The organism is Mycobacterium sp. NGS48, from assembly GCF_059812585.1.
Genome location: NZ_JCALCY010000005.1, coordinates 283500 through 398842, shown reverse-complemented (window position 1 = coordinate 398842; position 115343 = coordinate 283500). Strand labels below are relative to the sequence as shown.

At 65.9% G+C, this 115343-nt stretch carries 100 protein-coding genes and 2 pseudogenes (2 of these 102 cut by a window edge); 47 read left to right on the top strand and 55 right to left on the bottom strand.

Annotated features, from left to right (window positions below; all coding sequences use genetic code 11):
- Positions 1–577 carry the 5' portion of an aspartate-semialdehyde dehydrogenase gene (locus AC5Y42_RS13100; RefSeq protein ID WP_499898626.1) on the bottom strand. It extends 455 nt beyond the left edge of the window, so the window shows 577 of its 1032 coding nt (coding positions 1–577); the start codon lies at positions 575–577; its stop codon lies beyond the left edge, outside the window.
- Positions 578–1843 carry an aspartate kinase gene (locus AC5Y42_RS13095; RefSeq protein WP_499898624.1) on the bottom strand — a complete coding sequence of 422 codons (1266 nt, stop codon included), beginning with the start codon at positions 1841–1843 and terminating at the stop codon, positions 578–580.
- Positions 1844–2136: 293 nt separating this feature from the next.
- Between AC5Y42_RS13095 and leuA the strand changes: the two genes are divergently transcribed.
- Together leuA and AC5Y42_RS13085 are read left to right on the top strand one after the other, a co-directional pair.
- Positions 2137–4014 (top strand): 2-isopropylmalate synthase, encoded by a 1878-nt coding sequence (gene leuA, locus AC5Y42_RS13090; RefSeq protein ID WP_499898622.1) that lies wholly within the window; start codon positions 2137–2139, stop codon positions 4012–4014.
- Between the two features lie 146 nt (positions 4015–4160).
- Positions 4161–5645, top strand: a complete 1485-nt coding sequence (locus AC5Y42_RS13085) for a DUF4397 domain-containing protein (protein WP_499898620.1) — start codon at positions 4161–4163, stop codon at positions 5643–5645.
- A 9-nt stretch (positions 5646–5654) separates the two neighbouring features.
- Here AC5Y42_RS13085 and AC5Y42_RS13080 read toward each other — a convergent pair whose 3' ends face one another.
- A complete protein-coding gene (locus AC5Y42_RS13080; RefSeq protein WP_499898619.1) occupies positions 5655–6644 on the bottom strand; it encodes a DEDDh family exonuclease in 990 nt (329 codons plus the stop codon).
- A gap of 95 nt (positions 6645–6739) precedes the next feature.
- Here AC5Y42_RS13080 and AC5Y42_RS13075 point away from each other — a divergent pair, with 95 nt between their 5' ends.
- The 12 genes and pseudogenes from AC5Y42_RS13075 to eccA all read left to right on the top strand — a co-directional run bounded on the left by AC5Y42_RS13075 (position 6740) and on the right by eccA (position 19343).
- Complete coding sequence (locus tag AC5Y42_RS13075; RefSeq protein WP_499898617.1) at positions 6740–8020, top strand: Mur ligase family protein; 1281 nt, start codon at positions 6740–6742, stop codon at positions 8018–8020.
- 2 nt (positions 8021–8022) lie between these two features.
- Positions 8023–8712 carry a type 1 glutamine amidotransferase gene (locus tag AC5Y42_RS13070; RefSeq protein WP_499898676.1) on the top strand — a complete coding sequence of 230 codons (690 nt, stop codon included), beginning with the start codon at positions 8023–8025 and terminating at the stop codon, positions 8710–8712.
- A 134-nt stretch (positions 8713–8846) separates the two neighbouring features.
- Complete coding sequence (locus AC5Y42_RS13065; protein WP_499898616.1) at positions 8847–9146, top strand: PE domain-containing protein; 300 nt, start codon at positions 8847–8849, stop codon at positions 9144–9146.
- 11 nt (positions 9147–9157) lie between these two features.
- A complete protein-coding gene (locus AC5Y42_RS13060; protein WP_499898614.1) occupies positions 9158–10354 on the top strand; it encodes a PPE domain-containing protein in 1197 nt (398 codons plus the stop codon).
- Positions 10355–10528: 174 nt separating this feature from the next.
- Positions 10529–10846, top strand: a complete 318-nt coding sequence (locus AC5Y42_RS13055) for a WXG100 family type VII secretion target (protein ID WP_499898613.1) — start codon at positions 10529–10531, stop codon at positions 10844–10846.
- A 28-nt stretch (positions 10847–10874) separates the two neighbouring features.
- Positions 10875–11165 (top strand): WXG100 family type VII secretion target, encoded by a 291-nt coding sequence (locus AC5Y42_RS13050; RefSeq protein ID WP_499898611.1) that lies wholly within the window; start codon positions 10875–10877, stop codon positions 11163–11165.
- Positions 11166–11194: 29 nt separating this feature from the next.
- Complete coding sequence (locus tag AC5Y42_RS13045; protein WP_499898610.1) at positions 11195–12025, top strand: ESX secretion-associated protein EspG; 831 nt, start codon at positions 11195–11197, stop codon at positions 12023–12025.
- A gap of 25 nt (positions 12026–12050) precedes the next feature.
- Positions 12051–12986, top strand: a pseudogene (locus tag AC5Y42_RS13040) (MinD/ParA family ATP-binding protein); the annotation flags it as partial.
- On the top strand, positions 12986–14461 hold the full coding sequence (gene eccD / locus AC5Y42_RS13035) for a type VII secretion integral membrane protein EccD (protein WP_499898609.1): 1476 nt from the start codon (positions 12986–12988) through the stop codon (positions 14459–14461). The pseudogene AC5Y42_RS13040 and the gene eccD, both read left to right, overlap by 1 nt.
- On the top strand, positions 14443–15960 hold the full coding sequence (gene mycP, locus AC5Y42_RS13030) for a type VII secretion-associated serine protease mycosin (protein ID WP_499898675.1): 1518 nt from the start codon (positions 14443–14445) through the stop codon (positions 15958–15960). Before eccD ends, mycP begins: the two co-directional genes overlap by 19 nt.
- Positions 15957–17489, top strand: coding sequence for a type VII secretion protein EccE (eccE, locus tag AC5Y42_RS13025; protein WP_499898607.1), 1533 nt, complete (start codon positions 15957–15959; stop codon positions 17487–17489). Before mycP ends, eccE begins: the two co-directional genes overlap by 4 nt.
- Positions 17490–17492: 3 nt before the next feature.
- Positions 17493–19343: a type VII secretion AAA-ATPase EccA gene (eccA, locus tag AC5Y42_RS13020; protein WP_499898605.1), complete on the top strand. Its 1851-nt coding sequence runs from the start codon at positions 17493–17495 to the stop codon at positions 19341–19343.
- 29 nt (positions 19344–19372) lie between these two features.
- On the opposite strand, the gene AC5Y42_RS13015 is transcribed toward eccA, so the two are convergent.
- Both AC5Y42_RS13015 and AC5Y42_RS13010 read right to left on the bottom strand, forming a co-directional pair.
- Positions 19373–19807, bottom strand: a complete 435-nt coding sequence (locus tag AC5Y42_RS13015) for a nitroreductase family deazaflavin-dependent oxidoreductase (RefSeq protein WP_499898603.1) — start codon at positions 19805–19807, stop codon at positions 19373–19375.
- 15 nt (positions 19808–19822) lie between these two features.
- Positions 19823–20659 (bottom strand): NmrA family NAD(P)-binding protein, encoded by an 837-nt coding sequence (locus AC5Y42_RS13010; protein WP_499898602.1) that lies wholly within the window; start codon positions 20657–20659, stop codon positions 19823–19825.
- Between the two features lie 114 nt (positions 20660–20773).
- Between AC5Y42_RS13010 and sigI the strand changes: the two genes are divergently transcribed.
- The gene (sigI, locus tag AC5Y42_RS13005) at positions 20774–21646 is read left to right on the top strand and encodes an RNA polymerase sigma factor SigI (RefSeq protein WP_499898600.1); all 873 of its coding nucleotides are present in this window, start codon (positions 20774–20776) and stop codon (positions 21644–21646) included.
- On the opposite strand, the gene AC5Y42_RS13000 is transcribed toward sigI, so the two are convergent.
- Complete coding sequence (locus AC5Y42_RS13000; RefSeq protein ID WP_499898599.1) at positions 21643–22782, bottom strand: MinD/ParA family ATP-binding protein; 1140 nt, start codon at positions 22780–22782, stop codon at positions 21643–21645. The genes sigI and AC5Y42_RS13000 overlap by 4 nt on opposite strands.
- Positions 22783–23461: 679 nt before the next feature.
- Here AC5Y42_RS13000 and gltB point away from each other — a divergent pair.
- The 3 genes from gltB (at position 23462) to AC5Y42_RS12985 (ending at position 31378) form a co-directional block, all read left to right on the top strand.
- Positions 23462–28054, top strand: a complete 4593-nt coding sequence (gltB, locus tag AC5Y42_RS12995; RefSeq protein WP_499898598.1) for a glutamate synthase large subunit — start codon at positions 23462–23464, stop codon at positions 28052–28054.
- The gene (locus AC5Y42_RS12990; RefSeq protein WP_499898597.1) at positions 28047–29513 is read left to right on the top strand and encodes a glutamate synthase subunit beta; all 1467 of its coding nucleotides are present in this window, start codon (positions 28047–28049) and stop codon (positions 29511–29513) included. Before gltB ends, AC5Y42_RS12990 begins: the two co-directional genes overlap by 8 nt.
- A 428-nt stretch (positions 29514–29941) precedes the next feature.
- Positions 29942–31378, top strand: a complete 1437-nt coding sequence (locus tag AC5Y42_RS12985) for a WXG100 family type VII secretion target (RefSeq protein WP_499898596.1) — start codon at positions 29942–29944, stop codon at positions 31376–31378.
- A gap of 10 nt (positions 31379–31388) precedes the next feature.
- On the opposite strand, the gene AC5Y42_RS12980 is transcribed toward AC5Y42_RS12985, so the two are convergent.
- Positions 31389–32237 (bottom strand): LLM class F420-dependent oxidoreductase, encoded by an 849-nt coding sequence (locus AC5Y42_RS12980; protein WP_499898595.1) that lies wholly within the window; start codon positions 32235–32237, stop codon positions 31389–31391.
- 78 nt (positions 32238–32315) lie between these two features.
- On the bottom strand, positions 32316–33749 hold the full coding sequence (locus tag AC5Y42_RS12975) for an RNA-guided endonuclease InsQ/TnpB family protein (protein WP_499898593.1): 1434 nt from the start codon (positions 33747–33749) through the stop codon (positions 32316–32318).
- On the opposite strand from AC5Y42_RS12975, the gene AC5Y42_RS12970 reads away from it, so the two are divergent.
- Genes AC5Y42_RS12970 through AC5Y42_RS12960 form a run of 3 tightly spaced genes read left to right on the top strand, consistent with a single transcriptional unit; the run spans position 33736 to position 35425 of the window.
- The gene (locus AC5Y42_RS12970) at positions 33736–33930 is read left to right on the top strand and encodes a hypothetical protein (protein ID WP_499898592.1); all 195 of its coding nucleotides are present in this window, start codon (positions 33736–33738) and stop codon (positions 33928–33930) included. The genes AC5Y42_RS12975 and AC5Y42_RS12970 overlap by 14 nt on opposite strands.
- 33 nt (positions 33931–33963) lie before the next feature.
- On the top strand, positions 33964–34398 hold the full coding sequence (locus AC5Y42_RS12965; RefSeq protein WP_499898590.1) for a hypothetical protein: 435 nt from the start codon (positions 33964–33966) through the stop codon (positions 34396–34398).
- Between the two features lie 22 nt (positions 34399–34420).
- Positions 34421–35425 carry a PHP domain-containing protein gene (locus AC5Y42_RS12960; protein ID WP_499898589.1) on the top strand — a complete coding sequence of 335 codons (1005 nt, stop codon included), beginning with the start codon at positions 34421–34423 and terminating at the stop codon, positions 35423–35425.
- A gap of 6 nt (positions 35426–35431) precedes the next feature.
- Here AC5Y42_RS12960 and AC5Y42_RS12955 read toward each other — a convergent pair whose 3' ends face one another.
- Genes AC5Y42_RS12955 through AC5Y42_RS12940 form a run of 4 tightly spaced genes read right to left on the bottom strand, consistent with a single transcriptional unit; the run spans position 35432 to position 38720 of the window.
- Complete coding sequence (locus AC5Y42_RS12955) at positions 35432–36871, bottom strand: 9-bladed beta-propeller domain-containing protein (RefSeq protein ID WP_499898588.1); 1440 nt, start codon at positions 36869–36871, stop codon at positions 35432–35434.
- 17 nt (positions 36872–36888) lie between these two features.
- A complete protein-coding gene (locus tag AC5Y42_RS12950) occupies positions 36889–37410 on the bottom strand; it encodes a hypothetical protein (protein ID WP_499898587.1) in 522 nt (173 codons plus the stop codon).
- A 3-nt stretch (positions 37411–37413) separates the two neighbouring features.
- On the bottom strand, positions 37414–37734 hold the full coding sequence (locus AC5Y42_RS12945) for an ESX-1 secretion-associated protein (RefSeq protein WP_499898585.1): 321 nt from the start codon (positions 37732–37734) through the stop codon (positions 37414–37416).
- A 29-nt stretch (positions 37735–37763) separates the two neighbouring features.
- Positions 37764–38720 carry an EspA/EspE family type VII secretion system effector gene (locus tag AC5Y42_RS12940; RefSeq protein ID WP_499898584.1) on the bottom strand — a complete coding sequence of 319 codons (957 nt, stop codon included), beginning with the start codon at positions 38718–38720 and terminating at the stop codon, positions 37764–37766.
- 126 nt (positions 38721–38846) lie between these two features.
- On the opposite strand from AC5Y42_RS12940, the gene AC5Y42_RS12935 reads away from it, so the two are divergent.
- Positions 38847–39548, top strand: coding sequence for a hypothetical protein (locus AC5Y42_RS12935; RefSeq protein WP_499898583.1), 702 nt, complete (start codon positions 38847–38849; stop codon positions 39546–39548).
- A 110-nt stretch (positions 39549–39658) separates the two neighbouring features.
- Here the strand turns inward: AC5Y42_RS12935 and dinB are convergent, their stop codons facing one another.
- Positions 39659–40879 carry a DNA polymerase IV gene (dinB, locus tag AC5Y42_RS12930; RefSeq protein ID WP_499898581.1) on the bottom strand — a complete coding sequence of 407 codons (1221 nt, stop codon included), beginning with the start codon at positions 40877–40879 and terminating at the stop codon, positions 39659–39661.
- A 24-nt stretch (positions 40880–40903) separates the two neighbouring features.
- Positions 40904–41545 carry a TetR/AcrR family transcriptional regulator gene (locus AC5Y42_RS12925; protein WP_499898580.1) on the bottom strand — a complete coding sequence of 214 codons (642 nt, stop codon included), beginning with the start codon at positions 41543–41545 and terminating at the stop codon, positions 40904–40906.
- A 76-nt stretch (positions 41546–41621) separates the two neighbouring features.
- On the opposite strand from AC5Y42_RS12925, the gene AC5Y42_RS12920 reads away from it, so the two are divergent.
- Positions 41622–43097, top strand: coding sequence for a flavin-containing monooxygenase (locus AC5Y42_RS12920; protein ID WP_499898578.1), 1476 nt, complete (start codon positions 41622–41624; stop codon positions 43095–43097).
- 5 nt (positions 43098–43102) lie between these two features.
- Here the strand turns inward: AC5Y42_RS12920 and rraA are convergent, their stop codons facing one another.
- The 10 genes from rraA to AC5Y42_RS12870 form a co-directional block, all read right to left on the bottom strand.
- Entirely contained in the window at positions 43103–43597 is a 495-nt protein-coding gene (gene rraA / locus AC5Y42_RS12915) for a ribonuclease E activity regulator RraA (RefSeq protein ID WP_499898577.1), read from the bottom strand.
- A gap of 2 nt (positions 43598–43599) precedes the next feature.
- Positions 43600–44103 (bottom strand): hypothetical protein, encoded by a 504-nt coding sequence (locus AC5Y42_RS12910; RefSeq protein ID WP_499898576.1) that lies wholly within the window; start codon positions 44101–44103, stop codon positions 43600–43602.
- Positions 44104–44216: 113 nt separating this feature from the next.
- Complete coding sequence (locus AC5Y42_RS12905) at positions 44217–44732, bottom strand: copper resistance CopC family protein (protein WP_499898574.1); 516 nt, start codon at positions 44730–44732, stop codon at positions 44217–44219.
- Entirely contained in the window at positions 44729–45343 is a 615-nt protein-coding gene (locus AC5Y42_RS12900) for a YcnI family copper-binding membrane protein (RefSeq protein ID WP_499898573.1), read from the bottom strand. The genes AC5Y42_RS12905 and AC5Y42_RS12900 overlap by 4 nt, the downstream gene beginning before the upstream one ends.
- 1 nt (position 45344) lies before the next feature.
- Complete coding sequence (locus tag AC5Y42_RS12895) at positions 45345–46001, bottom strand: DUF6474 family protein (protein WP_499898572.1); 657 nt, start codon at positions 45999–46001, stop codon at positions 45345–45347.
- A 108-nt stretch (positions 46002–46109) separates the two neighbouring features.
- Positions 46110–46508 (bottom strand): transcriptional regulator, encoded by a 399-nt coding sequence (locus AC5Y42_RS12890; protein WP_499898571.1) that lies wholly within the window; start codon positions 46506–46508, stop codon positions 46110–46112.
- Between the two features lie 333 nt (positions 46509–46841).
- On the bottom strand, positions 46842–47537 hold the full coding sequence (locus tag AC5Y42_RS12885; RefSeq protein ID WP_499898569.1) for a TMEM165/GDT1 family protein: 696 nt from the start codon (positions 47535–47537) through the stop codon (positions 46842–46844).
- A 184-nt stretch (positions 47538–47721) separates the two neighbouring features.
- On the bottom strand, positions 47722–48255 hold the full coding sequence (locus AC5Y42_RS12880; RefSeq protein ID WP_499898568.1) for a peptidase: 534 nt from the start codon (positions 48253–48255) through the stop codon (positions 47722–47724).
- A 163-nt stretch (positions 48256–48418) separates the two neighbouring features.
- Positions 48419–49042 (bottom strand): superoxide dismutase, encoded by a 624-nt coding sequence (locus AC5Y42_RS12875; RefSeq protein WP_499898567.1) that lies wholly within the window; start codon positions 49040–49042, stop codon positions 48419–48421.
- A 176-nt stretch (positions 49043–49218) separates the two neighbouring features.
- On the bottom strand, positions 49219–49377 hold the full coding sequence (locus AC5Y42_RS12870) for a hypothetical protein (RefSeq protein WP_499898565.1): 159 nt from the start codon (positions 49375–49377) through the stop codon (positions 49219–49221).
- 478 nt (positions 49378–49855) lie between these two features.
- Here AC5Y42_RS12870 and AC5Y42_RS12865 point away from each other — a divergent pair, with 478 nt between their 5' ends.
- From AC5Y42_RS12865 to AC5Y42_RS12855, 3 genes are all read left to right on the top strand, one after another.
- Entirely contained in the window at positions 49856–50188 is a 333-nt protein-coding gene (locus AC5Y42_RS12865; RefSeq protein ID WP_499898673.1) for a rhodanese-like domain-containing protein, read from the top strand.
- A 63-nt stretch (positions 50189–50251) separates the two neighbouring features.
- The gene (locus AC5Y42_RS12860) at positions 50252–51280 is read left to right on the top strand and encodes a DUF4328 domain-containing protein (RefSeq protein ID WP_499898564.1); all 1029 of its coding nucleotides are present in this window, start codon (positions 50252–50254) and stop codon (positions 51278–51280) included.
- Positions 51281–51284: 4 nt separating this feature from the next.
- Positions 51285–52109 carry a glycerophosphodiester phosphodiesterase gene (locus AC5Y42_RS12855; protein ID WP_499898563.1) on the top strand — a complete coding sequence of 275 codons (825 nt, stop codon included), beginning with the start codon at positions 51285–51287 and terminating at the stop codon, positions 52107–52109.
- A gap of 9 nt (positions 52110–52118) precedes the next feature.
- On the opposite strand, the gene AC5Y42_RS12850 is transcribed toward AC5Y42_RS12855, so the two are convergent.
- From AC5Y42_RS12850 to AC5Y42_RS12835, 4 genes are all read right to left on the bottom strand, one after another.
- A complete protein-coding gene (locus AC5Y42_RS12850; RefSeq protein ID WP_499898561.1) occupies positions 52119–52664 on the bottom strand; it encodes a ferritin in 546 nt (181 codons plus the stop codon).
- Positions 52665–52830: 166 nt separating this feature from the next.
- Complete coding sequence (locus AC5Y42_RS12845; protein WP_499898560.1) at positions 52831–53949, bottom strand: LCP family protein; 1119 nt, start codon at positions 53947–53949, stop codon at positions 52831–52833.
- Positions 53949–54710 (bottom strand): CPBP family intramembrane glutamic endopeptidase, encoded by a 762-nt coding sequence (locus tag AC5Y42_RS12840; protein ID WP_499898559.1) that lies wholly within the window; start codon positions 54708–54710, stop codon positions 53949–53951. Before AC5Y42_RS12840 ends, AC5Y42_RS12845 begins: the two co-directional genes overlap by 1 nt.
- A gap of 65 nt (positions 54711–54775) precedes the next feature.
- Positions 54776–55579 (bottom strand): DUF2470 domain-containing protein, encoded by an 804-nt coding sequence (locus AC5Y42_RS12835; RefSeq protein WP_499898557.1) that lies wholly within the window; start codon positions 55577–55579, stop codon positions 54776–54778.
- An 86-nt stretch (positions 55580–55665) separates the two neighbouring features.
- Here AC5Y42_RS12835 and pheA point away from each other — a divergent pair, with 86 nt between their 5' ends.
- Together pheA and AC5Y42_RS12825 are read left to right on the top strand one after the other, a co-directional pair.
- Positions 55666–56589: a prephenate dehydratase gene (gene pheA / locus AC5Y42_RS12830; RefSeq protein ID WP_499898556.1), complete on the top strand. Its 924-nt coding sequence runs from the start codon at positions 55666–55668 to the stop codon at positions 56587–56589.
- A complete protein-coding gene (locus AC5Y42_RS12825) occupies positions 56586–57275 on the top strand; it encodes a histidine phosphatase family protein (RefSeq protein WP_499898555.1) in 690 nt (229 codons plus the stop codon). Before pheA ends, AC5Y42_RS12825 begins: the two co-directional genes overlap by 4 nt.
- A gap of 24 nt (positions 57276–57299) precedes the next feature.
- Here the strand turns inward: AC5Y42_RS12825 and AC5Y42_RS12820 are convergent, their stop codons facing one another.
- The 3 genes and pseudogenes from AC5Y42_RS12820 to AC5Y42_RS12810 all read right to left on the bottom strand — a co-directional run bounded on the left by AC5Y42_RS12820 (position 57300) and on the right by AC5Y42_RS12810 (position 59255).
- Positions 57300–57491 carry a hypothetical protein gene (locus tag AC5Y42_RS12820; protein ID WP_499898553.1) on the bottom strand — a complete coding sequence of 64 codons (192 nt, stop codon included), beginning with the start codon at positions 57489–57491 and terminating at the stop codon, positions 57300–57302.
- Positions 57488–57904 (bottom strand): annotated as a pseudogene (locus AC5Y42_RS12815) (metallopeptidase family protein). The gene AC5Y42_RS12820 and the pseudogene AC5Y42_RS12815 overlap by 4 nt, the downstream one beginning before the upstream one ends.
- Before the next feature lie 4 nt (positions 57905–57908).
- Complete coding sequence (locus AC5Y42_RS12810) at positions 57909–59255, bottom strand: septum formation family protein (protein WP_499898552.1); 1347 nt, start codon at positions 59253–59255, stop codon at positions 57909–57911.
- Positions 59256–59376: 121 nt separating this feature from the next.
- On the opposite strand from AC5Y42_RS12810, the gene serS reads away from it, so the two are divergent.
- On the top strand, positions 59377–60636 hold the full coding sequence (gene serS, locus AC5Y42_RS12805) for a serine--tRNA ligase (protein WP_499898551.1): 1260 nt from the start codon (positions 59377–59379) through the stop codon (positions 60634–60636).
- Here the strand turns inward: serS and AC5Y42_RS12800 are convergent.
- Entirely contained in the window at positions 60633–61124 is a 492-nt protein-coding gene (locus AC5Y42_RS12800) for a DUF2834 domain-containing protein (RefSeq protein ID WP_499898549.1), read from the bottom strand. The two genes, serS and AC5Y42_RS12800, sit on opposite strands and share 4 nt — an antisense overlap.
- Before the next feature lie 78 nt (positions 61125–61202).
- On the opposite strand from AC5Y42_RS12800, the gene AC5Y42_RS12795 reads away from it, so the two are divergent.
- Both AC5Y42_RS12795 and AC5Y42_RS12790 read left to right on the top strand, forming a co-directional pair.
- Positions 61203–61808 (top strand): TetR/AcrR family transcriptional regulator, encoded by a 606-nt coding sequence (locus AC5Y42_RS12795; protein WP_499898547.1) that lies wholly within the window; start codon positions 61203–61205, stop codon positions 61806–61808.
- Positions 61809–61866: 58 nt separating this feature from the next.
- Positions 61867–63429: a phytoene desaturase family protein gene (locus AC5Y42_RS12790; protein ID WP_499898545.1), complete on the top strand. Its 1563-nt coding sequence runs from the start codon at positions 61867–61869 to the stop codon at positions 63427–63429.
- On the opposite strand, the gene AC5Y42_RS12785 is transcribed toward AC5Y42_RS12790, so the two are convergent.
- Together AC5Y42_RS12785 and AC5Y42_RS12780 are read right to left on the bottom strand one after the other, a co-directional pair.
- A complete protein-coding gene (locus AC5Y42_RS12785) occupies positions 63426–63767 on the bottom strand; it encodes a hypothetical protein (protein WP_499898544.1) in 342 nt (113 codons plus the stop codon). The genes AC5Y42_RS12790 and AC5Y42_RS12785 overlap by 4 nt on opposite strands.
- Positions 63764–65314 (bottom strand): Rieske 2Fe-2S domain-containing protein, encoded by a 1551-nt coding sequence (locus AC5Y42_RS12780; RefSeq protein WP_499898542.1) that lies wholly within the window; start codon positions 65312–65314, stop codon positions 63764–63766. Before AC5Y42_RS12780 ends, AC5Y42_RS12785 begins: the two co-directional genes overlap by 4 nt.
- A 228-nt stretch (positions 65315–65542) precedes the next feature.
- On the opposite strand from AC5Y42_RS12780, the gene AC5Y42_RS12775 reads away from it, so the two are divergent.
- The 4 genes from AC5Y42_RS12775 (at position 65543) to AC5Y42_RS12760 (ending at position 68737) form a co-directional block, all read left to right on the top strand.
- Positions 65543–66325, top strand: a complete 783-nt coding sequence (locus tag AC5Y42_RS12775) for a lysophospholipid acyltransferase family protein (RefSeq protein ID WP_499898541.1) — start codon at positions 65543–65545, stop codon at positions 66323–66325.
- A 4-nt stretch (positions 66326–66329) separates the two neighbouring features.
- A complete protein-coding gene (locus AC5Y42_RS12770) occupies positions 66330–67079 on the top strand; it encodes a lysophospholipid acyltransferase family protein (RefSeq protein ID WP_499898540.1) in 750 nt (249 codons plus the stop codon).
- Between the two features lie 67 nt (positions 67080–67146).
- Complete coding sequence (locus AC5Y42_RS12765) at positions 67147–67896, top strand: lysophospholipid acyltransferase family protein (protein WP_499898538.1); 750 nt, start codon at positions 67147–67149, stop codon at positions 67894–67896.
- A gap of 25 nt (positions 67897–67921) precedes the next feature.
- Positions 67922–68737, top strand: coding sequence for an HAD family hydrolase (locus AC5Y42_RS12760; protein WP_499898537.1), 816 nt, complete (start codon positions 67922–67924; stop codon positions 68735–68737).
- Positions 68738–68742: 5 nt separating this feature from the next.
- Here the strand turns inward: AC5Y42_RS12760 and AC5Y42_RS12755 are convergent, their stop codons facing one another.
- Together AC5Y42_RS12755 and AC5Y42_RS12750 are read right to left on the bottom strand one after the other, a co-directional pair.
- Entirely contained in the window at positions 68743–70365 is a 1623-nt protein-coding gene (locus AC5Y42_RS12755) for an N-acetylmuramoyl-L-alanine amidase (RefSeq protein WP_499898535.1), read from the bottom strand.
- A 160-nt stretch (positions 70366–70525) separates the two neighbouring features.
- Positions 70526–71443 (bottom strand): hypothetical protein, encoded by a 918-nt coding sequence (locus AC5Y42_RS12750; protein WP_499898534.1) that lies wholly within the window; start codon positions 71441–71443, stop codon positions 70526–70528.
- Between the two features lie 287 nt (positions 71444–71730).
- Here AC5Y42_RS12750 and glf point away from each other — a divergent pair, with 287 nt between their 5' ends.
- From glf to AC5Y42_RS12695, 11 genes are all read left to right on the top strand, one after another.
- Positions 71731–72924, top strand: coding sequence for a UDP-galactopyranose mutase (gene glf / locus AC5Y42_RS12745; protein WP_499898533.1), 1194 nt, complete (start codon positions 71731–71733; stop codon positions 72922–72924).
- Entirely contained in the window at positions 72921–74858 is a 1938-nt protein-coding gene (locus AC5Y42_RS12740) for a glycosyltransferase (RefSeq protein ID WP_499898531.1), read from the top strand. Before glf ends, AC5Y42_RS12740 begins: the two co-directional genes overlap by 4 nt.
- A gap of 4 nt (positions 74859–74862) precedes the next feature.
- Positions 74863–75402: a phosphatase PAP2 family protein gene (locus AC5Y42_RS12735; protein ID WP_499898530.1), complete on the top strand. Its 540-nt coding sequence runs from the start codon at positions 74863–74865 to the stop codon at positions 75400–75402.
- Complete coding sequence (locus tag AC5Y42_RS12730) at positions 75395–76309, top strand: decaprenyl-phosphate phosphoribosyltransferase (RefSeq protein WP_499898528.1); 915 nt, start codon at positions 75395–75397, stop codon at positions 76307–76309. Before AC5Y42_RS12735 ends, AC5Y42_RS12730 begins: the two co-directional genes overlap by 8 nt.
- Positions 76293–78269: a terminal beta-(1->2)-arabinofuranosyltransferase gene (gene aftB / locus AC5Y42_RS12725; RefSeq protein WP_499898672.1), complete on the top strand. Its 1977-nt coding sequence runs from the start codon at positions 76293–76295 to the stop codon at positions 78267–78269. The genes AC5Y42_RS12730 and aftB overlap by 17 nt, the downstream gene beginning before the upstream one ends.
- A 330-nt stretch (positions 78270–78599) precedes the next feature.
- Complete coding sequence (gene ag85A / locus AC5Y42_RS12720; RefSeq protein WP_499898527.1) at positions 78600–79712, top strand: diacylglycerol acyltransferase/mycolyltransferase Ag85A; 1113 nt, start codon at positions 78600–78602, stop codon at positions 79710–79712.
- Positions 79713–79857: 145 nt separating this feature from the next.
- The gene (locus AC5Y42_RS12715) at positions 79858–80751 is read left to right on the top strand and encodes an esterase family protein (protein WP_499898525.1); all 894 of its coding nucleotides are present in this window, start codon (positions 79858–79860) and stop codon (positions 80749–80751) included.
- Positions 80752–80984: 233 nt separating this feature from the next.
- Positions 80985–82007, top strand: a complete 1023-nt coding sequence (culp6, locus tag AC5Y42_RS12710) for a carboxylesterase Culp6 (RefSeq protein ID WP_499898524.1) — start codon at positions 80985–80987, stop codon at positions 82005–82007.
- 272 nt (positions 82008–82279) lie between these two features.
- Positions 82280–84190, top strand: a complete 1911-nt coding sequence (gene fadD32, locus AC5Y42_RS12705; RefSeq protein WP_499898522.1) for a long-chain-fatty-acid--AMP ligase FadD32 — start codon at positions 82280–82282, stop codon at positions 84188–84190.
- A gap of 12 nt (positions 84191–84202) precedes the next feature.
- Positions 84203–89419 carry a polyketide synthase Pks13 gene (gene pks13, locus AC5Y42_RS12700; RefSeq protein WP_499898521.1) on the top strand — a complete coding sequence of 1739 codons (5217 nt, stop codon included), beginning with the start codon at positions 84203–84205 and terminating at the stop codon, positions 89417–89419.
- 18 nt (positions 89420–89437) lie between these two features.
- A complete protein-coding gene (locus AC5Y42_RS12695; RefSeq protein WP_499898519.1) occupies positions 89438–90991 on the top strand; it encodes an acyl-CoA carboxylase subunit beta in 1554 nt (517 codons plus the stop codon).
- Positions 90992–91089: 98 nt separating this feature from the next.
- Here AC5Y42_RS12695 and AC5Y42_RS12690 read toward each other — a convergent pair whose 3' ends face one another.
- The 13 genes from AC5Y42_RS12690 to AC5Y42_RS12630 all read right to left on the bottom strand — a co-directional run bounded on the left by AC5Y42_RS12690 (position 91090) and on the right by AC5Y42_RS12630 (position 109466).
- Positions 91090–91836: an SGNH/GDSL hydrolase family protein gene (locus AC5Y42_RS12690; RefSeq protein WP_499898518.1), complete on the bottom strand. Its 747-nt coding sequence runs from the start codon at positions 91834–91836 to the stop codon at positions 91090–91092.
- Between the two features lie 104 nt (positions 91837–91940).
- Positions 91941–92567 carry an HAD-IA family hydrolase gene (locus AC5Y42_RS12685; RefSeq protein WP_499898516.1) on the bottom strand — a complete coding sequence of 209 codons (627 nt, stop codon included), beginning with the start codon at positions 92565–92567 and terminating at the stop codon, positions 91941–91943.
- 15 nt (positions 92568–92582) lie between these two features.
- Positions 92583–92711 carry a hypothetical protein gene (locus AC5Y42_RS12680; RefSeq protein WP_499898515.1) on the bottom strand — a complete coding sequence of 43 codons (129 nt, stop codon included), beginning with the start codon at positions 92709–92711 and terminating at the stop codon, positions 92583–92585.
- A 132-nt stretch (positions 92712–92843) separates the two neighbouring features.
- Complete coding sequence (locus tag AC5Y42_RS12675) at positions 92844–93203, bottom strand: hypothetical protein (protein ID WP_499898514.1); 360 nt, start codon at positions 93201–93203, stop codon at positions 92844–92846.
- A 113-nt stretch (positions 93204–93316) separates the two neighbouring features.
- Positions 93317–94411, bottom strand: a complete 1095-nt coding sequence (locus AC5Y42_RS12670) for an EspA/EspE family type VII secretion system effector (protein WP_499898513.1) — start codon at positions 94409–94411, stop codon at positions 93317–93319.
- A gap of 141 nt (positions 94412–94552) precedes the next feature.
- Positions 94553–97750 carry an arabinosyltransferase domain-containing protein gene (locus AC5Y42_RS12665; RefSeq protein WP_499898670.1) on the bottom strand — a complete coding sequence of 1066 codons (3198 nt, stop codon included), beginning with the start codon at positions 97748–97750 and terminating at the stop codon, positions 94553–94555.
- 53 nt (positions 97751–97803) lie between these two features.
- Complete coding sequence (locus tag AC5Y42_RS12660) at positions 97804–101073, bottom strand: arabinosyltransferase domain-containing protein (protein WP_499898511.1); 3270 nt, start codon at positions 101071–101073, stop codon at positions 97804–97806.
- Positions 101074–101134: 61 nt separating this feature from the next.
- Positions 101135–104374, bottom strand: a complete 3240-nt coding sequence (locus AC5Y42_RS12655) for an arabinosyltransferase domain-containing protein (RefSeq protein WP_499898510.1) — start codon at positions 104372–104374, stop codon at positions 101135–101137.
- Between the two features lie 44 nt (positions 104375–104418).
- A complete protein-coding gene (locus AC5Y42_RS12650) occupies positions 104419–106356 on the bottom strand; it encodes a galactan 5-O-arabinofuranosyltransferase (protein ID WP_499898669.1) in 1938 nt (645 codons plus the stop codon).
- A 5-nt stretch (positions 106357–106361) separates the two neighbouring features.
- Positions 106362–107126, bottom strand: coding sequence for a decaprenylphospho-beta-D-erythro-pentofuranosid-2-ulose 2-reductase (dprE2, locus tag AC5Y42_RS12645; RefSeq protein WP_499898509.1), 765 nt, complete (start codon positions 107124–107126; stop codon positions 106362–106364).
- Entirely contained in the window at positions 107127–108506 is a 1380-nt protein-coding gene (dprE1, locus tag AC5Y42_RS12640) for a decaprenylphosphoryl-beta-D-ribose oxidase (RefSeq protein ID WP_499898507.1), read from the bottom strand.
- 32 nt (positions 108507–108538) lie between these two features.
- Positions 108539–108955: a GtrA family protein gene (locus AC5Y42_RS12635; RefSeq protein ID WP_499898506.1), complete on the bottom strand. Its 417-nt coding sequence runs from the start codon at positions 108953–108955 to the stop codon at positions 108539–108541.
- Between the two features lie 25 nt (positions 108956–108980).
- A complete protein-coding gene (locus AC5Y42_RS12630; protein ID WP_499898504.1) occupies positions 108981–109466 on the bottom strand; it encodes a GreA/GreB family elongation factor in 486 nt (161 codons plus the stop codon).
- A 161-nt stretch (positions 109467–109627) separates the two neighbouring features.
- Between AC5Y42_RS12630 and AC5Y42_RS12625 the strand changes: the two genes are divergently transcribed.
- A complete protein-coding gene (locus AC5Y42_RS12625) occupies positions 109628–110413 on the top strand; it encodes a type 1 glutamine amidotransferase domain-containing protein (protein WP_499898503.1) in 786 nt (261 codons plus the stop codon).
- Positions 110414–110422: 9 nt separating this feature from the next.
- On the opposite strand, the gene AC5Y42_RS12620 is transcribed toward AC5Y42_RS12625, so the two are convergent.
- The 6 genes in view from AC5Y42_RS12620 to AC5Y42_RS12595 are tightly spaced (at most 57 nt apart) and all read right to left on the bottom strand, a layout consistent with a single transcriptional unit that may run on beyond the window.
- Complete coding sequence (locus AC5Y42_RS12620) at positions 110423–110626, bottom strand: CsbD family protein (protein ID WP_499898501.1); 204 nt, start codon at positions 110624–110626, stop codon at positions 110423–110425.
- 57 nt (positions 110627–110683) lie between these two features.
- A complete protein-coding gene (wzm, locus tag AC5Y42_RS12615; protein WP_499898500.1) occupies positions 110684–111514 on the bottom strand; it encodes a galactan export ABC transporter permease subunit Wzm/RfbD in 831 nt (276 codons plus the stop codon).
- Positions 111501–112415, bottom strand: a complete 915-nt coding sequence (gene glfT1 / locus AC5Y42_RS12610) for a galactofuranosyltransferase GlfT1 (RefSeq protein ID WP_499898498.1) — start codon at positions 112413–112415, stop codon at positions 111501–111503. The genes wzm and glfT1 overlap by 14 nt, the downstream gene beginning before the upstream one ends.
- Complete coding sequence (gene wzt / locus AC5Y42_RS12605) at positions 112412–113218, bottom strand: galactan export ABC transporter ATP-binding subunit Wzt/RfbE (protein ID WP_499898497.1); 807 nt, start codon at positions 113216–113218, stop codon at positions 112412–112414. The genes glfT1 and wzt overlap by 4 nt, the downstream gene beginning before the upstream one ends.
- A gap of 10 nt (positions 113219–113228) precedes the next feature.
- Positions 113229–113750: a bacterial proteasome activator family protein gene (locus tag AC5Y42_RS12600; RefSeq protein ID WP_499898495.1), complete on the bottom strand. Its 522-nt coding sequence runs from the start codon at positions 113748–113750 to the stop codon at positions 113229–113231.
- Positions 113751–113752: 2 nt separating this feature from the next.
- Positions 113753–115343: the 3' portion of a DUF6541 family protein gene (locus AC5Y42_RS12595; protein WP_499898493.1), read on the bottom strand. Its footprint extends 374 nt past the window's final position; 1591 of the gene's 1965 nt are visible here — the last part of the coding sequence; its start codon lies off the right edge, out of view; its stop codon occupies positions 113753–113755.

The following is a 115343-nucleotide window of genomic DNA, read 5'->3' as shown; positions in this document are numbered from 1 at the left end:
GCGGGAATGCCAGCGCGCTGCCATCGTGTACCAGCAGTTCGGCGCCGTCGACCACCGCGCGAACCTGCCCGGCCAGCTCGGCCACCCCGGCGACCCCGCTGCCGGAGACGGCCTGATAGGTCGAGGCCACCAAGCGCACCAGCTGGGCCTCGTCGTGCAGTACCTTGAGCACCGGCATGGCGGCCATCGTCGTGCAATTCGGGTTGGCAACAATGCCTTTCGGCCGGTTGCGCGCGTCGGCGAAGTTCACCTCGGAGACCACCAGCGGCACGTCGGGATCCTTGCGCCATGCCGAGGAGTTGTCGATCACCGTCACCCCGGCGGCGGCGAAGCGTGGCGCTTGCACCCGGGACATCGTCGCGCCGGCGGAGAACAGCGCGATGTCCAGCCCGCCCGGGTCGGCGGTTTCGGCGTCCTCGACCTCGATCTCCTCGCCGCGGAACGACAGCTTGCGGCCCTGCGAACGCGCCGAGGCGAAGAACCGCACGCTGCTTGCCGGGAAGTCGCGCTCTTCGAGAAGGGTGCGCATCACCTGGCCCACTTGCCCGGTGGCACCCACTACGCCAATGGCAACCATCTAGCGCCCCGTCCCCGCGTAGACCGTCGCCTGTTCCTCGCCGCCGAGCTTGAACGCCTCGTGCAGCGCGAGGACCGCCTTGTCCAGTTCGGTGTCACGGCACAGCACTGAGATCCGGATCTCCGAGGTGGAGATCAGGTCGATGTTGACCCCGTTCTCGGCCAGCGTCTCGCAGAACGTGGCCGTGACACCCGGGTGGCTGCGCATGCCGGCGCCGATCAGCGACACCTTGCCGACGTGGTCGTCGTAGAGCACCTCGACGAAGCCGATCTCGGTCTTGAGCGACTCCAGTTTCTGCACCGCGGCCGGTCCGTTGTCGCGCGGGCAGGTGAAGGTGATGTCGGTCTTGCCGTCTTCGATCTTGGACACGTTCTGCAACACCATGTCGATGTTGATGTCGGCGTCGGCGACCGCGCGGAAGATCTTGGCGGCGTAGCCGGGCAGGTCGGGGATGCCGACAACGGTCACCTTGGCTTCGCTCGTGTCGTGGGCGACTCCGGTCAGGAGGGCGTCTTCCATGGGGATGTCCTTGATCGATCCGGAAACAATGGTGCCGGGCTTGTCCGTGTAGGACGACCGGACGTGAACAGGCAGGTGGTAACGGCGGGCGTACTCGACACAGCGCAGCATCAGCACCTTGGCGCCGCAGGCGGCCAGCTCGAGCATCTCCTCGAAGGTGACGGTCTTCAGGTGCTTGGCATTCGGCACGATGCGGGGGTCCGCGCTGAAGATGCCATCGACGTCGGTGTAGATCTCGCAGACATCGGCGCTCAGCGCCGCCGCCAGCGCCACCGCGGTGGTGTCCGAGCCGCCGCGCCCGAGCGTGGTGACGTCCTTGGTGTCCTGGCTCACACCTTGGAAGCCGGCGACCAGCACAACTTTGCCTTCGTCGAGGGCCGACTGTAGCCGGGCGGGCGTGACGTCGATGATCTTGGCTCTGCCATGCGCACCCGTTGTGATGACGCCCGCCTGTGAGCCGGTGAACGACCGGGCCTCGGATCCCAACGATTCGATCGCCATTGCCACCAGCGCGTTGGAGATGCGCTCACCGGCGGTCAGCAACATGTCCAGCTCCCGCGCTGGCGGCGCCGGACACACCTGCTGGGCCAGCTCGAGCAGATCATCGGTGGTGTCGCCCATCGCCGAGACCACCACGACCACATCGTTGCCCTGCTTTTTGGTTTCGACGATGCGCTCAGCAACCCGACGGATGCTGTCGGCGTCGGCCACCGACGATCCGCCGTACTTCTGGACGACGAGCGCCACTCTTGTCCTTTCAGGTTCACGGCTTTAGGTCGACAAACAGGATACGTGCCTCCCCGACGACGATGCGGGCCGTCCAACGGCCCGAGCTGGAGCACTCCGGCCAAGGCTGGCGCCGTCGGTGTTCAACGCCGTTTTGGCGACGGCCGCGGGCACGGTAAAGTACACAACGTGCAGCGGATGCTCCTTCTCGGACGCCGCGGCGGGGTCTGATCCAGACCGGCTTCCCGTCGCGGGTGTTCGCGATGCGCCGGTCGCAGCCATTCGGCTCCCTCCCATCCCCCGGAGCAATCATCGTGACAAGCTTTTCCTCCCCCGATCCGGCCGGTTCGGCCGATGCCTTCAGGTCCGGTCGAACCATCGCCAAACCCGCGGGTGCGCCCAACGCCGCGCAGCCCGTCTGGAACGCCCAGCGCGGCTCGGCAATGCCGATCGGCCGCTACCGCCCGTTCGCCGACGAAGTCGAACCCGTCGGCCTGGGCGACCGCACGTGGCCGGACCAGGTCATCCGTCGCGCCCCGATGTGGTGTGCGGTTGACCTGCGGGACGGCAATCAGGCCCTGATCGACCCGATGAGCCCAGCGCGCAAACGCCGCATGTTCGAGCTGCTGCTGCGCATGGGTTATAAGGAAATCGAAGTCGGATTCCCGTCGGCCAGCCAGACCGACTTCGATTTCGTCCGCGAGATCATCGAGCAGGGCATCATCCCCGACGATGTCACCATTCAGGTACTGACCCAATGTCGGCCCGAGCTGATCGAGCGCACCTTCCAGGCGTGCGAGGGTGCTTCCCGGGCGATCGTGCACTTCTATAACTCCACCTCGATCCTGCAGCGCCGGGTGGTGTTCCGCGCCGACCGCGCGGCGGTGCAGGAGATCGCGGTGGCCGGAGCCCGCAAATGCGTAGAAGAAGCCGCCAAATTTCCCGGTACGCAGTGGCGGTTCGAGTACTCGCCGGAGTCCTACACCGGTACCGAACTGGAGTACGCCAAGCAGGTGTGCGACACCGTCGGCGATGTCATCCAACCGACGCCGGACAACCCGGTCATCTTCAATCTGCCGGCCACCGTGGAGATGGCCACCCCCAACATCTACGCCGACTCGATCGAGTGGATGAGCCGGAACCTGAAGCGCCGCGATTCGGTGATCTTGAGCCTGCATCCGCACAATGACCGCGGAACCGCCGTCGCCGCAGCCGAATTGGGCTATCAGGCCGGCGCCGACCGGATCGAGGGCTGCCTGTTCGGCAATGGCGAGCGCACCGGCAACGTGTGTTTGGTGACCCTGGGTCTGAACCTGTTCAGCCGCGGGGTGGACCCGCAGATCGACTTCTCCGACATCGACGAGATCCGGCGCACCGTGGAGTACTGCAACCAGCTGCCGGTGCACGAACGGCACCCCTACGGCGGCGACTTGGTCTACACCGCGTTCTCCGGCAGCCACCAGGACGCCATCAACAAGGGTTTGGACGCCATGAAGATCGCGGCCGACGAGGCGGACTCCGATGTCGACGACATGCTCTGGCAGGTGCCGTATCTGCCGATCGACCCGCGCGATGTCGGCCGCACCTACGAGGCGGTGATCCGAGTCAACTCGCAGTCCGGTAAGGGCGGGGTGGCCTACATCATGAAGGCCGACCACGGTCTGGCGCTGCCACGCCGGCTGCAGATCGAGTTCAGCCAGGTGATCCAGCACATCACCGACGGCGAGGGCGGCGAAATCTCACCGAAAGAGATGTGGGACGCCTTCGCCGAGGAGTACCTCGCCCCGGTGCGACCGCTGGAGCCGATGAAGCACCGGGTCGACGCCGCCGACGAGGACAGCGGAATTACCAGCATCGTCGCGACCGTGAAAATCAACGGGACCGAGACCGAGATCAGCGGCACCGGCAACGGCCCGCTGGCTGCGTTCGTCGACGCATTAAGCCATGTCGGCTTCGACGTGGCGGTGCTCGACTATTCCGAGCACGCGATGAGCGCGGGCGAAGAGGCCCAGGCGGCCGCGTATGTGGAGGCATCGGTGGCCAGGACGATCGCGAGGGCGGCGCAGCCGGGCGAAGCGGGTCGTCCTGCAGATGGCGAGCGCCGCACCGTCTGGGGTGTCGGCATTGCGCCGTCGATCACCACCGCGTCGCTGCGGGCCGTCGTCTCTGCGGTCAACCGGGCAGCGCGTTAAGAGCCTATGGTCGCGGTCCAATCTGCGAGTCTGCGAAAGGGTTGTATACCAACCTAGGAGTATGTAATGTGCGCCACATGTGCACGGCTGGTTTACTGCCGATCGTTGTGTTATAGGGCGATTGACGCGGAATCAAGGAGCCCCGGATGCGCAGCCGTACCTTTTTCGCACTGCTGGGGTCCGCCGCGGCATTACTGTTCGGTGGCTCACCGGCCAACGCCGCTCCAGCCTCTGCCCAACCGAATCCATCGGCGTTGGTGCGGGGCGCATACCTCGCTGACACTTCGGCGGTAGACGTCTACCTGAGCGACGCCGCGGGCGGCACACCCACTCTGGCGTTGTCCCGGGTGCGTTATGGCGACGTCAGCGAATATCAGCGCATCAAGGCCGGTCGCTACACCGTCGGCTTGCGACCCGCCGGCGCCGACGTTGCCACCCGACCCACGCTCAGTTGGACTTTGGATGCCAAGCCAGGCTTGGCGTTTACGGTGCTGGCCATCGGCACGCAAAAAGCCCTGATGGCGCGGGTGTTGTCTGACGACCTGACCCCCCTGCCGGCCGGACGGGCGCGGGTGCGCGTCATCCAAGCCGCAAAGCGGGCGAAGACAGTTAACGTTGCCGCCGCCAACGGCCTTGTTTTGGCAGCCAAGTTGCCGTTCAGTGCCACCACCGAGTACACCACCGTGCCGGCCGGGTCGTGGCAGGTCACCACGCGTTCGGTCGACCAACGAGAGATCGCTACCACCAAGGGCCTCACGTTGCGGGCCGGCGCCACGGACACAGTTGTCGTGCTCGATGGAGCTCAGCAGAGCAGCATCTCAATGCGCGTCGTCGATGACTCGATCGGCGTCAACCTACCGCCTCTCGGACCGGCCGCGACTGGCGATAGCGCCTCTCACATGCCGGACATCAGAAGTAGCGAAGCACGGCAGGTCGCGATCTGGGGACTGGGCGTGGTCCTGACCTCGGCCGCCGCGGCGGTGGTGATCGGTTGTCGGCCGAGACCGCACCATCCGGTGTCGATTCGCCGCCACCACGGCAGCCGTTCACGGGCGCGCGCACTGCGGGTAACAGCGCTGGTCGCTGCCGGCGCGGTTTTGTCCGGCAGCGCACACATCGTGCCCGATCGGCCGGCGGCAACACCAAGCCCGATCGACCTGGCCGCCGCCATCGTCGGCCCGGTGCCGGTGCGCATTGCTATCCCGTCGATCGGGGTCGACACCGATCTTGAAGCACTGCATCGCGGTGTCGACGGCGCGTTGAAGTCGCCAGAAAAAGAGGACGCCGGCTGGTATGCCGACGGCGTGGTACCTGGTGAGCGCGGACCGGCCGTAATCCTCGGCCACGTCGATTCCGCTCGTGACGGGTCCGCCGTGTTCCGACAGCTGTCCCGCCTGCATTCCGGCGACATCGTCATGCTCGACACCAGCAACCACGACACGGAATACTTTGTGGTCGATACCGTAAGGCAATCCGCTGAAAGCAGTTTTCCGACCGGCCTCGTCTACGGTCCGACTGCAATGCCCGAGCTGCGCCTGATCACCTGCACCAGCTCCTTCGACACTTCCGAACACAGCGATTGCGACAACTTGATCGTCACCGCATTCTCCGTGTGGACACGTCAGTTGTGAGCCGGGCAATCAGAACAACGCGAACTGTTCGCCGGCGTCGGCCGGCTCGGTGAAGTCCTCGACGCCTGTGCCGCCGGCGACGGTGCCGACGGAATCCATGAACAGCGCGTCGGAAACCACTGGGACGCCCAGTTCGCGGGCCAGATAACCCTTGCCGTGCCCGGGCCGGGTTTCGTTGCAGACCACCAACGACGTGTCGTGGTCGACGGCGTCGCTATAGGCCAGCCCGGCATGCAGGATCCGCTCGACCAGTTCCTCGTGGGTGCGTCGGACCTCTGCCGCCAGGGCCACCCGCATGCCCTGCACCAGCGGACGGCCCCGCACATACGGGCCAGGGTTGAGATACGGGCACGGCATCCGAGACGCCAGCATCTTCAGCGGACGCAGCTCGTCGTGCGTAATCCGGCCGTTCGGCCACCGGCGACGAGTGACGGGGCGCACCGGTAGCCACACGTCGCGCTCACGCGCCCGCTGGAGGGCGGCGGCCAGCACACGAGTCAGCACCAGAGCATCGTCGAAGGCGTCGTGCGGGCGCTCTTGCGCCACTCCCCAGTGCGCGGCCAGCGTCTGCAACCGCAGATTGTCGGTCCCGAGCCCGAGCCGTCGCGCCAACTCGACCGTGCACATGACCGTGTCGACGGGCAGTTCGGCGTCGGCGATCTCGGCTTCCGCGGCCAGGAAGGCGTAGTCGAACGCGACATTGTGCGCGACCAGTGTGCGTCCGCGCAGCAGCTCGACGACATCGGCGGCGATATCGGTGAACTGCGGCTGATCTTCAAGCATCGCGACGGTCAGCCCGTGCACATGAGTGGGTCCGGGGTCGACTCCGGGGTTCAGCAGGCTGACGACAGATTCCTCGATTCGGCCATCTGCGTCCAGGGCCAGCGCCGCCAGGCTGATGATCCGGGCCTGACCTGGTCGAAAGCCCGAGGTCTCGACATCGATGACGGCCCAGCCCGCGCCGGGCTCACCGGCCGGTCGACCCCAAGCGATCCCCATAAGGGGAGAATGGCACGTCGGACCGACAACGCCGGTTCGCCGCGCGCCGTGTCGTGGATTTAACGCGCGCCGTGTCGTGAATCTAAACTGCGCGGGTGATTACCGCCCGGGGACGTGTGGCCCTCGCCGCCGGTGCCGGTGCGCGGTGGGCGTCGCGGGTGACCGGGCGCGGGGCGGGCGCGATGATCGGCGGCCTGGTGGCGATGACGCTCGACCGCTCGATACTGCGTCAGCTCGGGACGGGCCGGCGCACGGTCATCGTCACCGGGACCAACGGCAAGTCGACGACTACCCGGATGACCGCGGCCGCGCTGGGCAACCTCGGGGCGGTGGCGAGCAATGCCGAGGGCGCCAACATGGACGCCGGGCTGGTGGCTGCGCTGGCTGCCGGCCGTGACGCCGAGTTAGCCGCGTTGGAAGTCGACGAGATGCACGTCCCGCATGTCGCGGACGCGGTCGAACCCAGCGTCGTCGTGTTGCTCAACCTGTCCCGCGACCAACTGGACCGGGTCGGCGAAATCAACGTGATCGAACGCACGCTGCGGGCCGGGCTGGCCCGGCACCCCAAAACCGTGGTCGTCGCCAACTGCGACGACGTGCTGATGACGTCGGCCGCCTACGACAGCACCGATGTCGTCTGGGTGGCGGCAGGCGCCGGCTGGTCGGCCGACTCGGTGAGCTGCCCGCGCAGCGGCGAGGTGATCGTCCGCGACAACGGTCATTGGTATTCCACCGGTGCGGACTTCCGGCGGCCCAGCCCGCACTGGTGGTTCGACGACGAGCGGCTGTACGGGCCGAACGGACTGGCGCTGCCGATGCGGCTGGCGTTGCCGGGGTCGGTGAACCGCGGCAACGCGGCCCACGCGGTGGCAGCCGCCGTGGCAGTGGGCGTCGATCCGGCGGCGGCGGTGGCGGCGGTCGCCACGGTCGATGAGGTCGCCGGTCGGTATCGCACCGTCCGCGTGGGCGAACACGCGGTGCGGATCCTGCTGGCCAAGAACCCGGCCGGTTGGCAGGAGGCGCTGTCGATGGTGGACAAGCACGCCGCGGGGGTCGTCATCGCGGTCAACGGGCAGGTGCCCGACGGCGAGGACCTGTCGTGGCTGTGGGATGTGCGGTTCGAGCATTTCGTCGCTGAGCCTCGTGCGTCACGAGGCGAACGCGGCGAGGACCAGCAGCGCGAGGACACGACGGTGGTGGCCGCCGGTGAACGCGGCACCGACCTTGCCGTTCGGTTGGGATATGCGGGGGTGCAGCACACCCTGGTGCACGACACGCTGGCGGCCATCGCGTCGTGCCCGACCGGGCCGGTGGAGGTCGTCGCCAACTACACGGCTTTCCTGCAGTTGCACCGGGCGTTGGAGCGCTCACGGTGACGGTGCGGATCGGGCTGGTGCTGCCCGACGTGATGGGCACCTACGGCGACGGCGGCAACGCGGTGGTACTGCGGCAGCGGCTGCTTTTGCGGGGCATCGCGGCAGAGATCGTCAAGATCACGTTGGCCGACCCGGTGCCCGAGTCGCTGGATCTCTACACGTTGGGCGGGGCCGAGGACTACGCCCAGCGGCTGGCCACCCGCCATCTGGTCAAGCATCCGGGGTTGCAGCGCGCGGCGGCCCGGGGCGCGCCGGTGTTGGCGATCTGCGCCGCCGTCCAGGTGCTGGGTCGGTGGTATGAAACGTCGGCGGGCGAACGGGTCGACGGGGTGGGCCTGCTGGATGCGACCACATCGCCGCAGCGCGAGCGCACCATCGGCGAGGTGGTCAGCGCCCCGCTACTGAACGGATTGGCCGCGCCGTTGACCGGTTTCGAGAACCACCGCGGCGGAACAGTGCTCGGGTCGGCCGCGAAACCGTTGGGCGCCGTGAAGAAGGGTGCCGGCAACCGCGCCGGCGACGGGGTAGACGGCGCGGTGCAGGGCAGCGTGATCGCCACCTACATGCACGGTCCGTGTCTGGCCCGCAATCCTGAGCTGGCCGATTGGCTGTTGACGCGCGTGGTCGGTGAGCTCGCACCGCTGGAGCTGCCAGAGGTGGAGTTACTGCGCCGCGAGCGGCTGCGAGCCTAACCGGCGTACCCCACTGAATTGTGTGTTGGGCGCAACGGGAGCACTCTAGATTCGAGCCGAGTCCACATTTGCGTGGGTTGTGATCGAGGCACCGGGATTGTGCGGGACGGCGAGACAGAGTTGGAGGGGATACGATGTTGCCACTCAACGTAATTCCGGGTGCCATCGATGCGTCGGCAGCGGCCGAGGCATCGATCAGTGCGCAATCGGCCGCTGCCTCCGCGGCGGGCGCGGCCGCGCTCACCGGCGTGATGCCGATGGCCGCGGATGTGGATTCGGCCGAATTCGCCGCAACCTTGAACGCGACCGGCGCCGCTTACCTTGCGACCGCCGCCGAGCATGTCGGTCAGCGAGCGGCATTCGCAGGATCCCAGGCCCTCTCTTCGGGCACATACACCGCCACCGAAGCCGTCCGCGCGGCCAACTTGGCCTAGCCAAGGCACCCGTGCCCGACCCGAGGTGGTCTGGTCCACCAGAGGTGATCGCCGCTACCTTCGAGGCCGGCTCGCCGGCGCCGGTAATCACCAACAACGCGGCATGGACAGCCGAGACCGCCTGCCACGAAACGGCTATGGGCATTTCAGCGGCTAACACCACTGCGACTGCGGCATCCTGGCAAGGGATGGGCGGGGCTGCCTCGACAGCGGCGGCGACCGCACTCAACGCGGCGCTACAGACGCTGGCGGTATGGACCGCGGAAAAGATCGCGCTGACGCAAGCCGCCGTGGACGCATTCATCGTTGCCAGTTCGGCAGTCGTTCCATCGCAGGTATGTCAGCTGAATCGCGACGAGTGGGCGACCGCCAACGCCACCAACTTTTTCGGCATCCGCACAGCCGAAATCGCGGCCTTGGACACCGAATACTTCGGCGAACACTGGCCGCACAACTCAAGTGTGGGCTGGACGTATTCAGCTGCGCTGAGCACGCTTTGCGCCGCATTGGCACTGCCGCCGCCGTTTGCCCCCGCGGCGGCATCACCAGCCGGGCCGGCAGCGGCCGGCGAGGCCGTCGCGCAAGCGGCCGCGCAAACCGGTATCAATGACGCGCTGCAGCTTTCCAACCGGACCGCGCAGGCTGCGGGTCAGACAACATCGGTACCCGCTGCTTCGTCCAGCCCGCTCAGTGCGGTTATCGAACCGTTGCAGCAAGGGGTATCGAGCGTCATCCAGCCGTTGACGGGGTCAGCCCAGGCACCGATGCGAGAACTGCAGGGCTTGGCGGGCATGCCGCAAGCCTTCCTGCAGTCCGTCGGCGGCATGTTTCCGGCGGCCGGGATATCAGATGGGGCGACGACGTCCGGCGCAGAGCCGGCATTCCGCACCGGCGATAGTGCGGGCCGGCTCAATGGCGGAACCCCCAGTGGTACAGGCGGTCTGGGCGGATATCCGGGAGCCGGGCTCACCAGTTACACTCGCCCGCCCAGTAGCTTCGAGCCGCCAGCCGGCGGGCGGCCTATCGGTCTGCGAGGCGAGCTGTTGGGCGCTGCCGAACACCGCAGTCCGACGGCATCGCCGGCGGCTGGGGGCCCGATGCCGATGACACCGACCGGTTCGCGCGCGCGCGAAGGCGGCGATGGGGACAAACGAGTGGTGGGTCGCGCACGCGTCGCCGTCGACGACGACTCGGTGCACAACGGATAGCAAGCATCCAAAATGCTGGGGCGTCACGTGTTCGCTGAAATGCTCAATAGCCTCTGCAACACAGATGAAGCAACGCTCCAGGGCGTTTGCTGTCGGGTGAAGTGACAACCTGCGAACCGTGCCTACACTGCTAGCCAAGCCCTCCGCTCGGGGGAGAGAAATCAAGGAGCAGGCATGCCAAACGCGACCGTTGTCACACCGGAATTGCTGCGGACTACCCAGCAGGCCATCGAATCGGCCCTGCAGTACGCAACCGCCGTGGCCAACGACTACCTGAGCACCCACGAAAACGTGATCGGCGTGGCCACCTGGCACGGCCAGGCCGGTAGCACGTCACTGGTCACCGCCGGGCAAATCAATCACGATCTCCAGCAGACGGTAACCGGCGGACAACGGCTGGCTCATGGGCTCGGCCGGGCGGCGGCACTGATGGAAAACCACGAAGCCGATGCGTCCCATGGATTTACCGGCCTATTTTGTGCAGCGAGTTAGCAGAAGTCAAGCAGAAGGACTCACGGATATGTCAGATCAAATCACTTACAACTACGGGGCAGTCACCGGTTTTGCCTCCGACGTCGCCTCGCGGGCGGCCCAGCTGATGGAAATTCACGACGACGTTGCGCACCGCACTCAGGCGTTGGCCGACTTCTTCCAGGGCACCGGCGCCACTGCTTTCTTCGACGCCCAACAACAGATGCTGCATGGCCTGGAGGGACTGGTCCAAACCGTCAGCCAACACGGACACGTCGTCAACAACACGGCGGAAAGCGCCCAGGCGACCGATCAGGCCATCAGCCAGGCGTTCATCTAGCTTAGCCGCCCGATTGCGTTGGGGGACAGGTGTTAACCACCACGGTAGATGGCCTGTGGGTTCTCCAGGTGCTCACCGGCATCGAGGTCGTCGCACCTGAACTGGGACTTCGGCCGCACCTGCCGAGCGTCGAACCCAGGCAACTGGCACTGGCACATCCGATTGCCGGCGAACTGCGAACGCACGGCGTCATCGACGAGCCGGGTGTAGTTGACGACACGGTCGCGGAATGGTTGACCGTGCTATCGCGTCGCGACGAGGCGCTGCTCGTGCAACTCCGGCCACCGGCCAGCCTCGAGTCGGCGCGGATTCTGCTTGCCAGATACGCCCGGTGGTGGGTGGTCATGGAACGCTCGGCCAGCGGCATCCGAATTCACGGCGCTGGAACCGACAGCACCGCAGCCACGGCCGCGGCACTGATCAGTGCTCAAATCGAGCGAGTGTGCGGGTGCCAGCCGGCGGCGCCGCTGCGACCGGTCACCGTCGACGCCGCGGCCATGCGGGCCGAAGCGACCAATCCGACTACGCTGCGGCGGTTCTTGGCCGCACAACACCTCGATGCCGATCAGCAACGGCTGCTGAAGTGGGCCGGCGACTCGACGCGATCAGCCCAAGCTTCCATCGTCGCAATCCGGGCGACGGATACCGCCCAGCTCACCCGCGCGCACATCGACGAACGAGCCGTGACGATCATCGACACCCCGGAAGGCCGACTGCTGGCCGAGCATGTCGCCTGTGCCGGCAGGAGCTGGTTGGTCGTCGCGCCGGCGACGCCGCCCGCTATCGAATCAGCGGTCAAGGGCATGGTGCAACGTCTGCCCACGAGGGAAGGGTGGTATTCCCATCGAAGAGTTGTATGACGAAAGCTGTTGCACGGCCCAGGGTTCAGTATCGGACAGGCTGCGCATTTCCGACATGGTCGCACCGCGGAAAACTCCGCCCTCGACTGGATGGCGAAAGTTCGTCTACAGTACGTCGTTTCATGCTGTGAATCTGGGCGAATCTCCGGCCGAACGACATCATCGTGATTTGCAGGCACGCATCCGGCGCCACATCCGCAAGCAGTACGTGGTTGGCGTAATTTCGGGCAAAGGGGGCGTCGGCAAGACCACGATGACCGCCTGTATCGGCGCGGTGTTTCGCGAGTGCCGGCCCGAGAACGTGGTCGCTGTGGACGCCGCGCCCGGTTTCGGGACACTGGCCGGCCGAATCGACGAAGCGCCGCCCGGCGATTACGCCGATGTCCTGAACGACACGGATGTCCAGGGCTATGCCGACATTCGCGAGCACTTAGGGCAGAACAGCGTCGGATTGGACGTGCTGGCCGGAAACCGCGGATCCGGCCAGCCGCGGCCATTGGCCCCGTCGATGTTCACCGGGGTACTGTCCCGGCTGCGACGCACTCACAACGTCATCGTGATCGACACGTCGGACGATCTCGAACACCCGGTGATGAAGGCCGTCTTCGATGCCTGCGACACACTCACGTTCATATCCGGGCTGACGGCGGATACCTCGCTGCCGGTGACACGTTCGATTGACCTGTTGCGGTCGATGGGTTACCACGAGCTGGTGTCCCGCAGCGTGATTGTGCTCAACGACAGTCGCGACAAATACGACTCGCAGACCGAGCGCTACCTCACCGAGCGATTTGCTCAAACCGGCGCCAACGTTGAATTCATGCCATACGACCCGCATCTTGCGGAAGGCGGAATCATCGACACGCAACATGAGCTGAAAGAGAAGACACGACTGCGCCTCTACGAAATCGCGGCCGCCCTGGCAGATAGGTACATTCCAGAAGCGGACCGGACTCAGTGATGGCCAGTGCCTCGCTTCCGGCGCGCTGCGCCGTCGCAGTGGTGTGCGGCAAGCACCTGATCTCGCAGATATACCCGGCGTCGGTGCCTATCGAAGTCTTCATCGACGACATTGTCGAATTGCTCGACGACGAGCTCAAACGCCGTGGGTTGACCGGACTAACGGCCGGCGTCGGCTATGAACTGCACAAGGTCAACGGCGTGCGACTGGACATCAGCAAGACCCTCGATGAACTCGGCGTCGAGGACGGCGCCACCCTGGTGCTGGTCCCGATCACGAACGGCGATTCGTTTGAGCCCCAGTACGAGTCACTGTCGACCGGGTTGGCGCGGATCGGCAAGAAATTGTTCGAGCCCGTCACGGCCGACACCGCGGCGCACACTGCGCTGGCCATCTTGGCGATGATTGCCGCAACGGCGTTCGCGCTGGCGCTGCGGGTCCGCGCCCGCACCGACTCACTGGCACCCAGCATTGCCACCGGAGCATTCGGCGTGCTGGCCGCCGCCGGGCTGGCAGCGGTGTGGCTGCGGTGGCCACATCGCGGCGACCTGGCGGACGGATTCAGCTGGATCGCAGTACCGATGCTGGCCGGCGGCGCTGCCGGGGCCGCACCCGGACAGCTGGGATCCGCCCACGTATTCATGGCGGCGCTCGCTGTGGCCCTGCTGAGTTGGGCAGTGAGCGTGGCGACGCAACGTCGTATCGCCGCGGCGGCGGCCATTGTCACGTTGTGCGGTGTGGCCGGGGCTCTGGCCGCGGCCAGGATGTGGCGACCGGTTCCGGCGCAGTGGCTGGGCATGTGCACCCTGGTCGCATTGCTGGTGGTGTTGACAGCCGCCCCGACGATCGCCCTGTGGGCCGCGCGGATCCGGCCGCCACACTTCGGGTCGGTCACCGGCCGTGACCTGTTTCGTCGACGTGACGGACTGCCGGTGGACACCGTGTCGCCGGTGGATGCCGAGGATGACGCGAACCTGGATACCACGCCTCCCGGGAAGCAGTTCGCCGCGGCTGCGGTGCGCGCCAACGGTGTGCTCACCGGCATCTGCGTAGGCGCCGCGCTAACACTGCCCGCCGGCGTTTGGCTCACCCTGATGCCCGGACAGTCCCGTAGCCCGGCCGCAGCCACGTTGGCCGGGCTGCTCGTGCTGATTTTCATCAGCCGTGGAAGGGCATTCACCGATAAGCGGCAAGCCGTGGCGCTGGTGTGCGCGGCCGCCGTAGGGGCATGTGCCGGGGCCACGAAATTTGTCCTGCACGAGCCGGCCGCATCGGTCAACCCGCTGCTGTGGGCCGCCCTGGCTTTGACTGGGTTCGGTGGCGCCGGCCTGGCGGCCGCGCTGCTGGTCCCGATCACCAAGTTCACGCCGCTGGTGCGGATGCTCACCGAATGGCTCGAATTGGCGGCGATTGCCGCCGCCTTGCCGTTGGCCGCGTGGATCGGCGGCTTGTTCACCTGGGTACGCATGCGATGACACCGGGCAGCATCTCTAGGACCGCGATCGCACTTGTCGTAGTGCTATCGGCCAGCGTGCCGCTGGCCCACGCGATTCCGCTGCCGAGCGTCGACCCCGCCCGCGTCCCGGCAGATGGCAGGCCGGAGCCGGAACAGTCGATGCGGCAGAGCAATGTCTGCGCGCGGACGACAACAGTTGCCGACCCGAACGTGGCGGCCACCGCGCCCGGGTTCACCATGCTCAACGTCAGCACAGCTTGGCAGTACTCGACTGGCAACGGGGTACCGGTGGCGGTGATCGATACCGGGATCAATCCGACCGGCCGGTTGCCCGTCGTCGCCGGCGGTGACTACATCATGGCCGGCGACGGATTGACCGACTGCGACGCACACGGAACCATCGTCGCGTCAGTGATTGCTGCTGCACCCCAGGGGATTCCGATGCCCGCCCCGATGCCGGCCGCCCCGGCCTTTCCGGCGCCGGCAGGTTCGCCGCCCGTCAGCGCTGGGGCGCCGCCGACATCTGGTCAACCCGATGCCCCGGAGGCGCCCACGCCGCCGCCAGATGCAGCCGACGGAGTAGTCGGGGTTGCCCCGCACGCGGTAATCATCTCCATCCGCCAGTCATCGCGGGCCTATGAGCCGATCAACCCGCTACCGGGCGACGCCGAGGCGCAGAAGAAGGCCGGCACCGTCGCCACCCTGGCGAAGGCGATCGTCCACGCGGCCGACATGGGCGCCAAGGTGATCAACATCAGTGTGACATCGTGCGTGTCGGCGGCAGACCCGCTGGACCAGAGCGCCGTCGGCGCCGCGGTTTGGTATGCCGCCACGGTGAAAGACGCGGTCATCGTCGCCGCCGCGGGCAACGAGGGGGAGGATTCCTGCATCCAGAACCCGTTCTTTGATCCACTGGATCCGTCCGATCCGCGCGACTGGCATCAAGTCAAGACGGTGTCGTCGCCGTCCTGGTTCGCCGACTACGTCCTATCGGTGGGTGCAGTCGACAACACCGGTGTCCCGGTCAGCAAAAGCCTTGCCGGGCCGTGGGTGGGCGCGGCGGCACCGGGTGTGGGGGTCATGGGGCTCTCACCGCAAACCGGCACTGCGGTCAACGCTTATCCTGCGACCCGCCCGGGAGAGCAGACCATGCCATTCTGGGGAACGAGTTTCTCGGCCGCCTATGTCAGCGGCGTCGCCGCTCTGGTGCGGGCAAAGTATCCGGAACTCTCCGCCCACCAGGTCATCAACCGAATCCTGCAAACCGCACACAACCCGCCACGTGGGGTCGACAATCAGGTGGGTCACGGCGTGGTGGATCCCGTAGCAGCTCTGACCTTCGAGGTTCCTCCGGGAGAACGTGTTTCACCGGTTACGCAGAGCCGGGTGGTGATGCCGGCTGCACCGCCGGCGGCACCGGATTACCGGGCGCGCACGATGGCATTGGTTTTCGCCGGGATCGTCGTCGCTGCGGTAATGGTCGCATCGATCGTCGGGCGAGCCCGGCGGGCGCGATGAACGCGACTAGCAGGCAGGCAATCATCGCCGGCGTCCTGCTCACCGGCCTCCTTGGCTGGTCGTTCGACGGATACATCGGCGCCGCAGCAGGGTTGACGTTCGGAACTGTCGCGGCCGTGATCCCGTGGCGACGTCGGACGCTGTGGTCATGGCTGGCGTTATGGATGCGACGTGGCCGGCCCCTGGCCTGGAACGAGCCCGTGACGGTGGTCAACGACGGCGCCGGAGGCGGTGTTCGCTACCAGGGCGGCGTTGCGGTGGCCGCGCTACAACTGCTCGGCGCCGCGCACACGCCGACACTGTTCGCCGGTTCGACATCGACGTATACCGCGAACATGCTGGACGTCACGGCGCTGCACCCGTTGATGCGTCAAAGCCTGGGCCTGACAATCGATTCGTTGAGTGTGGTCAGTTCGGGTGCGAGACGGCGCAGCACCGGCGTCTACCCGCGGCTCTACGACACCCTGATTGGCGCCGTGCCCTATGCCGGACGGCGCGAAACCTGGGTCATCGTGCGGGTCGCGGGCCCGGATAACGCCCAGGGATTGCAATGTCGCGCCTCAATCGGCACCGCGACGCTGGCGACCGCGCAGCGGGTTGGTGGTGCCCTGCGCCAGCAGGGGATTCGCGCCAGGGTGGCGACGGCCACCGACATCCTCGAGCTGGAGCGACGGCTGGGCCGATCGGCGCTGGACGCTCATGAACAGCGCTGGAACTCGGTGCGCAGCGACATCGGTTCGCTGACGACCTACTGGTATCTCCCGCGCGACATCACTGCCGATAATTTGGCGCAAGGATGGGCGGTGCGCGCTGATGCAATCATTCAGAATGTCACGCTGTTCCACGACGGCACTGCCACTGCCACCATCACGATCTGCGATGCCCGGCCGCCGGCCGCCCCACCGAGCGTGCTGTTGCGGACGTTGCCGGGCGAACAGCTGCAAGCCCTCGCCGCGAATCTTTGCGGTCCGATGCCGCCGATCGGCGGTATGCGCCGGGGCGCACTGACCGGTCGGCTCGTTGTGCCGATCGGGCCGTCCGGTGTGCTCCTCGGCAAGGACGCGGCCGGCAACCGGTTCGCGCTGCCCCTCGGCGACCCCGGCGAATTCAGCCGCGTGCACATCGCCGCAGACGACGATGTGGCGAAACGGATTGTGGTTCGGATGGCCGGGGCCGGTGAACGCATTACGGTCCACACTCGGAACACGCAGCGCTGGGCCAGTGTTCGCATGTCCGACATTGCGGTGAGTGACCAGCCGAGACCCGCCGCCGGCACCACGGTCAGCGTCGTGGACGGCACCATTGCGCCGGCGCCCCGGCCGCACACACTGGTCTCCGTCGGCGAACCGGGTGAGCCTTACCGGGGATCCGTCGATGTGCTGATCATCCAGACCGGTCCGGCGACCGTGGAAGTACATGCCGCCGGGCGGGTCTACACCGTCGAGGTCGAGTTGTTTCGCGCGGAGAACCGCTATGCGGCTTCTTGTTCCGCCGGGCTGACCGCGGCCGGGCTCGCACCGGTGGACTAGCTGATGGCCGGCAGCACGTCGATCGTCGCCGCGCGTAAGCGGTTCGATCAGGCGATGGCGGTATTCGACTCCGACGTCGTCGTCGCGCAGGCGCGGTTCCGGGAGGCAACCGAGATCGATCCGTCGATGGCCGATGCCTGGCTGGGCCGAATCGCCACCGGCGACAAGGCGTCGTCGACGCTGCAGACGCTGTACGCCTGTGGCGCCCGACTGCACCGGGAAACCAACCGGCTCGGCGTGCAGTTGTCTGCGCCCATCAAAGCGGGGCCGTATCTATCCATCACGGTTACCGAGTCCTCGCATGCCGGTCTGGCATTGGCCAGCGCTTTCATCGACGATGGTGCATACCAGAAAGCCGCTGTGCTGCTGAATGATTCGACTCTGCTGGACACCTGGGAGAACCACCAATGGCAGCAGTACATCCGTGCCTACCTGATGTTCGCCACCGAGCGCTGGCCTGACGTGATCTCAGTTGCAGCCACTACCCTGCCGCCACAGGCCATCATCATGTCGGCGGTCAGCGCAGCGACCACGACGCTGGCCGCCTACGCGGCGGCCCACCTTGGGCAAGCGCTGGTTTCCCTGGACTGGACGGACCGAGTGGAGCTGGGGGCCGGGCCCGCCGAGCTGACCGAGCACCACCGCACCCAGCACGACAGCCCGGTCGCCGCGATCGACCCCGGCGAATTCCCGCTGATCGCAGCCGATCTGGCCTATGTACGCGGAATGGCGCACCGCTTGCTCGATGAGCAGGACAACGCACAGATCTGGTTGTCCAGGGCGACGATCAATGGTGCGCTGACCTCGGCTGCGAAACAGGCGTTGGCCGACCCGAATCTGCAGCTGGCGATCACCGACGAGCAGACCATCGATAGCCGCACCGACAAATGGGACGTCACCACTGAGCGGTCCGGCCAGCAGCGCCGGGAGGAAGAAAGCAACGAGCGGCGCCGGGAACTGCTGGCCGAAGGTCGTGCGCTGCTCAACAACCAGGTCGGTCTGGCCGAAGTGAAGCGTGTGGTGGCCGAGCTCGAGGACCAGATCGAGGTCCGCGCGTTGCGGCTGGCGGCCGGGCTGCCGGTGGCCAGCCAGACCAATCACGTCTTGCTAGTCGGCCCGCCCGGCACCGGGAAGACCACAACCGCAGCGGCGCTGGGAAAGATCTATGCAGGCCTGGGTATTGTGCGGCACCCCGAAATCGTCGAAGTCAAACGGGCGGACTTCTGCGGCGAATACATCGGAGCGTCAGGGCCTAAGACCAACGAGCTCATCAACCGCTCGCTGGGCCGCATCCTGTTCATGGACGAGTTCTATTCGCTGGTAGAACGCCACCACGACGGCCGACCGGACATGATCGGGATGGAAGCGGTCAATCAGTTGCTGGTTGCGCTGGAGGTGCACAGGTTCGACTTCTGCTTCATCGGAGCCGGTTACGAGAAAGAAGTCGACGAATTCCTCACCGTCAACCCGGGTTTAGCCGGTCGGTTCAATCGCAGGCTGCGCTTCGCGTCGTATACACCCGAAGAGCTGGTCGAGATCGCGGTGCGTTACGGGCAGCCGCGGGCCACCGTCCTGGATCCTGCCGCGCGCGAGGCACTGACTGGCGGGTGCACAACCCTGCGAGCCTATCGGGCGCCGGACGGCAACCACGGCATCGACGTCATGCAGAACGGGCGCTTTGCCCGCAACGTAATCGAACGCGCTGAGCGACTGCGAGATTCACGAGTGGCCGCCCAGCACCGTGCTGCCAACGGATCGGTGACGGTCGACGACCTCGAGACGTTACGTACCCCGGACGTGACCAGGGCGGTAATCGACGCGTGCGCCGAAAAGCACGTGCCCGTCGCGCTCTGAACATCCGCTGTGCAGCTGTGCTCAACGCATTAGATGAATCGAAACACCGCGATACGGCCGGCCAGGGCTTCGAATTCGTCAGGCGTGCCGTCTCGCACCATTCCGGAGCGCTTCGCAAATGCCACGCCGACGGGCACCTCGACTGGAAACGCCCGCAGCACCGGACGCGCCTGCTCGGCGGTCAATTCGACGATCCTGACCTCACGTGACGTGCGTCCGCGGTGCAGCGTGCCGGCGCCCGCCGCGCGGGCATTGGCGGCCCAATCCGCACCGGGATAGCCGGCTACGACGTAGAGACCACCATGGAATTCGAACGGTGTCATCGGCGTGCTGCGCGGTTGACCGGACTTGCGGCCCGGCACCGTCAAGACCATGGCCGGCCCGGTCGGTATACCGAGCTTCTGCACGGCCATCATTATCTTGTTCATCGACTTGAGGTAACGCGGCGGGCGTGGATCAGACATGCCTTGCCTCCTTGGTTAATTGGTGAACACATCGCGGTGTTGGGCGGCCCACTGGGCAAACGTGACGGCCGGGCGACCCACGATCTTCTCCACCTCATAAGTGACCAGCGCCGGCTTGTCCAGTGTCTCGGCGAGCATCGCCATATAGGCATCCGCGAATTGAGCGCCCAGGCCGATGGCGACGAAGTGCTGCCGCACTACCTCCGGCGGCACCTCCAGATACCTCAGCTCACGGCCCAACACCGCACCGATGGTGCGCACCAACTCAATATCGGTGAGTGCTTGCGGCCCGGTCAGTGCAACCTTGCGCCCGTCGAGTTCATCGCTGAGCAGCGCCCGTACTGCGACTGCGGCGATGTCGCTGTCGGCGATCGGCGCGGTCGACGCCGCCGCGCAAGGGCCGCCGACGACATCGCCGGCCCGGATCTGTGGCGCCCACATCCCGATGAAGTTCGAGGCGAACACCGATGGCCGTAAGCTCACCCAGTCCAAGCCGGATTCGACGGCGAACTGCTCGACTTCGGTGTTGCGGTCGCCGCGACAACGCGACGGTTGCCGCGAGAAGTCGTCATCGGCGTTGAGCGACGACAGCGCGACCAGTTTGGCAACCCCGCTGCGCGTGGCCAGTGCTGCCACTTCGGCAAGCTGATCACCCAACGCACGCGAGTTGAGGAACACCGCCGAGGCGCCGGCCAGCGCATCGATAGCCGAGCCGACCACCTCGACACCGGCGGGAAATCCTGCGGTGTCAGAAGAACGGGTGACCGCCCGAACCTGCGCGCCTGCGGCGACCAGTTCAGTAACCAGGGGACGGCCGACGTTACCGGTCGCTCCGGTGACCACGATCGTCATGATGGGCTCCTTCCTGACGGTTAAGACTGTGCTTTTCACCAAGGACGGCGCGCAGCATGGGAAAGTTACGGCCACAGCATGTAACTTTTTCCGGCAGTAGATCGTCGTCGACATATGACCGAACCGCAGTCTGAGCAGATCGCCGAGGCTTGGCGACGTCACCGGCCTTACCTGGTCAACCTCGCCTATCAGATGCTCGGGGATATCGGTGACGCCGAAGACGTTGCGCAAGAAGCATTTCTGCGGTTATCCCGAACTGACGTCAGCGAGCTCGACGACGTCCGAGGCTGGCTTACCGTGGTCGCCGGCCGGCTGTGCCTCGACCAGGTACGTTCGGCGCGGGCCCGCCGTGAACACCCGGAAGAGCTCGGTGCAGACGCGTTGGCGCTCAATCAATCCCGTCGGATTGATCCGGCGGACCGGGTCACCCTCGACGACGAGGTCCGTACCGCGCTGCTGGAAGTCCTACGCCGGCTGAGCCCCGGTGAGCGGGTGTCGTTTGTGCTGCACGACGTGTTCGGGCTTCCCTTCGACACCATCGCCGAGACGGTGGGTCGCCCGGTTGGCACCTGTCGCCAGCTGGCGCGGCGCGCGCGGACGAAGTTCACCGTCGGACGCCCCAAGCTCAGTGACATCTCCCCGGCCGAGCACCAACTGGTCACCGAGAAGTTCATCACGGCCTGCGCCAACGGCGACCTGCAGGCACTGGCGGCAGTACTGGATCCGACCGTGTGGGGGGTCGGCACGGTGCTCGTCGAGCATGCCTTGCCGCCGCAGGTCAACCATGGCCCGCGCGATGTTGCCACCAACCTGCTGCGCTACTTGGGCCCAGGCGTGACATTGGTCAGCGGGCCCGCCGGGCAGCCGGTGCTGCTGGCCTACGCACAGCGCCGGCTCTTCGCCGTCGTCGTGTTGACCATCGGTGGCCAACTCGTCACCAAGATCGAAGCGACCGCCGACCCGTCGGCGCGCGCAGAGAACCGCTAGCCGCGTTCCCGCGCGCCGGGCGGCTCAGACGCGAAGAACCGGGCGATCGTCGCGGCGATCTGCAAAAACCGCCGCCGCGCCGCCGGAGCCATCTCGCTGGTGACGTCGATGACGCCGCCGGGTCGCAGGTGGGGATCGAAGGGCACCTCGACCACCATCTGACCGCGGTCGAGGAATTGGCGCGCCAACACCGAACGTGTCCGTTTGTCGGCGTGCCCGTCGGAATCGTTGAGTACCACGATGCTTCGCCGCAGCAGATCGGTCCGGCCGTGCGCAGACAACCACTCCATGGTCTGCGCGGCAGCCGAGGCTCCGTCGGCCCAGGGCGAGGACACCACGATCAGAGCGTCCAGGTCGCTGAGGGCCTCTTGGGTCACAGGCGCGTCCATCGTCGACCCGCAGTCGATGATCGCGATCGTGAAATGACGGTCCAGCCGCAACGTGGCTTCCCGGTAGATCGCCGGATCGAGCACCCGCCGCGGCCCTGCCGGCGGTTCTCCGGCCAGCACGTAGAGACCGGCCGAGTTGCTGCCAACGCGAGAGCTGACATCGGCGAACGACTGCAGATTTTTGTCGGCCGTCAGTTCCCAATAGGAACCACTGGTCCGCGGATCGATCCGGCTGCCGAGGCGCCCGAAGGCGGTGTCGGCGTCGATTGCCACCACGCGGTCCTGGCGCCGCAACTCGGCAAAGATCGATCCGACGCTGGCCGCGACGGTGGTTTTTCCGACGCCGCCCTTGCCGAGCACGCCGACCTTGTAGTTACCGCGCAGGACCGATTTGATGACGTCCTCGAATTCCGCTTCCTGTCGTTCTGCCGCCGAAGGACCCAGATTGACCAGGCCGAATGTGGCTGTCCAGAGCATGCGCCGCCAACCACGGCCCGGCGCGGGGCGTCGCGGCGGCGCGATCGGCGCCGGCCCAAGCCTGAAGTCGGGCCAACGCTCAGTAGGGGGTACACCGGGGGACCGCGGCCGCCCCGGGGTCATTCTGGGGCGCGACGGCGTCGCCGGTGGGAACGGATGGGGCGGCATCGGCCCCGGACTCGCCGATTGCGGACGCGGCGGGGGCGGCGAGGGTGCGCCGGGCTGCGCAGGCCGAAATCGGTCCCGCAGGAAGTCGTCGCGCTCGTTCATAGGCTCCTCAGCTGGCATCGACCGTGGGTTTACAGGCTGCCGCCAGTCCAGTATCGGTTATCGGGGCGCCGGAGAAGCACGGTGGCGATCCGCAATCTCGTGCAAAGTTGTTGCGCAAACGTGGTCCGCAGCACGCCATCACCGCCGGTGATTCCACACCAGCGCCGGCGAATACCGCATCGATGCCCGCTGCCACGGCTTATGGTGAGTTCCATCACTGCATCATGGTTAGTTCAGGACCAATGAGGCGCTGCCGAAATGCCGCCAGGTGGTGATCACAGCAAATCAGCGAGCCTGGATTCGTCCTACCGCGATTCGCGGCTGCGAGTCGCTGAACGCAACGTCACAGCAGGCAAATACTCAGGCGCGCAACCGGAACCGGCAAATTCGCGTACTGTCTACCGTTTCGCCAGCTCGGCACCGCCAACCGACAGGTTACTATTGATCAAGTTGGCATGTCAGGCAGTTTTTGTCATATCGTTTTACGACTTGTCGAGAACTGGGTACAGGGCCACCGTTCAGCGCTGCACGGACGCATTCCCTTGCTCCGGGTCTTCGCCGTTTGGCGTACAGGATATCGACAAGGGCCGACGGGCTTAGCCGCTCTCCATAGGGGCGGCGCCGCCGGAGCTACTCATGAATGCCGCGCAGAAAGATCTTGGTGAAGGGTCAGGTAAGAATGGCGCCCAACCGCGTCGGGCTGTACAACCCCGCTTTCGAGCACGACTCGTGCGGGGTAGCGATGGTCGTCGACATGCACGGCCGCCGCAGCCGCGACATCGTGGAAAAGGCGATCACGGCGCTGCTCAACCTCGAGCACCGCGGCGCCGCCGGTGCCGAACCGCACAGCGGTGACGGAGCGGGCATCCTGATCCAGGTCCCCGACGACTTCTTGCGTGCGACCGTCGACTTCGAATTGCCGGCCCCGGGCAGCTACGCCACCGGTATCGCGTTCTTGCCGCAGTCGTCCAAGGACGCCGCGACCGCCTGCGCCGCGGTGGAGAAGATCGTGGCCTCCGAAGGATTAAAGGTGCTCGGCTGGCGCGACGTACCCACCGACGATTCCTCGCTGGGTGCACTGTCCCGTGACGCCATGCCCACCTTCCGGCAGTTGTTCGTCGCCGGAGCCTCGGGGATGGAGCTGGAGCGGCGCGCCTATGTGATCCGCAAGCGCGCCGAACACGAACTCGGCACCAAGGGCCCCGGGCAGGACGGTCCTGGACGCGAGACTGTTTATTTTGCAAGTCTTTCCGGTCAGACTTTTGTGTACAAGGGCATGTTGACCACGCCGCAACTCAAGGCGTTCTATCTCGACCTGCAAGACGATCGGCTGACCAGTGCGTTGGGCATCGTGCACTCGCGGTTCTCCACCAACACTTTCCCATCCTGGCCGTTGGCCCATCCGTTCCGGCGTATCGCCCATAACGGCGAGATCAACACCGTTACGGGCAACGAGAACTGGATGCGCGCCAGAGAGGCGCTGATCCGCACGGACGTCTTCGGGGAGCCCGGCGACCTGAATAGCGCCGACAAGCTGTTCCCGATTTGCACTCCCGGCGCCTCCGACACCGCCCGCTTCGACGAGGTGCTGGAATTGCTGCACTTGGGCGGTCGCAGCTTGGCGCACGCGGTGCTGATGATGATCCCCGAGGCGTGGGAGCGCCACGAGTCGATGGATCCGGCCCGCCGCGCGTTTTACGCCTACCACTCGTCACTGATGGAGCCGTGGGACGGCCCGGCGTCGATGACGTTCACCGACGGCACCATCATCGGCGCGGTGCTGGACCGCAACGGCCTACGGCCGTCCCGGATCTGGGTCACCGACGACGGTCTGGTCGTGATGGCCTCAGAGGCCGGTGTGCTGGATCTCGACCCGTCGACGGTGGTGCGCCGGATGCGGTTGCAGCCAGGCCGGATGTTCCTGGTCGACACCGCGCAGGGCCGCATCGTCGCCGACGAAGAGATCAAAGCGGAGCTGGCCGCCGAGCACCCTTATCAGGAGTGGCTCGACAAGGGACTGGTCCCGCTCGAGGAGTTGCCGCAAGGCAACTACGTGCAGATGCCGCACCACCGGGTGGTGTTGCGCCAGTTGGTTTTCGGTTACACCTACGAGGAGCTCAACCTGCTGGTGGCGCCGATGGTGCGCACCGGCGCCGAGCCGCTTGGGTCGATGGGCACCGACACCCCGGTCGCGGTGCTCTCGGAGCGGCCGCGGATGCTGTTCGACTACTTCCAGCAGCTGTTCGCCCAGGTGACCAACCCACCGCTGGACGCCATCCGCGAAGAGGTGGTGACCAGCCTGAACGGGGCCCTTGGACCAGAGGGCGACCTGCTCAACCCCAACGAGGACTCCTGCCGCCAGATCGTGTTGTCGCAGCCGATTCTGCGCAACCACGAGCTGGCCAAGCTGATCAACCTCGACCCCGACGCAGAGGTCAATGGACGGCGGCATGGCTTGCGGTCCAAAGTGATTCGCTGTCTATACCCGGTTAACGAGGGCGGTGCCGGTCTGAAGGCCGCGCTGGACGACGTACGTTCGCAGACCTCGGCAGCGATCGCCGACGGCGCGCGGATCATCATCTTGTCCGACCGCGAGTCCGACCAGGAGATGGCCCCGATCCCGTCGCTGCTGGCGGTCTCGGCGGTGCATCACCATCTGGTGCGCGAGCGGTCCCGCACCAAGGTCGGGCTGGTGGTGGAGTCCGGTGACGCCCGCGAGGTGCACCACATGGCCGCGCTGGTCGGATTCGGGGCCGCGGCGATCAACCCTTACATGGCTTTCGAGTCCATCGCGGACATGCTCGATCGCGGTGCCATCACCGGGATCGAGCTCGAGAAAGCGCTGCAGAACTACATCAAGGCCGCCGGCAAGGGTGTGCTGAAAGTGATGTCCAAAATGGGTATCTCAACGCTGGCGTCCTACACCGGCGCGCAACTGTTCCAGGCCGTCGGCGTTTCGGAGGATCTGCTCGACGAATACTTCACCGGACTGACCTGTCCCACAAGCGGTATCACCCTCGACGACATCGCCGCGGACGTCGCCACCCGCCACGCGCTGGCGTTCCTGGACCGCCCCGACGAACGAGCGCACCGTGAACTCGAGGTGGGCGGCGAATACCAGTGGCGCCGGGAAGGCGAGTACCACCTGTTCAACCCCGACACCGTTTTCAAGCTGCAGCACTCCACCCGCACCGGGCAGTACAAGATCTTCAAGGAATACACCCGTCTGGTTGACGACCAGAGTGAGCGGATGGCATCGCTGCGGGGGCTGCTGAAATTCCGCGATGGCCTCCGACCGCCGGTTCCGCTCGACGAGGTCGAACCGGCCACCGAGATCGTCAAGCGGTTCGCCACTGGCGCAATGAGCTACGGATCCATCTCCGCCGAAGCGCACGAGACACTGGCCATCGCCATGAACCGGCTGGGTGGCCGGTCGAACTGCGGCGAGGGTGGCGAGCACGTCAGCCGCTTCGAGCATGATCCCAACGGGGATTGGCGGCGCAGTGCGATCAAGCAGGTCGCCTCGGGCCGGTTCGGTGTCACCTCGCACTATCTGTCCAACTGCAGCGACATTCAGATCAAGATGGCCCAGGGCGCCAAGCCTGGTGAGGGCGGCCAGCTTCCGGGCGGCAAGGTGTACCCGTGGATTGCCGAGGTGCGGCACTCCACCCCGGGAGTCGGGTTGATCTCGCCGCCCCCGCACCACGACATCTACTCCATCGAGGACCTGGCGCAGCTGATCCACGACCTCAAGAACGCCAACCCGTCGGCGCGGATCCACGTCAAGCTGGTCGCGGAGAACGGTGTCGGCACGGTGGCCGCCGGTGTGTCGAAGGCGCACGCCGACGTGGTGCTGATCTCCGGTCACGACGGCGGTACCGGTGCCACTCCCCTGACGTCGATGAAGCACGCCGGCGCGCCGTGGGAGCTGGGGCTGGCCGAAACCCAGCAGACGTTGCTGCTCAACGGGTTACGCGACCGGATCGTCGTCCAGGTCGACGGTCAGCTCAAGACCGGGCGTGACGTGATGATCGCCGCGTTGCTTGGCGGCGAGGAGTTCGGTTTTGCCACCGCCCCACTCGTGGTGTCTGGCTGCATCATGATGCGGGTCTGTCACCTCGACACCTGTCCGGTCGGCGTGGCTACCCAGAATCCGGTACTGCGGCAACGGTTTACCGGCAAGCCCGAATTCGTCGAGAACTTCTTCCTGTTCATCGCCGAAGAAGTCCGCGAATACATGGCAGCGCTGGGCTTCCGCACGCTCACCGAGGCCGTCGGCCAAGTGGGAGCGTTGGACACCACGTTGGCACGCGCACACTGGAAGGCGCACAAGCTCGACCTGGCGCCGGTGCTGCACGAGCCGGAGTCGGCGTTCATGAACCAGGACCTGTACTGCAGTTCCAGCCAGGACCACGGCTTGGACAAGGCGCTGGACCAGCAGTTGATCGTGATGAGCCGCGAGGCACTGGATTCCGGTTCGCCCGTTCGTTTCTCTACGACAATCAGCAACGTCAACCGCACCGTGGGCACCATGCTCGGCCACGAAGTGACGAAAGCTTATGGCGGCCAGGGCTTGCCGGACGGCACCATCGACATCACGTTCGACGGCTCGGCCGGCAACAGCTTCGGTGCGTTTGTGCCCAAAGGCATCACGCTGCGGGTCTACGGCGACGCCAACGACTATGTCGGCAAGGGGTTGTCCGGGGGACGGATCGTGGTGCGGCCGTCGGATAGTTCGCCGGAAGGCTATGCGGCTGAAGACAACATCATCGGCGGCAACGTCATCCTGTTCGGCGCCTCCAGCGGCGAGGTGTTTCTGCGCGGCGTGGTCGGCGAACGATTCGCGGTGCGCAACTCCGGGGCCCACGCGGTGGTCGAGGGAGTCGGCGATCACGGCTGTGAGTACATGACCGGAGGCAAAGTGGTCATCCTGGGCCATACCGGCCGCAACTTCGCGGCCGGTATGTCTGGCGGCGTGGCCTACGTGTACGACCCCGAGGCCGTGTTCCCCTCCCACCTCAACACCGAGATGGTGGAGTTGGAGAGCCTCGACGACGACGACCTGGCCTGGCTGCACGGCATCATCCAGGCGCATGTCGATGCGACCGACTCCGCGGTCGGCCAGCGCATCCTGGCCGACTGGGCAGGCGAGCAGCGCCGCTTCTGCAAGGTGATGCCCCGCGACTACAAGCAGGTACTGCAGGCAATCGCCGAGGCCGAACGCAATGGCGCCGACGTCGACGTCGCAGTGATGGCGGCAGCGCATGGCTGATCCGAAGGGCTTTCTGAAGTACACCCACCGGGAGACCCCGAAACGCCGGCCGGTGGAACTGCGCCTGCGCGATTGGAAGGAAGTCTACGAAGACTTCCCGCACGAGACCCTGCAGGAGCAGGCGACGCGTTGTATGGACTGCGGGATCCCGTTCTGCCACAACGGCTGCCCGCTGGGCAACCTGATCCCGGAGTGGAACGACCTGGTCCGCACCGGCCGCTGGCGCGATGCAATCGAACGGCTGCATGCCACCAACAACTTCCCTGACTTCACCGGGCGCCTCTGCCCGGCGCCGTGTGAATCATCGTGCGTGCTGGGTATCAACCAGGATCCGGTGACCATCAAGCAGATCGAGCTGGACATCGTCGAGAACGCTTTCGACGAGGGCTGGGTGGTTCCGCTGCCCCCGGAGCAGCTGACCGGCAAGACGGTTGCGGTAGTGGGATCGGGTCCGGCCGGACTGGCCGCCGCTCAACAGTTGACCCGGGCGGGCCATAGCGTGACCGTCTTCGAGCGGGCTGACCGCATCGGGGGGCTGCTGCGTTATGGCATCCCAGAATTCAAGATGGAAAAGCGGTACCTGGATCGTCGGCTGGAACAGATGAGCGCCGAGGGCACCGAGTTCCGTGCGGGAGTCGAAGTCGGCGCCGACATCAGCGCCGAGCAGTTACGCGCCGATTTCGATGCGGTGGTGCTGGCCGGTGGCGCCACTGTCGCGCGCGATCTTCCCATCCCGGGCCGCGAGCTCGACGGCATTCATCAGGCAATGGAGTTTCTGCCCTGGTCCAACCGGGTTCAAGAGGGCGATGACGTGCTCGGGCCCGACGGCGAACCGCCGATCACCGCCAAGGGCAAGAAGGTCATCATCATCGGCGGTGGCGACACCGGAGCCGACTGCCTGGGCACCGTGCACCGCCAGGGAGCGGTGACTGTGCACCAGTTCGAGATCATGCCGCGCCCGCCGCAGGCCCGCGCCGAATCCACGCCGTGGCCGATGTACGAGCTGATGTTCCGGATCTCGTCGGCGCATGAGGAGGGCGGCGAGCGGATGTTCTCGGTCAACACTGAGGAGTTCGTCGGTCGAGACGGTCACGTCACCGCGCTGAAGGTGCACGAGGTGACCATGCAGGACGGCAAGTTCGCCAAAACGGCGGGCAGCGATTTTGAGATCGAGGCCGATCTGGTGTTGTTGGCGATGGGGTTCGTCGGCCCGGAGCAGCCCGGCCTGCTGACCGACCTGGGCGTGGAGCTGACCGACCGCGGTAACGTCGCGCGTGGCAAGGACTTCGAGACTTCGGTGCCCGGCGTCTACGTTGCCGGCGACATGGGGCGCGGCCAATCATTGATCGTCTGGGCGATCGCCGAGGGGCGCGCGGCGGCAGCAGCCGCAGATCGTTACTTGATGGGCCGAACTGCATTGCCTGCGCCCATCACACCCACGACAGCTCCGCAACGATAGTCACTCCAGACACATCTGCAACATTTGATAAATTGCTCGGCGCGTCTCGCGCTGTTTGCCAGATGTTAGGTGTCTAATAACCCGGTGTGGGCGCCACGTAACGTGGGCCACGGTCCAGTTGACCGACCGCAGGAGTGATCACTGTGTACATCAACCCACTACCCCGGTCACGGGTGGGGCGAATCGCCTGGTCATGGTTTCGGCATCCGGTTAAGAGCCGCGAATTCCCCGCTCGACATGAACGGCTGATCACACCTGAAGAGCTGCTGCGCTTCGGCGTGTAGGCCTTCGCGCCGACTGACTATTTCATCCACTTCCGTTTGCTCAAATTGATCGGTTTGTTATCTGGGCGTGCCGGTTCTAAATGTTGCGGATACTCGGCCTTTGTCGACAGCCTGGCATTGCTGCGCCGGTACGATGCCTGACGCATGGTCAACATTCGCGACGTTGAGGCATCTAACCCCGACCGAGTGACGCAGGCCGCCGGCCAGGTAGGCGCCTCGGCGGCTGCCGTCCGGGAGCAACTCAGCGCCGGGCGGCAAGCACTGATGCAGCTGCGCGACCGTTGGGAGGGGGCAGCCTCCGAGGCGGCCGCGACCCGTGTCGAGCGCACGCTGGCGCAGCAGCAACAACTGGCTGACACGCTGCAGCGATTCCGATCGGTACTGCAAAGTGGAGGCGACCAACTGGCCGTGACGCGCGCCAGCACCCTGCGGATCCTTGAGCAACTCCAGCAACAAGGCTGGCAGGTGGCACCGCACGGAACCGTCTCGGTCCGGCCCGACGGTCCACTACAGCGGTTGTTCCAATCGAGCCCGGTCAGTGCGATGCGCCTGCGCCAACTGGCGGCGACCAACTCGGTGGCGTTAGCCAAGTTGCTGGCCGAATACGACACTCAAGACCGCAGGCTCGCCCAGGACCTGCGGAATGCCATCAAAGGCCTGCCGGGCCATGTCACCGAAGCACCGGGCAACCTGGGCGGTGCAGGTCCTACGATCCACGGGCCGGCGACGGTGCACACACCCGCTGAACAAACTCACGATGACTTGGGCGCGACGATCCCGGGCACCGGTATCCGGCTCGGCGGGGATGGCGTCGCCGCCGATGGCAGATCAGGCTATCCGCAGATGCACATACCGCGGACATACGACGGAGACAACCCGTTGCCGGTTCGTCGGGATGCGAATGGAAAACCGTTAGAGCGGCCCATTCCGACCGGTACCGCGATTGGCCCGAACGGCGAGTACTACGCGTTCTTTGCCCTCGTGCCGTACGAGAACAGCAGCAGCACCGGAGATCTCGGCTATCGGGCGCCGGAGACGGTCGTGGTAGATCTCGCCGATTTCGAACAGCGTTTGTACGTCCTGGACGGCGTTTCGCGGGCCAGCGGTGTTTTTGACCCGCACAGCGGGCGCATGATCATCGTCGGAACTACCCCAGCGGGCAATCGCGCGATGTGGCGCTCTGAGCCCGTCGGGAAAAGCCACGACTGGGGTAACCTGCTGCCTCCGCAGCCGTACCAAACTTTCAGCGGCGCCATAAACGGTAACCGGGAAAGCCACATCGTGGCGCTTCCCAACGGCGGCGGATACCTGTTGGTGGGCGCCACCGAGGCCGGACCTGTCGAGGGCATAGCAGCACGCACTGCCGAGGCATTGTTCGACGCGGTGCCCGAGCAACTCGTGGGTCCAATCCAAGACAGCGCCAACAGATGGGGTTCACCGTATGGGCCCACCATCACCGAATTTGTGGACAACGAGCACGGACAATGGGTCGTGCACATGCGGGTGAGTATCTGCACGAACCCGAAAGGGATGCCGTACAACCCGGAAACCTACGACACCACATTCACCGTGACCCCGTGAGTTGGGCGTTCTAACCGCACAATCCTGACCCGCGGATCGCCTCGGCGAGCGACTCCAGCACCGCCGGGTCATGCGGCGGGACGATGTACACGATGCCCAGATCGAGACCTTCAGCGCTCAGCGCAGCCGCATTTTCGATGACCTGCCCGTAGTTGCGGTCGTCACCGAGGAACAAGTGCGCAGACAGCATGATCTCCTTGGGGTCACGGCCGATATCTGCGCAGTGGGCGGCCAGCACGTCGCGCTTGCGGGCGAACTCCTCCGGTGTGCCGCCGACGAAGTTCCAGTGCTGGGCGTATCGCGCAGTGATACGCAGTGTGCGCTTCTCCCCGCTGCCGCCGATGCAGATCGGCGGGTGCGGCCGCTGCGGCCCCTTGGGTTCGTTGCGAGCGTCTTTGAGCTGGTAGTAGCGGCCGTCGAAGTCGGTGGTCTCCCGGCTCAACAGGCTGGTCAGCACCTGGCATGCCTCCTCGAACCGGTCGAAGCGTTCTTTGATGCTGCCCAGCTCAATGCCGTAGGCGCCGGACTCCTCCTCATTCCACCCCGCGCCGATGCCCAACTCGAGCCGGCCGTCGGAAATGATGTCCAGCGCAGCCGCCATATTGGCCAGCACCGCCGGATGGCGGTAGTGGATGCCGGTGACCAAAGTGCCCAACCGAAGTCGCGTCGTGGCTTGAGCCAGCGCGGTCAACGTCGTCCAGCCCTCCAGACACGGGCCGGCGGAATCGGTGAAGATCGGATAGAAGTGGTCGAAGGTCCACCCAGACTCGAAGACGTCGATATCGTCGGCCGCCTTCCAAACGGCCAGCATCTGTGCCCAGGTGGTGTGCTGCGGTGAAGTTTTGAACGCGAATCGCATGAACCGACCGTAGTCCTCTAAAGCGTGGCGAATAACTCTGGTGAGTGTTCGGCACCGCCCTTCTCGGGCGTCGTCGGTTCAGGCCACTGGCGCGGTGCGAACGTCGGTTCCCGCGTCAACCAGGCTGGTTTCACCGGCACACGCAGGGTGCTGGTCAGAGCCGTCCTGTCGGCGGGCGTTGGTGGCCCGGCCTCCTGCTTGGGGGTCCGGGGATCGTGGATGGTCGTGATGGATTTGGCCCCATCGGGCCAGGTTCGTCGCCGCGTTGGTGTAACGATCCAGGCAATGGCTGTTGGCGCAGGTAAATACCCGATCGGCCAGGCTCAAGTCGGTGCGGCGATCACCGCAGATCGAACAGAGCTGGCTGGAGGGATACCACCGGTCGGCGACCGTGACTCGCCCGCCGCGCCACGTCTGCTTGTAGTGCAGTTGGCGGGCGAACTCCGCCCAGCCGGCATCCGAGATCGTCCGTGCCAGCCGGTGGTTGGCCAGCATCCCGGTCACGTGCAGGTCCTCGATGACGAGCCGGTCGTGAGTCTTGACCAGCTGATTGGAGACCTGATGGCAGAAATGCCGACGCACATCGGCGACGTGGTGGTGATGACGCCCCAGCTTGGCGGCGGCATCGCGGCGGTTGTGTGATCCTCTCTGTTTGCGGGACAACGATTTCGCCAGCCGGCGTTGTTTGGCCATGCCAGCGGCGAGCGCTTTCGGCGCGTCGGTGATCCGGGCAACCTCGACCCCGTCGCCGGTGGCGGCCACCACGAACGCCGACAGGCCCCGATCAACCCCCACCCAGCCGCCGCCACGGTCGGGATCGCGAGGCGGGTGCCCGGCGGCGGGGTGCAGATCAGCGGCCTCCACATTGAGCGCGACCCACCACCGTCCGGCGTGATGAGACACGGTGGCGAACAGGACCTTCGCCCTACCTTTGGCGAGCATGCGCCGCAGCCGGCGGGTGTCGTCGAACACCGCCACTTGCCCGATGCCGGGCAGCGTAACCGACCGCGGCCGGTCGTTATCGCCGACCCGGATTGCCGGCGGGCGACCCTTGGGGTGCTTGTTGCGCAAGCGAAACGACGGGATCGCGCTGGTCTTCTTCTTGAAGTGCGGGAACCCGACCCGTCTGCCTTTGCGTTTACCCGAGCGCGACTCCGACCAGGCGGTGAGTCCCTTTCCGCAGTCGACGGCGGCTTCCTCGAACACCTGCTGGCACACCTCGCTCCGCCACACCAGCCCCGTCACGCCCAGTTCGACTGTGCCGCCGGCATCGACGGTGAACACCCGCCCAGCATCCTCGGTTTTCTTCCACCCGTTAAAGACGTTGATCAGGTCGAACCCGGTCCACGGCACCTCAACGTCCGGGTCGGCCTTGCGGCAGGTGAGAGCGGTCTTGACGATCCGTAGGCACTGGTTGAATGCGAACCGGGCCGCCCCGGCATGCCGCGCCAGCACCTCGTACTGCTCGACGGTCGGGTCGAGACAGAACTTGAAGGAGGTGTGTCGGCTCATCACGGTAAGCATCCAACGAGCCACCGACAACACGTTGACATGCGACAACGTCAACCACTGCCGCCGCCTTGACCGCCACTACGAGATCACCCTCACCGCACACGAAGGATTCCTCTACCTCAGCCAAACCGCCCTGCTACTACGACGACTCGACCGCAGCGAGTTGTTCGACACGTTTTAGGGCCGGTGGCCGCGCGGCTAGACTCGCGAGACCATGTGCTGCGACCTCGGAATCGACACCAAACTCACCCTGCTGGCGGCCGGCCTGATCTTCCTGCTCGCGCTCGCTCTCGGCGTCTGGAAGTACCGGCAGATCGTCGTTGCCGATGATCACCGCGCACACCCCTACGTCGACATCGCGCATCGGGCCGCGCTGCTCTACTCGTTCGCCACGCTGCTCATCGCGGCTTTCGTCGAGCTGAGCGCCTGGCCAACCTGGGTGAACCTGACGGCAGCCATGGTGGTGGTGTTCTTCTTCGTCGGCGCGATTGTGAGCTACATCGTCCACGGCGCATTGCGTGACACCACCAACCAATTCGAGCACCCCACCCGCGGTACCGGGGTGTCGATGGCGTTGCTGATCGTCGGCGAGATGGGCGGCTTCGCGGTGATCTTGGCGGGGTTCATCGCGGCACAATTCGCGTCCTAGCCGCGCGGAGGACACTGGTGTTATGGATCCGGTAGCCGCGCTGCGTGAGATCGCCTATTACAAAGACCGGGCGCGCGAAGAGCCCCGCCGCGTCATGGCCTACCGCAACGCCGCCGACATTGTCGAAGCGCTCGATGATGCCGAGCGGGAACGGCATGGTCAGGCCAATAGCTGGCAGTCGCTGCCGGGGATCGGACCGAAGACGGCCAAGGTGATCGACCAGGCGTGGTCGGGACGCGAACCCGATTATCTGATCGAATTGCGTTCTGGCGCAAAAGACCTCGGCGGGGGCGACATCCGGGCCGCGTTGCGCGGTGATCTGCATCTGCATTCGAACTGGTCGGACGGCTCGGCGCCGATCGAGGAGATGATGGCCACCGCGGCGGCGTTGGGCCATGAATACTGTGCGCTGACCGACCATTCGCCGCGGCTGACCATCGCCAACGGATTGTCGCCGGATCGTCTGCGCCATCAGCTCGATGTCATCGACGGGCTGCGTGAGCAGTTCGCGCCGATGCGCATTCTGACCGGTATCGAGGTCGACATCCTCGACGACGGCAGCCTGGACCAGGAACCCGAACTGCTGCAACGCCTCGACGTCGTGGTGGCCAGTGTGCACTCCAAGCTGTCCATGGAGTCAGCGTCGATGACCCGTCGAATGCTGGCGGCGGTCGCCAACGAGCATGCCGACGTGCTCGGCCACTGCACCGGGCGGCTGGTCGCGGGCAATCGCGGTATTCGACCGGAGTCAAAGTTCGACGCCGAGGCGGTATTCGCCGCCTGTCGCGATCACGGCACCGCCGTGGAGATCAACTCCCGGCCGGAACGGCGTGATCCACCAACTCGGCTGCTGGCCCTCGCGCTGGAGATCGGTTGTAATTTCAGCATCGACACCGACGCGCACGCACCGGGCCAACTCGACTTCCTCGGCTACGGAGCACAACGGGCGCTGGAGGCCGGCGTTCCCGTCGACCGGATCGTCAACACCTGGCCCGTCGACAAGCTGTTGGCCTGGACGACGTCGTAGGGACGTTCAGCCCGGCGCGACCAGAGACACGAGTTCGGTTCCGTCGTCGGACAATTGGACCAACATGGTGTTGATCCGCCATACCTGACGAAATGATCCGATCGCGGATCTGACTGTCCACAAGGTGTCGCAGGTCGCCAAGTCATAAGCTTCGGTCAAGCGCCCCACGTTGGGATTACCCATTTCGACCACGGCCACCGAGCCGTCGGTGCCGATGTAGTAGCTCAAGTTGTAGGTGCAAGACTTGCCCTCTGCACCAGTTTGCAAATCGTATTGCCGCCAGTGTGAACCGGCAATGCCTTCGGACTCTGCAAAGAAGAACTCGGTTCCGATCAGGCGGGGCTCTCCCGGTCCGTCGCCGGAAAGTCTCAGCAGCCTGTCACCGTCGACGCTGTAGACCGCCCAGTCATTCATGAACGAAATGACCGGCAGGTCCGGCTGATCTACGAGATTGAGAAAACTGCCCTTTATACTCTTCCGGCTGGTCCGCGTGCCGGTGTCATCGAAGAACTCAACCCGCGAAAGCTCCTGGCCTACACGGATTTCCGCAGCGAATCCGCCCGGATAGAGGATGGTCGTTTGTTGCTCGGCATTATCGGCCAACTTTGGCTTGATGACGGTGCCATCTTTGAGTGAGAAAACCACCGTCCGATCAACTCCGCGACCGGCCGCGGCCTGCGTGGCGAGCGTCCGAGGTGCGGTGTCTCGTTGAGGCGGATACATCTGGTCGACGTGCCCGCTACCGGGCACGAACCAGGTGGTCTCGGCGTGTGACCCGATACCGTAAACGCCTTGATTCTCGGTCGTGGCGACGGCGTAAATGCCAATCTGATGGACTGTGAGTTTCGCGGGATAAGTGCGGAGTTCGGTCGGTCCGGCGTATGACACCCGACCGGTATGAGCGTCGACCACCCAGGCGGTGACCTCGTTGATCGTGTCTCGTAAGCACAACACCGCGTTCGGCCCATTGAGGAAACACTCGGGCTGTGGCATCTCAGAAGACAATCGCACCGGCGGGAACAAGCGGTGGCCATCTCGCACGTCGATACCGACCAGCCACCATTGCGGGTCTGGGGGACCCGGACTTTTGGTGATGAAATATGCATCGTCACCTAGATTTCCGATGAACGGACTCGAGTGAAACGGGTCTTCGTCGGTGGCAATCCTGCTCTGGCCAGGGACACCGGGCGTAGAGACGGGCAGGCCGAGATCGGTGACACTCGTTCGCCAGCCTGGGACGGGCTGCACGCGCATCGATGCCGCCAAAATCGTCTGCGCCGGCGGTCGCCAGGCACGGCGTGCTCTGGCGTCGTCATCGCGATTCCACCACACGATCACTAGCGCGGCCGCAATGACCACGACAGTGACGATGGCTACGGTAGCCAGCACGATCGGCCATCGCCGGCGCCGCTCCGAAGCAGGCGACACTGCGTTATTCCACGTCATAGTTGGGACTTTCGCACTCAGTTCGCTGAAGGGCCGGAGTCCTGGTCGTAGTGGGCGGCGAAAATCCTCGCCTGCTCTTGGTAGACGGTGTCCGGGGACGGCAGGTGCAGTTCGTGCTCGAGAAGGTTGCGCAGCGCGACTTCGTCGTGGCCCAGTCGGCGCCCAAAATGGGCGATTACCGCATACAGGCCGGCCTGAGCCTGTTGGCGGGCGAGTATCGAGGTGGTCGTGATCTCCTTGGCGAGTTCGGTTTCCGTCATTTTCGTCACCGAAGGTGCCAATTCGACTCGCACCACGCTGCCGTCCATCAGGGCCGTGGCGGACACCGTGCCGGCGGGATTGGTGGCGGTGAAGAGGAAGGCCAGATCTTGTTCGTCGCTTGGGTCAGGTTCGGATGTACCCCACGAATCATCGACGTCGTCGTCGGCTTGCCCGGGCGGAAGATACGCGTCGAAGGCGTCAACGACGGAATCTTCGCCAACGCCGCTCTCCTCGTCATCGTCCTCCCACGGCGCGTCGAACGGTCCATCGCCAGCCACGGGTTACATGTTTCGGTCGAGCAACTTGCCCGACATGTAATCGGTGCTGTTGTAGTTGCTCGCCGCCGTGGTCAGTTTCTCCGCCAACTCGGTCGACACTTTGTGTAATGCGGCGCCGGCAGCTTTGCGAGCCGTATCGACGCCCGAAAAGACCATGCTGGTAGGAGAACACACCGCGCCATGCGTGCTGAAGACCTGGTAGGCGATGTCTCCGCTGGTCATTCGATTCGCCCCGGTGAGCTTGTCTGCCGCGGTGTGTTGTTTCTCCGCAAGTTTGTCGATGTGCTCGGTGAGAACGTGAAGGTTCATCTGCTGTCCGGTCATCGATCCCGTCTCCTGGGTCAGTTCGTTCTCTATGGGTGCGGCGCAGGCGTGGCCGACGGTGCCGGCGGACCGTACGGAGTGGCGGGCGGATAGTTGCCGGGAGGTCCGTCGGGTGCTGGAACCGTGTACGGTTCCCTCGGATTGGCGCGGCTGGGTAGGCCCTCACCGATGTCGACTTCCTGCGGAACGAACGGGGCGCCAGGCCCAGCTTTAGGCCCCGGATTCCCTGAGGTGTCCCCGCTCGCCTTCTGGTATTGGTCAAGATGGGAGCGCATACGCAGTGCATTCTCGGCCACGTTCTTGACAAGCGTCATCATGGTGACGTTTGTCGTCGTCAATGCTGTGGCGGCAGCGGTCGAGTCCAGGCCGAACTTCACGAGCTTGAGTGGAGGAAATGCATTCATCCATGAGGTGGAGAGGCCGTAGTCGTAGAGGTACTGCGACGTGTCGTCCAGGGTCTTCCGGGTTCGGCTGACCTGACCGGCTTCGGTGCTGAGGATCGCGGCAACGTGTTGGTCTGCGACCTGGACATTCGAGGTAAGCCTCCGATGAGCGTCGTTGGTCTTTTGATAGGCCTCTGAAGCTTTCCCATTCCACCGGTCGGGGTGCGGTGATGCGTCGACCAGGGTTTCGACCGTTTCTTCCAATCGCTTGGCCGATTCGCGATAGCCATTGCCGTCTTCTGGTGCACCGGAGCCCGTCAGCGCTCTCTCGCCTTCAATCACGAGTTGTGCTGCAACCAGGACCTCCGAGTCCGACAGCTTGCCGAATGGGCTCTTCGCATACGCCGCCGGGACGGGACCCAAGCTCACCCCGAGGCCATCGAGACCCCCGAGGACATCGCCTACATCCCCAAATAGGCTGCGGGTGTTGGTGACGGCGCCATGGACGTTGCCGGTGACCACATCGTGAACCAAATGGCTAGCGTCCTTGATGCCGCTTCGCACGCCGTTGATGACCTTGAACGGGTCGGGAAAGAAATTCATGCCGCTCCTACCATCCAGCAAAGCGTATCAATGCCCGGTCGGCCGTCATGCAGCAAATTGGCCGGTGAACCAGCTTCCCGCACCGCACCGGCCGATGACCCCGGCAGACGGTTTACCCTCGCCGGTGTGACAGGACCTCAGCCGCCCTACTGGCGGCGTGGCGGCCGCGACGGCTATCCGTTCGGCGCCGATGTACTGGTGGTCAAGTCGATTCCGTCCCGGATGGACACCCGACTGGGCTGCACGATCCAACTCGGCGACGGCCGGCCGGTCGGGAACATTCGGCCGGTGAGAATCGGCGGCTGGCAGGAAGTGGCCCAATTTTTCGCAGCAGGGTTGGCAGCGTCATGGGAGTTCGAGATCCTCGATGCCGACGGATCGCGACTCCTTCACTTGCGCCGTCCTCGCGTGCGCGGTTGGCGTAGCTGGCAGGAGCGGATCGAGCTCTCCGGCCCCAGCGGGGACTACATCGGCCAGCTATTACAGAACAACAGCTACCTGGCCACTGCTCGAACATTCAATCTGGAGTGCGACCAGGCCGTGATCGGGCACACCACGTTCGACTACAAGCGGATCGGCAGCATTGTCGGACCGATGGGGGGATACACCGTGACGATTCGTGACGGCAGTGGCCGCGTCGTCGCCGGCATCACCCAAAGACAGACCACGACCTATGTCGTCGGAAATCATTTCTGCGACTACACATTGACGTTCGAGTACCCGCCCAACGAGCCGCTGGGGAGCCTGTGTCTCGCGGTGGTGTTCGCTGAGTATTTCTACCGGAGAATCGAACGTGGCGGCGCCCTGCGCGCGATCCCCGGGGTATAGGCCGCGGCGCGAAAGTGCGTTGTGCCAGCTGATTTGGGCTCGGCCACCCGAACGACGGCAACTCCGGTGATGAACCCGACGTGTCAACAGCCTTAAAGCCCTTGATCACCTCAGTCGGGCAGGTGGGGCATTTCCAGGCCAGGGTCGCGGCCGACCAAAACACCGCGGGTCAGCGCCGCCCCGCCGTAGCGGCTACGAACCCGGTCGACAGCTGTTTCGAGGGCCCCGGGTCCCGCCTCGCCCGCGGTGAACGGCAGCATCAATTGCTCGGCACCGCTGCGGTCGATCTCCGAGACCGCAAACCCGACCATCGTCAGCCCGCGCTCGGCGATCAGCGGTGCGGCCGAGGCGACCAGGCTGCGGGCGACCGCGAGGACGGGTGGCGTCGACGACGTCGCCCACGCCAAGGTGTGCGACCGAGTGGCCCGGCTGAAGTCATCGAATCGCAACCGCAACACGACAGTTCGTCCGGTGCGGCCGGCTGCCCGCATGCGGCCGGTGATCCGGTCGATCAGAGCGATCACAACCGCGTCGATCTCTCCCGACGACATCGAGTTGCCGGCGCGCCCAAGTGCGCGTTGGGCGCCCATCGACCGTCGGCGCACACCGGGAGCCACCCGACGACGGTCGATGTTGTGGGACAACGCATACAACTGCCGCCCCATCGCCTCGCCCACCAGTGATCCCAGCATGGAGCCGCTGAGTTCGGCGACATCGGCTACGGTTTCGATCCCGTGCGCGCGCAACTTCTCGGCGGTCTTGGCGCCCACCCCCCACAACCGGCGGATCGGCAGCGGATGCAGAAATGCCAGCTCCTGCTCGGGCGGCACCAGCAGCAACCCGTCGGGTTTGGCTTCCTGGCTGGCGACCTTTGCCAGGAACTTGGTCCGGGCGATGCCGACGGTGATCGGCAGCCCGACCCGATCACGCACATCGACGCGTAGTTGCGCCGCGATCTGCACCGGCGGGCCCGAAACCCGGCGCAGCCCGGAAACATCCAAGAACGCCTCGTCTACCGAGATCGGCTCTACGAGAGGCGTCGTGTCGCGGAACACCTCGAACACCGCGTCGCTGGCCCCCATGTACGCCCGCATCCGTGGTGGCACCACGACGGCGTGCGGACACATCCGTCGTGCCTGCGCGCCGCTCATCGCGGTGCGCACGCCGTAGGCCTTGGCTTCGTAGCTGGCAGCCAGCACCACGCCGCCGCCGACGATTACCGGGCGGCCGCGCAACGCCGGATCATCGCGCTGCTCGACGGATGCGTAGAACGAATCCAGGTCGGCGTGCAGGATCTCGGCTGTTTGACCGGACGAGGATCGCACGAACATATGTTCGCATCCGCCACCGACGGGTTAACTGGGTTCTCCGTAGATGCTGCTGACCCAAATGTGGGCAAGGGTGTCGACGAGGCATTCCTCGGGGACCGCCGGTTGCTCGGCGGACAATGCCGCCATCATCGTGCGTTCGTTCATCTGGTTCAGTGACGTCGCCAGATCGCTCGCGGAGATCGTCTCCGGCGCCGCGCCGCGTGCTCGCTCGGCTGTGATCATCGCCGCGGTCTGGTCGATCCACTTCTGCATGAAACCCGACCACACGCTGCGGATCTCAGAACTGGTGGCCAGCGCATCCGTCCCGGCCCGAGCTACCGCCGGATGTGAAGCGAATGCGGTGAAGAAGGCCTTGATGCCACTGCGCCAGACGCGGCGCGGATCGGCGGGTAGCCGCTGCACAGCGCCGTCAAACTCGGTGTCGGCCCGCGCGATCAGCGGCTCCAGCAGCGATACCAGCACTGCCTCTTTGGACCGGAAATAGAAGTAGAAGGTCGGCCGTGACAGCCCTGCACCCTTGGCCAGGTCATCGACGGAAATGTCGGCGAACGACCGCTCTTGGAGCAGCCGCACGGCAGTCGCCAGGATTGCCTGCTCCCGGTCGTCGCCCGACGGCCGCGTCGAGCGACGGCCCCGGACTGCGCGGGTAGTACCTGGGGTGGCCACGCTCGTTACTTTACATGGTGTTGAGAATTTCGACAGACTGTTGACTCACTCAACACGGTGTTGATACCGTGGCGCTATGACCGAACACCTCGACGTTCTCATCGTCGGAGCCGGCATTTCCGGCATTAGTGCGGCCTGGCACCTGCAGGAACGCTGCCCGTCGAAGAGTTATGCAGTCCTGGAACGCCGCGACACCCTCGGCGGCACCTGGGACCTTTTCAAGTACCCGGGCATCCGGTCCGACTCCGACATGTTCACCCTCGGTTTCCGGTTCAAACCGTGGCGGTCGGCCAAATCCATTGCCGATGGGGACTCGATCTGGAACTACATCAACGAGGCCGCCACCGAAAACGGCATCGACAAGCACATCCGATACCGTCACCGCGTCGTTGCCGCGGACTGGTCCGATGCCGACAACAAATGGACGGTGACCGTCGACCACGACGGTCAGCAAAAGCGCATCACCGCATCGTTCGTGTTCGCCTGCAGCGGCTACTACAACTACGACGAGGGCTACTCCCCGGCCTTCCCGGGCTCGGAGGACTACGCGGGGACCATCATCCATCCGCAGCACTGGCCCGAGGATCTGGACTACGCGGACAAGAAGATCGTCGTGATTGGCTCCGGCGCCACTGCGGTGACTCTCATTCCGGCCCTGGTGAATTCGGGTTCCGGACACGTGACGATGCTGCAGCGCTCGCCGACCTACATCGGGTCACTTCCCGGAGTCGACCCGGTCGCCGTGCGTGCCAACAAGTTCCTGCCCGCCAGGGCGGCGCACTTCGTGAACCGGTGGAAGGCGATCGGCTTCAGTACCGGCCAATACCAAATGTCACGGTGGTTCCCGAAATTCATGCGCAACTTGCTGATGACGATGGCGCAGCGCCGCTTGCCCGAAGGCTATGACGTTGAGAAGCACTTCGGCCCGCGGTACAAAGTCTGGGACGAGCGACTTTGCCTGGCGCCCGACGGCGACTTCTTCCGCGCCATCCGGCACGGCAAGGCCGACGTTGTCACCGACACCATCGACCGCTTTACCGAGACCGGTATCAAGCTCAGTTCCGGTGAGGAACTCAAGGCTGACATCATTGTCACCGCTACGGGTTTGAACATGCAGCTGCTGGGCGGAGTGCAGCCGTCCAGAAACGGTAAGCCCTTCGAGCTGACCTCGTTGATGACGTACAAAGGTCTGATGTTTTCCGGGATTCCGAATTTCGCCATCACATTCGGATACACCAACGCCTCATGGACACTCAAAGCGGACCTGGTTTCCGAGTTCGTCTGCCGGCTGCTGAACTATATGGACGCCAAGGGCTTTGACACCGTGGAGCCGCAGCATCCGGGTGCTGACATCGACGAGCTTCCGTTCATGGACTTCACTCCGGGCTACTTCCGGCGTTCGATGCACCTGTTGCCCAAGTCGGGTTCGGAGGCGCCCTGGCGGCTCAAGCAGAATTATCTGCTCGACATGCGCTTGATCCGGTACGGCAGGGTGGACGAGAAATCACTTCGGTTCACCAAACACTCTGCATCCGTGGCGGTCTCGGCCTAGCAGCGCTAAACGGTCTCCGACGCTGCAGCGACGACGACGATACCGTCGTCGTCGCTGTAGGCCATGTCACCCGGTACGAACCGCACCCCGCCGAACTCCACCGGGATGTCGCGCTCGCCGCTGCCTGTTTTGGTGCTCTTGCGGGGGTTGGTGCCCAGCGCTTTGACGCCGAGGTCAATGTCGCGCAGAGCTGACGCGTCCCGTACAGCGCCGTACACAACCAGCCCGCTCCAGCCGTTGGAGCGGGCCAACTCGGCGATGACGTCACCGACCAGCGCGCAGTGCAACGAGCCCGCGCCATCGATCACCAGCACCCCGCCCTCGCCCGGTTCGGAGAGCATCGACTTCAACCGCGCGTTGTCCTCGAAGCAACGTACGGTGCTGATCGGTCCGGCGAATTTCGTGCGGCCGCCGAACTGGCGGAACTGGGTATCACAGCTGCGGACACCAGGCCCGATGTCGTCGACCAGGTCGGCGGTAGGCCGAAATGTCACGGTCACCGTCAGTTGCCGCGCCGACGCAGCTGGCGAACCAGCAGCAGCGCCAGCAGGCTGACCGCAACAGCCACCGCCAGCGGAACGGCAGAACGGCCCGCCGCCGGTACCGCCGGCTGCCCGGACATCGGGTCCTTAGCGGCGGCTACAGTCGACTTCGCCTGTGCCGCAGCTTCTTTGGCGCCAGCGGCCAGCTGACCGTTGGTGTCGGCCCGCTTGGCGGCGCTCGGCTGAGCCTTTTTAGCGGGTACTTTTTTGGCCGGCGCTTTCTTAGCCGGTGCCTTCTTGGCGGCCTTCTTGGCCGGTGCTTGCTTTTTGGCGGCCTTGGCGGGCGCCTTCTTTGCAGCGGCCTTCTTTGCAGCTTTCTCCGGCGCCTTGTCGGCGGGCGGTGCGGGCGGCGGTGCCTCGTCGGCGGGCGGCGCAGGTGGCGCGGGGGGCGTCGGTCCGGCGCCGGGTGCGTCCTCGGGTGAAGCGTCGGGTGTGTTGTCCGGTCGATCCTGCGGGTCTGCCATGCGGCTGCTCCTTTGCAGTTCCTCGTCGCGTACACCAGTCGCGGGGCACCAGCGGTCGGGCTCCATCATGCCAGCCGGGGTTGTCTACCGCTGGCCGTGTCTGCTGGTCGCGGTCAGGGCCGGCGTCGCGTCGTCCAGAATGCGGCAGCGCCAACGGCCAGCACAGCTCCGGCTATGAACGGCCAGACGGGCGGGGCATCGCTCGAGGTGTCAGCCGGATATGGGGAGGGTCCCGGCTCGCCGGTGCCGGACACCGTCAGTCGGAACGTCCACGATCCCGACACCACATGCCCATCGGCTGAGGTCACTCGGTAATTCACCGTGTAGGTGCCGCTGGGACCCAGCGGACGCACGCCGATGCTGACCACCGCGCCCTGCACCAGCGGTTCGCCGGTTGACCACACGCGGCCGTCCGGCCCGAGGACATTCATCGCCGCGAAGGCAGGTTGCAACCGCTCGTTGAACGTGGCGCTGACCCGACTCGGGCCGGTGCTGAGGGCGGCATTCTCGGCTGGGTCGGCAGCTACCCGAACCGCGTGCGCAGAGGCGACGCCGGCGGTGCCGAGCGTGGTGCATGCGATCGCGACCAGCAGCAGCCCCGCAGCAGCCGAGCGTGCCAGCCGGGTCACGCCCGCCGCCGGACCAGCGCAACGGCAAGACCGACGGCGCCGACGAGCAGGGCGGCGCCAGCCAGCAGCCGGGCAGTATTGTCCGGCCGGCTTTGCAGGCCGGCGCCCGAAACGCTCGGTTCCGCCAGCGTCAGCATGGGTGCCGGATGTTCGGGCTCATCCCCGTCGGGCGTGGGGGGCTGGTCCCATGTGACCGCTAACCCGTCCGAATAGGTCTGGACGGCCGGGAAGCTGACAGTATTCGCGTCGGGCAGCGTCACCGATATCCGGAACAGTGCGAACTGATCCACCGGGATACCACCGTTGGGCGCGGCCGTCCAGGTAACCGACTTGACGGTGCCGGCCGTGACGTCACGGTCGAGCCGGGCCGTCCAACCGGGCACGGATTCGGTACTCGCCGAAGCCACGTCGGGGAGCGTGACGGTCAGTGCGGTGGTGAGGGCTCCCGTCGTGGACTCGTTGGGTACCGAAAAAGTGACGAGGGCATGGCCGCCGCGCACCGCATTGTCGGTGTCCGCCCGGACATGAGCCGACGCCGGCGCGATACCGATCGTCGGGCCGAGAAGCAGGGCGATAGCCGCCGCGGCCGTGATCAACGCCCGTGAGGCCACGTCAGGCCAACCCGAGTCGTGCCATCAAATCGGCATCGATCTCGTCGAGTTGCTTGGAGATTGCGGCGTGGGCGGCGCGCCGGCGCGGGGCGGGCATATTTTCGGCGGCAGTCACGGCTGCTGCCAAATCACGGAGCCGTTCGGAAATAGCCGCGACGAACTGCTTGGTCTCGGCGTCTTTGGGTCTATTTTCCTGCACGGTTCGCAGCGATTGCTCAGCGCCGGCGACACGGGCCGACAGTTGCGCGCCGTGCCCGGAGAACTGCCCGACTTGTGCCAGCGGAACACCCAGCTGATCGGCTCGGCGCTGGTCCAACAGTCCACGTACCGCCGTGGCACCCCGGTAAACCAGCGGTACAACGACCGGCGCTAACAGCCGTGAAACGGTCAGCACCCGACGAATCCGGCTGGGCGAGAACAATTTGCCCTCGCGCGCCGCCTTGAGCTGGGCCTCGGCGGCCTTCACCGTTGAGCGGTCGCTGTCCCGTTGAGCCTTCAACTGCGCTTTGAGCGCTTTGGTTTCGGCGCGTTGCGCGGACTTGAGACGACGGGCCTCGTTCTTTGCGGCCAGCTTGGCCTCGAGCTTGGCGCGCGCCTTGATCGCCCGGGCCTCGGCACGACGCAGTGCGCGGCTTTTTCGCTTGCGGAACAGGCCCATTCCCGGCCGCCTCCCCGGTATCTCGGTGCGTATCGCCCTACGTCTACGCGATCGATGGGCCCAACCCTAACGGACCGAACCGACGACAAGTCGTCAGGTCGCGGCGGCTCAGGCGTCCAGATGCTCCCTGCGCCGCAGCTCGTCAACCCGCTGCACGATGTCGTGCTGCGCTTCCGGCGACAAGCCACTGGCGCGCATCGCAATACGTCGGACACCGTCTTCACGCATCGTGGCCAGCCAGGACAACTCTTGGTCGAGCTTTTCGTAGTACTCGTCGTCGGTGAAGTAAGCCGGCTTGATACGGAAGAAGTTTGCCAGCGCGGCCATCGTCGTCGTGGAGGGGTTCGTACGGTTGCCTGAACGGAGCTGCGACAGGTAGGGAGCCGACATTGTGATGCCTTCCGACTTCAGCGCCGCGATCACCTCAGCAGATGTATGCGGCCCACGTCCGGGCGGATACACGGTGTCGAATAAGCGATTCAGCCGGGCAGCGAACGTCGTGCTCATCGATATGACCTCCACCAGGTTGGTAGCACGAATTGACTCAGACACGTATTTGCTGATCATCGTAGCGACACTTATCGCCACAACCAAGTGCAAACCCTTGAGGAATTGGCGAGGGCGGTCGGTACCGCCGTCGACAGCAGGCCGAAACGCGACGCTTGTCGCACACAGCGCATACACAAGATGCACCAAGCGAATTGTGCAGCAGTTTCGTCGTCGTCGTCGCGGGCACTGGCGCACGGTGCCTCGCTCGGGTGCGCGAAGCCCGCGCCGGGCAACCAGCGCACGGCGACGACGAGCCGAGAACTAACTTTGCTGTCGGGCCTGTAACGCGCCTCAACCCATGCCCCGCGACGCCTCTGGGATCAGGGCCGCGACAGGCGGCCGGCGGATGAACCGCACCGCCGCGAAGGTTCCCCCGATGAGGGCGGCCGACCCGGTCACGGCGACGGCGATCCAGCGCCAGCCCAGCGCCCCGTCGAACAGCATCCACAACCCGAACAACAGGAACAGCAGACTGGCCAACACGTGCAACAGCCCCTCCGGCAACCGCCGGTGCAGCAGGATGCCCGCTGCGATCGCCAGGCCGTCGGCGACGATCATGGCGACCGTCGTACCGATCCAAACGCCGGCCCAGTTCTTATCGCTCGCCAACGCGACGGTCGCCAGCGTGGTTTTATCTCCCAACTCGGCAAGCAGAAACGACGACACGACGGCGAGAAGCGCGAACCGGGGCTCACGGACGGGGCGGACGTCGTCGCCCGCATTGGTGCCCTCGCGCCACGTCCACACCGCGAACGCCAGGAACGCGATTGCGGCCGCGAACGCCATCGGCTTGGCGGGCAGCGTCAGACCCAGGAAATGGCCGATGGCCACCGAGACTCCATGCGCCACACAAGCGGCGATACCCACCCCGGTCAAAACCACCCACCAGCGGTAACGGAGCGCGTACGTCATGGTGATGAGCTGCGACCTGTCGCCGAGTTCGGCGAGGAAGACCACTCCGAAGCTCAGTAGCGCGGCTGCGAGCATGTTTGGCGACCTTTCAGCGCGTCGCTGACGATCGAGGTTTCCCTTCGCTCGTCCAACGCGCCCTCAGGCTAGCGGTCGTATCCGAAACGCACCAGCGGGCCGACGGAGTTCGGGTAGCCGTATTTCTCGATTCGACGTGGGGCTATTAATGATTCGCCCAATCGTCGGCGGTCGCCGGAATTCGTTATGCGGCAAGCAGCATCGCCAGAATCGCTGTATCGGGGTGGCTGATGGGATCGACACCGACGCGACTGACCATCGAAGTTATGGTGCCGTCGGCTTCTGCTTCTACCCATGCTGCGCGATGTTCCAGGCCCAGATACGGCAGCCCCGGTAACAGTACGCATCCCGAAGCTGCTCCGTTGCATTCAGGCAACGACGGTGTCGTCTCGGACGGCGGATGCAACATCAACAACGCGGGCGGCTGATGATCGGCGAAATAGCCTGGGGTAACCGCTGATTCGCCGACGACCGGCCCCTCCGCGAGCACCAGCCCGACCGTGCCGGGCTGAGGTGCATCCGGCAGCTCTTCACGCGCTCCGAATACCGTTGTCGTAGAGAGTAATCCAGGCAACGACGCCACTCTGACGGCCACCATCAGCAGCTGTGCCCACTCCTTGGTCGAATCAGGCCAACGGCCAGAGATCACGAACCCCTTCAGGACGCCATGGGAGTGGAATGGCGCGACTTCGACGGCCCGGCCTGACCCTGTTTCCATGTGGCCCTCCGCGATATGCAAGCGGGTCGATGTGCTCAGCATGCGTTAGCGCTGGAATACCCGCAAGCCGACACGGCCAATCAATCGCCGGTGTCGCAAAAGATCACGGCCAAAAAAATCGGGGCGTCGCGAAAATCGCGACGCCCCGAAAACTGCTCGAAAGTCAGCCGGAGATCAATCCCTTGGTCTTCGAGCTCGCAGCCGCGTAGCGCGACTGCACGTCGTCCCAATTGACGACATTCCAAAACGCCTTGGAGAAGTCGGCCTTGACGTTCTTGTACTGCAGATAGAACGCGTGCTCCCACATGTCAAGTAACAGCAGTGGCATGACGCCCAGCGGGAAGTTGGTCTGGTGGTCGTATACCTGGAATACGAGCAGCTTCTCGCCGAGGTTGTCCCACCCGAGTGCCGCCCAGCCTGATCCCTGCACGGTGTTGGCCGCCGCCGTGAATTGTGCGCGGAATTTGTCGAACGACCCAAACGCGTCGTCGATCGCGGCGGCGAGCTCACCGGTCGGTTTGTCACCGCCATTGGGGGACAGGTTTTTCCACCACATCGTGTGGTTGACGTGGCCGGCGAGGTTGAACGCCAGGTTCTTCTCGCTCAGCAGAATCGAGGAGTAGTCATCCTTGCTGCGCGCCTCGTCGAGTTTGGCCAGCGCATCGTTGGCACCCTTGACGTACGTCGCGTGGTGCTTGCTGTGGTGAAGCTCGTTGATTTGTCCCGAGATGTGCGGCTCGAGCGCTCCGTAGTCCCAGTCCAAATCTGGCAAGGTGTATTCAGCCACGGGGTTCCTTTCCTTCATCGTTGGTGAGCTGCGTCTGACGACCGATGGTGAGCTGCGTCCGACGCTGCACTCGCAGGGCGTTCACCCCGCGGGGGGCTAGCGTAATCAACCCTGCTCCATGACTACGCGCACCGCAACAACGAGTGCAACGAGTTGCATACCCGGCGGACGCGTCTTTAGACCAAAACGATGACCACGAGGACGGCCAGCAACACCAGGGCGATGAGGCCCGCGCGCACTCCCGCCACCAAGTAGGAGCGATTACACGCAGGCGAGCCGGCATACGAATGTGACGACGACGCCGCCGGCTGCGGCCCGATCGGTTGTGCCGTCATCGAATGACCCTGACCTGCACGTCCAACACGCCCCCAGTGAGATGAGTCACAAGCAACTTCAGTGGTCGCGATAATAACGCCTCATGAACCGCGGGGAAAATTGATCCGCCAAAAGGCGGTTGACCTGCGCCGCAGCGCGGCACGTTGAGTGCCGGTGTCGCCGCTGTCCGGCTTTTCGGACGGGCCGGCCGTCTAGTCGGACTCGCGGCCATCGGGCATCCGCCGGTGGGTGTTTAGCGTGGCGATACATTTCGCTCGACCGAGCGTTGGGCTGTCGACCGACGGCCCCCTTACACGGTCGTTATCCACAACCGCGGTTACAACAGGCCTGTTGGAACCGCCTCGACGGGTGCCGTGCGGCACCGCGCCCTGTGAATAAACCTGTGGAAACTGTGGATAGCTGCCGGTTGCTGGCGTTTGCGGCACGCTGCACAACTCGCGGGCGCGTGCCAAGATCGACCGCGTGGGTGGTGAACCGGTGGTCGCAGAAGTAGACGTCGCTGCCCTGCCCGCCGAATTCGAGGCCGCCGCGGCGGTGCTGTTGGATGTGCGCGAAGACGACGAGTGGCAGCGCGGCCACGCAACAGATGCTCAGCACATCCCGATGGCCGAGGTGCCGACGAGGCTCGCCGAGATCGATCCCGGCGCTGAGTTGTACGTCATCTGCCATGCCGGTGGCCGCTCCATGCGGGTGGCGCAGTACTTACAGCAAATCGGCTACCGCGCTGTCAATGTCGGCGGCGGGATGTTGGCCTGGGCGGGTGCCGGGCGGCCCGTGATCACCGACGACGGTAGACCCGGCACCGTCTGACCGCCTTGCCCGGTGGCGACCCGCTGCGCCGCCGGGGCTTGCCATCGTCACTAAGCTGGTCCGGTGATCCAAGTGTGCTCCCAGTGCGGCACACGCTGGAATGTGCGTGATCGCCAGCGGGTGTGGTGCCCCCGCTGCCGAGGGACACTGCTGGCGCCCTCGAGCGAGGCGCCGACCACCGATCCGCGCTGGGCGCCGCGCGGTGCCGGACAACCGGTCGCTGCGCAGCGGACGGCGTCGCGGCTGCCGTCCGGCTACCGGTGGATCGCGGTGCGTCCCGGCGCCCCACCGCCTGCGCGTCGGCGTCGGCTGCCGCTGGGGCCAACCCCGCGCTACACGGTCATACCCCGATGGGGATTGGCGGACCGGGCTGGCCCCGGCGGGCCGGCTCCGATGCCGAGCGCAGAGCGCGGGCCGACGGTGGCATGGGTGCGCAGCACGCTGTTCGCCGGCGTCGTGGTGCTGGGCATCGCCGCGCTGGTGCATTTCGTGCGCTACTTGCTGCTCGTCATCAACCGCAACACGCTGCTGAACCCGATCGTGGCAGGCGCCGCGTTCTGGCTGGGCGTGCTGGCAAGCATCGCCGCGATCGCGGTGGTAGTCACCTGTGTGATTGTGCTGACCCGATGGTTGATCGCGCGCCGGGCCGCCGCCTTCGCTCATTGCGGCAGACCAGAGCGCCGAGGGCCTCGAGCACTGTGGGCAGGCTGTCTGGTGCCGCTGCTGAACTTGGTGTGGGCCCCCGTCTATGTCATCGAATTAGCCGACACCGAGGGCATCTACGAACGGTTACATAAGCCGATCCTGCTGTGGTGGATCATGTGGTTCGGCAGCACCGCGGTGTCCCTGTTCGCCATCGCCACCAGCGGAGCTCAGGATGCTCAGGGTATTGCGAACAACACCGTGGCGATGATCTTTGCCTACCTCGTGGCGGCGGCCACGGTGGCCGCCGCTGGGCGGGTTTTCGAAGGATTCGAGCGCAAACCGGTCGAGCGGCCGGCCCGCCGGTGGGTGATGGTTCCCGACGATCGCGGCAGTGCGGCGGGATCCGCTCCGGCGGTTGAGTTGGAGGGTGCGGAACCGGCAGCATAGGAGTATGACGCCGGCCGACGAGGTGCTCGCCCGGCACCCGTTCGTGGTTGCCCATCGGGGCGCCTCAGCTGCTCGCCCGGAACATACGCTGGCCGCCTACGACCTCGCCCTCAAAGAGGGGGCCGATGGCGTGGAATGCGATGTCCGGCTTACTCGCGACGGCTATCTGGTCTGTGTGCATGACCGCCGGCTGGACCGGACGTCGACCGGCGCCGGCCTGGTCAGCACGATGACCCTCGCAGAACTGCGCGAGCTGGAATACGGGGCGTGGCACGGTAGCTGGCGTCCCGACGGTGGACACGGGGACAGCGGTCTGCTGACGCTCGACGCGTTGGTGGAGTTGGTGCTGGACTGGAACCGCCCTGTGAAGATCTTCATCGAGACCAAGCACCCGGTGCGGTACGGCGCGCTGGTGGAAAGCAAAGTGCTGGCGCTGTTGCAGCGCTTCGGCATCGCGACCCCCGCCTCCGCGGATCGGTCACGCGCAGTGGTGATGTCGTTTTCGGCTGCCGCGGTGTGGCGTGTCCGGCGCGCCGCGCCGTTGCTGCCCACGGTGCTGCTCGGGAAGGCTGCCCGTTACCTGGGCAGTAGCGCAGCGACGGCTGTTGGCGCTACCGCAGTAGGGCCGTCGATTGCCACGCTGCGTGAGCATCCCGAGCTCGTCGACCGCGCCGCGGCGCAGGGGCGGGCGTTGTACTGCTGGAACGTCGACCACTACGACGACGTCACTTTCTGCCGCGACGTGGGGGTGGCATGGCTGGCCACCCGCCACCCCGGCCGCGTCAAAGCTTGGCTGCAGGACGGGCTGACCGGCGCAGGGCTCGACTAAGCAGCGACTCTAGAGCCGTCCGCCGGCCGCGGCCGGTGCGTCGGATTGCCGAGGCGCCGAGCCGATTTCACGTGCGACGAAATTTTCCAGGTCGAACAGATTGGCTCCGGCGCGGTCGGCGACCCGCAACAGCGTCGTCATCAACGCCACCTCTTCAACCTGCTCCTTGAGGAACCATTGGATGAATTGCTCACCCAGATAGTCGGCTTCGTCGCGCGCGACGGCGGCCAGCCGGCTCACCTGGTCGGTGACGGACCGTTCCTGATCCAAGGCCAGCGCCAATGCGTCCCGTGGCGTGTCGAATTGGTTGCGTACCCGGTCCACGCCGGGGATCTCGACGCGGACCTCGCGGTCGAGCAGGTATTGCACCAGCATCATCGCGTGATTCCGTTCTTCCACAGCTTGACTGTAAAAGTGTTTCGCCAGCTGAGGCAGGTCGGAATCATCGAAATAGACAGCCATTGCAATATATTGCTGTGCGGTGGTGAATTCGTTGTAGATCTGCTCCTGCATTAATGCATGGAATTTTGTTCGGTGGGCATCGCGATCGGTCATGACTGCAACGCTACCCCTGGTCAGAGGCCATTGTCATCCAAGGTAATACTTACTCAGGCGAGCTTTGCCTAAGTTAAGCAAGGCTACGTTTAATGCTTTAATCGACCGTGTTCAGATATTGGTGGGTGAGCTAATCGCGGGTCGTCGCGAATTGCTCACCCGACCGTTAAGGCTGTCCCTCGACAACCGCCGCCGGCACCGGTGCGTCAGCGGCCAGCGCGTCGAATAATTGGGCGGCTTCATCGTGGTTCCACACCACGACGGAGCCCGAGTCGCTGCCGGTGAATTCGCCGATCGGCACCGTCACCGTGGTTGTCGCGCCGTGCAGCGACCAACCCAACCGGGCCAAGTCCCAGACATGGGCCCCCTGGTCGACGGTCAGCGCGTCCGCCGCCGCATGCGGCACCGAATACCAGCGCCAGGGGTTCAGCCACACTCCGGGGCTGGTAGCGCGGTGCAACAGTGCCGACATGAATTGCCGCTGGTTGGCCATGCGGTCGAGGTCGGCGCGCGGGGTGGCGCGACTGCGTACATAACCCAGGGCGGTGCGGCCGTCGAGCGTCTGGCAGCCGGCAGATAGGTCGATCCCGGCCAGCGGGTCTTCGATTGGCGCCGCCGGGCAGGCGGTGACCCCGCCAAGGGCATCGACGAGGACCGCGAACCCGCTGAAACCGACCTCGACGTAATGGTCTAGTCGCAGACCGGTGGCCTGCTCGACCGTCTGCGCCAGCAACGACGCGCCGCCCATCGCGAACGCCGCATTGATTTTGTCCCGCCCATAACCGGGGATCGGCACGTAGGAGTCGCGGGGAATGGACACCATCGTCGTCGGAAGCGTCGACCCGAACGTGGGGACGTGTACCACCAAAATCGTGTCGGTGCGGCCGTTGCCGATGTCGTCGCCGGTGGTCAGGTCCTGCTGCTGTTCGGCGGTGAGCCCTTCTCGGCTATCCGACCCGACCAGTAGCCAGGTGGTGCCGCGCCCGGAGGGTGGCCGACCGGGATAGTCGGCCAGCACCGGTTGCCGGTCCAGCGCGGTGTCCATCCACAGCGCACCGCCGAGGATTGCGGCGGTGGTCAACAGCACCGTGATCAGCGCGGTCAACGAAATCACCTGCCCCCACGCGTGTTTGCGACGCCGCCGAGGCCGACTGGGACGGGCGCGTTGCGGTTTGGTGCCCCGGTTTGGCGGCGGTGGGTCGGGATGGCGTGGTTGGGAGCCGATATCGCGCTGGATGATCGGCGACGGCTCTCGTCGCGGTCCGGTCGGCTGGTTGCGGTTCATCAGCGCAGCCATCCGAGATGGCCGGCCAGCAGCGCATAACCGACGAAGGCCACCGTGTCGATCAACCCATGGGCAATCACCAGCGGCCACAGTCGGCCGCTGCGTTGCCAGGCGTACCCGAACACCAGTCCCATGGCGATGTTGCCGAGGCCCGCGCCGAAGCCTTGGTAGAGGTGGTAGCCACCGCGCAGCAGGCTGGAGCATGCCAGCGCCACGCGCGGGTTGACGCCCAGCTGAGGCAGCCGGGTCAACAGATAACCGACGACGATGATCTCTTCTGCCCACCCGTTGGCGAACGCGGCCGCAACCAATACCGGCACCCGCCACCACGTGTCGCTCAGACTGGACGGGACGACCTCGGCGTTGAGCCCGATGGCCCGCGCGGCGAAGTAGAGGCCCAGCCCGGGTAATCCGATCAGCGCGGCCAGACCGGCACCGCCCCACAGGTCGGTACGCCAGTCAAAGCGGCCGAGGCCAATCCGGGCGGGAGTGAAGCCGCTGCGCCACAACAGGTACAAGCCCAGGCCGCCCCAGGCGATCAGTTGCCCGACGAAGGCCGCGTTCAGCCCCAGATCGATCAGGTCGAAGTAGGACCGCTTCGGGTTGAGTGGAATCCGCTGCGCGCTCAAATTCCGCAGTACTGCGTCGGTGAGTTGCAGAACCGCGGTGACGGCGGCCAAGCCGAAGGTGACGCCCAGTACTACGCCGACCTCGATCCACAGCGCGCGTGGCTGCACCAGCTGGCGATCGGGTGCGGTCACCTCGACACGGTAACCGGTCGAATTAGCTGACGGCCGTCACCGTGCTGGCGTCGTGACGAAACCGACTAGGAATAACCGCGGGCCCGCAGGCCGTTGACGAAGGGGCAGCCCAGCAGCACCCGGATGGCCTGGCTCAGGCCGACGACGTCGTCGACCGGTTTGCGAAATGGCAACCGGACGTCGCTGTCGCCGTCGGCGCCTTCGACGCGCAGCCGCACCCCGTACCGGTCGATACCTAGCGGTCGCACATCGCCGCGCCGTAGCCGCGCGGGCAGTCTGGCGGCCAGTCGCGCCACCACGTCGCGGTGAGCGGTGTCGAGGTGTCTAATCCAGCATGTCTCCAAGGCACAGAACGGGTCTGGGCGTGCGGCCAGCAGAGCGGCGACTCCCACGGATTCGGCCCCGGTGGTATCGGTCGCCACCACCGACTCGATCTCCAGCCGAAGCAGCGTGTAGCGGGTGTCGCCTTCGACCGCGGGCCGGGATGCCGCCGTCTCTACCTGCAGCAGCGCTGGATTCGGGTCCTCGGCGGCAATCAGGTCAAGCATTTCGCCGGCCATGGGCAGTGGCACCGGCCGCAACCGGCCGCGGATCCACACCAGCGAGCGCACCGGCTCACGCAGCGGCAACGGCGCGTAGTCGGCCAGCTCCAGCACAGCTTGCGCCCCTGCCGCAGCGCAGGCCAACTGCTCGGCCACCTCCCCGTCGGCGGCGGCCACGACCGCGAACGACCCGTCGGACAGCAGGTGGTGCAACGGCGTGGTGACCGGCTCCGCCCGGTCGACGGCCAGCAGCGCACCACCGGCCCGCAAGCAGGTGCTGCGGATCCGTTCAGCGGTCGTCGGCGTGGCGCAGTTGGCGAGAGTCATCGATCACCATCCTTGAAGTGAGGTAAGCCTAACTTAACTAGCTCGGCTGCAGCGGCGCAAGACTGCCGACCCGATAGGGTTTTGTCGTGGCTCGTATCGCGTATCTCGGACCGGAGGGGACCTTCACTGAAGCCGCGCTGCTGCAGATGCGGGATGCCGGCATGGTTCCCCAGCAGAGTCCCGACGCGGTGCAAGCGGTGCCGGTCGTGAGCACACCGGCTGCGCTGGACGCCGTCCGGAGTGGCGAGGCTGATTACGCCTGCGTGCCGATCGAGAACTCGATCGACGGGTCGGTGGTGCCGACGCTGGACAGTCTGGCCATCGGGTCGCCGCTGCAGATGTTCGCCGAAGTGACCCTGGACGTGGCGTTTTCCATCGCCGTCAAACCTGGTCGCGCCGAGACCGACGTGCGGACGCTGGCCGCCTTTCCGGTCGCGGCTGCACAGGTACGGCGCTGGCTCGCCGAGCACCTCCCCGCCGTCGAATTGCAGCCGGCCAACTCCAACGCCGAAGCCGCGCAGCAAGTCGCCGACGGGCTTGTGGACGCGGCAGTGAGCTCGCCGCTGGCCGCGGCCCACCGCGGGTTGGCCGCGCTGGCCGAGGGGGTCGTCGACGAGCCCAACGCGCGCACCCGGTTCGTGTTGGTCGGGCCGCCGGGTCCGCCACCGGCGCGCACCGGGGCCGACCGGACGTCGGTGGTGTTGCATATCGAGAATGCGCCAGGGGCCCTGGTAGCGGCGTTGATCGAGTTCGGCATCCGCGATATCGACCTCACTCGGATCGAATCCCGCCCGACCCGAAAAGAGTTGGGCACCTACGTGTTTTTTCTGGATTGCGTCGGGCACATCGACGACGACGCGGTCGGCGAGGCACTCAAAGCCCTTTACCGTCGTTGTACGGACGTGCGTTATCTGGGTTCCTGGCCTACCGGAGTGGCCGCCGGCGCCGCGCCACCGCAACTTGACGAGGCGTCGCGCTGGCTGACGCGGTTACGGGGTCGGCGGCAATGAGCGGCCGGTTGGTTTTGCTGCGGCACGGCCAGTCGTTCGGCAATGTCGACCGCCGGCTGGATACCCGCCCGCCGGGCAGCGAGCTGACGCCGTTGGGCCGCGATCAGGCGCGCGCGTTCGCGCACAACGGCTTGCGACCGCCGGGGCTGTTGGTGCACTCGATCGCTACCCGGGCGGCGCAGACCGCCGCGGAGATCGGCGCCGCCGTCGACGTGTCGGCCAGCGAAGTCACCGGCATCCACGAGGTGCAGGTCGGCGAGTTGGAAAACCGCAGCGATGACGACGCCGTCGCCGAGTTCAATGCCATCTACCAGCGCTGGCACGAGGGCAACTGGGATGTTGCGCTGCCGGGCGGCGAGACCGCCAACCAGGTGCTGGACCGTTACGTGCCGGTCTTGACCGAATTGCGGATGCGCTATCTCGACGACGACGAGTGGGACCGTGACATCGTCGTCGTCAGCCATGGGGCGGCGATTCGGCTGGCCGCGGCCGTATTGGCCGGAGTCGACGGCAGCTTCGTGCTGGACCACCACTTGGCCAATGCCGAGTCGGTGGTGTTGGCGCCCATCACTGACGGGCGCTGGAGTTGCGTGCAGTGGGGCGCACTGTCGCCACCTTTTTCTCCTGAGCCGCAGGCGACACCGGTGGCCGACGCCGTGGAATCGGGCACCGACCCGATGGGCTGACCGCCCGGGCCGGGCAGTCGACGATCAGATCGCCAGCGCGATGGATTCTGCGCACTCGCAGCCGACCGCGTCGCAGTCGACCACGAAGGCATGCGGAATCAGCTCCGGGCTGGTGCACTCGGGCTCGGTGCACTCCGACCGGCGCAGTGAATGTCGAATGATCGTGCCGTGGCAGTGATCCAAGCCGGCCCGGCAATCGCGGCAGCCTGTAGTCATGGCCCGTTCTTAGCACGCTGCGCCGACAAATCATTGGTGCCGCGCCCGACGGGCCGGGATCGTCAGGCCCAGCCCAAGTCGTGCAGGCGGTCGTCGTCGATGCCGAAATGGTGCGCGATCTCGTGAATCACCGTGATCTTCACCTCGTCGACAACCTCGTCGTCGGAGTCGCAGATGTCTAGCAGCGCGTCGCGGTAAATCGTGATCGCGTCGGGCAGCGACCCGGCGTAGTTGGAGTCGCGCTCGGTCAACGCCACTCCCTCATAGATGCCGAGCAGCTCGGCGTCGTCCGGATGCCGGTCGGCGACCAACACCACGACGTTGTCCATGACAGCGGCCAGCTCGGGCGGGATCAGGTCGAGCGCGTCGGACACCAGCTCCTCGAATCGCTGCGGGTCCATTCGCACCGCCACCCGGTTACCCCCCCGGCGCCGGTTCGGCGGGCGGCGGCGGTGCGGGTTCGGCGGGCGGGGGCGGCGGCACTTCCTGAGCCGGCGGCGGTGGTGCGGGTGCCGCCGGCGGCGGGGCCGGCGCTTGGGGCGCCGGCGGTGCGGGTGCCGCCGGCGGCGGCTGCACGGCAGGTGCGCCCGGCTGCTGCGGCAAATGCTGGTTGCCTTGCCGTTGCTGATCCGTCTGCCCGGCGGCCGATGACGAAGGGGCTCCCCCGGAATTGGCCGGCGGCATGGGGATGGGCGGCAGGTTGAGTCGCTCCTGCGGAATGTCCGGCGGCGGAATCGGCGGCTGGCCGTTGATCATCAGCGCGCCCTTGGCACTGTTCACCAGCGTCGCCCAGCCACCGTTACCCAGCGTCGCGCCGATGCTGCAGGCCACCTCGCGGCTGCCGGCAGACCAGCTCGGCAATGACAGCGTGCTGTAGGTCAGCGTCAACGTCGTGCTGCGCAACTGCACCGGGGCGAGGTAGCCGTCGGTGAGCCTGGTGCACGACTCCTTGACGAAGGCATCCTGTTCGGATTCGGGGGGCAGCGCGTCGGGGAACTTGGCGACCAGGTTGACGGTGCCGGTGACCTCCATCGCATGCGGGGCGGCGCAGTCGACCGGGACGTCGGTGGGCTGGTTGGTCGTGGGGTCGATACCCAGGCAGGTGCCGTCCGGCCACACCCGCGACTGGTCGAGATCGGCGACCTTGCCCTTGAAGACCTGTTGTTCGTTGCCGGCGCCGGGCAATTGCAGACCGCACAGCATGCGCCGCTCACCGGCTTGCCGCCACGCCCTGTCGCCCGACCACAGCATGCTGATGGTGAACTTGCTGTGCGGGTCAAAGCGGGCGCCGAGGTAGCGGTGCACCGCCGACTCGCACTGTTCCTGGCCGATCTGCTCGATGCGGGCCGCCGACGGCGGGGCGGCCTCCGGCCCGTATTCCGAACCAGGGAAAGTCCGCATGTCGACCGACTCGGCGACCTCGAACCGGTGCTCGTCCTTGCAGTCGACGATCGTCGCGGCATCGGGGGTCTGATTGGGCCACATCAGGCAGTCGCCGCCGGCAGCGCGGTTGAAAGCGGCGTTGCCCTTGGTGCCGGTGCTGGGCACCGGGTCGATGTAGCCGGCGAGTCGCCCGCCGTCGCCGTTGATCGGCAGTGCGGTCACCAGCCCGGCGATGAGCAGACCACCCAGCGCGGTCAGCAGCAGTGCCCGCCGGGTTGCCGAAGCGTGCAGGGTGCGCAGCCAGCCGAACCGAGCCGGCCGAGATTGCCGCTGGTCGGTGAGCGCATCGTCCTGTCCGAGTGCGTCCAACATCGGCTCCATTCTGACAGGCCCGATGCGGAGCGTGACAGTTGATGCAAAAGTTGCCTGCGAGGTCGGCCCCGGTCGTGCCGGAGTTGGCCGACGCTTGGTGCGGCACCGAAGAAAAGTAGTGTTCTAGGCCGTGATCGACCTGAAGCTGTTGCGCGAAGACCCCGACGCCGTCCGGCGCTCCCAGACCAGCCGCGGCGAGGACCCGGGCCTGGTCGACACGCTGCTGTCGGCCGATGCCGCCCGGCGCAGCGCGATCTCGGCCGCCGATTCGCTGCGGGCCGAGCAGAAGGCCGCCAGCAAGAAGGTCGGCGCCGCATCCGCCGACGACCGCCCCGCGCTGTTGCAGCAGGCCCGCGATCTGGCGGAGCGGGTCAAGGCCGCCGAGGCCGAGCAGGCCGAAGCCGAGGCGACATTCACCGCTGCCCACATGGCGATCTCTAACATCATCCTCGATCCGGTGCCCGCCGGCGGCGAGGACAACTACACGGTCCTCGATGTCGTCGGTGAGCCGACTGCTATCGAAAACCCGAGGGACCATTTGGAACTCGGCGAATCGCTGGGTCTCCTCGACATGGAGCGGGGCGCCAAGGTGTCCGGCTCGCGGTTCTATTTCCTGACCGGCCGGGGCGCGCTGCTGCAGCTGGGGCTGCTACAGCTGGCCATCCGGCTCGCGGCAGACAACGACTTCGTCCCGGTGATCCCGCCGGTGCTGGTGCGCCCGGACGTGATGTCGGGCACCGGCTTTCTGGGCGCGCACGCCGAGGAGGTGTATCACCTCGAAGCCGACGACCTCTATCTGGTCGGCACCTCCGAGGTGCCGCTGGCCGGCTACCACGCCGACGAGATCCTGGACCTCTCCAAAGGTCCGCTGCGGTATGCGGGCTGGTCGTCGTGCTTTCGACGGGAAGCCGGCAGCCACGGCAAGGACACCCGCGGCATCATCCGGGTGCACCAGTTCGACAAGGTCGAAGGGTTCGTCTACTGCACACCGGCCGACAGCGAGGCGGAGCACAGCCGGCTGCTCGGCTGGCAGCGCGAAATGCTGTCCCGCATCGAGGTGCCGTATCGCGTAATCGACGTCGCAGCCGGCGATCTCGGCTCTTCCGCGGCCCGCAAGTTCGACTGCGAAGCGTGGGTGCCCACCCAGGGCGCCTACCGCGAGCTGACCTCGACGTCGAACTGCACCACGTTCCAGGCCCGACGGCTGGCCACCCGGTACCGGGACGCCAACGGCAAGCCGCAGACCGCCGCAACACTCAACGGCACGCTGGCCACCACCCGTTGGCTGGTTGCCATATTGGAGAACCACCAGCGCCCCGACGGCAGCGTGCGAGTCCCCGAGGCACTGGTGCCGTTCGTGGGCACCGAACTGCTGGAGCCAGGCTCCTAGGCGTCCACCGCGGTCGGCGTCGCGTGCCGCTGCGCGTGCCGGTGCTGTCGCTCGATCGTGGCGAAGTAAAACGCGAACGCGAAGGCGCAGCTGGTGAACAGGCTGGACACGAAATACAGCCAAGGCCGCCGCAGGCCCCGCCGGTACCCGTCGATGATGGTGAACAGCGGCAGCAGAACGACATTGATGATGGTGTAGTCCTGGCTGGCCGAACTGGCCGCAGGATTGGTGAACATCAGCCGGATGTAATCCGACCAACTGCCAGGCCCCCAAAACGGATTGCCAGATCCCGTCGAGTACTCACGCACGAACCGAATATTGAAATACCAGCCCAACACGATCGACGCGATACCGATGACGTAGTACAGGCATTCCAGCGCCGAGAACCGGGAACCGCCGGACGGCCGGCTGAATACCGCGGGGTTCGAGGCAACGATCACGCCGATCACGGTCAGACCCAGTACTGCGTGTACGAGAAGCGACATCATGCGGGCAGTCTCGGCAACTCACGCAGTTTTGTCAATATTGACATTTCTGGCGGTCGAACGGCACGGTAGGTTACCGGCATGGCCCGACCGCCGCAGACGTCGCGCAGCGAACGCACTCGCGAAGCCTTGCGCCAGGCGGCCCTGGTGCGGTTCTTAGCCCAAGGCGTCGAAGACACCTCGGCTGAGCAGATCGCGGCCGATGCCGGAGTGTCGTTGCGCACCTTCTATCGGCATTTCACCTCCAAGCACGACCTGCTATTCGCCGACTACGACGCCGGCTTGCACTGGTTTCGCACCGCGCTGAACGCACGTCGGCCCGACGAGTCGATCATCGAGTCGGTGCAGGCAGCGATCTTCGCGTTTCCCTATGACGTTGAGGCGGTGACCCGAATTGCTGCGCTGCGGGCCCAAGAACTCGATCCCGGACGCATTGTGCGGCATATCCGCCAGGTGGAGGCCGACTTCTCCGACGCGATCGTCGAGCGGCTTGCGCCCGGCGGACCCCGTACGCCGGATGACCGGCTGCAGATCACGGTGGCCGCTCGCTGCATCGGCGCCGCGGTGTTCGGCGCGATGGAGGTTTGGATGCTCGGTGAGGACCGGTCGCTGGCCGAACTGGCCCGGCTATGCCGGACGGCGCTCGACTCGCTTCAGCTGGGCGTGCTGGGGCCAGTTTCGTCATAATTGACAAAACTAGGGATCCATGCCAGCCTGCGCTGCAGAGTCAGGGAGGGCAATGCGGATGGCCGATTACGACGCGATCGTCATTGGTGCCGGGCACAACGGTTTGGCCGCAGCGGTGCTGCTGCAACGCGCCGGACTGCGCACGTTGTGCCTGGAATCCAAGCTTTACGCCGGCGGGATGGCTTCCACGGTCGAGTTGTTCGACGGCTACCGATTCGAAATCGCCGGCTCAGTGCAGTTCCCGACCGCGTCCGTGGTTGTCGAAGCGCTGGGCCTGGAGACCTTGCCAACGATCGACCTGGACGTCATGTCAGTCGCGTTGCGCGGAATGGGTGACGACCCGCTGATCCAATACAGCGACCCGATCAAATTATTCGCCCACTTGAGCGATGTGCACGGCGCTGATGCCGTCAACGGCATGGCCGGGTTGATGGCCTGGAGCCAGGCGCCCACCCGCGCGCTGGGCCGGTTCGAGGCCGGGACACCGCCGAAGACGATCGATCAGATGTATGCCTGTGCCACCAACGAATTCGAACGTTCAGCCATCGACGACATGCTATTCGGCTCGGTCACCGACGTGTTGGACCGCTATCTCCCGGACCGCGAAAAGCACGGCGCGCTACGCGGATCGATGACCGTGTTGGCCGTCAACACGCTCTACCGCGGCCCGGCCACACCGGGTAGCGCGGCCGCGCTCGCCTTCGGACTGGGTGTTCCCGACGGCGACACCATGCAGATGAAGAAGCTGCGCGGTGGCATCGGCGCGCTCACCTCGCATCTGTGCCAACTGCTGGAAAGCCACGGCGGCGAAGTTCGACTCCGCACCAAGGTGACCGAGATCGTGCTCGCCGACGGCCGGGTCAGCGGGGTACGCACCGAGGCGGGCGACACCATCACCGCTCCCGTCGTCGTCTCGGGCATCGCGCCTGACCTCACGCTCAACGAGTTGATCGATCCGGCCGCGCTGTCCCCCGATATCCGGCAGCGCTACGCACGGATCGACCATCGCGGCAGCTACCTGCAGATGCACTTCGCGCTGGAGGAGCCCCCCAGATTCGCCGCGCCCTACGAGGCGCTCGACGACTCCGCCATGCAGGCGTCGATCGGTTTGTTCTGCACACCCGAAGAAGTCCAGCAGCAGTGGGAGGATTGCCGCCGCGGGACGGTTCCGGCCGACCCGACCGTGGTGTTGCAGATCCCGTCGCAGAACGATCCGGACCTTGCGCCCGAGGGTAAACACGCGGCCTCGGCATTCGCGTTGTGGTTCCCGATCGAAGGAGATGCCGACTACGGTCGGGCCAAAGCTGACATGGGTCAGCGCGTGATCGACAAGATCACCCGGCTGGCACCGAATTTCGAAGGCAGCATCATTCGGCACACCACCTTCACGCCCCGGCACATGGGTGTGATGTTCGGCGCCCCGGGCGGCGACTACTGCCACGGGCTGCTGAACGCGAATCAGATCGGTCCCAACCGGCCGGGTCCCAACGGCTTTGCCGGCCAGCCGATCCCGATCCAGGGACTGTACCTGGGCAGTGCGGGATGCCACGGCGGGCCCGGCATCACCTTTATTCCCGGTTACAACGCCGCGCACCAGGCGCTGGCTGACGCCGGCTGCTAACCCGACCGGTGCAGTAGCTGGTCCAGTAATGCGGTGAACTGCTCCGGATCCTCCGGCGTGAACGCGGGGCTCAGCTGGGCCCCCGGTACGTCCAGCGTGATCAAAGTCGACTTCAACGGCCGGCGAATGTCCAGCGGCAGCCACCGACGAAGATCTGAACTCCCCCAGATCCGGAATCGGTGCATGAACGTCCCGAGCGGCTCGGCCTGGTAGCCGCGAATCCTGTCCAGGGCAATGATCTTGGAGGTGCCTGAGGGAAAATGATAGCGCCGCAAGGTGATTGCGGTGCGGTCCAACTGTACCAGGCCGTCGTCGTAGTGCTGCGGGGAGGTGCTCACTGGCGCTCGCACCGAAGCTCGTGACCGCGCGCCGTGAGGCAGCGGCCGTTTTCCAGATTCCACTGCCAGCCGTGCAGGTTACAGGTCAGGGTATTGCCTTCCACCACGCCGAATTTAGACAAGTCGGCCTTCAGATGCGGACAGCGTCGTTGCATCTGCCAGCCATCCAGGGTGATCGTCGCGGTGTCGTCGTGGGTCTCGGCGAACCAGCCGTCGGCGTAGGCGATCCGCTCATCGGTCAGACATTTGAAGAATGTGTACAGGTACTCGTTGTAGCCGCCGACCCGCCAGGCCCGAAACCGGGTGGACAAGAAGACGGTGTTGACCCAGTCGGGCTCGTCGTCGCGCAGCACGGTGCGGACCAACTCCGGCGGGATTGCAAACCCGTAGCGAAACTTCTCCTCGGGAATGGGTTCGCGCACAGTACGTTTCGGGAAGTCGACTACCACGGTTTCCGAGCCGAGTATCAGCTCGACCGGATAGCCGATACCGTCGCAGATTTCGTCACTGGCCAGCATGATCGGTTCGAACGCCGCGCGCAACGGCTCCAGCAACGACTCGCCGGCAGCCGGTGCCCAACCGGCCTTCTCGGCAGCCAGCACCGGCGCCATCCGTTCGGCGTAGTCGGCGATATACGCGGCTTTGCCGGTGGTGAAGATCGCCTCGACCTGCTCTTCAGGAACCGGGTGACTCAATGAGAGCAGTTGCGCGCCAGAAAAATCCGCGGTGGAGCCAGGCATCATCAGCAGACCCCTGTCATGACCATGCGCCTGCATCTGGTCGAGGAACACCATCTGGTCGGGAAAGATATTGGCCGGGTCGCCACGGTCGTCGTTGAGGTCTCGCAATTCGGGATCCAGGAAGCATGGCGGGCCCGCCGACGGGATCACCCAGGTGGCGTCGACCTGTGCGATGTAAGCGCGGGCGCGGTCCATTTGGCGTTGCCGCTTCTGGGTGCCGAACGCCTCTTTGGCGCGGGTGGGCATCTCGTAGACCATCGGATACCAGATCGCGCCGGAGTACTGCAGCATGTGCACGTCGATATGGCCGAACTCCGAATGCAGGGCGTCGAGATCCACCGGCCGGGCGTCGTTCATATTGAAAACGGTCGTGAGGCCATCCGAAAGCACCAGCGCGGAATCCCCGATCGGCCCGTCGGCGGGAGCGCGCAGGGCGATGACCATGATCTCCAGCTCGCCCTTTGGCCCGCCGACTCGATGCTTGACCGAGTCGGTGGTTTCGAAGAACCGATGAAATCCGAGCTTGGCCAGCTCATCACGCAGGTCGGCCACCGGATAGTCCGGCAACAAGACCACAGCGTCTTTGTTGACATGCCGACTGAGCAGCCTGGCGTCGAAGTGGTCTTTGTGCAGGTGCGAGACGTAGAGGTAGTCGCAATCGCCCAGGACGTCCCAGTCCAACCCGCTGTTGTCCGGGAAGGGGAACCACGACGCGAAGTAGGCCGGGTTGACCCACGGGTCGCACAGGATGCTGCCCGCCGGCGTCTCGATCCGAAAGCCGGCATGACCGACGCTGGTGACCTGCACTAAACCCTTTCGACGAGCGGATGGTGCCGCCCCGAGCCTAGCGGCGATCGCAAGGGCGGCGAAGCCGGGCGCGGCGGGTCGCCGCAATCAGACCAGCGGCGATCGCAAGGGCGGCGAAACCGGGCGCGGCCGGTCGCCGCGCAAGCAACCCAGCGGCGAACCGTCTCGATCGGCCGTGTGTTGACTGCCCGCGCACTCTCACAGCGGCAAAACACTAGGGTTGGTGAGGTGGAACCGGTGTACGGGACTGTGATTCAGCTTGCCCGCTTGACATGGCGATTACAGGGTTTGCGGTTCACCGTCAGCGGGGTGGAGCACCTGCCGGAGACCGGCGGCGCTGTCGTGGCAATCAACCACACCAGCTATTTCGACTTCACCTTCGCCGGCCTGCCCGCCTACAAGCAGCATCGCGGGCGCAAGGTGCGATTCATGGCCAAGCAGGAAGTGTTCGACCACCGGATGACCGGGCCGATCATGCGCGGCTGCCGGCACATTCCGGTGGACCGCGATAGCGGCGCCGCCTCCTTCGAAGCGGCGGTCGCGGCGCTGCAGGCCGGCGAATTGGTCGGGGTCTATCCCGAGGCGACGATCAGCCGCAGCTTCGAGATCAAGGAACTCAAGTCCGGTGCCGCCCGGATGGCCATTGCGGCCAACGCCCCGATCGTCCCGCACATCGTGTGGGGTGCCCAACGGATCTGGACCAAAGACCATCCCAAAACGCTGCTGCGGCCAAGGGTGCCGATCACGGTGGCGGTCGGCGAACCAATCATGCCGACGCTGCCCGCGCCGGACCTGACCGTGCTGCTGCATTCGCGCATGCAGCACCTGCTCGAGCGGGTGCAAGACTCCTACGGTCCGCATCCTGCCGGCGAGTACTGGGTCCCGCACCGGCTGGGCGGCGGCGCCCCGACGTTGGCGGAGGCCGCCCGGTTGGACGCCGAGGAAGCATCGCGGCGCGCCGCGGCCAAGGCCGCCCGGCGGGCTTCCGATTCGGAGGCGACACCGGAGTAGCTGCATGGAACCGGTATTCCGCACACTTGAGATCACCGCGAAAGCCCTGGTCAAGGCGGTGGGCAGCCCGATCACCTACCAGGGGCTGGATAACATTCCGCAGGCCGGCGGCGCGGTGATCGCCATCAACCACACCAGCTATGTCGACTGGCTGCCGGCCGCCCTCGCCGTGCATTACCGCGGGCGGCGCATCCGGTACATGATCAAAGCCGAGATGCAGCAGGTGAAGTCGGTCGATTTCCTGATCAAGCACACCAAGACCATCCCGGTGAACCGCGGCGCGGGAGCCGACGCCTATGCGGTCGCCGTCCAGCGGCTGCGTGAGGGCGAAGTGGTGGGATTGATGCCCGAGGCGACGATCAGCCGCAGCTTCGAACTCAAGGACTTCAAGACCGGTGCCGCCCGGATGGCGCTGGACGCGCAGGTGCCGATCGTTCCGCTGATCGTGTGGGGCGCTCAGCGGATCTGGACCAAAGACCACCCCAGAAACCTCGGCCGGAAAAAGATCCCCATCACCGTGGCGGCCGGTCCATCACTGTTGCCGCACGATGACGTCGACGCGCTCGAATCCGAATTGCGCGACGAAATGACGAGGGTGCTGCACCGAGTACAGGAGGACTATCCACATCCCGAAGGTGCGTACTGGGTGCCCTCGCGGCTCGGTGGCGGTGCCCCGACGTTGGCCGAGGCTCAGGTTCTCGAAGAGGCCGAACTGGCCGAGCGGGCGCGCAAGCGTGCGGAAGGTGACCGATGAAACCGAGGTACGGACAATCCCCGCCGGCACCTGCCGTCCAGGCAAGCCGAACAACAGGAGTACGACAATGGTAGAGCCGTTTTTCCGCATGATGGAAATCGTGGTGCCACCTCTGATCGCGGCTAACGGCACCAAAGTGACCTACCACGGGCTGGAGAACATTGCCGGCCACGGAGGTGGGTTGATCGCACTCAACCACACCAGTTACCTCGACTGGCTTCCTGCGTCGATGGCCGCATATCAGCGGCGGCGGCGGTTGAGATTCATGATCAAAGCCGAGATGCAGGATGTGGCGGCAGTCAATTTCGTGATCAAGCACATCAAGCTCATCCCGGTGGACCGAGAGCACGGGGCTGACGCGTACGCCGCGGCGGTGCAACAACTCAAGGAAGGCGAGCTCGTCGGGCTGCATCCGGAGGCCACAATCAGCCGCAGTTACGAACTGCGGCCGTTCAAGACCGGAGCGGCCAGGCTGGCGCTTGAGGCACAGGTGCCGATTATCCCGATGATCGTCTGGGGTGCGCAGCGCATTTGGCCCAAAGATCATCCAAAGAACTTATTTCTCAACAAGGTTCCGATCACCGTCGCAATCGGCTCGCCGCTCTCGCCTATGGGGGATCCAGAGCGGCTCACCGCCGTGCTGCGCGATGTGATGAAAACAATGCTGTACCGGGTTCAAGAAGACTATCCACACCCCACCGGCGAGTATTGGGTGCCGCGGCGGCTCGGTGGCAATGCGCCGACTCCCGATGAGTCAAAGCGCCTTCGCGTGGCGGAATTGGCCGAACGGGCACGCAAACAGGGCCCTCGTCGGTGAGGCCACCGAGCAGCGAGGTTTCTCGGTGACCTTGCCGGCGCTCATTGCCTGCGACGTGGACGGCACCCTGGTCAACAATGCAGACACGATCACTCCGCGTACCAGGCAGGCGGTGAGCGCCGCCGTCGCCGCCGGTGCCCAGTTCGTCTTGGCGACCGGACGTCCGCCGCGCTGGGTGAAACCGGTTGTCGACGCGCTGGGGTTCGCCCCAATGGCGGTGTGCGCCAACGGCGCCGTCATCTACGACCCGGCAACAGACCGTGTGGTGTCGGCCCGAACGCTGTCGGTGGATTTGCTGGGGGAGCTGGCCGACATCGCCACTCGCGCCATCCCGGGCGCCGGACTGGCCGTCGAGAGGGTCGGCAGCCGGGCGCACGACACCGCCACACCACAATTCATCAGCTCGCCGGGCTACGAGCATGCCTGGCTCAACCCGGACAACACCGAAGTGTCCATCGACGATCTGCTCAGCGCGCCCGCGGTCAAATTGCTGATCCGCAAGGCCGGCGCCCGCAGCGAGGACATGGCAGCCGAATTGGCCAAACACCTGGGCGTCGAGGGTGACATCACGTACTCCACCAACAATGGCCTGATCGAGATCGTGCCGCCCGGCATCAGCAAAGCCACTGGCATCGACGAGCTCGCCCGCCCACTGGGCATCAGCGACGACGATGTGGTGGCTTTCGGCGACATGCCCAACGACCTGCCGATGCTGCTGCGCGCCGGGCACGGCGTGGCGATGGGCAACGCGCATCCCAAGGTCATGGCCGCCGCCAACGAGGTCACGGCACCCAACACCGACGACGGCGTAGCGCGCGTCCTGGAACGGTGGTGGCTGTAACGCGTCTAGCCGACCAGGGGCGAGAACCGCTCGAGTTGTACCGGCGGACCTCCCGGTGACGCCGGTGGCAGTACCTCCGCGACGCCGTCGATGACCCGGGTGATGCGGCCATCCTCCCGGTCGAAGTTCAACGTGCCGTGCTGGAAGTTTTGCTTGATCCACAGCGGTTCTTGAATCTCGGCACTGGTCGGCAGGCCTAGCGCGCCCCGCTCGTAACCCAGCGAGGCCCAGGCCTCGTAGATGGCGCCGGTGACCGGTTGCGCACCGGTTTCCGGCGACCAGTACATCGCGCCATGGTCGAACGTCGCATACCGCGCGGATCCGGCCGCGACGGCTTCTGGCGAGGTCGGCTCCCCCAGCGCTCCGTTCGCTGCGCTAATTTCCTGCCATCGGGCATGGATCGCGCCGCCCTCCAGCGCGGCGGCCAGGTCAGCAGGCCCGGGCGGGTCGTTGAACCGGGCAGCGGTATTGCGGATCTCGGGCATCAGCGGGTAGGCGAGGTGTCCCGGGCAATCGGTGTTGCTGACGTCGCGATGACTAAAGATGGTCGGCAGTGTGGGCGTGGCCCCCGTCGGGAAATGGGTGTTGGCCCCGCCTGCCGAGGTCAGGGTGACCGTTCCCAACGGGTCGACGTGATCCAGGCCGAGCCGCCAGCCGATCAGCCGGCCGATGGTGCGCAGCTGAATCGGCGTCGGCGGCACGTCGTCGAAGTTGCCGATCATTGCCACGCCCCAGGTGCCGCGGTTGAATCCGCCGGTGTGATCGCCCGTCACCGGGCCGGTGAGCCCACCGGCCCGTCCCTCGAATACCTGCCCGTATTTGTCGACCAGCGCGTTGTAGGCGATGTCGCACCAGCCCAGCATTCTGGTGTGGTAGGCGTAGATCGCTTGGACGATCCTGGCCGAGTCCTCCGGCTCATAATCGTTGCTCTCGGCCGTGTGGTGTACCACGCTCGCATGAAGCCGGTCGTGGTACGGCGGGTTGTGGCATCGCACCACGTCGTCGGCGCCCCATCGGGAGCGACCGATGACGTTGGGTGGCTGGCCCGGCGCGATGACCGCAGTCGGCGGCGTCCACTGCGGATCGGCCGGCGCCTGCGGGGGCGAGATCAGGATCGCGGAGAGATTTTGCGGCATCGGTTGTTCAACCGTCGCCGGGAGGTAACCGAGGTCGGGCTTGACGGAGGTCGCGCTCGGTGGCGGCGACGTCACCGGCGCGCCGGCCGGTCGGCTGACTGCGATCTGCACAGTGGTTGTGTTGCCGACGAAAACCGGCTCGGTGCCGCGTGCGACGTGCGGCGACGTCCCGTCAGCGCCGTCGGGGCCCAGCGTCTCGGTGTCATACCAGCGGCCCCAGGAACCGTCGGTGTGCTTGGCGCGCACCCGTGCGGAGGTTCCGGTCAGGTCGCCGCCGGTGAGCGCCACCATCGAAAAGGCTGTGGGCTGGCTGATTTCGCGGACTGTGACGCCGCCACCAACGCCGATCAGTGGCTGCTGGCTCAGGTGCGTGTCTCCACCCCGCGGATGATCCCCGGGTGGCCGAGTCGGAGCCGCCGCCCACGGCAGGATGACGGCCGTTGCCGCAATCGCGGTGGACAGCAGCCTGGGCGGATGGCGGCGGAGCGGCACGAACCGATGTTACTTAAGTGGCCTATGTTGCCTGTGATGCGACACGGCACCGGGGTGGACGAAGTTCGCCCACCTGGTAACGGCACCGCAGAGTCTGGCCGCGAACGCGGGGCTCGCTCTGCGGTGCCGTCAGGGGGCAGGTCCTTAACTCATAACCCTGTTAGGGGGTTGCTGCCGGCACAGCGGCGGCGGCCGGCGCGGCAGCAGCCGCCGCCGGCGCGGCGCCCTGCATAGCCTGCGTGATCGATGGCATCACCAGCCCTTTGAGCAGGTCCATGGCCTGCCCGGCACCCAGTTGGTTGGCGGCGCTCATCATGTCGTTGACGATTCCGCCGCTGCCGCCCGATGCGGCCGGTGCGGCGCCCAACGAAGGATCGCCCAGGATCGGGTAGGTGCCGCCGAGGCCCGGATCCAATCCGATCGGTGCGCTGATCGGCACCTCGCCGGGTGACGTCAGGCCAGGCAGCGTCCCAGCCGGGCTGGTCAGCGACGGATCGATACCCGCGGGACTGGTCAGTCCAGGTGTCAACCCGGCCGGGTTGGTCAGCCCCGGAGTCGTCAGACTCGGATCGGTAAGACCCGGCGTGGTCAGACCCGGCGTGGCACCCGGAGTCAGGCCTGGCGTGGTCAGACCCGGCGTTGCGCCCGGCGTGGTCAGACCTGGCGTTGTGAGACCAGGGGTGGTCAGACTCGGATCGGCGAGACCCGGCGCGGTCAGGCCCGGCGAAGTCAGACCGGGGCTGGTCAGCCCAGGACTGGTCAAACCGGGGCTGGTCAAGCCAGGACTGGTCAGGCCGGGACTGGTCAAGCCCGACGAGACCGCCGCGGGACTACCGCCCAGGCTCGGCACCGGCGGCATATTGATCCCGAACTGTGAAAGTCCTTGGGTCAGGGCGGACATCAATTCGTTGGGCAGATCTGTCATGACGGCCGCCTGCACGAACTCCTGATGATCGGGCGCCGGCTCGGAATCAGCCGCTAGCTGGCAGACAGTGACATAAGCAAAAGGACTTGCGACCGCCAGAGCGGCGACTGCGCTCATAGCCGTCGAGAGCCTGCGTCGACGTCGGTTCGGCACGGAAGTCTCCTCAATCTGGACTGCATGGTCGTCGGTGTCATGCCGGTGAAGCGCGACATGGAGCCTGAAATCAGGCCACGTGATCGATGGTACTGATGTGACTGCTGGGACTAGTGTGGCGATATCGAATCGTGAACCAATCGCGACCTTCGTCACCTCGCGGGCACTGTTTCGCCATGTGTGGCTTAGCTGTTGTGCGCGACGCTCGACGAATGTCACCTTCAACCCGGCACTCCCGGAGCCGCGTAGCGGGCTGGAGCCGCGCAGTCGGATACCCTAGGCAACCGATGACTTCTCGTTTCGACCTCTTTGTCGTCGGCTCCGGGTTCTTCGGCCTGACGATCGCCGAGCGTGTGGCCACCCAACTCGACAAGCGCGTGCTGGTCGTCGAGAAGCGCCCACACATCGGCGGCAACGCGTACTCCGAAGCCGAGTCGCAGACCGGGATCGAGGTGCACAAGTACGGCGCGCATCTGTTCCACACATCCAACAAACGGGTGTGGGATTACGTCCGGCAGTTCACCGAGTTCACCGGTTACCAGCACCGCGTGTTTGCGTTGCACGACGGGCAGGCCTACCAGTTCCCGATGGGCCTCGGCCTGGTCTCGCAGTTCTTCGGCCGCTACTTCACCCCTGACGAGGCGCGCGCGCTGATCGCGCAGCAAGCCGCCGAAATCGACACCGCTGACGCGCAGAACCTCGAGGAAAAGGCAATCTCGTTGATCGGACGGCCGCTTTACGAGGCGTTCGTCAAGGGCTATACCGCCAAGCAGTGGCAAACCGATCCCAAGGAGCTGCCCGCGGCCAACATCACCCGCTTGCCGGTGCGCTATACGTTCGACAACCGCTATTTCAACGACACTTATGAGGGGCTGCCGGTCGACGGCTACACCGCGTGGCTGCAAAACATGGCCGCCGATGACCGCATCGAGGTACGGCTGGACACCGACTGGTTCGACGTCCGGGACGAGCTGCGCCGAGGGTCCCCGTCGGCTCCTGTTGTTTATACCGGCCCGCTGGACCGCTATTTCGACTATGCCGATGGCCAGCTGGGTTGGCGCACACTGGATTTCGAGGTCGAAGTGCTGCCCACCGGAGATTTCCAGGGCACGCCGGTGATGAACTACAACGATCCAGATGTGCCGTACACCCGCATCCACGAGTTTCGCCACTTCCATCCCGAGCGGGACTACCCGACCGACAAGACAGTGATCATGCGGGAGTACTCGCGGTTCGCGGACGACGACGACGAGCCCTACTATCCGATCAACACCGAGGCCGACCGTGCCCTGCTGACCGCATATCGCGCCAGGGCCAAAGCCGAGACCGCGTCGTCGAAAGTGCTCTTCGGGGGGCGGCTGGGCACCTACCAATATCTGGACATGCACATGGCCATTGCCAGCGCACTGAACATGTACGACAACGTTCTTGCGCCGCACCTGCGCGATGGCCTGCCGTTAGAAGAAAGCATCCGCGGATGAGTGAGAAAGCCGTGAGCCTACTGGCCCGTGTCATTTTGCCGCGCCCGGGCGAGCCGCTCGATGTGCGCAAGCTTTACTTGGAGGAGTCGAAGACCAACGCCCGACGGGCGCACGCGGCGACGCGTACCTCGCTGCAAATCGGCACCGAGTCCCAGGTGTCGTTCGCCAGCTATTTCAACGCTTTTCCGGCCAGCTACTGGCGGCGCTGGACGACGCTGACGTCGGTTTTGCTGCGCGCCGAGCTGACCGGCGCCGGGCGGGTTGACGTTTATCGGTCCAAGGCCACCGGAGCCCGGATTTTCGTCGAGGGGCGCGGATTTGCCAGCGGCGCAGACCAGCCGGCAGTGGTCGAATTCGAGATCGGTCTGCAGCCGTTCGAGGACGGTGGCTGGGTCTGGTTCGACATCACCACCGACAGCGACGTCACATTGCACAGCGCCGGCTGGTATGCACCGGTGCCGGCGCCGGGTGTGGGCAATATCGCGGTCGGCATCCCGACTTTCAACCGGCCCGCCGACTGCGTCAGCGCGCTGCGCGAGCTCACGTCAGATCCGTTGGTGGACAACGTCATCGGTGCCGTGATCGTACCCGACCAAGGTACCACGAAGGCCCGTAACCACCCCGATTTCCCCGAAGCTGCCGCTGCACTGGGCAACCGGCTTTCGATCCACGACCAGCCTAATTTGGGTGGTTCCGGCGGATACAGCCGGGTGATGTACGAGGCGCTGAAAAACACCGACTGCCAGCAGATCCTGTTCATGGACGATGACATCCGCATCGAACCGGACACCATCTTGCGGGTGCTGGCGATGCACCGCTTCGCCAAGTCGCCGATGCTGGTGGGCGGCCAGATGCTCAACCTTCAAGAGCCGTCCCACCTGCACATCATGGGTGAGGTCGTCGACCGGTCGAAGTTCATGTGGACCGCCGCGCCGCACGCAGAATACGACCACGACTTCGCTGAATATGCACTGAGCGCCAAGAACATTCGCAGTAATCAACTGCACCGGCGCATCGACGCCGACTTCAACGGCTGGTGGACGTGCATGATCCCGCGGCAGGTCGCCGAAGAACTGGGTCAACCACTGCCACTGTTCATCAAATGGGACGACGCCGACTACGGCCTGCGGGCCGCCGAACACGGCTACCCCACCGCCACGCTGCCCGGCGCCGCGATCTGGCACATGGCGTGGAGCGACAAGGACGACGCCATCGACTGGCAGGCCTACTTCCATCTGCGTAACCGGTTGGTGGTGGCAGCCATGCACTGGGACGGCGACATCATCGGTCTGCTGCGCAGCCATCTGAAAGCCACGCTGAAACACCTTGCCTGCCTGGAGTATTCGACGGTCGCGATTCAAAACAGGGCGATCGACGACTTCTTGGCCGGGCCGGAGCACATCTTCTCGATCCTGGAATCCGCGTTGCCGGAGGTGCACCGCCTGCGCAAGGCCTATTCGGATGCGGTGGTGTTGCCGGCGGCCAGCGAACTGCCGGCGCCGTCACGCAAGAACACCCAGATGAAGCCGCCGGTGAACCCGCTGGCCATCAGCTACCGGCTGGCCCGCGGGACGCTGCATAACCTCACCAAGGCCGACCCGCGACACCACCAGCGTCCCCAGTTGAACGTGCCGACCCAGGACGCCCGGTGGTTCAAACTGTGCACCCTCGACGGAGCCACCGTCACGACGGCCGACGGTCGCGGCGTGGTGTACCGCCAACGCGACCGGGCCAAGATGTTCAGCCTGTTGTGGCAATCGCTGCGTCGTCAGCGCCGGCTGGCCAGTCGGTTCGACGAGATGCGCCGCGTCTATCGCGAAGCCCTGCCGGTGCTGTCCAGCAAGCAGAAGTGGGAGACGGTGCTGTTCGCCGCCAGCGGGCCGTGCCCCCCGGCCCACAAAGACGCGGCAGACGGCGTGCCCCGCGATGGCTGACGTCGTGACTGAAACTGCTGCGCCGCGTGGTGAACTGGCTGTTTTGGTGGCTGTCCAATCGGCGCTGGCCGATCGACCGGGGATGCTGGCCGCCGCGCGCGGTTTGTCACATTTCGGTGAGCACAGCATCGGCTGGCTGGCTGTCTCGGCGCTCGGCGCGCTCCTGCAGCCGGGGCGGCGCCGGGCGTGGCTGCGGGTCGGGGTCGGGGCCTTCGCTGCGCATGCGGCGGCCGTGCTGATCAAGCGACTGGCACGGCGCACCCGCCCGGATCATCCGGCAGTCGCGGTGAACGTCGGCACACCGAGTCGGCTGAGCTTTCCGTCTGCGCACGCCACGTCCACCACCGCGGCGGCAATCCTGCTGGCCCGGGTCACCGGGTCATCGCTGCCGGCCCTGCTGGTGCCACCGATGGCGTTGTCCCGGATGCTGCTGGGGGTGCACTATCCCAGCGACGTGGCCGCCGGCGTCGGCGTTGGCGCCGCCGTCGCAGCGGTCACGATGTGGGTTGACGGCCGGCTCAAAGGTGAGGTGCCGAATGAGTGAGGACGTGGTGCCGGTGACCGGACCTCCGGCCAACCTGATCGTCGGAGTCGTCAAGGCGATCCGCCCGCGGCAATGGGTGAAGAACATCTTGGTGCTGGCGGCCCCGGTGGCCGCGTTGGGCACCGACGTCCGCTACGACTACGTCGACGTCCTGACCAAAGAGGCCGTCGCGTTCGTGGTGTTCTGCCTGGCCGCGTCGTCGATATACCTGATCAACGACGTCCGCGACGTCGAGGCCGATCGCGAACATCCCACCAAGCGGTTCCGCCCGATCGCGGCCGGTGTTGTGCCGGAGTGGCTGGCCTACGTGATCGCCGCGGTGCTCGGTGTCGCCTCGCTGGTGGTCGCCTGCCTACTGACCCGCAATCTGGCCGTGGTGATGGCGGTCTACATCGGCATGCAGTTGGCGTATTGCTTCGGGCTCAAGCATCAAGCCGTGATCGACATCTGCATCGTCTCCTCGGCATATCTGATCCGCGCCATCGCCGGTGGTGCGGCCGCCGATATCTATCTGTCGCAATGGTTTTTGTTGATGGCGGCATTCGGGTCGCTGTTCATGGTGGCAGGCAAGCGCTACGCCGAGTTGCAGTTGGCCGAACGCACGGGTGCCAAGATCCGCAAATCGCTGGAGAGTTACACCAGCACCTATCTCCGGTTCGTGTGGACAATGTCGGCCACCGCGCTGGTGGTCTGTTACGGGCTGTGGGCCTTCGAGCGCGACCGCTACTCGGGCACCTGGTTCGCGGTGTCGATGGTTCCGTTCACGATCGCGGTCCTGCGGTACGCGGTCGACGTCGACGGCGGGCTGGCCGGGGAACCCGAAGATATTGCGTTGCGCGATCGGGTGTTACAGCTGCTGGCGCTGGCTTGGATCGGAACCGTTGGTGCTGCTGTTGCGTTCGGCTAACGCCGCCCCGGTCTCGTCTCGCCGGCCGGCGTTGGCGCCGGCGGGCCGGCCCGCGTTTCCTTACGACACGACGGTTCGGGTCAGCCTGTGGGTGAGCGTCGCGGTGGTGACCGTGCTGTTCGGCTGGGGGGCCTGGCAGCGGCGGTGGATCGCCGACGACGGGCTGATCGTGCTGCGGACAGTGCGCAACCTGCTGGCCGGCAACGGGCCGGTGTTCAACGCGGGCGAGCGGGTGGAGGCCAACACCTCGGTGGTGTGGACCTACCTGGTCTATGCAGGAGCCTGGCTGGCCGGGCCGATGCGGATGGAATACGTGGCGCTGACGCTGGCGCTGGCGCTGAGCCTGCTGGGCATGGCGCTGCTGATGTTGGGAACGGGCCGGCTGTACGCGCCCAGCCTGCTCGGGCGACGAGCGGTGATGCTCCCGGCCGGTGCGCTGGTTTACATCGCGATACCGCCGGCGCGCGATTTCGCCACGTCCGGGCTGGAAAGCGGCCTGGTGCTGGCCTACCTCGGGCTGCTCTGGTGGCTGATGGTCTGCTGGTCGCAGGCGCTGCGATCGCGTCCGCCGGGCCGAATCTTTATCGGCGTACTGGCGTTTGTCGCGGGCTTAAGCGTCCTGGTGCGTCCCGAACTGGCGCTGATCGGCGGTCTGGCGTTGATCATGATGCTGGTCGCTGCACAGGGCTGGCGGTGGCGGTTGCTGATCGTGGTGTCCGGCGGGCTGCTTCCGGTGGCCTACCAGATCTTCCGGATGGGTTATTACGCGCTGCTGTTCCCCGGCACGGCGCTGGCCAAGGACGCAGCCGGCGACAAATGGCCGCAGGGCCTGATTTATCTGTCCAACTTCAACCAGCCCTACGCGTTGTGGGTCCCCGCCCTGCTGGTGTTGGTACTGGGTCTACTGCTGGTGGCCACCCGCGGTCGGCCCTGGTGGATTCGACACGCACCGCCCGCCGGCTACGGACGGTTGGCGCGCACCGTACAAAGCCCGGCCGCCGTCGTGGCCTTCGTCGTGTTCAGTGGATTGCTGCAGGCCCTGTACTGGATCCGGCAAGGCGGCGACTTCATGCACGGGCGGGTCCTGCTGGTGCCGATCTTTTGTCTGCTGGCACCGGTGGCCGTGGTGCCGGTGATGTTTCCCGACGGCACGAAGTTCTCCCGGGAGACCGGCTATTGGTTGGCCGGGGCGATCAGCGCGCTGTGGCTGGCGGTCGCGGGCTGGTCGCTGTGGGCGGCGAACTCGCCGGGAATGGGCGACGGCGCCACTCGGGTCACCTACTCAGGCATCGTCGACGAGCGCCGCTTCTACGCGCAGGCTACCGGGCATGCGCATCCGCTGACCGCCGCTGACTACCTGGACTATCCGCGGATGCGCGCGGTGCTGGTGGCGCTCAACAACACCCCGGACGGAGCGCTACTGCTTCCTTCCGGTGACTACGACCGCTGGGACCTGGTGCCGGCGATCCCGCCGTCGACCACCGACGCGCCGCCCCAAAAGGGGCCGCACGCCGTCTTTTTCACCAACCTCGGCATGTCGAGCATGAATGTCGGCTTGGACGTCAGGGTGCTCGACCAGATCGGATTGGCCAATCCGCTGGCTGCCCATATCGCGCGGTTGCAGTACGGCCGCATCGGTCACGACAAAAACCTGTTCCCGGACTGGGTGATCGCCGATGGCCCGTGGGTCAAGTGGTACCCGGGCGTTCCCGGATACCTTGACGCGCAGTGGGTCACCCAAGCCGAGGCAGCACTGCACTGCCCAGCCACCCAGGCCGTGCTGAATTCGGTGCGCAGCCCAATGGGTCCGCGCCGGTTCCTGTCGAACTTCTTGCACGCCTACGAGTTCACCAAATATCGGATCGACCGTGTCCCGCGCTACGAGCTGCTCAGGTGTGGACTCGAAGTACCGGAGTCCGGCGTGGCCCCCTACACGGGGCTGCCGGCGGCAGGCCCGTGAGCCCCGCGGCGGCGCTTCCCGGTGGGCATTGCGCAGAAAATTTTCGCCACTCGCTTGCCGTGGCAGCACCAGAACGGTGTTGCCTCCGACAGCAACGCCGGATGAGACTGCTCACCGGCGGTGAATCCCTCGTGGGCACATTCATCATGCGGCCGAAACCGACCCGCTGGCCGCGCCAGACGGCGCACCGCCGCCGGCTTTCACGCTGTTCTCGATGAGAGAGTTCGCACCACGATGTGGTTGACTACACGAGCACTGTTGCACCTAGCGCATATCTAGCGCACGCAGTTCGACCCGAATATGGGCCAACCAAGGATGAGGAAAGCACGGATGAAGCTTGTTGACAGACTTCGCGGCGCGGTCAAGGGGATGCCGCGCCGTCTCGTTGTCGGCGCCGCCGGGGCAGCGCTGCTGCCAGGGCTGATCGGCGTCGTCGGCAGCTCCGCGACCGCGGGGGCGTTCTCCCGGCCGGGTCTGCCGGTCGATTACCTGCAGGTGCCGTCGGCGGCGATGGGCCGCGATATCAAGGTCCAGTTCCAGAGCGGCGGAGCCAACGCGCCGGCGGTGTACCTGCTCGACGGAATGCGCGCACGGGACGACTTCAACGGCTGGGACATCGAGACCCCGGCCTTCGAGTGGTACTACCAGTCCGGTCTGTCGGTGGTCATGCCGGTCGGCGGGCAGTCCAGCTTCTACAGCGACTGGTACAAGCCTGCCTGCGGTAAGGCCGGCTGCACGACCTACAAGTGGGAAACCTTCCTGACCGGCGAGCTGCCGCAATACCTGCAGGCCAACCAGCAGGTCAAGCCCAACGGCGGTGCCGTGGTCGGCTTGTCGATGGCAGGCGCGTCGGCATTGACTCTCGCGGCCTACCACCCCGACCAGTTCATCTACGCCGGCTCGATGTCGGCCCTGCTGGACCCGTCGCAGGGGATGGGGCCGTCGTTGATCAACCTGGCGATGGGTGACGCCGGCGGCTACAAGGCCGCCGACATGTGGGGCCCGAAGGAGGATCCGGCATGGCAGCGCAACGACCCGTTGCTGAACGTCGGAAAGGTCGTCGCCAACAACACCCGGGTGTGGATCTACTGCGGTAACGGCAAGCCGTCCGAGCTGGGCGGCGACAACCTGCCGGCCAAGTTCCTCGAGGGTTTTGTGCGGACCAGCAACATCAAGTATCAGGACGCCTACAACGCCGCCGGGGGCCACAACGCCACGTTCAACTTCCCGGAGAACGGCACGCACAGCTGGGAGTACTGGGGCCAGCAGCTGAACGCGATGAAGCCTGACCTGCAGCGTGTGCTGGGCGCAACGCCCGGCGGCGGTGGTGGTACCACCGAGAGCGCGCCTCAGGGCACCGCGTCCAGCGCGGCCAGCCAGGGCACCCCTGCCAACCAGGGCAGCGGCGGCACGCCGGTTGCCGCGCAGGGCACCCACGGCTAGGCGCCAATCATTACCGCTGACGGCGGCGACCTTTCGGGTCGCCGCCGTTAGTCGTTTCCGGCCCTCCTGTCGCATCCGGTGTGGTTCACTACCTTGCGGGACGGGGCTGCGCGGGGGTTGGTGGAGCGACACGAGTGAGGTGGACATGAGGGGCCTGTCGATGCTGCTGCGGATGCTGTTCGCTGCCGTGCTTGCCGTCGCATTGGGCGGTATCACCGCGACGCAGACCGGCTCGGCGCATGCGGCAGGTGTCGAAAATCTCATGGTGCCGTCGGGCGCGATGGGCCGCGACATCCCGGTGAGCTTCATAGCCGGCGGCCCACACGCGGTATACCTGCTGGACGCCTTCGACGCCGCCCCCGACGTCAGCAACTGGATGAATGCGGGAAACGCGGGGAACACCCTGTCGGGCAAGGGAATCTCGGTGGTCGCGCCGGCGGGCGGCGCTTACAGCATGTACACCAACTGGGAACAGGACGGCAGCAAGCAGTGGGACACCTTCTTGTCCAGTGAGCTGCCGGACTGGCTGGCCGCCAACAAAGGCCTGGCGCCCGGAGGCCATGCGGTCGTCGGCGCCTCGCAGGGCGGATACGGCGCGATGGCCCTCGCCTGCTTCCACCCCGAACGGTTCGGTTACGCCGGGTCATTGTCGGGCTTCCTACGCCCGTCGGGTACGGACGAGACCGGCGCGATCACCGCCGGCATGGCCCAGTTCGGTGGGGTGGACTCTTACGGTATGTGGGGTGCGCCACAGCTGGGCCGGTGGAAATGGCATGACCCCTACGCGCACGCCTCGATGCTGGCGCAGAACAACAGCCGGATCTGGGTGTACAACCCGAGCGGCGGCGCCAGCAACCCGGCCGCGATGATCGGCCAGGAGGCGACGGCCACCGGTAGCGGCCGATTCTTCTACCAGCAGTACCGCAACGACGGCGGCCACAACGGGCACTTCGACTTCCCGGCCGGCGACAACGGCTGGGGTTCCTGGAGCGCACAGCTGGCGGCGATGTCCGGCGACATCGTCGGGGCGATTCGCTAGATAGCCGACCCGACGCCGAGTCTGCGCCCACTGCGCCGAAACTGCGGTGAGCGCGGAATCCGGCCGCGGACGACGATCTGGACGCAGACTCGACGCCGTCAGCGCAGGCTCGAGAGCGGCCGCATCACCGGCGGGCAGGGTCGAGGCCAAGAACCCGGTACCGTGAACCAGGGTGCGACGGCCGCTGCATGGCACGTCGACCGGGCAACCGACCGACTCTGCTAGCAGGAGACATGGCTGTTAAGAAGGCTGCTAACTCCCGGCGCAAGCGCCACCGCATCCTGGCATTGGGCGCGGCCGCCGCGACGGCGCTTGTCGTGGCCCTGGTGCTGGTGTTCGTGGTGCTCTATCTGCGTAACCCGGAGACCCCGCCCAGCGCGGTGCCACCCAGCATCGTGCCGCCGACCAGCGGGCCCGCACATCCGAAGAAGCCGCGACCGGCCTTCCAAGACGCCAGTTGCCCCGACGTGCAGTTGCTATCGATTCCCGGCACCTGGGAGTCGTCGTTGCAGCTCAACCCGCTCAACCCGGTTGACTTTCCGAAGGCCTTGCTGCTCAACGTGACCCGTCCGATCACCGAGCAGTTCGACGCCGCCCGCGTCGAGGTGTACACCGTTCCCTACACCGCGCAGTTCCACAATCCGCTGTCGGGCGACAACCAGATCTCCTACAACGACAGCCGCAAGGAAGGCACCGCAGCGGCGCTCAAGGCAATGACCGACATGAACGACAAGTGCCCGCTGACCAGCTATGTGCTGGTCGGCTTCTCCCAGGGGGCGGTAATCGCCGGTGACATCGCCAGCGATGTCGGCAACGGGCGCGGCCCCGTCGACGAAGACCTGGTGCTCGGTGTGACGTTGATCGCTGACGGGCGCCGCCAGCAGGGCGTGGGCCAGGACGTCGGCCCCAATCCACCGGGCCAGGGCGCCGAGATCACCCTGCACGAGGTGCCGGTGCTGTCGACCATGGGCTTGACGATGACCGGCGCGCGGCCCGGCGGTTTCGGTGACCTCAACGGGCGAACCAATGAGATCTGCGGCCAGGGCGACCTGATCTGCGCGGCCCCGCAGGAAGCATTCAGCATCGTCAACCTGCCGGGCACGCTGGACACGTTGGCCGGCGGCGCAGGCCAACCCGTCCACGCGCTGTATGCCACCACGCAGTTCTGGAGCGTGGACGGGCAGTCGGCCACCGAGTGGACTTTGAACTGGACCCGCAATCTCATCGAAAACGCGCCGCATCCCAAACACGGGTAACAGTTGTGTCAAGCGGTACCTTCGGATTTGGTTCGCAGCGCACCGCCCCTTAACATTAAGAGGAAATTAAGAAGAGCTGAGGTTGGTCTGCTGGGTCGACGCCGTGCTGATCGCACAGCGCGTTTCTGTACCATCTGGGAAGTTTGGCGTTCGCGACAAACGCGCAGGCGAATTGGGCGGCATCCCGCCAGCCGTCCCGGAGTCGGATGTAGCCGTCCGCGGACATCATCCAGCCGTAATCCGATCTAGCTGTGTCTTGACAGGAGAGTCGCATGGCCAACAGGTCCCACGTCGGGTACCACAACCCGTTCATCGTGGACGGAAAGATCAGGTTTCCCGACAACACCGACCTGGTGCGTCACGTCGAGAAGTGGGCATCGGTTCGCGGCGACCGGCTGGCCTACCGGTTTCTGGATTACTCCACCGAACGCGACGGCGTCGCGCGGGACATCTCCTGGGCGGAGTTCGGTGCCCGCAACCGGGCGGTCGGCGCCCGCCTGCAGCAAGTCACCCAACCGGGTGACCGCGTCGCGATTCTGTGCGCGCAGAACCTGGACTACCTCGTCGCATTCTTCGGCACCCTCTACGCGGGACGGATCGCGGTGCCGCTGTTCGACCCGGCCGAGCCGGGCCACGTCGGTCGTCTGCACGCGGTGCTCGACGACTGCACCCCGTCGGCAATCTTGACCACCAGCGACTCCGCCGAGGGTGTCCGCAAGTTCTTCCGTAGCCGCCCGGCCAAGGAGCGGCCCCGGATCATCGCCGTCGACGCGGTGCCCGACGACGTCGCCACCACCTGGGAGGGCGTGCCGGCCGATGCCGACACCATCGCATACCTGCAGTACACCTCCGGCTCCACCCGAACCCCGGCGGGTGTGCAGATCACGCATCTCAACCTGCCCACCAACGTGGTCCAAGTGATCAATGCGCTGGAGGGCAAGGATGGCGACCGCGGCGTCAGCTGGCTGCCGTTCTTCCACGACATGGGCCTGATCACCTCGTTGTTGTCAACGGTGGTCGGCTACAGCTTCACCTTTATGACGCCCGCCGCCTTCGTGCGTCGGCCCAGCCGCTGGATCCGCGAGCTCGCCCGGAAGGACGACGACACCGGCCAGACAATCTCCGCCGCGCCGAACTTCGCGTTCGAACACGCCGCGCTGCGCGGCCTGCCAAAAGACGACGACCCGCCACTGGACCTGAGCAACGTCAGGTCGATCCTCAACGGCAGTGAGCCGGTGTCGCCGGCGTCGATGCGCAAATTTCAGGAGGCGTTTGCGCCGTACGGCCTTCCCGACACGGCGATCAAGCCGTCCTACGGTCTGGCCGAGGCCACGCTGTTCGTCTCGACCACCCCGATGGACGAGGCACCCACGATCGTCCACGTCGACCGGGACGCTCTGAACAATCACCGGTTCGTCGAGGTGGCCGCCAACGCGCCCAACGCCGTCGCACAGGTCTCCGCCGGCAAGGTCGGTGTCGACGAACAGGCAACGATCGTCGACGTCGAGACCGCCTCCGAATTGCCCGACGGCCAGATCGGCGAGATCTGGCTGCATGGCAAGAACATGGGTACCGGTTACTGGGCCCGCGAAGAAGAGACCCGAAAGACCTTTAAAAACATCCTCAAGTCGCGCACCAGCCCGTCGCACGCCGAGGGCGCACCCGACGACGGGCTATGGGTGAGCACAGGTGACTACGGCACCTACCACGAGGGCCACCTCTACATCACCGGCCGGGTGAAAGACCTGGTCATCATTGACGGCCGTAACCACTACCCGCAGGACTTGGAGTACTCGGCGCAGGAAGCCAGTCGGGCCTTGCGCACCGGTTACGTGGCCGCATTCTCAGTGCCGGCCAACCAGCTGCCCGCCCAGGTGTTCGACGACCCGCACGCCGGGCTGAAGTACGACCCGGAAGACTCCTCCGAGCAACTGGTGATCGTCGCCGAACGCGCACCCGGCGCGCACAAGCTCGATTACCAACCGATCGCCGACGACATCCGGGCGGCCATTGCCGTCCGGCACGGCGTGACCGTGCGTGATGTGCTGCTGGTTTCGGCTGGATCGGTTCCGCGTACGTCCAGCGGCAAGATCGGCCGGCGTGCGTGCCGGACCGCCTACATCGACGGCAGCCTGCGCAGCGGCACCGCTTCCCCGAACGCCTTCCCCGACCAGGCGGACTGATTCTCGACGACCATGACTGATACAGACACCTCCGCGGCCCCGGCCGCTGCCCGCACCGACATGACCGTCGCCGAGGTGCGGCAGTGGCTGCGCGACTGGGTCGGCAAAGCAACCGGGCATGCGCCCGAGACGATCGACGAGGCCACCCCGATGGTGGAGTTGGGGCTGTCGTCGCGGGACGCGGTGGCGATGGCCGCCGATATCGAGGACCGCACCGGGGTCACGGTGTCCATTGCGGCCGCCTTCGAGCATCCGACCATCGAGACGCTCGCCACCTGGATCGTCGAGGGCGACCCGATGGACGAGGCGGGCGCCGACTCCGATCAGGACTGGACGCGAAGCGGACCGGTGGAACGGGTCGACATCGCGGTGGTGGGCCTGGCCACCCGGTTGCCGGGCGACATGAACACCCCCGAGGAGACCTGGCAGGCGCTGCTGGAAGGCCGCGACGCGATCACCGACCTGCCCGAGGGCCGCTGGTCGGAGTTTCTGGAGGAGCCGCGGATCGCCGAACGGGTCGGCAAGGCTCGCACCCGCGGCGGCTACCTCAAAGACATCAAGGGCTTCGACTCGGAGTTCTTCGCGCTGTCGAAGACCGAAGCCGACAACATCGACCCGCAGCAGCGGATGGCGCTCGAGTTGACCTGGGAGGCGTTCGAGCACGCCCGCATCCCGGCCTCGAGCCTGCGCGGCGAATCCGTCGGTGTGTACGTCGGCACGTCGGTCAACGACTACAGCTTCCTGGCGATGTCGGATCCGACCGTCGCGCACCCGTACGCGATCACCGGTACGGCGAGTTCCATTGTGGCCAACCGGGTGTCGTACTTCTACGACTTCCATGGGCCGTCGGTGGCGGTCGACACCGCTTGCTCGAGTTCACTGGTCGCCGCGCACCAGGCGGTGCAGGCGCTGCGCAGCGGTGAATGCGACGTGGCCGTCGCCGGAGGCGTCAACGCGCTGATCACCCCGGCGGTGACACTCGGTTTCGACGAGATCGGGCAGGTGTTGGCGCCGGACGGCCGCATCAAGTCGTTCTCGTCGGACGCCGACGGTTACACCCGCTCCGAGGGCGGCGCGATGCTGGTACTCAAGCGGGTCGACGACGCCCGCCGTGACGGTGACCAGATTCTCGCCGTGATCGCCGGCAGCGCAGTCAATCACGACGGCCGGTCCAACGGTCTGATCGCCCCCAACCCCGACGCGCAGGCCGACGTGCTGCGCCGGGCTTACAAGGACGCCGGCATCAACCCGCGCAGTGTCGACTACATCGAAGCGCACGGCACCGGCACCGTGCTCGGTGACCCGATCGAAGCTCAAGCGCTGGGCCGGGTGGTCGGCCGTGGCCGCCCGGCCGACAAGCCGGCCCTGCTCGGCGCGGTGAAAACCAATGTGGGACACATGGAGTCGGCGGCCGGTGCCGCAAGCTTGGTCAAGATGGTGCTGTCGTTGCAGCACGACAAGCTGCCACCCTCGATCAACTACGCCGGTCCCAACCCCTACATCGACTTCGACGCAACGCATCTGCGCGTTTTGGACTCGGCGACCGACTGGCCCCGCTACGGCGGCTACGCGGTCGCCGGGGTGTCCAGCTTCGGCTTCGGCGGCGCCAACGCGCACGTGGTGCTGCGCGAGGTGCTGCCCCGCGACGTCGTCGAGCGTGAACCGGAACCGGAGGCCGAACCGGCGGCTGCCACCGAGGAACGGCCCGCCGAGCATGTGCGGTTCGACGAGTACGGCGAGTTCATCGAGACCGACGGGGCCGGGACCGGGGAGCCGGATTATGAACTGCCCGGCATCACCGATGAGGCGCTGCGGCTCAAGGAGATCGCTCTAGAAGAGCTTGCCGCTGAAGAGCTTTCGGCACCGCTGGTGCCGTTGGCCGTATCGGCATTTTTGACTTCCCGCAAGAAGTCCGCCGCCGCGGAACTGGCCGACTGGATGGAAAGCCCGGAAGGGCGGGCGTCGTCGCTGGAGTCGATCGGCCGGTCGCTGTCTCGGCGCAACCATGGCCGCTCTCGTGCGGTGGTGCTGGCCCGCGACCACGACGACGCGATCAAGGGACTGCGGGGGATCGCCGAAGGTAAGCAAAAGGCCAACGTGTTCAGCACTGACGGGCCGGTGACCAGCGGTCCGGTGTGGGCGATGGCAGGGTTCGGCGCGCAGCACCGCAAGATGGGCAAGAACCTGTATCTGCGCAACGAGGTCTTCGCTCAGTGGATCGAGAAGGTCGACGCGCTGGTTCAAGACGAGCGCGGCTACTCGGTGCTCGAGCTGATCCTCGACGACTCGCATGAGTACGGCATCGAAACCAGCAACGTCACCATCTTCGCGATTCAGATCGCGCTAGGCGAGCTTTTGAAGCATCACGGCGCCAAACCCGCTGCGGTGGTGGGTCAATCGCTGGGTGAGCCCGCGTCGGCCTACTTCGCCGGCGGACTGTCGCTGGCCGACGCCACCCGGGTGATTTGCTCGCGCTCGCATCTGATGGGCGAGGGCGAGGCGATGCTATTCGGTGAATACATCCGGTTTATGGCGTTGGTCGAGTACTCCGCCGACGAGTTGAAGACGGTGTTCGCCGACTTCCCCGGCTTGGAGGTGTGCGTATACGCCGCACCGAGCCAGACCGTGATCGGCGGCCCGCCCGAGCAGATCGACGCGATTGTCGCCCGCTGTGAGGCCGAGGGTCGCTTCGCCCGCAAGCTCCAGACCAAGGGCGCCGGCCACACCTCGCAGATGGATCCACTGCTCGGCGAGTTTTCCGCAGAGCTGCAAGGCATCACGCCGATGAGCCCCGGCGTCGGAATCTTCTCGACAGTGCACGAGGGTAACTACATCCGGCCCGGTGGCGAGCCGATCCACGACGTCGCCTACTGGCTCAAAGGGATGCGGCATTCGGTCTACTTCACCCACGGCGTCCGCAACGCCGTCGACAGTGGCCACACCACGTTCTTGGAGCTGGCGCCAAACCCGGTCGCTTTGATGCAAATCGGTTTGACCACCGCGGCCGCGGGATTGCCTGATGCGCAACTGATTCCGACACTGGCCCGCAAACAAGACGACGTCGACTCGATGACCTCGACCATGGCGCAGCTGTTCGTCTACGGCCACGACCTCGACATCCGAACGCTTTTCACTCGCGCCATCGGCCCCGAGGACTACGCCAGCATCCCGCCGACCCGGTTCCGGCGCAAGGAGCACTGGCTGGACGCGCATTTCTCCGGCGACGCATCGGTGATGATGCCCGGCAACCACGTTGCGACGCCTGATGGCCGCCATGTCTGGGAATACGCGCCGCGCGGCGAGACCGATCTGGCTGCGTTGGTGAAAGCCGCTGCCGCGCAGGTGCTTCCGGAAGCGCAGCTGGCTGCCTCGGAGCAGCGGGCAGTGCCTGGGGCGAACGCCCGGCTGGTGACCACCCTGACTCGGCACCCCGGCGGGGCGGCCGTTCAGGTGCATGCCCGCATCGACGAGTCCTTCACCCTGGTCTACGACGCGCTGGTATCGCGGGCCGGTCAAGCGTCGATGTTGCCGACGGCGGTGGGCGCCGGAACCGGAGTCGCAGCAACGCCCGCACCGGAAGAGACTGCGCCGGTCGAACCTCAACCCGACACCGTGCAGGACAGCCTCACCGCACGCCAAGTCGGAGGTTTGCAGCGGTGGTCTCCCGAATCCGGTGAGACCGTGGGCGAGCGGCTGGCGGCCATCGTGTCGATGGCGATGGGTTATGAGCCCGAGGACCTGCCGTGGGAGGTGCCGCTGGTCGAACTCGGCCTGGACTCGATGATGGCGGTGCGGATCAAGAACCGCGTCGAGTACGACTTCGACATGCCGCCGATCCAGTTGCAGGCGGTCCGCGACGCCAACCTCTACAACGTCGAGGAACTCATCAAGTACGCGATCGAGCATCGCGATGAGGTGCAGCAACTGCACGAGCATCAGAAGACACTGACCGCCGACGAGATCGCCAAGGAGCAGGCCGCGCTGGTTTCCGGTGCGACGCCGGCTTCGGTGGTAGCACCTGCGCCTGATCCGCAAGCGCCGCCGTCCGATGTGGCGATCCCACCACCGCCGACCAACCCGGAAGGCCCAGCGGCGCAACCAAATTTGGCGGCCGCCGCGCAGGTGCTCAACCAGCAGGCCGTCACCGAGGCGCTGGGCGCTGATGTGCCGCCGCGCGACGCTGCCGAGCGGATCACCTTCGCCACTTGGGCGATCGTCACCGGCAAATCCCCGGGCGGCATCTTCAACGCGTTGCCCAAGCTCGACGACGACGCCGCCGCCAAGATGGCGCAGCGGCTGTCGGAACGTGCCGAGGGTTCGATCACCGCTGAGGATGTCAAAGCCGCCGAGACCGTCGAGGCGCTGGCGACTACGGTGCGCGAATACCTGGAGGCCGGTGAGATCGACGGCTTCGTGCGCACCATCCGGGCCCGGCCCGAAGGCTCCACCAAGCCGCCGGTGTTCGTGTTCCACGCCGCCGGCGGCTCGACGGTGGTCTACGAGCCACTGCTCAATCGCCTGCCACCGGACACCCCGATGTACGGCTTGGAGCGCGTCGAGGGCACCATCGAGGAGCGCGCTGCGCAGTACGTTCCCAAGCTACGCGAATTGCAGGGCGACGGGCCGTTCATCCTGGCCGGCTGGTCGCTGGGCGGGGCGCTGGCCTATGCGTGCGCGGTGGGGCTGAAGCAGCAGGGTTGCGACGTGGCGTTCGTCGGGCTGATCGACCTCGCGCTGCCCGGCGAGCCGATCGACCAGAGCAAGGAAGGGACGCGCGCACGCTGGGACCGCTACGCCCGCTTCGCCGAGCGGACTTTCAACGTCGAGGTCCCGGAGATCCCGTATGAGGAGCTGGAGAAGCTCGACGACGAGGGCCAGGTCAAGTTCGTGCTGGACATCGTCGCGCAGAGCGGTGTGCAGATCCCGGGCGGGATCATCGAGCACCAGCGCACGTCGTACCTGGACAACCGGGCGCTGGGCACGGTCGAGATCCAGCCTTACGACGGGCACGTCGTGCTGTACCTGGCCGACCGCTACCACGACGACGCGATCATGTTCGAGCCGGCCTATGCCACCCGCAAGCCCGACGGCGGCTGGGGTGACTATGTTGCCGATCTGGAAGTCGTGCCGATCGGCGGGGAGCACATCCAAGCCATCGATGAGCCGATCATCGCCAAGGTGGGCGCGCATATGACTCAGGCGCTCAACAAGATTCAAGCCGCGGGTTAAGGAAAGAGGGCAAGCCTAGTGACCACCAAGACCGCCGCGGAGTTGCTGGCCGACCTGCAGGAGAAGCTGGAGCTGGCCAAGGAGCCCGGCGGCGAGAAGGCGGTCGCCAAGCGGGCCAAGAAAGGCATCCCCAGCGCGCGGGCGCGCATCCACGCGCTGGTGGACCCGGGCAGCTTCCTGGAGATCGGCGCGCTGTGCAAGACACCGGGCGACCCGAACGCGCTGTACGGCGACGGGGTGGTGACCGGGCACGGCCGGATCAACGGCCGTCCGGTGGCGGTGTTCTCCCACGACCAGACCGTGTTCCAGGGCTCGGTGGGGGAGATGTTCGGCCGCAAAGTGGCCAAGCTGATGGAGTGGTGCGCCATGACCGGCTGCCCGATCGTCGGCATCAACGACTCGGCCGGCGCCCGTATCCAGGACGCGGTCACCTCGCTGGCCTGGTATGCCGAGTTGGCCCGGCGCCACGAGATGTTGCGCGGCCTGGTTCCGGAGGTCTCCATTATTCTGGGCAAATGTGCTGGCGGAGCGGTCTATTCGCCGATCCAGACTGACCTGGTGGTGGCGGTACGCGACCAGGGCTACATGTTCATCACCGGCCCGGACGTGATCAAGGACGTCACCGGCGAGGACGTCAGCCTCGACGAGTTGGGCGGTGCCGACAACCAGGCTCGCTACGGCAACATCCACCAGGTCGTCGAGGACGAGGCCGCCGCCTTCCAGTACGTCCGCGACTACCTGAGCTTCCTGCCCGCCAACACCTTTGACGACCCGCCGATCGTCAACCCCGGCCTGGAGCCGGAGATCACTCCCAGCGATCTCGAGCTCGACTCGATCGTGCCGGATGCGGACAACACCGCCTACGACATGCACGAGATTTTGTTGCGTATCTTCGACGACGGCGACGTCTTCGACGTGGCGGCCCAGCGTGGCCTGGCGATGATCACCGCGTTCGCCCGGGTGGACGGCCGGCCGGTCGGCGTGATCGCCAACCAGCCGATGCACATGTCGGGGGCGGTCGACACCGAGGCCTCCGACAAAGCGGCCGGCTTCATCCGGTTCTGCGACTCTTACAATCTCCCACTGGTTTTCGTCGTCGACACCCCAGGTGCCATGCCCGGGGTGCAGGAAGAAAAAAGCGGAATCATCAAGCGCGGCGGGCGATTCTTCAACGCGCTCGTCGAGGCCGACGTCCCGAAGGTCACGTTCATCGTGCGCAAGGCCTACGGCGGCGGCTACGCGGTGATGGGTTGCAAACAGCTGGCCGCCGACTTGAACTTCGCGTGGCCCACCGCGCGGATCGCGGTGATCGGCGCCGACGGCGCGGCCCAGCTGCTGATGAAACGCTTCCCGGACCCGACCACGCCCGAGGCGCAGCAGGTCAAGAAAGACTTCATCGAAGGCTACAACCTCAACATGGCCATCCCGTGGACGGCCGCGGAGCGCGGCTATATCGACGGCGTGATCCAGCCGCACGAAACCCGGCTGCTGCTGCGCAAGTCGCTGCGAATACTGCGTGACAAACAGAAGTTCGACCGGGTGCAGCGCAAGCACGGCCTGACCCCGATTTAATTGGGCGCCGCCTTCCGCCGCGAGTGTGCGTGTCCCCGGCCGAAACGCCGTGAAATTTCCCGGGTTTGCGCACGCTCGCCGGGTGCGCGCGGCGGCCCCTAGCCGGTGTAGTCGGCAAGTGCGTTACCGATCGCGGCGGCGCCCATGGCGTTGGGGTGCAGCGGGGCCGCGGGGTTGACGGGCACGAATCCCTCGACCCAGCGTGCGTTAGGCGGCGCACACATGTCATGGCCCACCGACATCGGCCGGGTGTCGAAGTAGTCGATCCCTTTGTCGGCGGCGAGTTGCATTTGCCGGTCGTCGAGCTCGTTGATTTTCGACTCGAAGTAGGTGGCGTCCTGAGGTAGCACCGGCTGCTGCGGATAGCAGCCACCGGGCCGGATGTACGTCGGGTATCCGACCCAGACAATCCGCGCGCCCGGCGCCTTGGCCCGAATGGCGTCGATCATCGCGGCCCACCGCGGCGTATGGGCCGTGATCGCTGCGGAGATGCTGTCGGTGCCGTCGACCACGAAGCGCTCCACGCATGGCGGCGCGTCCAGCGACGTTGCCCGGCACTGTGCGGCATCGGCAGCCAAGCTGACGTCGTTGCCGCCGATCGTCACCGTGATCAAGCTGGTGCCGGCGTCGACGGCGTCGATCTGCGGGGGCACCGTGCCATCACGCGTCAGTTGCGCCCGAGTGGTGATGTCCTCCGTGGTGGCGCCGCTGCAGGTGACGTCGCGGAAGACGGCCGGGGTGATTCGTCGGGCCAACACCGATGGATAGTTGTTGGTCGACTTCTGACAACCGGGCGGCGGCGCGGGGTCCGGCACACCGGGCTCCGCAGCGGCCGAGTCGCCCATCGCGACATAGCTCAGCTGGTTCGGCGGTTCAGCGCTGCTCGGCGAAGGCGAGCTGCATGCGACTGCCACCGCCCCGAGCAGTGCCACCAGACCCCGACGCAACGTCAGCCGCCCGCACCAGCGATCTTGGCGGCCACCTCGACCAAATCGTCGCCGACAATGTCCGGCTGCGGATCCAGCGGAATCAGAGCCTCCCCCGGTCGTCGCACAAAGGCGGCGAGGCAGCCGGCCGCCAGCGCCCCGGCGACATCCCAGCCGTGCCCGGCGACTAAACGCACCTCACTCAGGCCGACGCCTAAGGATGTCGCCACATGCCCGTAGGCCTCGGCGCGCGGCTTCAATGCCCGCACATCGTCAGCGGACAGAATCATGGCGAACCGTCCGGCGATCCCGGCGTTTTCCAACGCGGTGGTCGCTGAGTCGAGCGGCGAGTTGGTCAGCGCCACCAACGTGAAATCAGCAAGCCGGTCTAGAGCCGGCCCGACGTCAGGGTAGGCCGGCAACTGCTTCATCCCGGCGATCACGTCGGCTTCGCGCGGCAGGTCGAGCATCTCCAACGCAGCCTGCTGTGCATTGGGGTAGTCGATGTAGTTGCCGGTCAGTCCGCCGACGAACGCGTTCTGCAGCATCAGCGAAAACCAGCGCCGGCGCACGTCCGCCCCGCCCAACAGCGGATCCAACGCCTGGGGATCAAGCAAGGTCCCGTTGACATCGAACGCGATGACGGCCATCTCGGCGATTGCGGGTCAGTCGGACTCGTCGGACTCTTCCTGGGCCTTCTTTCCCGCCGCCGTGGACTCCTTGAGTTCCTTCTTCGCTTGCCCGGCTTCGTCAGCCAGGCCCTTGACGGTTTCGTCCCCTTCTTCAGCGCGCACAGTGCCTCCATCCATTGACGATGCCGATCCGTTGCGGCTACCCATCGCCGGCACCCGGCAACCGTCGCCGCTGGCAGCTGTGTCCCGGCGCATACCTGGTTGCCGCCGAACTACGGAGAGCCGTCCGCTACCTTATTGCGCCGGCGTCGAGATGTCAGGGCATGCCGCCTGTAACGCATTCGTGGCTCGAGCTATGTTGTTGACTACTTCGACATATCGCTTGAACCGGGCATCCTCAGGAACGTTGGGCGAATTTCGTGCGATGTCGCCAAATTCCGCAAATCCGTCCGCCCATGCGCTCAAATTCTTTTTGGCGTCCGGCGATGCGACCAAGTCCGCCGCTTGACGGCTTTCATCGCCGAGAACGGTCCAGCGTTCGGGATCTTCGCGACCGCCCACCTGCATGGCCGCGGCATTCTCGGACTCGCCCACCGACCGCCATTCGCGCGCTACTTCAGCCACGACTTCGCAGTCCGACACCGAATACGCCACCGCTTCTTTGTGGCGTGAAATCCATGACGCCGCGAGCGCACCCGATACGACGGTGATAACGAGTACGAGCAAGACTGCGGTCCGAAGCGTCCGAGTGGGCGGTAGAACTCGTGTCATGGGGCTGTCGCCATGGGACGCTTGGGATCAAGTACGAATTGGCCGCCATCCGGAGTCGGCAAATACATGGTAAGGCGCGGGTTATGTGCCTGCGCCTGGTAGATCTCCTTGATGTCAATCGGATGCCACTCGTTCATGCCGAAATTCGGTGTAAAGAACCCCGTTCCGCTCACACCGCGACGCATATGCTCGGCCTCGTAGTTGTAATCGATCCATTTCGCTTGATACCAGTTGCCGTCTCGCTGGACCCAACGGACGTGATCGGGCTGTCCGTTGAACGTTTCACCGGTCAAACGGAATTTGTAGTTCTCCTGCATTCTCCACGTCGGATCAACGCCCCACCCATTAGGCGGGCTGCCGACGACATCTTGGTAACCAGTCGGGCCGCCTTCAATGGGAGGCTTGATGTCGCGATGCCAAGGCTGAGGCGGCACAAATGGGCCTATAGGCGGACCACCGCCGGGACCGCTGGGGTAAGGCCGGGGGTCGAGTTGCCAGCGGCCACCGCCCGGTGCCGAGTCAGGCGGGGGCGGCGGATCCCACGGATATTGCCATCCCTCGTCGCTCACCAGCGTCTGGATCTTCGGTTCAGGCCCGTTGTTCCCGCCCAGGGTTGCGTATTCCTGGCCGAGCGCGCGTATGCGTCCTCCGATGCTGTTGAGTTCGTTGTTGGACTGGCGGACCACATCGGCGACATCACGAATACCCCTACGCGCGATCTGAGTCTCCAGTTCGTCGCGGTTGGCACTCGCAGGCACCGACGCGGTCGCATCCTGCACCCACTGTTTGATCTCATCCAGATTCTGGCGCCCCACCGTCACCACTGCCGCGGAACGATTCACCTCCGCACCAAGGCGTCGATCCAGTTCAGCCATCCGGCCGAATCGACGGGCGTGATCGGCATTAGCGGTCGCATACGCATCAGCTGCGTTACCCGTCCAACGCGAGCCTGGTGCTGCAGCGTCCACGCTGGACTGCATCTGCCGCAACTGCACACTGTTATCGAGCCGCTCCCCCTGCTCAGGAGCGCCCTGCCCAAGGGTTGCCCGGGCATTCGACCACGTCGAGTAAAACCCGTCCAACGAACCCACAGTCGCACCCCGTCCCACGCAACAAAGGTTTATCCCAGTTTAAAAGCACATACCGATAGGCCCGACACCAAGATTTGAGGCGCTCTGAAGCAAGCCCGTCAGTGAACCGACCCGGCTGCCGCGAGCAGCCGCGACGAATCGTTACGGCTTAATTCGGATCTGCCCGGGCGACCACCAACCACTGCGGGTCGCGGTACCGAGCTCGAGCTGCGCCGGCTGCGCGTTGACGATCGTGTCGAACTTTCGCAGTGACCCCCAGTCGCGGGCCCAGTCCTCGGACAGGTAGGTGGCCATGACGTGGGCGCGCAGCAACACGTCGGTGATGCCCAGCAGACCGCCGTTGATGCCGTCTTCCCAGGTGTCGGTGTCCTGCTTTTTGGCGGTGTAGTCCGGGGTGATGCGGAACTTCGGTATCTCGGTGACGCCGTTGGCATGCAGCATCGGCTGCTGGCACGGGAAGGCCAGCCCAACCGCCCAGTCCATCAGCACCGGCTGCGACGAGCCGACATATTCCTGCAGCGAGCGCAACTCCGGGACCCGCGGCGGGGTCACCGCGATCCAGTCTTCCGGCGTCAGCGAGAGGTCTTCGGCCACGACGCGCACCGCAGTGGCGTCGGCCGGGATGTCGGCGCGGGCAAAGCGCAGATTGCGCCACGCCTTCGGTTGCTCACCGTACAGATCGTCGGGCACCAGCCGCCCGGCCGGCGCCAGGTCGGCCCGCGCGTACTCCAACACGACGGTCTGGCCTTCGGTGTGGCCGTGCAGCACGCTGTTTCCGGTGATCTTGCCCGCCGCGGTCACCACCACCAGCGGATGCCCGTCATCGGCCTTGGGCAGCTGATACCACGCCGAGGTGAGCCGGCTCTGCTGCTGCGCGCCGGTGGTGTAGCTGCCCGCCAATGGAACTCGCGCGGGGTCCAGGCCGTACGGCAGCGGCACCGTCGAACCGTTGACGCCCGGCGTCTTGAGCTTGGTCGGCGCGTCCCAGTCGTAGTCGGTGCCCGGCTGCGGCGGTGTCGGCATCCGAATCGCTTCTGCGACAGTGTGTTCCGGGACACCACTTGGTGTGAAGCCGATCGGGTTGACACCGCCCAGCGGTCCCAACGGGCCGTAATCGCCGGGCAGCGAGCCCATGTAGCCGTCGTTGGCGTCCGGCTCGACCAGGACGTCGTCGGCCAACCCACACCCACCGGAGAATGCCCGCAGGTTGGCCCAGCCGTTGGAGTAGGTGGGGTACTGGCGCACCACACCGATCACCATCGACGCGATGAACACCAACACCATGAAACCGGCCGCGATCGGCACTGGCGCGGCCGTCAGCGCACGGGCCACCCAGCCGTCGCCGCGGTCACGAGGGGCGAAGTGCAGCCAAACCGCATAGAGCGTCGTCACAGCAAACAACGCGAAAAAGACTGTGCTGACCGTGATTCCGGTGATCTTCGGCATCGCGCTGTTGAACGGCACACCGTAGCTCGACACGTACCACCAGCCGTTGGTGGTGGCGAAGCACAACGCCAAGAGGAAAAACACGGCCGCGACGAATGCCATCCGGTTGCGTGACCAGCGCAGCACTTTTGGCGAGACCAGTGCGGTGGCCAGCGCCGCCATCGCCGCCCCGACGGCGGCGAACAAGCCGAAGTGGTGCACCCATTTGGTGGGGGTGAACATCAGGAAGAACATGGTGCCGAAGATGACGCCCATCAGCCGCCACGCCGGCCCGCGCGCCACGCCCGGAACCCGCTTGCGCCGCAACATGATGAACAGCGATGTGAACAGGCACAGTGCCGTGATCAAGAAGCCGAAGCGGCGGGACAGCGACCCGTCGACGGTAGGCAGAAGCAGGTAGTAGTAGCGCAGATTCTCCGTGTACCAGGCCTGGCTGGGTCCGATGTCGCTGCGAATCCTGGTGGCTTCCAACACCGTTGACAATGTCTGGTCGGCGAACACCACGGTCAGCACCACAAAGCCGGCGGCCAGCAACGGTGCCACCAACGGCCAAGTGCCCACCAACCGATGCCGTCGCACCAGAATCCGCAGGATCGGACGTCCACCGGCTACCAGTGCGGCCACCGCGATCAGACCGGTCGGCTGGATGCCGAGGGTGAACGCCGCGGCGATGATCGCCAGCGCCGCAGGCGTCATCCGCCCGGAGTTCATCGACCGCTCGATCAGCACGTAGGTGATCAGTGACCCGACGGCGATAATGCCCTCGGGCCGCAGCCCGTTGTTGAACGGCATCCAGGCCGCCAGCAGCACCAGGCCCGCCGCCCAGACGGCGGCCTTGCTCGACGCCACCGCAGGCCCCAACCGCGGCAACACCTCACGGGACAACAGCAGCCAACACACCAGCCCGGCTACCAGGTCGGGCAACCGGATCCAGATGCTTTGGTCGCTGACATGAGTCATCAGCGCCAGCAGGTTGTAGTACCAGCCGAACGGATCTTCCGGGCTGCCGAACCAGCGGAAGTAGTTCGACATGTAGCCGGCATGGTCGGCGACGCGGGCCATGCCCAGGATGTAGCCGTCGTCGGATGAGTTGGCCCCCATCACATGCCAGAGCAGGAAGGTGAAGACGACCGCGGCGTCGGCCAGGCTGAAGCCGTGCCAGCGGCCCGGGATGATGCGGTGCAGCCGGCGGCCGTCCATGCGGTCCAGCCGCCACAGCGCAACCAGTGCCACGATGGTGGCGGTGATCGCCAGCACGATCGCGGCCAGTTTCAGTGCGGTGGGTTTAGTGGAGAACCGGGTGTCGATGGTCGCCGAGAGTTGCAGGCCGGGCGGCGCCGGACCGGTGAGATCGGTGAAGACCCCGACGATCTGCGGGCGCAGGTTGGGGTCGGGGAACCCCGAGGGCTGTCCCGCTGGTCCGGGCACCCCGACGAAGGTGGCGAAGGTGCCCGCGTGCGTCGAGGTGACCTCGATGCGCTGACAGTTGCTCATCTGGGCGCGCGGCACACTGGCGATCACCACGTTGCGGTCGGTGACATCGACCCGTTGACTGGTGACGTTCACGAACAGACCCTGCAGCGCAGCGTCCTTGCCACTCTTCGGCGCGGTGCCCAGCACCAGGCCACCCTTGTCCGGCATCGCGTTCGCCACCGAGCACGGCACCGTCACCGTCACCGTCACCGGTGTCTGCGAAATCAGCGGCGCAGTCACGTTGGTGAATTGCCCCTGTTGCGGCCAATTCAGCGTCGCGGTGGTCTGCACGACGGGCAGCAGCGGTGTCGCGACCGACAGCAGGAAGCCGATCAGCCCGGCGATCGTCGCCACCCACCGTGCCACCTGCACGTCGCGAGTGCTGGTGTCGCGGGCGGTGTTTTCCTGGGTCATCGTCATGGGCTGGTCGGTTCGCGACCCGCTGCGCCCGGCTTCACCGCGCTTGCGATCGCTCATGGCAATGCTCGAATCGGCCCTTGTCGGCTCCAGCCGTAAACCTTGACGACACCCTGATCGATGACGGCGTCCGGCGCCTGGTCGGCCGACACCACGCGGTGGTACTGCTCCACCGATCCCCAGTCCCGGTACCAGTCGTCGCGCAGATAGGTCGGGATGGTGGAGGTCCACAGCAGCGCGGTGGTGAACATGAACGGCCCGCCATCCTCGGCCGACTGCCACAGGTTCGACGACGCCGCCGTCTGCTTGTGGTCGGGCAGGATGCGGTAGTCCGGGAGTTCGGCGACGCCGAGGTGTTCGGAGAATGGTCGCTGGCAGGGGAAATTCGCGGCGGTCGCGACGTCCATCAGCACCGGCGCCCGTGATCCGACCCGCTGCTGCAGGGTCTGCAGCACCGGCACCCGGGGCGGGGTGAAGGCGAACCACTGCTCGGAGCTCAGGTTGGGGTCATAGGCGACGATGCGGGCCACGTCGGCCTCCGGCGGCGCCCCGGCCAGGGGAAACCGCAGATTGCGCCACGCCGGTTGTGGGCCGAGGTCGATCGGGTACATCTGCCCGAGCGGCGCGGTGCTGCCGTCGGGTCGGGTTACGCCCCACTCCAGTTTCAGCTGCTGCCCGTAGCTGAAGTCGCCGTCTTCTTTGTAAGACCAGATGGCACCGGCGGCCGCGACCACGACCAGCGGCCGCTCCGGGGTGCGGGGCGGCAGTTGGTACCAGGCCGACGTCGCGGTGGCGGCAAGGCTGTTCTCGCCGTAACTACCGATCACCGGGGTGCGGGCCGGGTCCAGGCCGAACGGCAGCGCGGCTCGCGATCCGTTTACCCCGACCGGGCCGTGACCGCCGGCGGTGCCCGCCGAGTCGCTCATCGCGGCGTTGGGCTTGTTGGGGGAAGCGTCGGAGTTGACCAGCCCGGGCTTGGACACCACGGGGTCAGACCTCAGATCCTCACCGACCCCGGTCGGGGTGAAGCCGACCGGGGTCACGCCGCCCAGCGGTCCGGCCGGTCCAAACTGCTGTCCCGGAAGTGGTTGCAGCAGACCAGCATTGGCGTCCGGCTCGGCCAACACGTCGTCGGCCATCGCGCAAGCGGTGTCGGCCAGTCCGGACTCGAGCGCAGCCACGTTGGCTTTGGCGGTGGTGTAGAGCGGGTAGCGGACGGCGGCGGCCTTGGCCAGCGAGCCCACTTCCATGACGACCATGATCGCGGCCACCACCAGCAGCGGCGTTGACGCCAGAATCCGGTTGCGCCGACTCGGCTTGACCTCGGTGTGCCCGGCATAGTCCAGCCGGAAGTGCTGCCAGGCGGCCAGCAGCCCGGTCACGATCGAGAGCGCCAGGAACATCGACGTCACCGGATGGCTGGCGATCACCGGTTGGATGTCGAACCACGGCACCCCGTAGTTGCCGACATAGAACCAGCCGTTGATCCCTGACGTCGCCCAGGCCAGCACGAACAGCAAACCCGTGACATACAGCGACAAATTGCGACGGCTGTGCAGGCCGACTCGGGCGAACGCGAAGGCGGTGACCGCGCCCAGGGCGCCGGCCAGCCCGGCGAACGCGCCGAACTGCACCGCCCATTTCGTCGGCGTGAACGTCAGCAGTAGCAGACCCACGGCGGTAGTGCCGATCAGCCGCCACACCGCGCCGCTGGCCAGACCTGCGACTCGGCCGCGCCGCAGCAACACGACCAGCACACCGAACAAGCAGAAGAACAGCACCAGCCACGCGAATCGCCGCGACATCGACCCGTCGACGTTGCTCTCCACCGTGACGAAGTAGTAGCGCAGCCACTCCTGATACCAGGCGATCGTCGGACCGACCTTGTATTTGATGCGCGCCGACTCCGCCACCGTGGCCAGCGTCTGCGACCGGAACACCACCACGGTGATCAACGACAGCGATGCCGCCAACGCCATCAGCGGTGCCAACAAGCCGTCGGTCGCGCGGCGCCGGGCGATGATGCGCGCGATCGTGCGAGCGCCGGTGAGCAGCGCGGCGATACCGATCAACCCCTGCGGGGCCAGCGTTGCGGTCAGCATCGCCACGATGATCGCGACGGCCGCCGGGACCAGCCGTCGAGTGGCGATCGCGCTCTCCACCAGCACCCAGGTGACGATGACGCCCAGCGCGATCAACGGCTCGGGGCGCAGCCCGTTGTTGAACGGCAGCCAGGCGGCCAGAAAGACCGCGCCGGCAGTCCACACCGCCACCCGGCTGGCGGCCAGGCCGCCCTTGCCGGGACCGAGCCGCCGTAACACGTAGCGGCTGATGATCAGCCAGCAGACGACGCCGGCCAGCGTGGCCGGCAGTCGCATCCACACCCCGGCGGTGCTCACCGTGGCCAGGTGCGCCAGTAGCGCGGGGTACCAGTCGAACGGTGCTTCCGTCGTCCCGAAGAACCGGTAGTAGTTGGCCAGATACCCGGCCTGCTGGGAGACCCTGGCGATGGTCAGGTTGTAGCCGTCGTCTGACGAGATGGCGCCGATGACGTGCCAGATCAGCAGCGCGGTGAGCACGCCGATATCCGCGAGCCAGGTGGCGATACCCGCCCGCCAGAAGTGTCGCCAGTTGCGCGGTGCACGCCGGCCGGATCGTCGGTCGAGGATGCCCACCGCGACGATCGCGGCCAGCACGGACAGGCCGCCGAGAACCATCACCGCTTTCTTCAACAGCGTCGGTGCGGTGATGAAGCGGGTATCGATGTCAATGCGCGCCGACAGCCCCGGCTGTGCGGGCACTGTGAGGTCGGTGAAGATGCCGCCGACCTGGGGCTTCTTCTCGGGGGCCAGCGTGCCCGCGGCACCGGGAATCCCGACGAAGTCCGCGCCCGCGCCGCCGGCGCCGGCCCAGATGTGCAGGACGCTGCAGCCCCCGGCGGCGATAGCGGAGCGAGGCGCGACCGCGGCTACCGAGTCGCGGAACGCGACGACGACCGTGTCTTTATTGGCGCGGACGAACAGGCCGCTCTTGCCGGTCTCGAAGCCGTCGGTCGGCAGCGTCGACAACACCAGCCCGCCGGCGGCCGGCAGAGTCGCGATGGCCGGGCAGGGAATCGAGATGTCCAGCGCCCGCGGCGCACCGGACACCAGCGGTGCGGTGATAGCGCTGACGTGGCCGTCTTTGGCGCCCTGCGGCCACAGGACCGTCGCGGTGGTCTGCTTCACCGGAAGCAGCGGAACTACGCCGCAGAGCAACACCCCGGCAATTCCCGCGACGATGGCGACCAACCGGGCGATCCGGTCCGTCTTATCGTCGTGGGGCACGAGGGTCGATCGTAGGCGACGGCGTTAGGTCTGCTGATTCGGCGGGCCGAGGCGCAACGCCTTAGTGCCGAAGCGGCCCCGGGCTCCACAGGCCGCTGCGTGTCGCCGAGCCAAGGTCGAGGTGGGCCGGCACCGCGGCGGGGTAATACGGCGTCAACTGCTGCAGCGCGCCCCAGTCCCGGAACCAGTCGTCCTTCAGATAGGTGGGCACGGTGGTTGCCCGGTCCAGTAGTTCGGTAAGGCCCAGCGGGCCGCCGCCGAGGTTGTCCATCACCGGCGAGTTGGCCTCGGCGCCGAACCGATCGGGCAGGATCCGCCACTTCGGGGCCTCAATGACGCCGTTTTGATGACCGAACGGTCGCTGGCAGGGGAACGCAAGGCCGACCAGCCAGTCCAGCATCACCGGATCTCGAGAGCCCACTACCTCCTGCAAGGTGCGCAACCGCGGTATTCGCGGCGGGGTCAGCGCGATCCAGTGCTGCGGCGCCAGGTCGTCGTCGGAGGCGATCACCCGGACCTGGGTGGCGCTGCCGGGCACCGCCGCCAACGGCGCACGCAGGTTACGCCAGGCCGGTGATGCCCCGACATCGCCGAAACTTACTGTACCCGCGGGCTTTTCGTCATCACCCGCCCACTGCACCTGAACTTCGCCGGAGTCGAACCGGCCCGCTGCCGAAACCACCAACAGCGGCCCGGCCTCGTCGCGCGGCGGCAGTCGATACCACGCCGACCGCAGCGCCGCGGGTACCTGCAGGCCCGAGCGCCAGCTGCCCAGCACCGGCGTCCGGACGGCGTCCAGGTTGTACGGCAGCCGCGCGCGTGACCCGTTGATTCCCGGCGCCGCAGTGGTGCCGCCTTCGGTGCCGGCCTCGCTGCTGGTGACCATCCCATCGTCGCTGACGAAGCTGCGGTCGGCGGGGCGTTCCATCACGGGGTCGGCGGAGACGTCGGTGGGGATGCCGTTGGCCTCGAAACCTTGGTTGAATCCGGCGCCCAGCGCGTCTTTCGCCGGCACACCGACCGGTGCCAGCATGCCGGCGTTGGGATCCTGCTCCACCAAGACGTCATCGGCCAGCCCGCAGGTCTTGCCGGTCAGCGCCTGCAAGTTGGAGCGACCCACCGTCCACGCCGGATACTGGCCGACCATCGCCAGGGTCAGCGACACCACCTGGAAGAAGATCAGCACCCATGCAGCAATCGCTAGTGGGGACTGGATGATTGATGCCAGTCGAGAGCCCGTGTGGCGGCCGGGGGAGTCGCCGTTGTTGACGAAATGGAACCATGCCGCCGCCAGCAGTACCAACACCGTCAGCCCGACCAGCACGGTGGCGAACGCCAAATGCCATTTCGGGAACGCATTCGACCACGGCACACCGAAATTGGACACGTACCACCAGCCGTTCACGCTGGCGAATGACAGCGCCAGGACGAACATCACCAGCGCGGTGAACAGGGTGCGGTTGCGCCGAGAGCGCATCGCTGCCGCACTCACCGCGACTGCAGCCAGCGCACCCAGCGAGCCGGCCAAACCGGCGAACACACCGAAGTGGTGGGTCCACTTGGTGGGAGTGAACATCATCGCGATGAACGAGATGACGGTAATGCCGATTATCCGACGGCTGGGCCCGACGGCGGTGCCCGGAATCCGGCCCTTGCGCAACGACATTGCCACCGACACGGCCAACGCGACGAGCAACGCCAGCACGCCGAACCGCCGGGCAACCGAGCCGTCGGGAGTAGCCAGAAATAACCGCTCGTAACGGACATGCTCCTCGAACCAGGCCAAACTGGGCCCGACAGCGGATTTGAGCATGCTGGCCTGGGCTTCGCCCACCAGCGTCTGATCCCGGAAAATCACGATCGTTGTGACGGTGACCGCGGCCGCAACGGGCGCCACCAGCGGTAGCAGCCCAAACTGTTTGGAACGGCGGTGCAGGATGGTGCGCAGCGGCCCGATCGCCACCAGCAGCGCGCCGATGGACGCGATGCCGGTCGGCCCGGAGAACAGGGTCAGGGCGCCGATGATGCAGGCGATCGCCAGCGGCAGCAGCCGACTGGTGGCCACTGCCCGTTCCACCGAACACCAGGTCAATAGGATGCCCAGGGCAATAATCGGCTCGGGCCGCAGCCCGTTGTTGAGCGGCAGCCAGAACGCCAGGAATACCCCGGCCGCCGTCCATGCCGCGGCGCGGCTGTGTTTGACGGCATCGCCGAGTCGGGGGATGACTTCCCGGCTGATCACCCACCAGCAGGCCAGTGCCATCAGCAGGGTGGGCAGTCGCATCCAAATGCTGGCTGTGGTGACATGCGCCCACAGCGCCAACAGGTCGTAGTACCAGCCGAACGGCGCCTCGGGCGTGCCGAACCACCGGTAGTAGTTCGCCATGTATCCGGCGTGTTCGGATACCCGGGCCATGGTCAGGATGTAGCCGTCATCGGCGGTGTTGGCGCCGACGAAGTGCCACCACACCAATACGGCGGCGACCAAGGCGTCCAGCCCGCTGATAGTCCACCAGCGCGGCGGCAAGAAGCGGCGGCGCCGAGCGGAATCGGCAGTGTCCAGGATGTGCAGGGCGATCAATGCGGCGACGGTCAACGAGACCCCGAGGATCATCGCCGCCAGCTTCAGCCAGGTCGGGCCACTGCTGTAGCGAGTGTCGATGGTCGCCGAGAAGGTCAAGCCCGGCGGGGCCGACCCGCTCAAATCGGTGAATAAGCCGACGATCTGCGGCCGGAAGTCATAGCCGCCGCGTTCGCCGCGCAGCGGTGCGCCGGGGTCTTTGGCGTTGGGTCCCTGGGTCAGCCCGACGAATTCGCCGGTGACCTTGTCGGCGTGTGCGGTGAACACCAGCTTCTGGCAGGCGCCGCTGAGCACCTGGCTCAACGGCGCCACCACCACCGGTGTGTTGCGGACGATGACCAGCAAATCGTCGTTGACCCGTTCGATCAACAGCCCGCGGTCGACGGCTTTCGGTGCCTGCTTGGGCACGGTGGACAACAGCACCGACTTGGCACCGGTCAGTTCGGCAGCGGCCCGACACGGAATGGTGATGTTCAGGTCGGTGGCCACGTAGCCGATCAGCGGTGCGTCGACGCTGCCCAGCACGCCGTTTTGTGGCCAGTTCAACTGGGCGGTGGTTTGTTTGACCGGCAGCAGTGGGGTGGTGATCGCCAGCAGCGCACCGAGCAGTCCAGCGACCACGGCCACGATCCGCGCGACCCGGTGATTGTTACCCGCGTCGGTCGATGGGTGCCGCTGCTGTTCATCGCTTCGTTCTGCGTTGTCGACGGCGCGGCTCACGGAGCTAGATGCTAATTCCCCGGCCTTGGTGGATTCAGTCGCCATCAGCCACTGGTCCCTGGATTGCGGATTGCCAGGACGAACGGCCCAATATCCCTGACCGTGAAGTGCGGGCCGGCGAACGACGCGGCTTTGAAGTCAACGGTGTAGCGGCGGACGTTCGGCTGATTGGGATAGACGTCTTCGGCCAGCCGCAGCGTGTAGGTATCGTTCGCGCCGCGCCGCATCAGGAATACCGTCGGCGGCTGCCAGGGCAGGGTGTCCAGAGCGTGGACGAATTCGTCGGCGGTCTTGAGTTTGGCCCAGGCCTTGATCGCCGCTGACCGGCTGTCGAACTGCGCAAGCGGGTTGGCGTAATGCGACGTCAACCCCTGAAAGCCCCAATAGGGGTAGTAGGACAGAAAGCTGTAGTCCGCCGTCAGCATGACGACTTCGTCGCGGGGTTTGCCAGTCAGCTGGGTGATCGTGGCGTCGACGGCGGGGTAGTACTTCTCGGCGCTGGGCGGTCGGCGATCGCCGCGGTGGCCGTGCCCGTCGGTGTCGGTGTAGGCGATGGTGATGTCCGGCCGCAGCACGTTGGGAATGTCTTGACTGAAGCCGATCGCTCCGGCCAGCCCCACGACCACGGCCACACCGATCACCCGGCGGTCGCGTCCGCGGGCGACCGCGAGCGCCAGTTCGACGAAGCCGAACACCCCGGCCGCTGCCAGCAGCACAGTCAGCGTCGGCTGCAGCCGGAACGACAGCAGCGTGGTGCGGGCCAATGTGGTGAGCATCGAGAGCAGCGACCAGAGGTAGATGGCGGCCACACCGAGCGCCAGCGCGGCGGCCCGCACCGAGGCGCGGGCGCTTAGCACCAGCCACAGTGTGCCGACCATGCAGAGCGCGCCGAGCAGGGTGAACTGCAGCATCGGGAAGGTCAGCTCGGCGCCGTCAGCGGGCAGGTAGTGAAACGCGCTGCCGGTGTTACTGACCGGGTCACGCATCATGCGTACGAGGTACGGCAGCCAAGTGGTCGCGCCGATCGCCGCCGCGATGACGGCGATGACGGCCAGCCGCAGCAGTGGGTCGATACTCCGCCGGGCTGCGGCCACTAATACCGCCATCAATGTGATTGTGAACGCGCTGAAGACCAGCAGCAGCGTGTAGAAGGTCGCAGTGAAGCCGAGGAAGATGCCCGCCCCGATCACCGCCGCCCACCCGCCGGCTCGGGCTGCGCCTGGCTCGAGTGTGAAGTTGGGTTCACGTTCGGCGCCCAGTGTGAAGTTAGCTTCACGTTCGGCGGGGCGGCGGCGGGCGCCGGCACGCAGACCCGACCAAGTCAAGATCAGCACCGGCGGCAGCAGCACGGTGATCATCGCGGCGTAGGGCTCCGGGGAGCTGTAGGCCAGGGTCACCGCGGCGGTGGCCGTCGCGACGACCAGCGCGTATTCGAAGCGGATCATCCGCCACCACAACACCAGCGCCACGGCTACCGCGATCGTGATCGAGGTGATGGCCCACGGCTTGTACATCTCCCAGGCCGGCGTTCCGGTCAGCGCGGCGATGCGCCCGCCGATCCAGAACCAGCCCGGCGGATAGAACGGCGGTAACCCGATATAGGTCATGTCCTGCAACGCCGCGCTGTCGGTGAGCCGGGTCAGATATTCGGTGCGGAACTGCTGGTCGACGGAGATGCCGAACAGATAGAGCTTGGTGGCACCCAACGGCATCGCCAGTGTCACCACCGAAAACGCCGACACGAACACCAGCGCTCCGAGTTGCGCCAGCCGCTGCCGGCCCCGCCGCCACAACCAGCCGGCACCGAGCAGAGCGACCAGGCAACCGAATTGGCCGACCGTGGTCAGCGCGTGCAGTTGGTTCGACGACGGGAAGGCCGGCCAGTTCACTCTGGCGACGGCGTTCAGCGCGACGACCGCGACAAGCAATGCCACCACGGCGGCGATCAGCATCTGGCCGATCGTGGCCAGCGCGTTTCGCATGCTGCTCAAATAGGCAGTTTGCGGAAGATGGGCCGCGGAATGTGTCGCAACACCATCATCACATAGCGGAATGCTCCTGGCGCCCAAACCAATTCCTTACCTTTCGCGGAAGCGGTGACCGCGAGGTTGGCTACATATTCCTTGTCCACTGTCATCGGCGCTTCTTTGATATGGGCACTCATCCTGGTGCGAACCTGCCCCGGCCGAATGACCAATACCCGAACGCCGTACTCCCGCAGCGCTTCTGCAAGACCGAGATAAAAACCGTCCAAGCCGGCCTTGGTGGAGCCGTAGACGAAGTTGGACCGACGCACCCGCTCGCCGGCCACCGTGCTCATCGCGATGATCTGGCCGAAACCCTGAGCACGCATCTTCTCACCGAGCAGAACGCCCACTGAAACCGCTGCGGTGTAGTTGATTTCCGCGATCTGCACGGCCTTGCGCTGGTTCTGCCACAGTTCTTCGGCGTCGCCGAGCAGCCCGAAGGCAACGATCGCGACGTCGACGTCCCCGTCAGCGAACACCTGCTCGATCACGCGGGGATGGCTGTCGGTGTCGACCGCGTCGAAGTCGATCAGATCCACCGCCTTGGCGCCGGCGGCTTTCATCTGCGCCACGGCGTCATCGCGGCCGGGGTCGTCGGGCAAGCAGGCCAGCACGATTCGCGCGTGTGCGTTCTGCAGGTAGCGCTCGCAGATCGCCAACCCGATCTCGGAGGTACCCCCGAGCAGCAGAATGGCCTGCGGATTACCAACGGCGTCAAAGACCATCTAGAGCAGCTCCAAACGTCGGGCCATATCGGAAACAAACACGCCGGTGGGATCGGCCTTGCGGCGTACCGCAATCCATTCGTCGATGCGCGGGTACATGGCATGGAAGGTTTCGGCGGTGGTGCGGGAGTCCTTGGCGGTGTAGAGGCGCCCGCCGAACTCCAGCACCCGACGGTCGAGTCCGTTGAGGAACTCGTTGAGGCCTGGTTTGACCTGGAAGTCCACGCAGACGTTCCAGCCCGGGATCGGAAAGCTCAGCGGCGCACCGTTGCTCGGGCCGAACAGCTTGAACACATTGAGCCATGAGTAGTGCCCGCTGGCCTGGATGTCACACATGATGCCCTTGAACTCTTCGACCGCCTCCGTAGGCACCACGAACTGGTACTGGGTGAAACCGGCTGGGCCGTAGGCGCGGTTCCACTCCCCGACCATGTCCAGCGGGTGGTAGAACTGCGTGAGGTTCTGGGCTTTGCCGCGATAGGTGCCGCCCATGCGGTACCACAGGTCGGTCAGCGTGCCGAAGATCAGCTTGTTGCCCAACCCGTTCGGGAAGACGTCCGGTGCGGTGAAGAACTGCGGCGCGTCGAATTTCAACGGGTGCCGCCGCAGCTTCGCCGGCAGCTGCTCCACGGTGGCCAGCGAGCCGCGAGAAATCACCGCCCGGCCCAGCTTCGGCGGTGCGCTGATCGCGTCGAACCAGGCGCTCGAGTAGGTGTAGTTGGCCTCGCTGCCGTCGCTGTGGAAAGCGATCGTTTCATCGAGGCTGGCGGTGACGTCGCCGTCGGCGATGAAATACGCCGTCTCGGTCGGCGTCATCGCGATCACCGCACGCAGGATGATGCCGGTCAGACCATTGCCGCCAACGGTGGCCCAGAACAGCTCGGCGTCGTCGCCGTCCGGTGTCAACCGGCGGATCTCGCCGTCGGCGGTCAGCAGGTCCAGCGACCGGACGTGGTTGCCAAAGCTGCCCGCGCTGTGGTGATTCTTGCCGTGGATATCGCAGGCGATCGCCCCGCCGATGGTGACCTGCCGGGTGCCGGGCAGCACCGGAACCCACAGCCCGAACGGCAGCGCGGCTTTCATCAACTGGTCCAGGTTGACGCCGCCGTCGACGTCGACCAGGCCGGTGTCGGCGCTGATCGCGTGAATGCGATTCAGCGGCGTCATGTCGATGACCAGGCCGCCGCCGTTTTGCGCGTTGTCACCGTAGGACCGGCCCAGCCCGCGCGCGATCACGCCGCGGTCGCCGGCGTCGGCGGCCTGCGCCACCGCCTTGGCGATCACCTCGGCGTCCGGCGTCGCCAGTACCTGCGCCACCGAGGGCGCGGTGCGGCCCCAGCCGGTCAGCCGCTTCGTGGTGGTGGGAAACGTGGGCAACATCAGTGAAAGAGGGTACCGCCTGGCCCGGGGCCTCAGCGCATCCGGAAGATCACCGAACGCTGCACGACGAAATTGATCACCGAGGCGGTGCCCTGCGCGATCACGAATGCGACCGGAACCGCCCAGGCCCGATAGTCGAGCAGCGCCAGGCACAGGTGGTTCAGCCCGACCTGCACCGCGAAGGTGATCCCGTACAGCGCCATCACGACGAGGAACCGGGCAGTGCTGGGCGGCGCCTGGAAAGTCCACCGCCGGTTGATCAGGTAAGCGGTGATCGTGCCGGCGACAAAGCTGATGGCCTTGGCCAGATCCACCTGCAGGCCCACGGACTTGTAGAGCAGTACGTAAAGCCCGAAGTCGACGATCGCCGAGAAGCCCCCGGTGACGACAAACCGCCACACCTGTGTCGTCAAGCTCAGGTCTGCGCGCGGTGGGGCGATTTCGGCCATCGCGGGAAGTCTACGGGCGGGCTGACTACCTCGGGTACTTCACGTCGAGCAGCTCGACCTGGCTTTCCCCTCTCGGTGTCGTATAGGTGACCTTGTCGCCGGGCTGACGGCCGGCAAGGGCCTGCCCCAGCGGACTGCCGGCCGTCAACGTCTCGGCTTCGTGGCCCGCCGGCGTCTCCTCGACAATGGAAATCACCTGCATTGTGGCGACTGAACCGTCGCCGAACCGCAGGGTCACCTCGGTGCCGCCGGGCAGCGCGCCGGTTCCGTTCGACGGCGACGGCCCGGTGTGCAGCAGCCTGTCGAGTTCGACGATCCGCTCGTCGAGGCCGGCCAATTCGTCGGCGCGCTGGATGGCATCGGCGGCGTCTGCATGGTCACTGACACTGCCGCGGTCGTTTCTGACCTCGGCCTCCAGCCGGTCGCGGCGTTCACGTAGCCGGTCCAACTCCGCGGTGATGCGCTCGCGCGCCACATCCGACAACCCCGTAGCTTCGACTTCCTCGCTCACCTTCGCACCTGTCCCTCAGGGCGCAGCGGCGATTGCCACCCGGAGCGCCTCGATTGTTTTCTGGTTGTTCCGTCAATATATTCCCGCGCCGTCGTTCCGAGTGGTGCCATTGCGCGACCGGTTGATGCACGACGATTGCGGGTACTGCCGACACCGTGCAGATGACTTCCCCGCGCGTGCTGGTCGTGGTGTCGGCGGCCGATCGGATTCCGCTGCGGGAAGGCCGCAGCGAGCCGACCGGCACGTATCTGGGCGAGTTGGTCGAGCCGACCGACGCGATGCTGGCCGCGGGCTTTGAATTGTCGTTCGCGACGCCCGGTGGGCGCATCCCCACCATCGACGGAACCTCCTGCAGTCTGCTGTATTTCGGTCTGTCGCGAGGCAAACGCGATGCGGCCCTCTCCAGTTATCGACGGCTGCTGGAACTCGGTCTGGCACAACCCGCCAAACTCGAGGAGATCGCCCAGGACATGCATCGGTTGGCCGGTTTCGACGCTGTCTTTGTGCCGGGCGGGCATGCGCCACTGGTCGACTTGCTGCACCGCGACGCGTTCACCGGTGAGTCTCTCAACGACGACTTCGGGGCCCTCATGCGATATTTCCATGACGCGCAACGGACCACCGGGTTGATCTGTCATGCTCCGGCTGCACTCGCCGCGGCGCCGAGCATCGACGGCCGCTGGATCTACGACGGCTACCGGATGACGTGCTTCAAGACCGACGTCGACACGATGCTGTCGACCATTCCGCTGGCCCGCCGCTTCCGCGGACATCTCATCGACGATCCGACTCAGCTGCTGGCCTCTCGCGGCGCCGAGGTAGAGCAGACGGTGCTGCCGATGGGCAGCAAGGTCGTCGAGGACCGCGAGCTGATCACCGGTCAAGATCCCTACTCGGCGAAGGCGTTCGGCGCCGCGTTCGTCGGCAAGGTGCGACGGCGCAGCTGACTTCCGCCGTCATGCGCGTCGCCGGCCACGTCCACGGCCGCGGCCACGGAATGCGTCTTTGACCTTTTCGCCGGCATCCTTCAAATCTGATCCAACCCGATCGCCGACACCGCGGTTTTCCAGGTCGCGGTCTCCGGTGGCGCGGCCAAGTGTTTCCTTCGCTGTGCCCTTGACCTTCTGCAACTTGTTTCTGGCCTTGTCGGTCAAACTCATAACGACTCCTTTGTCCGCTTTCTCGCATACCCGCGACGGACGGTGGTCAACCGGCGGCTACACCCAATACGGCACGCGCGCACGATATTGGCGCATCGCAATGGCCGCCAGCACCCATCCGACCACCGTCAGCACCAGCACCACCACCCAGTGCCGCAGTTCTTGCTGGGCGCCCAGCAGCGGCGCACGCACGATGTCCAAATAGTGCAATAGCGGGTTGAGTTCGACGATTTTGCCCCACCGGCCGGCGCCCTGATGTCGCAGCGTGTCGTCGTTCCAGATGATCGGTGTCATGAAGAACAGCAACTGCACGACGGAGAACAGCAGCGGGCCGATGTCGCGGTAGCGGGTGGCCAGGATGCCGAAGCACAGTGACACCCATACGGCGTTGAGCACGATCAGCAGCAGTGCCGGGATCACGGTCAGGTCGGCCCACGACCACGGTTTGGGGTAGATGATCGCGATAACGACGTAGATAACGATGTTGTGGGCGAACAGAATCACCTGCCGCCAGACCAGCCGGTAGACGTGCAAACTCAGCGGCGCCGGCAACTGTTTGATCAGCCCCTCGTTGGCGACGAAGACGTCGGCGCCTTCCAGAATGGCGGCGTTGATCAGATTCCAGATGATCAGGCCGAGCGTGACGTAGGGCAGGTGCACCGCCAACTCGAGATGGAAAAGCTTGGAGTACAGGCCACCCATCGCGACGGCGGTAACTCCCGTCGCGATCGTGATCCAGAACGGGCCGAGCACGCTGCGGCGGTACCGCTGCTTGATGTCCTGCCAGCCCAGGTGCAGCCACAGCTCACGGCGCCGGAAGCCATCGGCCAGATCGCGCCAGGCGCGGGTGAAGGTCTTGGACTGCGCCGCAGCGTCAATGATGGTCACGCAGGCCCCCGGGTCGGCCGAATTGTTCGCGACGGCCCAAGCGCCGCAACCGAAACCACTCCGCCAGTCCGGCTGGGTCGCGGCGAGAAACGAGGAAGAACCAGCCGAACCGCAGCCACTCCTGGGGAAGCAGTCGGCGCAGACCCGGCTGCGATAGCAGATAACCGCGGTTGCGGTAGGTGAAATACCGCTTGGCGGCGTTGTCGGGGTACTGGGTGTGCATTCGGCCACCCAGGATCGGCTTGAACTCGGCGGACCCGCAGGGGTGCAGATACGACGTAGTCAGGCAGGTCCCGAACGGCAGCCCGGAGCGTGCCAGCCGACGATGCATTTCGACCTCGTCGCCGCGGATGAACAACCGCAAGTCGGGTACACCGATCGCCTCGAACGTCGGGGCGGCAAACAGTGCACCGTTGAACAGCGACGCGATCCCGGGCAGCAGATCCTGATGCGATTCGGTGCGCAATTCGCTGACCAACCTGCGCCACACCAAGCCGCGCCGCAGCGGAAACGCCAGCCGCTGCGGGTCGTCGGCATTGCACACCATCGGCGACACCTCGGCCAGGCCGTACTGCTGCGCGCAGGCCAGCAGGGTCGCCAACACCTCGGCATCGGCCGGGCGGCCGTCGTCGTCGGCCAGCCACACCCAATCCGCGCCCAGCGATAAGGCCTGCAGAATGCCCAGCGCGAAACCCCCTGCACCACCGAGGTTTCGGCGCGATCCCAAATACGTCGTGGGGATCGGCCGGCCGGTCACCAGCTCCCGGACCCGGTCCTCGTTCCCGTTGTCGACCACAATCAGGTGATCGGGCAGCCGACTCTGGGTGGTCAGCACATCCAGTGACTTGGTCAGCTCGTCGGGGCGCCGATGGGTGACCACGACGGCACACACTCGACTCATCCCGACACCTCGTCCGCGGCAGTCTCGGCCAGCACCTCACGCACATGCCGCGCCGCGTCCTCACCCTCGTAGGCCCGCACGACATCTTCGATGCCGCCGGTGAGCCGGATACTGCCGTGGTCGATCCACATCGCGGTCTTACACAGCCGGGCCAGAAACTCGTTGGAATGGCTGGCGAAAACCAGAATTCCGGACCGCTCCACCAGCCGCTGCAGCCGGGTCTGGGCCTTCTTCAAAAACTCGGCGTCTACCGCGCCGATACCCTCGTCGAGCAGTAGGATCTCCGGGTCGATGCTGGTGACTACTCCCATCGCCAGCCGCACCCGCATTCCGGTGGAATAGGTGCGCAGCGGCATCGACAGGTAATCACCGAGTTCGGTGAACTCGGCGATCTCGTCGACCTTGGCCAGCATCTGGCGCCGGGTCTGACCGAGGAAAAGGCCGCGGATGAGGATGTTCTCGTAGCCCGAGATCTCCGGGTCCATACCGACGCCGAGATCGAAGACCGGCGCCACCCGGCCGGTGACCGAAGCCGAACCCCGCGTCGGCTCGTAGATCCCGGAAAGCAGGCGCAGCAGAGTCGATTTCCCGGCCCCGTTGTGGCCGACCAGGCCGACCCGGTCGCCCAGATTCAGCGACATCGTGATGTCCCGCAGCGCCTCGACGACGACCACGTTGGACGCGTTACGCCCGATCGTGCCGCCGGCCTTGCCGAGGAATGCCTTTTTCAGCGAGCGCGATTTGGCATCGAAGATGGGAAACTCCACCCACGCATCGCGTGTCTCGATCTGCGGCGTGCTCACCAGTGTCTGCTTACAGGTATTGCCCGGTACCCGGGCCGTGCCCGCTCCGGCCGATCCCGGGCGGCAGGGCGCCCTGGCGCATCTGTTCGAGCTGGGCGCGGGCAGCCATCTGCTGGGCGAACAGCGCGGTCTGGATTCCGTGGAACAGCCCTTCCAGCCAGCCGACCAACTGGGCCTGGGCGATGCGCAGCTCGGAGTCCGACGGGGTTTCGTTGCTGAATGGCAATGTCAACCGGTCGAGTTCGTCGCGCAGTTCGGGCGCCAGCCCGTCTTCGAGCTCGCGGATGCTGGTGGCGTGGATCTCGCGGAGCCGGTTGCGGCTGGCCTCGTCGAGCGGGGCGGCCCGGACCTCCTCGAGCAGCTGTTTGATCATGGTGCCGATCCGCATGACCTTGGCGGGCTGCTCGACGAGGTCGGTCAGCGACCGGTCGTCGGAGTCGTCGTCCTCGCCGCCCGCGATCAGCCGCGGGTCCATGCCGCCGATGATCTCGATGTTGTCGTCGTCGTCTTGGGTACTCAATCCAGTCACCATCCTCATGTTCTAGGAGCCGTAGGGGCGCCGCGCCACTCGTAAATCCGGGCTTCGCCGTTGTCATAGATCTTCACCCACGACTTGGAGTTCTCGAGTGACACTAGCCCGTCGGGCATCGCAAACCCCCTGACGACCGGCTTGCTGGTCAGGACGTAGCGGATATCGAGTACCCGAACTGCCTCGGCTACTCGCGGGTCGGTGTCAGCGTCGTCGGCGTAGGCCCAGAAGACGAAGCGGTTATAGCCGGGCCCCTGCTGCACCGGATAGTCGTAATGCGTCCACAGCGGATGCAGGCCGGCTACCGCATACATCCACGCCGTGCCGTCGGTGTTGCCGTTTCCGATCAGCGTGGTGCGGGCGCCGGGCAGCCGCGCCAGGTAGGCCATCGCCTCGAGGTCTCGCTGATCGATCATCACCGAGTCGTATTTGTCGCCGAACAAGAACCGGTGCCGTGGAAAGTAGTGCCACGCGCCGACCAGCGTGACGGCCAACAGCGCTACCGCACCGGCTGTGCCCAGGGTCGGGGCGGGCAGCCGCCGGCCACCCAGCCGTCTGACCACCCCCATCAGCAACACAACCAGTGCCAGCAGACCGATACCGGCCATCGGTGTCAACAGCAACGTCGTCGCCGCCGCTATCCGGCGCGGATCTTTGTAGAAGAACTCGCCGAACAGGCCGGCGACCGCTCCCACCGGGCCGCCCAGCGGTGTGCCCGAGTCGACGTTCACCACGATCAGCAGCAGCCAGACCGCCAGCGGCCACCAGATCATCTTGATCAGCAGCACCAGCCCCCCGATGGCTGCCAACACGGTCAGCGCGTACTGCACCGGGAAATCGTTGAGGTGGCGGGAATGCTGGAAGACCGCGTCGAACAACCCCCGCCGGGAACTGAGATAGGTCAGGAAGGAATGTCCGGCGATGATGTCTTCCTGCTTTTTCACCACGAGGAACTGCGGCAGCAGCACCAGGCCGGTGGGAACCGCGACGGCGGCCAACGTCCAGATGTCCGCGAGGCGGCCACGCACCGGATGGCGCAGCGCCTCCAGCAGCCACCACCCCGCCAGCAACAGGATGGCGATGACGCCGCCGGTGATGTGCACCGAAAAGACCCCGACCAGCGCCAGCACCGCCACCGGGATTCGGTCGCGGTGCCGCAGCGTGGTGGTGACCAGCGCAAAAGCGGGCACCGCCAGTCCGTAGGCTGTCAGGTTGGGCATTGCGGCGGTGGCGAATTCGATGTAGGGCACCGCGGTGAACGACGCCGAGAGCGCCGCCGCGGCGGCCGCCGCCCAGGCGGTGCGTCCCACGCTGGTATGGGCCCGCACCACCCGCCAGGTGAGCACCGCGGCACTGACCGGGAACAGCCAAATGGCCGCCGCCAGTGAGCTCAGGGTGTAGCCGGTGGTGGGCGCGGCGCCGGTCAGCTGACAATCCACCGCGACCAGCGCATGAAACGCCGACGGGTAGTACAGCACGTCGCGGGTGTCGACATTGCGCAGCTCACCCATGTGAGTGGAGGACGCCTGGCCGGTGTCGAGGATGAACCGGACCGTGTTGGCGTGCCAGACCGCGTCCCAAGTGCTGGGGATCGAT

Bases quoted from the DNA above. Each gene is read 5' to 3' on its own strand.
- AC5Y42_RS12810 (WP_499898552.1), bottom strand. From the start codon at position 59,255: ATGGAGCCGATGTTGGACGCACTCGGACAGGACGATGCGCTCACCGAC.
- AC5Y42_RS12845 (WP_499898560.1), bottom strand. From the start codon at position 53,949: ATGAACCGCAACCAGCCGACCGGACCGCGACGAGAGCCGTCGCCGATC.
- AC5Y42_RS12770 (WP_499898540.1), top strand. From the start codon at position 66,330: ATGGAACCGGTATTCCGCACACTTGAGATCACCGCGAAAGCCCTGGTC.
- AC5Y42_RS13015 (WP_499898603.1), bottom strand. From the start codon at position 19,807: ATGTCTGATCCACGCCCGCCGCGTTACCTCAAGTCGATGAACAAGATA.
- AC5Y42_RS13080 (WP_499898619.1), bottom strand. From the start codon at position 6,644: ATGGGGATCGCTTGGGGTCGACCGGCCGGTGAGCCCGGCGCGGGCTGG.
- glf (WP_499898533.1), top strand. From the start codon at position 71,731: ATGACTTCTCGTTTCGACCTCTTTGTCGTCGGCTCCGGGTTCTTCGGC.
- AC5Y42_RS12690 (WP_499898518.1), bottom strand. From the start codon at position 91,836: ATGGGCGACTCGGCCGCTGCGGAGCCCGGTGTGCCGGACCCCGCGCCG.
- sigI (WP_499898600.1), top strand. From the start codon at position 20,774: ATGACCGAACCGCAGTCTGAGCAGATCGCCGAGGCTTGGCGACGTCAC.
- AC5Y42_RS12940 (WP_499898584.1), bottom strand. From the start codon at position 38,720: ATGAATTTCTTTCCCGACCCGTTCAAGGTCATCAACGGCGTGCGAAGC.
- AC5Y42_RS12625 (WP_499898503.1), top strand. From the start codon at position 109,628: ATGACTTCCCCGCGCGTGCTGGTCGTGGTGTCGGCGGCCGATCGGATT.
- dinB (WP_499898581.1), bottom strand. From the start codon at position 40,879: ATGTTCGTGCGATCCTCGTCCGGTCAAACAGCCGAGATCCTGCACGCC.
- AC5Y42_RS12825 (WP_499898555.1), top strand. From the start codon at position 56,586: ATGAGCGGCCGGTTGGTTTTGCTGCGGCACGGCCAGTCGTTCGGCAAT.
- AC5Y42_RS12985 (WP_499898596.1), top strand. From the start codon at position 29,942: ATGGTCAACATTCGCGACGTTGAGGCATCTAACCCCGACCGAGTGACG.
- AC5Y42_RS12795 (WP_499898547.1), top strand. From the start codon at position 61,203: ATGGCCCGACCGCCGCAGACGTCGCGCAGCGAACGCACTCGCGAAGCC.
- AC5Y42_RS12910 (WP_499898576.1), bottom strand. From the start codon at position 44,103: ATGGCAGACCCGCAGGATCGACCGGACAACACACCCGACGCTTCACCC.
- culp6 (WP_499898524.1), top strand. From the start codon at position 80,985: ATGGCTGTTAAGAAGGCTGCTAACTCCCGGCGCAAGCGCCACCGCATC.
- AC5Y42_RS12960 (WP_499898589.1), top strand. From the start codon at position 34,421: ATGGATCCGGTAGCCGCGCTGCGTGAGATCGCCTATTACAAAGACCGG.
- glfT1 (WP_499898498.1), bottom strand. From the start codon at position 112,415: ATGAGTCGAGTGTGTGCCGTCGTGGTCACCCATCGGCGCCCCGACGAG.
- AC5Y42_RS12650 (WP_499898669.1), bottom strand. From the start codon at position 106,356: ATGCGAAACGCGCTGGCCACGATCGGCCAGATGCTGATCGCCGCCGTG.
- AC5Y42_RS12820 (WP_499898553.1), bottom strand. From the start codon at position 57,491: ATGACTACAGGCTGCCGCGATTGCCGGGCCGGCTTGGATCACTGCCAC.
- AC5Y42_RS12855 (WP_499898563.1), top strand. From the start codon at position 51,285: ATGACGCCGGCCGACGAGGTGCTCGCCCGGCACCCGTTCGTGGTTGCC.
- AC5Y42_RS12920 (WP_499898578.1), top strand. From the start codon at position 41,622: ATGACCGAACACCTCGACGTTCTCATCGTCGGAGCCGGCATTTCCGGC.
- AC5Y42_RS12885 (WP_499898569.1), bottom strand. From the start codon at position 47,537: ATGCTCGCAGCCGCGCTACTGAGCTTCGGAGTGGTCTTCCTCGCCGAA.
- AC5Y42_RS12975 (WP_499898593.1), bottom strand. From the start codon at position 33,749: ATGAGCCGACACACCTCCTTCAAGTTCTGTCTCGACCCGACCGTCGAG.
- AC5Y42_RS12620 (WP_499898501.1), bottom strand. From the start codon at position 110,626: ATGAGTTTGACCGACAAGGCCAGAAACAAGTTGCAGAAGGTCAAGGGC.
- AC5Y42_RS13050 (WP_499898611.1), top strand. From the start codon at position 10,875: ATGTCAGATCAAATCACTTACAACTACGGGGCAGTCACCGGTTTTGCC.
- AC5Y42_RS13010 (WP_499898602.1), bottom strand. From the start codon at position 20,659: ATGACGATCGTGGTCACCGGAGCGACCGGTAACGTCGGCCGTCCCCTG.
- AC5Y42_RS12895 (WP_499898572.1), bottom strand. From the start codon at position 46,001: ATGGGCCTGTTCCGCAAGCGAAAAAGCCGCGCACTGCGTCGTGCCGAG.
- AC5Y42_RS13000 (WP_499898599.1), bottom strand. From the start codon at position 22,782: ATGAACGAGCGCGACGACTTCCTGCGGGACCGATTTCGGCCTGCGCAG.
- AC5Y42_RS12990 (WP_499898597.1), top strand. From the start codon at position 28,047: ATGGCTGATCCGAAGGGCTTTCTGAAGTACACCCACCGGGAGACCCCG.
- AC5Y42_RS12715 (WP_499898525.1), top strand. From the start codon at position 79,858: ATGAGGGGCCTGTCGATGCTGCTGCGGATGCTGTTCGCTGCCGTGCTT.
- fadD32 (WP_499898522.1), top strand. From the start codon at position 82,280: ATGGCCAACAGGTCCCACGTCGGGTACCACAACCCGTTCATCGTGGAC.
- eccE (WP_499898607.1), top strand. From the start codon at position 15,957: ATGAACGCGACTAGCAGGCAGGCAATCATCGCCGGCGTCCTGCTCACC.
- AC5Y42_RS12835 (WP_499898557.1), bottom strand. From the start codon at position 55,579: ATGACTCTCGCCAACTGCGCCACGCCGACGACCGCTGAACGGATCCGC.
- ag85A (WP_499898527.1), top strand. From the start codon at position 78,600: ATGAAGCTTGTTGACAGACTTCGCGGCGCGGTCAAGGGGATGCCGCGC.
- AC5Y42_RS12890 (WP_499898571.1), bottom strand. From the start codon at position 46,508: ATGAGCACGACGTTCGCTGCCCGGCTGAATCGCTTATTCGACACCGTG.
- AC5Y42_RS12730 (WP_499898528.1), top strand. From the start codon at position 75,395: ATGAGTGAGGACGTGGTGCCGGTGACCGGACCTCCGGCCAACCTGATC.
- pks13 (WP_499898521.1), top strand. From the start codon at position 84,203: ATGACTGATACAGACACCTCCGCGGCCCCGGCCGCTGCCCGCACCGAC.
- dprE2 (WP_499898509.1), bottom strand. From the start codon at position 107,126: ATGGTCTTTGACGCCGTTGGTAATCCGCAGGCCATTCTGCTGCTCGGG.
- gltB (WP_499898598.1), top strand. From the start codon at position 23,462: ATGGCGCCCAACCGCGTCGGGCTGTACAACCCCGCTTTCGAGCACGAC.
- AC5Y42_RS12685 (WP_499898516.1), bottom strand. From the start codon at position 92,567: ATGGCCGTCATCGCGTTCGATGTCAACGGGACCTTGCTTGATCCCCAG.
- AC5Y42_RS12850 (WP_499898561.1), bottom strand. From the start codon at position 52,664: ATGACCGATCGCGATGCCCACCGAACAAAATTCCATGCATTAATGCAG.
- AC5Y42_RS12880 (WP_499898568.1), bottom strand. From the start codon at position 48,255: ATGGAAACAGGGTCAGGCCGGGCCGTCGAAGTCGCGCCATTCCACTCC.
- eccA (WP_499898605.1), top strand. From the start codon at position 17,493: ATGGCCGGCAGCACGTCGATCGTCGCCGCGCGTAAGCGGTTCGATCAG.
- AC5Y42_RS12965 (WP_499898590.1), top strand. From the start codon at position 33,964: ATGTGCTGCGACCTCGGAATCGACACCAAACTCACCCTGCTGGCGGCC.
- AC5Y42_RS12740 (WP_499898531.1), top strand. From the start codon at position 72,921: ATGAGTGAGAAAGCCGTGAGCCTACTGGCCCGTGTCATTTTGCCGCGC.
- AC5Y42_RS12870 (WP_499898565.1), bottom strand. From the start codon at position 49,377: ATGACGGCACAACCGATCGGGCCGCAGCCGGCGGCGTCGTCGTCACAT.
- AC5Y42_RS12955 (WP_499898588.1), bottom strand. From the start codon at position 36,871: ATGACGTGGAATAACGCAGTGTCGCCTGCTTCGGAGCGGCGCCGGCGA.
- AC5Y42_RS12980 (WP_499898595.1), bottom strand. From the start codon at position 32,237: ATGCGATTCGCGTTCAAAACTTCACCGCAGCACACCACCTGGGCACAG.
- AC5Y42_RS12765 (WP_499898538.1), top strand. From the start codon at position 67,147: ATGGTAGAGCCGTTTTTCCGCATGATGGAAATCGTGGTGCCACCTCTG.
- AC5Y42_RS12945 (WP_499898585.1), bottom strand. From the start codon at position 37,734: ATGACCGGACAGCAGATGAACCTTCACGTTCTCACCGAGCACATCGAC.
- AC5Y42_RS12800 (WP_499898549.1), bottom strand. From the start codon at position 61,124: ATGATGTCGCTTCTCGTACACGCAGTACTGGGTCTGACCGTGATCGGC.
- AC5Y42_RS12600 (WP_499898495.1), bottom strand. From the start codon at position 113,750: ATGGTGACTGGATTGAGTACCCAAGACGACGACGACAACATCGAGATC.
- eccD (WP_499898609.1), top strand. From the start codon at position 12,986: ATGGCCAGTGCCTCGCTTCCGGCGCGCTGCGCCGTCGCAGTGGTGTGC.
- AC5Y42_RS12635 (WP_499898506.1), bottom strand. From the start codon at position 108,955: ATGGCCGAAATCGCCCCACCGCGCGCAGACCTGAGCTTGACGACACAG.
- dprE1 (WP_499898507.1), bottom strand. From the start codon at position 108,506: ATGTTGCCCACGTTTCCCACCACCACGAAGCGGCTGACCGGCTGGGGC.
- AC5Y42_RS12790 (WP_499898545.1), top strand. From the start codon at position 61,867: ATGGCCGATTACGACGCGATCGTCATTGGTGCCGGGCACAACGGTTTG.
- AC5Y42_RS13085 (WP_499898620.1), top strand. From the start codon at position 4,161: ATGCGCAGCCGTACCTTTTTCGCACTGCTGGGGTCCGCCGCGGCATTA.
- AC5Y42_RS12665 (WP_499898670.1), bottom strand. From the start codon at position 97,750: ATGACGATGACCCAGGAAAACACCGCCCGCGACACCAGCACTCGCGAC.
- AC5Y42_RS13055 (WP_499898613.1), top strand. From the start codon at position 10,529: ATGCCAAACGCGACCGTTGTCACACCGGAATTGCTGCGGACTACCCAG.
- AC5Y42_RS13065 (WP_499898616.1), top strand. From the start codon at position 8,847: ATGTTGCCACTCAACGTAATTCCGGGTGCCATCGATGCGTCGGCAGCG.